Annotated in this window: 89 protein-coding genes, 1 tRNA gene, 1 other RNA gene, 49 pseudogenes and 1 other annotated feature (2 of these 141 running past the window's edge); of the genes and pseudogenes, 79 read left to right on the top strand and 61 right to left on the bottom strand. The window is 58.4% G+C overall.

Features of this window, described 5'->3' with window-relative positions; genetic code table 11:
• The 5 genes from EIO60_RS06515 to EIO60_RS06495 form a co-directional block, all read left to right on the top strand.
• Nucleotides 1-331: the 3' portion of a hypothetical protein gene (locus tag EIO60_RS06515; RefSeq protein WP_258576241.1), read on the top strand. The gene continues 173 nt to the left of window position 1, outside the view; only the last 331 of its 504 coding nucleotides appear in the window; its start codon lies beyond the left edge, outside the window; its stop codon occupies nucleotides 329-331.
• Nucleotides 332-543: 212 nt separating this feature from the next.
• A complete protein-coding gene (locus tag EIO60_RS06510; RefSeq protein WP_258576240.1) occupies nucleotides 544-945 on the top strand; it encodes a hypothetical protein in 402 nt (133 codons plus the stop codon).
• Between the two features lie 59 nt (nucleotides 946-1,004).
• The gene (locus EIO60_RS06505) at nucleotides 1,005-1,436 is read left to right on the top strand and encodes a hypothetical protein (RefSeq protein ID WP_258576239.1); all 432 of its coding nucleotides are present in this window, start codon (nucleotides 1,005-1,007) and stop codon (nucleotides 1,434-1,436) included.
• Nucleotides 1,351-1,848, top strand: coding sequence for an autotransporter outer membrane beta-barrel domain-containing protein (locus EIO60_RS06500; protein WP_258576238.1), 498 nt, complete (start codon nucleotides 1,351-1,353; stop codon nucleotides 1,846-1,848). Before EIO60_RS06505 ends, EIO60_RS06500 begins: the two co-directional genes overlap by 86 nt.
• 59 nt (nucleotides 1,849-1,907) lie before the next feature.
• Entirely contained in the window at nucleotides 1,908-2,165 is a 258-nt protein-coding gene (locus EIO60_RS06495; protein WP_309484698.1) for an autotransporter outer membrane beta-barrel domain-containing protein, read from the top strand.
• Between the two features lie 195 nt (nucleotides 2,166-2,360).
• On the opposite strand, the pseudogene EIO60_RS06490 reads toward EIO60_RS06495, so the two are convergent.
• A pseudogene (locus EIO60_RS06490) lies at nucleotides 2,361-3,020 on the bottom strand (porin); the annotation flags it as partial.
• Nucleotides 3,021-3,184: 164 nt separating this feature from the next.
• On the opposite strand from EIO60_RS06490, the pseudogene EIO60_RS06485 reads away from it, so the two are divergent.
• The 6 genes and pseudogenes from EIO60_RS06485 to EIO60_RS06465 all read left to right on the top strand — a co-directional run bounded on the left by EIO60_RS06485 (nucleotide 3,185) and on the right by EIO60_RS06465 (nucleotide 7,513).
• Nucleotides 3,185-3,996, top strand: a pseudogene (locus tag EIO60_RS06485) (amino acid kinase family protein).
• Between the two features lie 23 nt (nucleotides 3,997-4,019).
• Nucleotides 4,020-5,239, top strand: a pseudogene (gene proA, locus EIO60_RS06480) (glutamate-5-semialdehyde dehydrogenase).
• A gap of 322 nt (nucleotides 5,240-5,561) precedes the next feature.
• Nucleotides 5,562-6,294 (top strand): annotated as a pseudogene (locus EIO60_RS16125) (S24 family peptidase).
• Between the two features lie 424 nt (nucleotides 6,295-6,718).
• Entirely contained in the window at nucleotides 6,719-6,886 is a 168-nt protein-coding gene (locus EIO60_RS17265) for a transcriptional antitermination N peptide (RefSeq protein WP_508278743.1), read from the top strand.
• Nucleotides 6,864-7,169 (top strand): lysozyme family protein, encoded by a 306-nt coding sequence (locus EIO60_RS06470; RefSeq protein WP_258576236.1) that lies wholly within the window; start codon nucleotides 6,864-6,866, stop codon nucleotides 7,167-7,169. The genes EIO60_RS17265 and EIO60_RS06470 overlap by 23 nt, the downstream gene beginning before the upstream one ends.
• Nucleotides 7,166-7,513, top strand: coding sequence for a DUF7940 domain-containing protein (locus EIO60_RS06465; protein WP_258576308.1), 348 nt, complete (start codon nucleotides 7,166-7,168; stop codon nucleotides 7,511-7,513). Before EIO60_RS06470 ends, EIO60_RS06465 begins: the two co-directional genes overlap by 4 nt.
• A 45-nt stretch (nucleotides 7,514-7,558) precedes the next feature.
• Here the strand turns inward: EIO60_RS06465 and EIO60_RS06460 are convergent, their stop codons facing one another.
• On the bottom strand, nucleotides 7,559-7,795 hold the full coding sequence (locus EIO60_RS06460) for a hypothetical protein (RefSeq protein ID WP_258576235.1): 237 nt from the start codon (nucleotides 7,793-7,795) through the stop codon (nucleotides 7,559-7,561).
• On the opposite strand from EIO60_RS06460, the gene EIO60_RS06455 reads away from it, so the two are divergent.
• The 5 genes and pseudogenes from EIO60_RS06455 to EIO60_RS06435 all read left to right on the top strand — a co-directional run bounded on the left by EIO60_RS06455 (nucleotide 7,785) and on the right by EIO60_RS06435 (nucleotide 12,132).
• Complete coding sequence (locus EIO60_RS06455) at nucleotides 7,785-7,934, top strand: hypothetical protein (protein WP_258576234.1); 150 nt, start codon at nucleotides 7,785-7,787, stop codon at nucleotides 7,932-7,934. The genes EIO60_RS06460 and EIO60_RS06455 overlap by 11 nt on opposite strands.
• A 44-nt stretch (nucleotides 7,935-7,978) precedes the next feature.
• Nucleotides 7,979-9,577, top strand: a pseudogene (locus tag EIO60_RS06450) (putative phage tail protein).
• Between the two features lie 196 nt (nucleotides 9,578-9,773).
• Nucleotides 9,774-9,849, top strand: a tRNA-Thr gene (locus EIO60_RS06445).
• A gap of 763 nt (nucleotides 9,850-10,612) precedes the next feature.
• Nucleotides 10,613-11,611, top strand: a pseudogene (locus tag EIO60_RS06440) (alpha/beta hydrolase).
• Between the two features lie 132 nt (nucleotides 11,612-11,743).
• A pseudogene (locus tag EIO60_RS06435) lies at nucleotides 11,744-12,132 on the top strand (acyl-CoA thioesterase).
• Nucleotides 12,133-12,150: 18 nt separating this feature from the next.
• On the opposite strand, the pseudogene EIO60_RS06430 reads toward EIO60_RS06435, so the two are convergent.
• A pseudogene (locus EIO60_RS06430) lies at nucleotides 12,151-13,689 on the bottom strand (methyl-accepting chemotaxis protein); the annotation flags it as partial.
• 459 nt (nucleotides 13,690-14,148) lie between these two features.
• Nucleotides 14,149-14,763: pseudogene (locus tag EIO60_RS06425) on the bottom strand (response regulator); the annotation flags it as partial.
• 75 nt (nucleotides 14,764-14,838) lie between these two features.
• On the opposite strand from EIO60_RS06425, the gene EIO60_RS06420 reads away from it, so the two are divergent.
• The 3 genes and pseudogenes from EIO60_RS06420 to yniD all read left to right on the top strand — a co-directional run bounded on the left by EIO60_RS06420 (nucleotide 14,839) and on the right by yniD (nucleotide 16,134).
• Nucleotides 14,839-15,456, top strand: coding sequence for an alpha-hydroxy-acid oxidizing protein (locus EIO60_RS06420; protein WP_508278742.1), 618 nt, complete (start codon nucleotides 14,839-14,841; stop codon nucleotides 15,454-15,456).
• A gap of 49 nt (nucleotides 15,457-15,505) precedes the next feature.
• A pseudogene (locus EIO60_RS06415) lies at nucleotides 15,506-15,917 on the top strand (OsmC family peroxiredoxin).
• Nucleotides 15,918-16,032: 115 nt separating this feature from the next.
• Nucleotides 16,033-16,134, top strand: coding sequence for a small membrane protein YniD (gene yniD, locus EIO60_RS06410; RefSeq protein ID WP_258576233.1), 102 nt, complete (start codon nucleotides 16,033-16,035; stop codon nucleotides 16,132-16,134).
• Nucleotides 16,135-16,270: 136 nt separating this feature from the next.
• On the opposite strand, the gene EIO60_RS06405 is transcribed toward yniD, so the two are convergent.
• From EIO60_RS06405 to EIO60_RS06395, 3 genes are all read right to left on the bottom strand, one after another.
• Nucleotides 16,271-16,507 carry a hypothetical protein gene (locus EIO60_RS06405; RefSeq protein ID WP_258576232.1) on the bottom strand — a complete coding sequence of 79 codons (237 nt, stop codon included), beginning with the start codon at nucleotides 16,505-16,507 and terminating at the stop codon, nucleotides 16,271-16,273.
• 108 nt (nucleotides 16,508-16,615) lie between these two features.
• The gene (locus EIO60_RS06400; protein ID WP_258576231.1) at nucleotides 16,616-16,786 is read right to left on the bottom strand and encodes a hypothetical protein; all 171 of its coding nucleotides are present in this window, start codon (nucleotides 16,784-16,786) and stop codon (nucleotides 16,616-16,618) included.
• Nucleotides 16,787-16,903: 117 nt separating this feature from the next.
• A complete protein-coding gene (locus EIO60_RS06395; RefSeq protein ID WP_258576230.1) occupies nucleotides 16,904-17,551 on the bottom strand; it encodes a CPBP family intramembrane glutamic endopeptidase in 648 nt (215 codons plus the stop codon).
• 217 nt (nucleotides 17,552-17,768) lie between these two features.
• On the opposite strand from EIO60_RS06395, the gene EIO60_RS06390 reads away from it, so the two are divergent.
• From EIO60_RS06390 to EIO60_RS06365, 6 genes are all read left to right on the top strand, one after another.
• Complete coding sequence (locus EIO60_RS06390; protein WP_258576229.1) at nucleotides 17,769-18,023, top strand: hypothetical protein; 255 nt, start codon at nucleotides 17,769-17,771, stop codon at nucleotides 18,021-18,023.
• A 100-nt stretch (nucleotides 18,024-18,123) separates the two neighbouring features.
• On the top strand, nucleotides 18,124-18,411 hold the full coding sequence (locus EIO60_RS06385) for a hypothetical protein (RefSeq protein ID WP_258576228.1): 288 nt from the start codon (nucleotides 18,124-18,126) through the stop codon (nucleotides 18,409-18,411).
• Nucleotides 18,402-18,695, top strand: coding sequence for a hypothetical protein (locus EIO60_RS06380; RefSeq protein ID WP_258576227.1), 294 nt, complete (start codon nucleotides 18,402-18,404; stop codon nucleotides 18,693-18,695). Before EIO60_RS06385 ends, EIO60_RS06380 begins: the two co-directional genes overlap by 10 nt.
• Entirely contained in the window at nucleotides 18,692-19,546 is an 855-nt protein-coding gene (locus tag EIO60_RS06375; protein ID WP_309484697.1) for a GGDEF domain-containing protein, read from the top strand. The genes EIO60_RS06380 and EIO60_RS06375 overlap by 4 nt, the downstream gene beginning before the upstream one ends.
• The gene (locus tag EIO60_RS06370; RefSeq protein ID WP_258576226.1) at nucleotides 19,453-19,995 is read left to right on the top strand and encodes an EAL domain-containing protein; all 543 of its coding nucleotides are present in this window, start codon (nucleotides 19,453-19,455) and stop codon (nucleotides 19,993-19,995) included. Before EIO60_RS06375 ends, EIO60_RS06370 begins: the two co-directional genes overlap by 94 nt.
• A gap of 278 nt (nucleotides 19,996-20,273) precedes the next feature.
• Nucleotides 20,274-20,567, top strand: coding sequence for an I78 family peptidase inhibitor (locus EIO60_RS06365; RefSeq protein ID WP_258576225.1), 294 nt, complete (start codon nucleotides 20,274-20,276; stop codon nucleotides 20,565-20,567).
• A 107-nt stretch (nucleotides 20,568-20,674) separates the two neighbouring features.
• Here the strand turns inward: EIO60_RS06365 and EIO60_RS06360 are convergent, their stop codons facing one another.
• Nucleotides 20,675-20,953 carry a biofilm development regulator YmgB/AriR family protein gene (locus EIO60_RS06360; protein ID WP_258576224.1) on the bottom strand — a complete coding sequence of 93 codons (279 nt, stop codon included), beginning with the start codon at nucleotides 20,951-20,953 and terminating at the stop codon, nucleotides 20,675-20,677.
• 431 nt (nucleotides 20,954-21,384) lie between these two features.
• On the opposite strand from EIO60_RS06360, the pseudogene EIO60_RS06355 reads away from it, so the two are divergent.
• Nucleotides 21,385-22,570: pseudogene (locus tag EIO60_RS06355) on the top strand (MFS transporter); the annotation flags it as partial.
• Here the strand turns inward: EIO60_RS06355 and EIO60_RS06350 are convergent.
• Nucleotides 22,506-25,580: pseudogene (locus EIO60_RS06350) on the bottom strand (beta-galactosidase). The pseudogenes EIO60_RS06355 and EIO60_RS06350 sit on opposite strands and share 65 nt — an antisense overlap.
• A gap of 594 nt (nucleotides 25,581-26,174) precedes the next feature.
• On the opposite strand from EIO60_RS06350, the gene iraP reads away from it, so the two are divergent.
• Nucleotides 26,175-26,429 carry an anti-adapter protein IraP gene (gene iraP / locus EIO60_RS06345; protein WP_258576223.1) on the top strand — a complete coding sequence of 85 codons (255 nt, stop codon included), beginning with the start codon at nucleotides 26,175-26,177 and terminating at the stop codon, nucleotides 26,427-26,429.
• 98 nt (nucleotides 26,430-26,527) lie between these two features.
• Nucleotides 26,528-26,834: pseudogene (locus EIO60_RS06340) on the top strand (PsiF family protein).
• Between the two features lie 81 nt (nucleotides 26,835-26,915).
• Here the strand turns inward: EIO60_RS06340 and EIO60_RS06335 are convergent.
• Nucleotides 26,916-27,317, bottom strand: a complete 402-nt coding sequence (locus tag EIO60_RS06335) for a hypothetical protein (protein WP_258576222.1) — start codon at nucleotides 27,315-27,317, stop codon at nucleotides 26,916-26,918.
• On the opposite strand from EIO60_RS06335, the pseudogene EIO60_RS06330 reads away from it, so the two are divergent.
• A pseudogene (locus EIO60_RS06330) lies at nucleotides 27,312-28,786 on the top strand (FAD-dependent oxidoreductase). The gene EIO60_RS06335 and the pseudogene EIO60_RS06330 overlap by 6 nt on opposite strands.
• 32 nt (nucleotides 28,787-28,818) lie before the next feature.
• On the opposite strand, the gene proC reads toward EIO60_RS06330, so the two are convergent.
• On the bottom strand, nucleotides 28,819-29,625 hold the full coding sequence (gene proC / locus EIO60_RS06325; RefSeq protein ID WP_258576221.1) for a pyrroline-5-carboxylate reductase: 807 nt from the start codon (nucleotides 29,623-29,625) through the stop codon (nucleotides 28,819-28,821).
• A 606-nt stretch (nucleotides 29,626-30,231) separates the two neighbouring features.
• Between proC and EIO60_RS06320 the strand changes: the two genes are divergently transcribed.
• Both EIO60_RS06320 and EIO60_RS06315 read left to right on the top strand, forming a co-directional pair.
• Nucleotides 30,232-30,678, top strand: a complete 447-nt coding sequence (locus EIO60_RS06320) for a DUF421 domain-containing protein (RefSeq protein WP_258576306.1) — start codon at nucleotides 30,232-30,234, stop codon at nucleotides 30,676-30,678.
• 9 nt (nucleotides 30,679-30,687) lie between these two features.
• Nucleotides 30,688-31,026: pseudogene (locus EIO60_RS06315) on the top strand (YaiI/YqxD family protein).
• A 50-nt stretch (nucleotides 31,027-31,076) separates the two neighbouring features.
• On the opposite strand, the pseudogene EIO60_RS06310 reads toward EIO60_RS06315, so the two are convergent.
• Nucleotides 31,077-31,661, bottom strand: a pseudogene (locus EIO60_RS06310) (DUF2076 domain-containing protein).
• A gap of 281 nt (nucleotides 31,662-31,942) precedes the next feature.
• Here EIO60_RS06310 and aroL point away from each other — a divergent pair.
• The 3 genes and pseudogenes from aroL to EIO60_RS16120 all read left to right on the top strand — a co-directional run.
• Nucleotides 31,943-32,467, top strand: a complete 525-nt coding sequence (gene aroL, locus EIO60_RS06305; RefSeq protein ID WP_258576220.1) for a shikimate kinase AroL — start codon at nucleotides 31,943-31,945, stop codon at nucleotides 32,465-32,467.
• Between the two features lie 122 nt (nucleotides 32,468-32,589).
• The gene (locus EIO60_RS06300; protein ID WP_258576219.1) at nucleotides 32,590-32,781 is read left to right on the top strand and encodes a YaiA family protein; all 192 of its coding nucleotides are present in this window, start codon (nucleotides 32,590-32,592) and stop codon (nucleotides 32,779-32,781) included.
• Nucleotides 32,782-33,058: 277 nt separating this feature from the next.
• Nucleotides 33,059-33,514 (top strand): annotated as a pseudogene (locus tag EIO60_RS16120) (IclR family transcriptional regulator); the annotation flags it as partial.
• Nucleotides 33,515-33,520: 6 nt separating this feature from the next.
• Here the strand turns inward: EIO60_RS16120 and sbcD are convergent.
• Nucleotides 33,521-34,122: pseudogene (gene sbcD / locus EIO60_RS16115) on the bottom strand (exonuclease subunit SbcD); the annotation flags it as partial.
• 193 nt (nucleotides 34,123-34,315) lie between these two features.
• On the opposite strand from sbcD, the pseudogene EIO60_RS06285 reads away from it, so the two are divergent.
• Together EIO60_RS06285 and EIO60_RS06280 are read left to right on the top strand one after the other, a co-directional pair.
• Nucleotides 34,316-34,943 (top strand): annotated as a pseudogene (locus EIO60_RS06285) (winged helix-turn-helix domain-containing protein).
• An 8-nt stretch (nucleotides 34,944-34,951) separates the two neighbouring features.
• Nucleotides 34,952-35,577, top strand: a pseudogene (locus EIO60_RS06280) (ATP-binding protein); the annotation flags it as partial.
• A gap of 173 nt (nucleotides 35,578-35,750) precedes the next feature.
• Here the strand turns inward: EIO60_RS06280 and EIO60_RS06275 are convergent.
• Together EIO60_RS06275 and EIO60_RS06270 are read right to left on the bottom strand one after the other, a co-directional pair.
• Nucleotides 35,751-35,909, bottom strand: coding sequence for a hypothetical protein (locus tag EIO60_RS06275; RefSeq protein ID WP_258576216.1), 159 nt, complete (start codon nucleotides 35,907-35,909; stop codon nucleotides 35,751-35,753).
• The gene (locus EIO60_RS06270; protein ID WP_258576215.1) at nucleotides 35,896-36,093 is read right to left on the bottom strand and encodes a hypothetical protein; all 198 of its coding nucleotides are present in this window, start codon (nucleotides 36,091-36,093) and stop codon (nucleotides 35,896-35,898) included. Before EIO60_RS06270 ends, EIO60_RS06275 begins: the two co-directional genes overlap by 14 nt.
• 15 nt (nucleotides 36,094-36,108) lie before the next feature.
• Between EIO60_RS06270 and EIO60_RS06265 the strand changes: the two genes are divergently transcribed.
• Entirely contained in the window at nucleotides 36,109-36,618 is a 510-nt protein-coding gene (locus EIO60_RS06265; RefSeq protein ID WP_258576214.1) for a hypothetical protein, read from the top strand.
• 467 nt (nucleotides 36,619-37,085) lie between these two features.
• Here the strand turns inward: EIO60_RS06265 and EIO60_RS06260 are convergent, their stop codons facing one another.
• Nucleotides 37,086-37,838, bottom strand: coding sequence for an inositol monophosphatase family protein (locus EIO60_RS06260; RefSeq protein ID WP_258576305.1), 753 nt, complete (start codon nucleotides 37,836-37,838; stop codon nucleotides 37,086-37,088).
• A 35-nt stretch (nucleotides 37,839-37,873) separates the two neighbouring features.
• Nucleotides 37,874-38,391 (bottom strand): annotated as a pseudogene (locus EIO60_RS06255) (ACP phosphodiesterase); the annotation flags it as partial.
• A gap of 105 nt (nucleotides 38,392-38,496) precedes the next feature.
• Here EIO60_RS06255 and queA point away from each other — a divergent pair.
• The 5 genes from queA (at nucleotide 38,497) to secF (ending at nucleotide 43,979) form a co-directional block, all read left to right on the top strand.
• Nucleotides 38,497-39,567 carry a tRNA preQ1(34) S-adenosylmethionine ribosyltransferase-isomerase QueA gene (gene queA, locus EIO60_RS06250; RefSeq protein WP_258576213.1) on the top strand — a complete coding sequence of 357 codons (1,071 nt, stop codon included), beginning with the start codon at nucleotides 38,497-38,499 and terminating at the stop codon, nucleotides 39,565-39,567.
• 77 nt (nucleotides 39,568-39,644) lie between these two features.
• The gene (tgt, locus tag EIO60_RS06245) at nucleotides 39,645-40,769 is read left to right on the top strand and encodes a tRNA guanosine(34) transglycosylase Tgt (RefSeq protein WP_258576212.1); all 1,125 of its coding nucleotides are present in this window, start codon (nucleotides 39,645-39,647) and stop codon (nucleotides 40,767-40,769) included.
• Between the two features lie 25 nt (nucleotides 40,770-40,794).
• The gene (yajC, locus tag EIO60_RS06240) at nucleotides 40,795-41,127 is read left to right on the top strand and encodes a preprotein translocase subunit YajC (protein ID WP_258576211.1); all 333 of its coding nucleotides are present in this window, start codon (nucleotides 40,795-40,797) and stop codon (nucleotides 41,125-41,127) included.
• A 25-nt stretch (nucleotides 41,128-41,152) separates the two neighbouring features.
• Complete coding sequence (secD, locus tag EIO60_RS06235; RefSeq protein ID WP_258576210.1) at nucleotides 41,153-43,000, top strand: protein translocase subunit SecD; 1,848 nt, start codon at nucleotides 41,153-41,155, stop codon at nucleotides 42,998-43,000.
• Nucleotides 43,001-43,010: 10 nt separating this feature from the next.
• On the top strand, nucleotides 43,011-43,979 hold the full coding sequence (gene secF, locus EIO60_RS06230) for a protein translocase subunit SecF (RefSeq protein WP_258576209.1): 969 nt from the start codon (nucleotides 43,011-43,013) through the stop codon (nucleotides 43,977-43,979).
• Nucleotides 43,980-44,040: 61 nt separating this feature from the next.
• Here secF and EIO60_RS06225 read toward each other — a convergent pair.
• Nucleotides 44,041-44,613 (bottom strand): annotated as a pseudogene (locus EIO60_RS06225) (DUF3251 domain-containing protein).
• A gap of 36 nt (nucleotides 44,614-44,649) precedes the next feature.
• Nucleotides 44,650-45,025 (bottom strand): annotated as a pseudogene (lysM, locus tag EIO60_RS06220) (peptidoglycan-binding protein LysM).
• Nucleotides 45,026-45,193: 168 nt separating this feature from the next.
• Between lysM and nrdR the strand changes: the two are divergent.
• From nrdR to pgpA, 6 genes are all read left to right on the top strand, one after another.
• A complete protein-coding gene (gene nrdR / locus EIO60_RS06215; protein WP_258576208.1) occupies nucleotides 45,194-45,643 on the top strand; it encodes a transcriptional regulator NrdR in 450 nt (149 codons plus the stop codon).
• A gap of 2 nt (nucleotides 45,644-45,645) precedes the next feature.
• Nucleotides 45,646-46,749: a bifunctional diaminohydroxyphosphoribosylaminopyrimidine deaminase/5-amino-6-(5-phosphoribosylamino)uracil reductase RibD gene (gene ribD / locus EIO60_RS06210; RefSeq protein WP_258576207.1), complete on the top strand. Its 1,104-nt coding sequence runs from the start codon at nucleotides 45,646-45,648 to the stop codon at nucleotides 46,747-46,749.
• Between the two features lie 97 nt (nucleotides 46,750-46,846).
• On the top strand, nucleotides 46,847-47,317 hold the full coding sequence (gene ribH, locus EIO60_RS06205) for a 6,7-dimethyl-8-ribityllumazine synthase (RefSeq protein ID WP_258576206.1): 471 nt from the start codon (nucleotides 46,847-46,849) through the stop codon (nucleotides 47,315-47,317).
• Nucleotides 47,318-47,336: 19 nt separating this feature from the next.
• Nucleotides 47,337-47,756, top strand: coding sequence for a transcription antitermination factor NusB (gene nusB, locus EIO60_RS06200; protein WP_258576205.1), 420 nt, complete (start codon nucleotides 47,337-47,339; stop codon nucleotides 47,754-47,756).
• Nucleotides 47,757-47,806: 50 nt separating this feature from the next.
• Nucleotides 47,807-48,784 carry a thiamine-phosphate kinase gene (gene thiL / locus EIO60_RS06195; protein ID WP_258576204.1) on the top strand — a complete coding sequence of 326 codons (978 nt, stop codon included), beginning with the start codon at nucleotides 47,807-47,809 and terminating at the stop codon, nucleotides 48,782-48,784.
• Entirely contained in the window at nucleotides 48,771-49,268 is a 498-nt protein-coding gene (gene pgpA, locus EIO60_RS06190) for a phosphatidylglycerophosphatase A (protein ID WP_258576203.1), read from the top strand. Before thiL ends, pgpA begins: the two co-directional genes overlap by 14 nt.
• Before the next feature lie 225 nt (nucleotides 49,269-49,493).
• Here the strand turns inward: pgpA and EIO60_RS06185 are convergent.
• The 4 genes and pseudogenes from EIO60_RS06185 to xseB all read right to left on the bottom strand — a co-directional run bounded on the left by EIO60_RS06185 (nucleotide 49,494) and on the right by xseB (nucleotide 53,574).
• A pseudogene (locus EIO60_RS06185) lies at nucleotides 49,494-50,467 on the bottom strand (aldo/keto reductase).
• Between the two features lie 80 nt (nucleotides 50,468-50,547).
• The gene (dxs, locus tag EIO60_RS06180; RefSeq protein WP_258576202.1) at nucleotides 50,548-52,413 is read right to left on the bottom strand and encodes a 1-deoxy-D-xylulose-5-phosphate synthase; all 1,866 of its coding nucleotides are present in this window, start codon (nucleotides 52,411-52,413) and stop codon (nucleotides 50,548-50,550) included.
• 19 nt (nucleotides 52,414-52,432) lie between these two features.
• The gene (ispA, locus tag EIO60_RS06175) at nucleotides 52,433-53,332 is read right to left on the bottom strand and encodes a (2E,6E)-farnesyl diphosphate synthase (protein ID WP_258576201.1); all 900 of its coding nucleotides are present in this window, start codon (nucleotides 53,330-53,332) and stop codon (nucleotides 52,433-52,435) included.
• A complete protein-coding gene (gene xseB / locus EIO60_RS06170) occupies nucleotides 53,332-53,574 on the bottom strand; it encodes an exodeoxyribonuclease VII small subunit (protein ID WP_258576200.1) in 243 nt (80 codons plus the stop codon). The genes ispA and xseB overlap by 1 nt, the downstream gene beginning before the upstream one ends.
• Nucleotides 53,575-53,812: 238 nt before the next feature.
• On the opposite strand from xseB, the gene thiI reads away from it, so the two are divergent.
• The gene (gene thiI, locus EIO60_RS06165) at nucleotides 53,813-55,261 is read left to right on the top strand and encodes a tRNA uracil 4-sulfurtransferase ThiI (protein WP_258576304.1); all 1,449 of its coding nucleotides are present in this window, start codon (nucleotides 53,813-53,815) and stop codon (nucleotides 55,259-55,261) included.
• Between the two features lie 50 nt (nucleotides 55,262-55,311).
• Here the strand turns inward: thiI and EIO60_RS06160 are convergent.
• Together EIO60_RS06160 and panE are read right to left on the bottom strand one after the other, a co-directional pair.
• Nucleotides 55,312-55,759 (bottom strand): annotated as a pseudogene (locus EIO60_RS06160) (DJ-1/PfpI family protein).
• The gene (gene panE, locus EIO60_RS06155; RefSeq protein WP_258576199.1) at nucleotides 55,713-56,633 is read right to left on the bottom strand and encodes a 2-dehydropantoate 2-reductase; all 921 of its coding nucleotides are present in this window, start codon (nucleotides 56,631-56,633) and stop codon (nucleotides 55,713-55,715) included. Before panE ends, EIO60_RS06160 begins: the two are co-directional and overlap by 47 nt.
• 132 nt (nucleotides 56,634-56,765) lie before the next feature.
• Here panE and EIO60_RS06150 point away from each other — a divergent pair, with 132 nt between their 5' ends.
• Both EIO60_RS06150 and adhP read left to right on the top strand, forming a co-directional pair.
• Nucleotides 56,766-57,257, top strand: a complete 492-nt coding sequence (locus EIO60_RS06150) for a YajQ family cyclic di-GMP-binding protein (RefSeq protein ID WP_258576303.1) — start codon at nucleotides 56,766-56,768, stop codon at nucleotides 57,255-57,257.
• Between the two features lie 141 nt (nucleotides 57,258-57,398).
• Nucleotides 57,399-58,425: pseudogene (gene adhP, locus EIO60_RS06145) on the top strand (alcohol dehydrogenase AdhP).
• Nucleotides 58,426-58,501: 76 nt separating this feature from the next.
• On the opposite strand, the gene EIO60_RS06140 reads toward adhP, so the two are convergent.
• The 8 genes and pseudogenes from EIO60_RS06140 to EIO60_RS06105 all read right to left on the bottom strand — a co-directional run bounded on the left by EIO60_RS06140 (nucleotide 58,502) and on the right by EIO60_RS06105 (nucleotide 67,186).
• Nucleotides 58,502-59,866 carry an MFS transporter gene (locus EIO60_RS06140; RefSeq protein ID WP_258576198.1) on the bottom strand — a complete coding sequence of 455 codons (1,365 nt, stop codon included), beginning with the start codon at nucleotides 59,864-59,866 and terminating at the stop codon, nucleotides 58,502-58,504.
• A gap of 135 nt (nucleotides 59,867-60,001) precedes the next feature.
• A complete protein-coding gene (gene cyoE, locus EIO60_RS06135) occupies nucleotides 60,002-60,889 on the bottom strand; it encodes a heme o synthase (RefSeq protein WP_258576197.1) in 888 nt (295 codons plus the stop codon).
• A gap of 16 nt (nucleotides 60,890-60,905) precedes the next feature.
• Entirely contained in the window at nucleotides 60,906-61,235 is a 330-nt protein-coding gene (locus EIO60_RS06130; RefSeq protein ID WP_258576196.1) for a cytochrome o ubiquinol oxidase subunit IV, read from the bottom strand.
• A complete protein-coding gene (locus EIO60_RS06125; protein WP_258576195.1) occupies nucleotides 61,235-61,855 on the bottom strand; it encodes a cytochrome o ubiquinol oxidase subunit III in 621 nt (206 codons plus the stop codon). Before EIO60_RS06125 ends, EIO60_RS06130 begins: the two co-directional genes overlap by 1 nt.
• The gene (cyoB, locus tag EIO60_RS06120) at nucleotides 61,855-63,837 is read right to left on the bottom strand and encodes a cytochrome o ubiquinol oxidase subunit I (RefSeq protein ID WP_258576194.1); all 1,983 of its coding nucleotides are present in this window, start codon (nucleotides 63,835-63,837) and stop codon (nucleotides 61,855-61,857) included. Before cyoB ends, EIO60_RS06125 begins: the two co-directional genes overlap by 1 nt.
• Nucleotides 63,838-63,841: 4 nt before the next feature.
• Entirely contained in the window at nucleotides 63,842-64,768 is a 927-nt protein-coding gene (gene cyoA / locus EIO60_RS06115) for a cytochrome o ubiquinol oxidase subunit II (protein ID WP_258576193.1), read from the bottom strand.
• A 451-nt stretch (nucleotides 64,769-65,219) separates the two neighbouring features.
• A pseudogene (locus tag EIO60_RS06110) lies at nucleotides 65,220-66,558 on the bottom strand (MFS transporter).
• A 52-nt stretch (nucleotides 66,559-66,610) separates the two neighbouring features.
• Entirely contained in the window at nucleotides 66,611-67,186 is a 576-nt protein-coding gene (locus EIO60_RS06105) for a lipoprotein (protein WP_258576192.1), read from the bottom strand.
• A 280-nt stretch (nucleotides 67,187-67,466) separates the two neighbouring features.
• Between EIO60_RS06105 and bolA the strand changes: the two are divergent.
• From bolA to EIO60_RS06060, 9 genes and pseudogenes are all read left to right on the top strand, one after another.
• Nucleotides 67,467-67,770, top strand: a pseudogene (bolA, locus tag EIO60_RS06100) (transcriptional regulator BolA).
• A gap of 299 nt (nucleotides 67,771-68,069) precedes the next feature.
• A complete protein-coding gene (gene tig / locus EIO60_RS06095) occupies nucleotides 68,070-69,374 on the top strand; it encodes a trigger factor (RefSeq protein WP_258576191.1) in 1,305 nt (434 codons plus the stop codon).
• A gap of 337 nt (nucleotides 69,375-69,711) precedes the next feature.
• Nucleotides 69,712-70,335: an ATP-dependent Clp endopeptidase proteolytic subunit ClpP gene (gene clpP, locus EIO60_RS06090; protein WP_258576190.1), complete on the top strand. Its 624-nt coding sequence runs from the start codon at nucleotides 69,712-69,714 to the stop codon at nucleotides 70,333-70,335.
• A 126-nt stretch (nucleotides 70,336-70,461) separates the two neighbouring features.
• Nucleotides 70,462-71,733, top strand: a complete 1,272-nt coding sequence (gene clpX / locus EIO60_RS06085) for an ATP-dependent protease ATP-binding subunit ClpX (RefSeq protein ID WP_258576189.1) — start codon at nucleotides 70,462-70,464, stop codon at nucleotides 71,731-71,733.
• A gap of 193 nt (nucleotides 71,734-71,926) precedes the next feature.
• Nucleotides 71,927-74,281 carry an endopeptidase La gene (gene lon, locus EIO60_RS06080; RefSeq protein ID WP_258576188.1) on the top strand — a complete coding sequence of 785 codons (2,355 nt, stop codon included), beginning with the start codon at nucleotides 71,927-71,929 and terminating at the stop codon, nucleotides 74,279-74,281.
• Between the two features lie 214 nt (nucleotides 74,282-74,495).
• Complete coding sequence (gene hupB, locus EIO60_RS06075; RefSeq protein WP_258576187.1) at nucleotides 74,496-74,771, top strand: nucleoid-associated protein HU-beta; 276 nt, start codon at nucleotides 74,496-74,498, stop codon at nucleotides 74,769-74,771.
• 187 nt (nucleotides 74,772-74,958) lie between these two features.
• Complete coding sequence (gene ppiD, locus EIO60_RS06070; RefSeq protein WP_258576186.1) at nucleotides 74,959-76,827, top strand: peptidylprolyl isomerase; 1,869 nt, start codon at nucleotides 74,959-74,961, stop codon at nucleotides 76,825-76,827.
• 139 nt (nucleotides 76,828-76,966) lie between these two features.
• Nucleotides 76,967-77,320: pseudogene (locus tag EIO60_RS06065) on the top strand (helix-hairpin-helix domain-containing protein).
• A 117-nt stretch (nucleotides 77,321-77,437) separates the two neighbouring features.
• A pseudogene (locus EIO60_RS06060) lies at nucleotides 77,438-77,728 on the top strand (YbgC/FadM family acyl-CoA thioesterase); the annotation flags it as partial.
• 101 nt (nucleotides 77,729-77,829) lie between these two features.
• Here EIO60_RS06060 and queC read toward each other — a convergent pair.
• Entirely contained in the window at nucleotides 77,830-78,525 is a 696-nt protein-coding gene (queC, locus tag EIO60_RS06055; protein ID WP_258576302.1) for a 7-cyano-7-deazaguanine synthase QueC, read from the bottom strand.
• Between the two features lie 71 nt (nucleotides 78,526-78,596).
• Nucleotides 78,597-79,884, bottom strand: a pseudogene (locus EIO60_RS06050) (SgrR family transcriptional regulator).
• A gap of 143 nt (nucleotides 79,885-80,027) precedes the next feature.
• Here EIO60_RS06050 and cof point away from each other — a divergent pair.
• A pseudogene (cof, locus tag EIO60_RS06045) lies at nucleotides 80,028-80,737 on the top strand (HMP-PP phosphatase); the annotation flags it as partial.
• Nucleotides 80,738-80,879: 142 nt separating this feature from the next.
• On the opposite strand, the pseudogene EIO60_RS06040 reads toward cof, so the two are convergent.
• A pseudogene (locus EIO60_RS06040) lies at nucleotides 80,880-81,889 on the bottom strand (PLP-dependent cysteine synthase family protein).
• Nucleotides 81,890-82,031: 142 nt separating this feature from the next.
• Between EIO60_RS06040 and EIO60_RS06035 the strand changes: the two are divergent.
• From EIO60_RS06035 to amtB, 5 genes and pseudogenes are all read left to right on the top strand, one after another.
• Nucleotides 82,032-82,503, top strand: a pseudogene (locus EIO60_RS06035) (Lrp/AsnC family transcriptional regulator).
• Between the two features lie 14 nt (nucleotides 82,504-82,517).
• Complete coding sequence (locus EIO60_RS06030; RefSeq protein WP_258576185.1) at nucleotides 82,518-84,293, top strand: SmdA family multidrug ABC transporter permease/ATP-binding protein; 1,776 nt, start codon at nucleotides 82,518-82,520, stop codon at nucleotides 84,291-84,293.
• Nucleotides 84,280-86,055 carry a SmdB family multidrug efflux ABC transporter permease/ATP-binding protein gene (locus EIO60_RS06025; RefSeq protein ID WP_258576184.1) on the top strand — a complete coding sequence of 592 codons (1,776 nt, stop codon included), beginning with the start codon at nucleotides 84,280-84,282 and terminating at the stop codon, nucleotides 86,053-86,055. The genes EIO60_RS06030 and EIO60_RS06025 overlap by 14 nt, the downstream gene beginning before the upstream one ends.
• A 248-nt stretch (nucleotides 86,056-86,303) precedes the next feature.
• Nucleotides 86,304-86,642, top strand: a complete 339-nt coding sequence (gene glnK / locus EIO60_RS06020; protein ID WP_258576183.1) for a P-II family nitrogen regulator — start codon at nucleotides 86,304-86,306, stop codon at nucleotides 86,640-86,642.
• Nucleotides 86,643-86,673: 31 nt separating this feature from the next.
• Nucleotides 86,674-87,963, top strand: a pseudogene (amtB, locus tag EIO60_RS06015) (ammonium transporter AmtB).
• 174 nt (nucleotides 87,964-88,137) lie between these two features.
• On the opposite strand, the pseudogene EIO60_RS06010 reads toward amtB, so the two are convergent.
• Both EIO60_RS06010 and EIO60_RS06005 read right to left on the bottom strand, forming a co-directional pair.
• A pseudogene (locus EIO60_RS06010) lies at nucleotides 88,138-88,578 on the bottom strand (acyl-CoA thioesterase II); the annotation flags it as partial.
• 8 nt (nucleotides 88,579-88,586) lie between these two features.
• Nucleotides 88,587-89,238 (bottom strand): annotated as a pseudogene (locus EIO60_RS06005) (acyl-CoA thioesterase domain-containing protein); the annotation flags it as partial.
• Between the two features lie 240 nt (nucleotides 89,239-89,478).
• Between EIO60_RS06005 and EIO60_RS06000 the strand changes: the two are divergent.
• Nucleotides 89,479-90,005: pseudogene (locus EIO60_RS06000) on the top strand (YbaY family lipoprotein).
• Here the strand turns inward: EIO60_RS06000 and EIO60_RS05995 are convergent.
• Nucleotides 89,965-90,332 (bottom strand): annotated as a pseudogene (locus EIO60_RS05995) (MGMT family protein). The pseudogenes EIO60_RS06000 and EIO60_RS05995 overlap by 41 nt on opposite strands.
• A 165-nt stretch (nucleotides 90,333-90,497) precedes the next feature.
• Between EIO60_RS05995 and ffs the strand changes: the two are divergent.
• Nucleotides 90,498-90,594, top strand: an RNA gene (gene ffs, locus EIO60_RS05990) — signal recognition particle sRNA small type.
• 120 nt (nucleotides 90,595-90,714) lie between these two features.
• Here ffs and EIO60_RS05985 read toward each other — a convergent pair.
• The 3 genes from EIO60_RS05985 to EIO60_RS05975 form a co-directional block, all read right to left on the bottom strand.
• Nucleotides 90,715-90,933 carry an HHA domain-containing protein gene (locus tag EIO60_RS05985; protein ID WP_258576182.1) on the bottom strand — a complete coding sequence of 73 codons (219 nt, stop codon included), beginning with the start codon at nucleotides 90,931-90,933 and terminating at the stop codon, nucleotides 90,715-90,717.
• Between the two features lie 41 nt (nucleotides 90,934-90,974).
• Entirely contained in the window at nucleotides 90,975-91,334 is a 360-nt protein-coding gene (gene tomB / locus EIO60_RS05980; protein ID WP_258576181.1) for an Hha toxicity modulator TomB, read from the bottom strand.
• Between the two features lie 227 nt (nucleotides 91,335-91,561).
• The gene (locus EIO60_RS05975; RefSeq protein ID WP_258576180.1) at nucleotides 91,562-91,837 is read right to left on the bottom strand and encodes a hypothetical protein; all 276 of its coding nucleotides are present in this window, start codon (nucleotides 91,835-91,837) and stop codon (nucleotides 91,562-91,564) included.
• Nucleotides 91,838-92,185: 348 nt separating this feature from the next.
• Between EIO60_RS05975 and EIO60_RS05970 the strand changes: the two genes are divergently transcribed.
• A complete protein-coding gene (locus tag EIO60_RS05970; protein ID WP_258576301.1) occupies nucleotides 92,186-92,845 on the top strand; it encodes a metal ABC transporter ATP-binding protein in 660 nt (219 codons plus the stop codon).
• 9 nt (nucleotides 92,846-92,854) lie between these two features.
• Nucleotides 92,855-93,321: pseudogene (locus EIO60_RS05965) on the top strand (metal ABC transporter permease); the annotation flags it as partial.
• Nucleotides 93,322-93,400: 79 nt separating this feature from the next.
• Here the strand turns inward: EIO60_RS05965 and ykgO are convergent.
• The 12 genes and pseudogenes from ykgO to EIO60_RS05915 form a co-directional block, all read right to left on the bottom strand.
• Entirely contained in the window at nucleotides 93,401-93,541 is a 141-nt protein-coding gene (gene ykgO / locus EIO60_RS05960) for a type B 50S ribosomal protein L36 (protein WP_258576179.1), read from the bottom strand.
• 2 nt (nucleotides 93,542-93,543) lie between these two features.
• Nucleotides 93,544-93,804 carry a type B 50S ribosomal protein L31 gene (locus EIO60_RS05955; RefSeq protein WP_258576178.1) on the bottom strand — a complete coding sequence of 87 codons (261 nt, stop codon included), beginning with the start codon at nucleotides 93,802-93,804 and terminating at the stop codon, nucleotides 93,544-93,546.
• Nucleotides 93,805-93,953: 149 nt separating this feature from the next.
• Nucleotides 93,954-96,545: pseudogene (locus EIO60_RS05950) on the bottom strand (efflux RND transporter permease subunit); the annotation flags it as partial.
• 78 nt (nucleotides 96,546-96,623) lie between these two features.
• Complete coding sequence (locus EIO60_RS05945; protein WP_258576177.1) at nucleotides 96,624-97,532, bottom strand: tyrosine-type recombinase/integrase; 909 nt, start codon at nucleotides 97,530-97,532, stop codon at nucleotides 96,624-96,626.
• A 71-nt stretch (nucleotides 97,533-97,603) separates the two neighbouring features.
• Nucleotides 97,604-97,687: pseudogene (locus EIO60_RS05940) on the bottom strand (phage integrase Arm DNA-binding domain-containing protein); the annotation flags it as partial.
• Nucleotides 97,665-97,850 (bottom strand): excisionase, encoded by a 186-nt coding sequence (locus EIO60_RS05935; protein ID WP_258576300.1) that lies wholly within the window; start codon nucleotides 97,848-97,850, stop codon nucleotides 97,665-97,667. The pseudogene EIO60_RS05940 and the gene EIO60_RS05935, both read right to left, overlap by 23 nt.
• A gap of 198 nt (nucleotides 97,851-98,048) precedes the next feature.
• Nucleotides 98,049-98,210: a protease FtsH-inhibitory lysogeny factor CIII gene (locus EIO60_RS16595; protein ID WP_374058137.1), complete on the bottom strand. Its 162-nt coding sequence runs from the start codon at nucleotides 98,208-98,210 to the stop codon at nucleotides 98,049-98,051.
• A 15-nt stretch (nucleotides 98,211-98,225) separates the two neighbouring features.
• Entirely contained in the window at nucleotides 98,226-98,435 is a 210-nt protein-coding gene (locus EIO60_RS17130; RefSeq protein WP_445082592.1) for a ParE family toxin-like protein, read from the bottom strand.
• A gap of 12 nt (nucleotides 98,436-98,447) precedes the next feature.
• Complete coding sequence (locus EIO60_RS05930; protein ID WP_258576176.1) at nucleotides 98,448-99,197, bottom strand: Rha family transcriptional regulator; 750 nt, start codon at nucleotides 99,195-99,197, stop codon at nucleotides 98,448-98,450.
• Nucleotides 99,198-99,265: 68 nt separating this feature from the next.
• Nucleotides 99,266-100,024: a BRO-N domain-containing protein gene (locus EIO60_RS05925; protein ID WP_258576175.1), complete on the bottom strand. Its 759-nt coding sequence runs from the start codon at nucleotides 100,022-100,024 to the stop codon at nucleotides 99,266-99,268.
• A gap of 308 nt (nucleotides 100,025-100,332) precedes the next feature.
• Entirely contained in the window at nucleotides 100,333-100,707 is a 375-nt protein-coding gene (locus EIO60_RS05920; protein WP_258576174.1) for a hypothetical protein, read from the bottom strand.
• A 10-nt stretch (nucleotides 100,708-100,717) separates the two neighbouring features.
• Complete coding sequence (locus EIO60_RS05915) at nucleotides 100,718-101,116, bottom strand: BRO-N domain-containing protein (protein WP_258576173.1); 399 nt, start codon at nucleotides 101,114-101,116, stop codon at nucleotides 100,718-100,720.
• A 110-nt stretch (nucleotides 101,117-101,226) separates the two neighbouring features.
• Here EIO60_RS05915 and EIO60_RS05910 point away from each other — a divergent pair, with 110 nt between their 5' ends.
• Nucleotides 101,227-101,562, top strand: coding sequence for a DUF1640 domain-containing protein (locus tag EIO60_RS05910; RefSeq protein ID WP_258576299.1), 336 nt, complete (start codon nucleotides 101,227-101,229; stop codon nucleotides 101,560-101,562).
• Nucleotides 101,563-101,672: 110 nt separating this feature from the next.
• Here the strand turns inward: EIO60_RS05910 and EIO60_RS05905 are convergent.
• The 3 pseudogenes from EIO60_RS05905 to EIO60_RS05895 all read right to left on the bottom strand — a co-directional run.
• Nucleotides 101,673-102,146, bottom strand: a pseudogene (locus EIO60_RS05905) (lambda exonuclease family protein); the annotation flags it as partial.
• A 227-nt stretch (nucleotides 102,147-102,373) separates the two neighbouring features.
• Nucleotides 102,374-102,817: pseudogene (gene bet, locus EIO60_RS05900) on the bottom strand (phage recombination protein Bet); the annotation flags it as partial.
• Nucleotides 102,818-102,831: 14 nt separating this feature from the next.
• Nucleotides 102,832-103,857 (bottom strand): annotated as a pseudogene (locus tag EIO60_RS05895) (efflux RND transporter periplasmic adaptor subunit); the annotation flags it as partial.
• A 146-nt stretch (nucleotides 103,858-104,003) separates the two neighbouring features.
• Between EIO60_RS05895 and acrR the strand changes: the two are divergent.
• A pseudogene (acrR, locus tag EIO60_RS05890) lies at nucleotides 104,004-104,697 on the top strand (multidrug efflux transporter transcriptional repressor AcrR).
• Here the strand turns inward: acrR and rsmS are convergent.
• The 3 genes and pseudogenes from rsmS to priC all read right to left on the bottom strand — a co-directional run bounded on the left by rsmS (nucleotide 104,694) and on the right by priC (nucleotide 105,563).
• A complete protein-coding gene (gene rsmS / locus EIO60_RS05885; RefSeq protein WP_258576172.1) occupies nucleotides 104,694-104,849 on the bottom strand; it encodes a pleiotropic regulatory protein RsmS in 156 nt (51 codons plus the stop codon). The pseudogene acrR and the gene rsmS sit on opposite strands and share 4 nt — an antisense overlap.
• 9 nt (nucleotides 104,850-104,858) lie before the next feature.
• Complete coding sequence (locus EIO60_RS05880) at nucleotides 104,859-105,005, bottom strand: GlsB/YeaQ/YmgE family stress response membrane protein (RefSeq protein ID WP_258576171.1); 147 nt, start codon at nucleotides 105,003-105,005, stop codon at nucleotides 104,859-104,861.
• 35 nt (nucleotides 105,006-105,040) lie between these two features.
• Nucleotides 105,041-105,563 (bottom strand): annotated as a pseudogene (gene priC / locus EIO60_RS05875) (primosomal replication protein PriC).
• Nucleotides 105,564-105,619: 56 nt separating this feature from the next.
• Here priC and EIO60_RS05870 point away from each other — a divergent pair.
• From EIO60_RS05870 to htpG, 6 genes and pseudogenes are all read left to right on the top strand, one after another.
• On the top strand, nucleotides 105,620-106,015 hold the full coding sequence (locus EIO60_RS05870; RefSeq protein WP_258576170.1) for a DUF454 family protein: 396 nt from the start codon (nucleotides 105,620-105,622) through the stop codon (nucleotides 106,013-106,015).
• A 139-nt stretch (nucleotides 106,016-106,154) separates the two neighbouring features.
• Entirely contained in the window at nucleotides 106,155-106,706 is a 552-nt protein-coding gene (gene apt / locus EIO60_RS05865) for an adenine phosphoribosyltransferase (protein WP_258576169.1), read from the top strand.
• A gap of 138 nt (nucleotides 106,707-106,844) precedes the next feature.
• Entirely contained in the window at nucleotides 106,845-108,773 is a 1,929-nt protein-coding gene (gene dnaX / locus EIO60_RS05860) for a DNA polymerase III subunit gamma/tau (protein ID WP_258576168.1), read from the top strand.
• Nucleotides 108,124-108,197 (top strand) — a sequence feature (DnaX frameshifting element). Its footprint overlaps the gene before it by 74 nt.
• Nucleotides 108,774-108,828: 55 nt before the next feature.
• On the top strand, nucleotides 108,829-109,158 hold the full coding sequence (locus EIO60_RS05855) for a YbaB/EbfC family nucleoid-associated protein (RefSeq protein WP_258576167.1): 330 nt from the start codon (nucleotides 108,829-108,831) through the stop codon (nucleotides 109,156-109,158).
• Nucleotides 109,158-109,640, top strand: a pseudogene (locus EIO60_RS05850) (recombination mediator RecR). The gene EIO60_RS05855 and the pseudogene EIO60_RS05850 overlap by 1 nt, the downstream one beginning before the upstream one ends.
• Before the next feature lie 104 nt (nucleotides 109,641-109,744).
• The gene (gene htpG, locus EIO60_RS05845; protein ID WP_258576298.1) at nucleotides 109,745-111,613 is read left to right on the top strand and encodes a molecular chaperone HtpG; all 1,869 of its coding nucleotides are present in this window, start codon (nucleotides 109,745-109,747) and stop codon (nucleotides 111,611-111,613) included.
• 259 nt (nucleotides 111,614-111,872) lie between these two features.
• On the opposite strand, the pseudogene EIO60_RS05840 reads toward htpG, so the two are convergent.
• Nucleotides 111,873-112,746, bottom strand: a pseudogene (locus EIO60_RS05840) (LysR substrate-binding domain-containing protein).
• 181 nt (nucleotides 112,747-112,927) lie between these two features.
• Between EIO60_RS05840 and EIO60_RS05835 the strand changes: the two are divergent.
• Nucleotides 112,928-113,414, top strand: partial view of a DUF6024 family protein gene (locus EIO60_RS05835; protein ID WP_309484692.1) — the 5' portion only. 104 nt of this gene lie beyond the right edge of the window; the window shows 487 of its 591 coding nt (coding positions 1-487); it begins with the start codon at nucleotides 112,928-112,930; its stop codon lies beyond the right edge, outside the window.

Genomic DNA, 113,414 nt, shown 5'->3' with positions numbered 1-113,414 from the left:
CGGCGGTGCCGGGCTGACCATCGCGCCGGACGCGGCCTTCTCGACCGGTATTGAAGCTGTCGGGGAAGGCTCGGTAGTCAACACCCATGGTGCGACCTTCAACATCGGCAACACCTCTACCGGCCTGCGAATCGAGGGCGGTGCGCAGAGCACCATCGACGCGGCGACGCAGCTGAACCTCAACGTGGGCGGCGCGACGGCGGCGGCGGTAGACGGCAACTATTACAACCTGAAGCGCTACATCACCAGCAGCTTCGATCACCCCTTCGCCTCGACGCTGGTCAACCACGCGGTGATCAGCGGTCAGAGAGCGGCCTGCAGGTCGGCCTGATCGCCCAGTATGGCGGCGCGCTGACCAATACTGGCGACATCAGCCTGCGCGGCGAACAGAGCTACGGCATCTAGGCGCTGGTCGGCGGCTAGGCGTCCAGCAGCGGCACCATCAGCGTCAGCGACAGCGCGGTCGCGCTCTTTGCGGCGGGCTACGCCTTTGCCGACCCTGGAAGCAGCACCATCACCATCACCAGCAGCGGCACGCTGAACGTGACGGCAGGCAGCGCGGACGGCTTTTTTCCCACCACCGGCTTCTACGCGACGGGCGACGCTGCGCGCATCGAGCAGAACGGCGTCATCAACCTTTATGGCGGCAGCGCGCTGGCGGGCGAGGCGCTTTACGGCGGCACGCTGGTGCTCGGCCAACAGAGCAGGGTGGTGTTTCACGACCCCAACCAGACCGCTTACCGGGTGGTGGCGGGCGGCGGCATCATCTATGCGTACGGCAGCAATCAGGATGTTTCCACCGAGGGGTCAACGCTCTACCAGCTGGGCGACGGCGCAATCCTCTCGCTGCAGCGGTTAGGGGAGATCACCCTCAGTGGCGCCAACACTACCGGGGTGAAAATGTCCGGCAGCGCCACCCTGTACGACATGAAATCTACTTCCTAAACGGCGAAGGATAGGTGGCGCTGCGCGCCTCCAGCGGTGCCTAAGGCTATCTGGGCAACGTGTGCCTGAACGGGGAAAACAGCATCGGCGCCATCAGCGAAAACGGCGACAGTGCGGTGTTCAGCAACGGCAACATCATCGGCAGCGTCAAAAACGTCACCGCGCTGCAGGCAAGCGACGGCGCGACGGTGATGAACAACGGCACCATCCTGCTGTCCAGCGAAAACAATACCGGCGTGTGGCTGTTGAACGGCGGACGCCTGATCAACAACGTCTGGATCGACGTCACCTCGGGCATCGGCATCAACGTCAGCGAAGGGGCAGGCATCTATCAACCCTATAACGGCACGGTACACGTGGAGGGCGGCATCGCCGGGGCGCGCGTCGGGGAGAACGCCACGCTCGATGTTCAGGGCGACCAGCTGTTCCGCAGCAGCATCTGGACCAGAGGGGGGCGGATGCGGTGCCTATCGCAGCAACCGCCATTTTAGCGACTACGGCTTTGATGCGGATATCGACTACAGCGCGGTGCAGCTCGGCGGCAACCTGCTGCAGCTGGACGGCGCCCGCGACACGCTGCGCGGTGGCGTGGCCTACACGCGCGGCAACACGCGCATCCGGCCGCATACGGCGGACGGCTACAGCTCGACCACCTTCGGCAGCGGCAGCGTCTCGCTCTACGGCACCTGGCAGCACGACGGCGGCTTCTACCTCTACGGATCGCTGAGCTGGGGCTGGCACCGCGGCGACAGCTGGAACGCCTCGCTGGAGTCGGGTTATCCGCTGGTTTTCGCCAACGGCGTGCGTCTGGAACCGCAGGCGCAGCTGAGCTGGCTGCGCCTGAAGCTCGACGACCGCACTGACCGGGATCGCACCACCGTGTCGTTTAACGATAGCGACTAGACCATCGGCCGCCTCGGCACGCGGCTGGATCGCACCTGGCAGGATGACGCGCAGCGCGAATATACTCCTGTCTACGCGCCAACTATATCCACGGCTGGGGCGGCGGCTCGAAGGTCAGCATCGGGTCGGCGCAGAGCGATATTCGCGAGGACTTCAACAGCGGCCGCTTCGGTCAGATGTGGGACGTCGGCGTCGGCGGCATCGCCCGCTTCCGCAACGACGTGTCGCTCTACGCCGAGGCGGACTACCGCAAGGTGATCGACGGCAACGGCGCGAAAGGCTGGCGCTATAACGCCGGCGTGCGCTGGACCTTCTGACCGCTGCGGGCAAATCGCTCTGAGTTAATGCGCAGGCAGGGCAAAGCGTCCCCGGCCACCGCCATGCAGAAAAAAAGAAGGGCTGCTGAGGAGGTGGCCCTGGTGTACAGACACATTTGAGGGTAAAGCACTGATTCCGTAGCGCGTCGCCGCACAGCAATCAGGATGGCGGTTACGCGCGGCGGCGTCAGATTCTTAGAACTGGTAGGTCATACCCAGCGCGACCACGTCGTCGTTGTTCAGGCTCAGACGGTTGCCGTCGTCCAGCTGGTTGATTTTGTAATCCACGAACGCAGACATGTTTTTGTTGAAGTAGTAGGTGGCGCCGACGTCGATATATTTCACCAGATCCGCATCGCCGATACCGTTTTCGATATCTTTGCCTTTGGTCTGCACGTAGCCCAGAGACGGACGCAGGCCGAAATCAAACTGATACTGCTCCACCAGCTCGATGTTCTGTGCTTTGTTCGCCGCGCCCGCTGCCGCCAGGCCCGTTGCGCGGTCGGTGCCGCTGAACGGGGTCATGTTGCGGGTTTCGTTGTAGATGGCTGCCAGGTAAACGCTGTTGGTGTCATACTTCAGACCCGCGCCCCACGAGTCGGCGCGCTCGCCCCGACCGTAAGCGTGCGCTTCCTGTTGAATGGTGCGGTCGGAAGAGGTGATAGCGGACATCACGCTGATGCCGGTGTCAGCGAAGGTGTAGCCGAGCGAGGCGCCGTAGCCATCGCCGTTCTGGCGATTGATGTCGGTACGCGAGTTGCCGCCGTTGGCGTCGTTGCGACCTTGGTACTGCAGCGCGAAGTGCAGGCCGTCAACCAGACAAAAGAAGTTGTTGTTGCTGTAGGTGGCTACGCCTTATGCTCAAAAAAAGGTTTATTGAACCCGAGACATTTTACCGGTTTGCCATGAAACTTTTATAACAATTTGGGGGTTTTCTTGTTAATCACGAACTTTTGGTCTAGCAAAGTGCCCGGCGATTTTCGCGCTTTTCCCCTTTTTTATCTAAACGGCAGGAAAACATGAGTGGCAGTCAGACCCTGGTAGTCAAATTGGGTACCAGCATCCTTACAGGCGGTTCGCGCCGGTTGAATCGGGCGCATATGGTGGAGCTGGTTCGCCAGTGCGCGCAGTAGCACGCCGCGGGCCGTCGCATCGTGATCGTCACCTCCGGCGCGATGGCGGCCGGACGCGAGCACCTGAGCTACCCGGAACTGCCCCTACCATCGCCTCAAAGCAGCTGCTGGCTGTGTTGGGGCAGAACCGTTTGATTCAGCTGTGGGAGCAGCTTTTCTCCATCTATGGCATCCATATCGGCCAGATGCTGCTGACCCGCGCCGATATGGAGGATCGCGAACGCTTCCTCAACGCGCGCGACAGCGTCTCCGGGCTGGGCACTGGCGGCATGTCCACCAAGCTGCAGGCGGCCGACGTCGCCTGCCGCACCGGCATCGACACCATCATCGCCGCTGGCAGTCGATCCGGCGTCATTGCCGATGTGATTGTCGGCCAGCCGGTCGGCACGCGCTTTCACGCCATACAGACTCCCCTGGAGAACCGCAAGCGCTGGATCTTCGGCGCGCTGGCGGCCGTGCTCGAACGCGGCAGCTCGCTGCTGCCGAAGGGCATTCGTGAGGTGCGCGGCAACTTTTCGCGCGGCGAGGTGATCCGCATTCGCAGCCTGCAGGGTCGCGACATCGCGCACGGCGTCTCACGCTACAACAGCGATGCGCTGCGTATCATCGCCGGCCATCACATCCAGCAGATCGGGGAAATCCTCGGCTATGACTACGGTCCAGTGGCAGTGCATCGCGACGACATGATCGTCAGTTAAGAGCGGTCAAGACGTTAGAATAAATGGGAAAATCAGCGCGCGCCGCCGCATATAAACTGGCCGACCTCTCCACGGCGGAGAAAAATCAGGTGCAGCTCGCCATCGCCGATCGCCTGGATGCCGAGCAGGCGACGATCCTGGCGGCCAACAAGAAGGATCTGGCCGACGCGCGCGCTGGCAACATGAGCGCCGCGCTGCTCGACCGCCTGGCGCTTAACCCGCAGCGCCATCGCCGACGACGTGCGCAAGGTTTGCCAGCTCGCCGACCCGGTCGGCCAGCTGATCGACGTCGGCCAGATCGACAGCGGGCTGCGCATCGAACGCAGTCGTGTGCCCCTTGGCGTCGTCGGCGTGATTTACGAGGCGCGCCCCAACGTCACGGTGGATGTCGCTATCCTCTGCCTGAAAACCGGCAATGCGGCGATCCTGCGCGGCGGCAAAGAGACGTGGCGCACCAATGCGGCCACGCTGCGTGTTATCCAGAACGCGCTGCGCGACTATGGCCTGCCGACGGCGGCGGTGCCGAGCGAGAACCCGGACCACAAGCTGGTGAACCAGCGGCTGAAGCTGGATCGCCATGTCGATGTGCTGATCCCACGGGGCTGCACAAGCTGTGCCGCGAGAATTCGACCATTCCGGTGATCACCGGCGGCATCGGCGTCTGCCATATCTATCTTGATGAGACCATGGCGATCGCGCCGGCGCTAGAGGTGATCGTCAATGCTAAGAAGCAGCGTCCCAGAGCCTGCAACTCGTTGGAAACGCTGCTGATCCACCGCGGTATCGCGCAGCAGTTCATTCCGGCCTTCACGGCGCGGATAGCGCAGGAGCAGATTACACTGCACGCCGATGAGAATGTATAGACCTGTTACGCGCGGGATCCGCCAGCGTCACGCCGGTAAAAACGGGTGACTATGACGACGAGTGGCTGTCGCTGGACCTCAACGTGAAGCTGGTGGATGACATGGATGCGGCCATTGACCACATCCGCGCGCACGGCACGCAGCACCCCGACGCTATCCTGACGCGCAGCACGCAGAACGCCAGCCGCGTTGTCAAACAGGTGGACTCCTCGGCGGTTTACGTTAACGCCAGCACGTGCTTTACCGACGGTGGCCAGTTCGGCCTCGGCGCGGAAGTGGCGGTCAGCACCCAGAACCTGCATGCCCGCGGCCTGATGGGGCTGGAGGCGCTGACCACCTACAAGTGGGTCGCCTGGGGCGACGATACGCTGCGGCCCTGATCGCGAATTTATTTAACAAAAAGGGTACCCCTGTCGAGCACCCTTTTTTTTCAGGCCGTTTTTTCGATCCAGTTGAATGTGGAGGTTTAACCGGCCGCTGTCGATGCGCCTGGCCGCCATTTTTTTACCGCAAAACAGGTGCGCATTTTGCTACGGAGCATTCCTGAAAGCCGCGCTGGCTGCCTGGGTGGTGAAGGGGATAATGATGATTAGCGCTGCTTTACAAAAGCAATTGGGTAGCAAACGGACGGTAATATAAAATGAGCTGGTAGCAATAATGAAAATAACATTCAGTATCCCCTCTATGGCAGATTATTAACTAATGGTTAAAAAAGAGATTACGAAACAAGCTTTTACTGCTAGGCTGATTGCCGCTTGCGAAAGTGCGGGAATTATCGGACATGGACGAAACAAACAGGTTGCCAAGGCGCTACAACTACAGGGGTGCAAGATATCGACGCCGGGGGTATGGAAGTAGTTTAACGCACAGTCGATTCCCGATGACAACAATCTGCTGGCGCTGAGTCGTTTGCTGGGCGTACGGGTTGAATGGCTGCAGTATGGAATGGAGAAGTCCACCGCGTCGCTGACCATCGAAGGCGTCAGCGTCCGGCATAACGTATTCCGTATCGAAAGCCTCGATATTGGCCAGAAGTCCGCCTACAGCCTCGCCGCGCGCGACGAATTCGTCGAGACCATCCACGCCATTGAGTATGGGATAGATGAGGCGCGCGTGCTGTTAAACGGCCGCCCGGCGGAGAACATCCGCCTGATCGCCATCAACAGCGACTCGATGACCGAAATCTTTGCGCCGCGCGATCAGCTGTTCGTCAACATCAGCGTGAATATGTTCGACGGCGACGGCATCTATATCTTTACGCTGGATAACCAGCTCTACCTCAAGCGCCTGCACAGCTGCAGCATAAAAAATCGCTGTCATATCAGACAATAAACGCTATGAAACCTGGTATCTTAACCGGGAGGATATCGACAGCATGCAGGTGGTGGCGAAAGTCATCCTCAGCCAGGCGCGCCACTATCAGATCCTGGGATAAGACCGGTAAAAATCCGGTCCGCGCCAACCTTGAGAAAAAATAATTCAGCAAAATTTATAAATTTAACCATAGGTAAATAAAAATTAACTGTTGGTGTTTTTAATAAAGCATAAGAACACGTTAATAATTTGAGCGTGGACCAACGAAACAACTTACTCAGGGACTTAGCCGCTCTTAAACAATCGAGGCGCTGCACAAGCGCGAATCAAACCATCCCAAGCCAGTAAGCTTTGGGATGGGGAGGGGGGGATGCGCGCATGCAGCGTCGTCAGATGCCGCTTTTTCTCCCTGCTTGCGCTTAGCCTGGCTGTTATGACAGCCGGGTTACTGCATTGCGAGCGGAAAACGCGGCGAGGTCGGTTCGGCTTGCCGAAAACCTGCGCCTGCCACCCCATCGCCCAAAGATTCATTCGCAGGAGGAGTTATGGCGATAATACACTATGGCAAAAGCGTCTTTGTTGGTAACGTCCGCACCCGCAGGCATCGGCGGCGTCAGCCGCTCAGTCGACTCAAGCTCAGCATCGAGATCAGGCGCTGGGCTGCGAACCCGACCGCGCCAGGTCGGCGATGTGTGGAAGAAGTGCATCATTGAGGGCAAGGCGCAGCAGATGCAGAGTCGGCCGCTGGTGCAGCAAGCGCTGGCAAAGTGCAACGACGCACGCAGCGACGTGCTCGACAGCATGGCTTACCAGCTTGGCGTCGACGGGCTGCTGCTGTTCAAAAATATGCTCACCGCCGTCGCGGCGGAAGATTACGACAGAACGGCCAACGCCATGCTCAACAGCCTGTGGGCGCGCCAGACGACAGGGCGCGCCCGGCGTCATGCCGAAGTGATGCACAGCAGCAACGATGACGTTTACCGGGGGCTGCTATAAAATGGCTACTGTTCATTATTGCCGTGCTATCGGTCGTCGTCGTGCTGCTGATTATGCAGCGTTTCACCACGCTGGAGTTCGTCGCCCATGCGCGGCTGCTGTTTAAAACCTGGTCGGTCTGGCTGGCGTCGCTGGGATCAATGCTCAGCGCCTGGGTGCAGTCCTTTCCCTCTACCTCGCTGGACGCCTGGAACAGCCTGCCGGAAGACGTGAAGTCCATCCTTCCCCACAACTACCTCGGCCTGATCGGCGCCTTTATGGTAGCGATGGGGGTCATCGCGCAGTTTGTGCGCCAGAAAAGTCTACTGGCAGAGAAGCAGCGGCTGCAGGCGAAAAAACCATGAGCCTGATTACCACGCTGCTCGCCGGCGGCTGGCACTGGATCGCCGTTATCGTCGAGATGCTTCGGCGTCAAGAAGATCGGCAAGGTGCAGCAGAAGGCCAAATCCGATACCGAGAGCGCGCAAAAAGCGGCGGCGTAAACCGCCGCCGTCGCGCAGCAACAATAACAGCACCGCGAGGAGGCTAGTCGTGTTGCAATCGAAAACAGCAATCTTGATGACGCTGCTGCTCGCGACAAGCTGCAGCAGTCGAAATACAACCAGCCCTGAACCCGTGGCCGTCACCGATTCGGCCTGCGTGCTTTTCCCCCCGATTTACACCCACGGCGCCGACGCGCAGCGCATGGACGTGCGCACCGTCCGCGTCATCAATACCCACAACGATATGTGGGATCAGCTTTGCGGCCATGCGGCCAAACCCTGATTAGCGCCTGAGCGTTAACATTCTGACATCCTGAGGAAAATACCATGATCGAAGTGAACTGTTATGCTGAACTGCGTACCACCAAACCCGCAGCCGCCGGTCAGGTCGCCAGCCTGAACCGCTACTACGACAAGGATTCCACCTTTCGCGGCGGCGGCGACTTCATCGGCTATATCGGCACCACCACGCTGAAAGATGACGGCGGCACCATCGCCATGGGCGACGGTTTCTACTGGAAGCGCACCGTCAACGATCCCGCCGAGCTGAACGTACTGCACTTCGGCGCGAAAGGGGACGACTACACCGACGACATCGAAGCCTTTATGCGCATGTACAACTGGACTAAAACCTGGAACGCCAACTGCGTCGCGCTGCCGGTGCGCTTCCCCGGTGGGAAATACCTGATTAAGCCGATCGATCTGAGCGCCACCGATGTGACCTTCTTTGGCCTGCTCGGCGACGATTCGCCGCTGGGCTCGCTGCCGCGCAGCATCATCATTTCCGATAAAAGCGACACACCGGTGTTTAAGGTGAAAGCGCGCCGCACGGTGATCAGCGGTATGGCTTGGAACGGCCAGGCGAGCACCGATACCGTCAAGAATACCGGCACTACCACGGCGGATATGGTGAGCAATAAACAGCCCTTCTTTGAAAACACCTGTATCGAAGGGGAAACAGTGAATATTCACTGCTTCCGCGCGCAGAACACCGGCGGCACGGTGTTTAAGCTGCTGGATACGCTCGACAGTAAGTTTGACCAGATCTACACCCTCGACACCTATTCGCGTGTCTTTGACATGGGCTGGTCAAACTCACCGAACGGCGTATGGGACCACTCAGCCGCGATTGAGTTGTCCAACGCCAACTTCCAGACCGGCTACGGCGACGCCACGCTCTCAATCTCAATAATGCGCAAGATCGGTCTGCAGTCCGGCGCGCGGATTTCGCAGGCGGCCGCTGGCTCTACTACCTTTGAGTATGGCTATCGCCGCGATGAAAACCACGGCACCTTTATGACCGGCTCGCTGCGCGCCGGTTATTTTAGCGGTTATAAGGTCACCAACAACACCGCGACCGATAACTGGTATCGCCTTGGCCAGTTCTTTTTCCCCAGCCCCAACCAGCAGTGGATTATCGAGCTGATCGGTAAAGCCAACGCGACGTCGCCCTCTACCACGGCAACCTCGCCGGTGGACATGGTCGGCACCGGGAAAACCTGGATCAATATGCAGCGGCTGGAGACTGTCTAGGTGGACGCCTGCCATATGGGGCAGCCTGCGGTGCTGGATATTTGCTACAGCCGCGTCGGTACCACTTATGCAGTGATATTCGTAAAGCTGGCGGCCAACAGCGGCGATACCATGTTCAACCTGAAAACAACTGGCCCAACGCGCTTCGATACCGGTTCATGCTCGCTGTTCTAGCAGGACCTGTCGATGGTCACGGACACCACGAAAATGGGTTTGCTGAAACCAGCCGCACGTTTTGGCTTATACAATGGGGTAGCTGGGATTGGTGCCAATGAGAAAGGCGTAGTCACGATCGCGACGACTGCAGGTACGCCGACAAATAAAACCACGCCTTTGGGCTTTGTGCTAATCAATATCAATGGTACGGACCGCAGGGTTCCATATTACGACTGATGAGCGGCACGTTTGGCGAGACTGCGGTCTCGCCTTTTTTCCCTTTTCACCAGGGAAACCTGTTCATGCGGGCGCGAATGAAAGCGGGAAGCGATTTCCAGGGTCAGGTGACGAGAAAAGCAGCATTCGCGCGCTGCAACCCTTGACGGAAGTCGCGCTTTTTCCTAACTTAATGCCCCGTGGTGCCCACGACCATGCCGGTGTAGCTCAGTTGGTAGAGCAGCGCATTCGTAATGCGAAGGTCGCAGGTTCGACTCCTGTTTCCGGCACCACACTATCCGTTTCTCGCTGGTCGACTACGTTAAACAACCCGCGCTATCATTCCCGGTTTAATCCTCCTTTGGCTTTTCCATCATTGCTTTATTTCGCCTTCTCAAACTTTATCACTATTGAACCTCCCCTCAAACAGGTTCACTCGCACCCGTGTGAAATCATTCTCGCAAGCACTTCATCAAATGGTTTTTATACAGCCTGTCGCTCTGCAAAACTGACCCATGCTTATGCGTCTGATGGCCAGAGAATGATTTAAGGTAAGCCGCATCAAGCCGCCACAGGCCGCATAAAGCTTTGCTTCACTGGTGGCATTGCGGCTGTTTGATGATGATTACCTTTCCATTCATCGCAACGGCTGGCGCACTAACCCGTAGGAAAAGCGTAAGCATTGCACCGCTCTCATCTAAAAGTTCAGAGGCGCATCAGGCAGACAACAGCACAGGCTTCCTGGCGCATGCTGACCTGACGCGCTACACGTGCATGGTCGCTCAGGTCGCACAAGATAACAGCGCCTTTTATGTAAGACTAAACCGCTGCCTTAAGGTCAGTTTGGCTTAAGGTATTCAAGGGGGAAAAGTTTTTCTAAAATAAAAACAATTAAATTTCAATAATTTATTTGGTGATTGATGTTTGCCTCATTTAAATGGCTTACTATCAAATATCGCACTATGTAAATTCTCATCTATACCGAATGCGCAGCAAAGCAGCCAGCGCATTTAAGTAGCGCGCTATTCAATAGCAAGTTATGAAAGGGGTAACCGTATGAACATTAAACAGACCGTTTTAGCCCTGGCGCTAGGCGCCGTTTCCGCCAGCAGCTTCGCCGACGCGCCGCAGCCGGGGCGTCAGGTGCAAAGCTTCCTTAACGCCCTGAACAGCAGCGGCGGCAAACCCATCGAACAGCTGTCGCCACAGGCGGAGCGCGACGTGCTGATCAGCACGCAGAAAGGGGCGACGCTGCCTGACGCCGACGTGACGGAGAAAACGATCGCGGTAGGCAGCCAGCCGTTGAAGCTCAATATCGTTAAGCCGAAAGGTACGCAGGGCACGCTGCCGGTGTTTATGTTCTTCCACAGCGGCGGCTGGGTGCTGGGAGATTTCCAGACGCATGAACGGCTGGTGCGTGACCTCGTGGTGGCGTCGGGTGCGGCGGCGGTCTTCGTCAACTACACGCCGTCGCCGGAGGCGCACTATCCGGGGTGATTAACCAGGCCTATGCCGCCACGCGCTGGGTGACGGAGCACGGTGCAGAGATTGGCGTTGACGGCAAGCGTCTGGCGCTGGTGGGCAACAGCGTCAGCGGCAATATGGTGGCGGCGGTCGCGCTGCAGGCAAAGCAGCAGCATACGCCCGCCATTCGCTATGACGTGATGCTGTGGCCGGTGACCGACGCGCATTTCGATACCGCATCATACCAGCAGTTCCAGAACAGCTATTTCCTAACGCGCAACATGATGAAGTGGTTCTGGGACAACTACACCACCAAAGCAAGCGATCGCAACAATATCCTTGCCTCGCCGCTGCGCGCCACCCGCGAACAGCTGCAAGGCCTACCGCCCACGCTGATCCAAGACCGCCGAGCTTGACGTGCTGCGCGATGAGGGCGAAGCCTTCGGCCGCAAGCTGGATGCTGCCGGCGTAGAAGTGACGGTAACGCGCTACAACGGGCTGATCCACGACTACGGCCTGCTTAACGCCCTGAGCGACGTGCCGGCGGTGCGCTCAGCGCTAGGCGGGCGACGCGCTGAAAACGCACCTTAAATGATGCAGAGCTAGGCTTCGCGCCTGGCTCTTTTTTTGCCCTCGCGGTGCGGAAAAGCGTTGCATCGAGCAGGCTAAAAGGTTAAATGCATAAAATCAGCAGGTTAATCTGAAACAGGACGGGAGCGGGCGATGTTTGCAAAGTTTTATGAGGTGGATGAAAAGTATATCGATTTTCAGGGCGTCGTAGATGGCCCTCTACCATCCCTTCTATATGGAATGGACGCGGCACGCCTTTATGCGCGAAGCTCTGGGGATCTATATCGAAGAGGAGTTCAAACAGGGACGCCTCTATATGGTGCTGGAGTACTCGCTGCGCTTTCGCAAAAGCCTGCAAAAGGGCGATCGCCTCGAGGTGACCTACGCGCTGGAAAAGAACGAGAAGCGCAACCGTGTCAACTTCGTGCAGCAGATCAAGGTGGATGGCGTAACTTATGCTGAAGCAACCTTTGTCGCCACCTCTGAGCAACGGTCGGCCGGTGATGCCGGAAGTGGTCATGAACGCACTGAATCCGCTGTAACAGACAGCGTGAAGGGCGCAGCACGCCGGTTTTAAAGACGCTCGTCGCCTGCGCCATGCGTTCCGCCTGCTCCTGCAGCGCCTAAGAGGCCGCCGAGGTTTGCTGCACCAGCGCCGCATTCTGCTGGGTCACCGCTTCCATCTGGGTAATCGCCATATTGATTTCGCTGATGCCGGTGCTTTGCTCGCTACTGGCGATGGTGATCTCGCTCATAATGCCCGCCACGCTCTTCACGCTGTTCACCACCTAGCCGATGGTGGAGCCGGCGTGCGAAACCAGCTTGCTGCCTTCGTCCACCTTCGCCACCGAATCCTCAATCAGCTGCTTGATCTCTTTCGCCGCCGAGGCGGAACGCTGCGCCAGGTTGCGCACTTCGGTCGCCACCACGGTGAAGCCGCGTCCCTGTTCGCCGGCGCGCGTGGCTTCCACCACGGCGTTGAGCGACAGGATATTGGTCTGGAAGGCAATCGAGTCGATCACATCTGATGATGTCGACGATCTTCTTCGAGGAGAGGGCGATCGCCTCCATCTTCACAATCACTTTCTCCATTACCTCGCCGCCTTCGCGCGCCACGGCGGAGGTTGTCGCCACCAGCTGGTTGGCCTCACGCGCGTTGTCGGCGTTGTGTGTTTCACCGTCGAAGTCATCTGCTCCATCGCGGAGGCGGTCTCCTCCAGCGAGCTGGCCTGCTGCTCGGTACGCTTAGAGAGAGCCAGGTTGCCGCTGGAGATCTGGTTCGAGGCGACGGCGATGGTGTTGGAGTCGGTACGCACCTCTGTGACGATGCTCAGCAGGTTATCGTTCATCTGCTGTAGCGCGCGCATCAGCACGCCGGTTTCTTCGCGGCTGTTGATGGCGATTTTTGAACTGAGATCGCCAGCGGCGACGCGTTCAGCTACTGCGACCGCCTCGTTCAGCGGACGAACAATAGAACGGGTCAGGTAGATGTCCAGTAGAATCGCCGCGATAATCGCCAGCGCCGCGCATACCAGCGTAATGGTAATCGCGCTGCCGGCCGCGCTGACGATGCTCTGACCTTCGGCGCGCAGCTGCGAATCCTGCGAGTTGGCGAATTTTGCCGCGCCTTCCAGAAACGCGTTCTGCGCCGGCGTAATCGCCAGCAGCGCAAAGTTGCTGGCACCGTCGAAGTCTCCCGCCTTGATAAGGTCGATCAGCTTGCCTTTCTCACTTTCAAACGCCTCTCCCGCCTCCATCAGCCCCTGAATCTTTTTCTTGCCGACGGACGTCACCTGAATATCCGCAATGCGCTTCATCGCCGTATTGGTGCGCTGCTTCACTTCGGCCAGCTGGTTAAAGCGCTTGACGTTGCGTTCCGGGCGATTGGTGTCAATCACCATGCCGCGCAAGAATTTGATCTGATCGTTTACGCCGTCGCGCACGTCAAAGGCCAGGCGCACCTTTACGTAGCAGTCGTCGACGATAGCGGACATACCGCGATTAATACTCTGAGTCTTGGTGGAGGTGGGGACGCCGATAATCACCATTAACGCCACAATGACGCCAAAGGCGATGCCAAGGCGAGCACCGACCTTCATTTTAAACTCCACATCTCTGTTCTCCCTAGAATACATAAATCAATCGTTAAGTTCTGTAACGCCTGTTTATGCCAGCCTCTGCCGACTTCTCCGGCCCGTACCGAGCGGATAATAGTGGGAGCTGGCGCACAGGTTATCGGATGTTTCTGTTTTGACTTTAATTTAATCGCGCGCCGCGCGACGGCAGCAAAGCATAAGCGGCGCGGCGGGCGATCTGATTAACGCGGCTAAGCAATTGAAAGCAAGGCGTAAGAGCAGGCAGGCAGCGCAATAAAAGCACCGGCAAAGAGAGGAGTGCGGCGCAATAACAGGCAAGAAGAAAGAGAAGAGCAGCGGAATAAAAGGCAACAGGTAAGGGAGAAGAGCAGCGGAATAAAAGACAGCAACAAAGAGAGCAGAGCGGCGCGCCGCCCGCGAGGGAGGGGAAAAACGCGCAACGGGACGTTGCGCGTCAGCCGATCAGGGCGCCTTTTCCAGCACGCTGTGGATCACCGAGGAGAGCTCGTTGATTTCGAATTTGGCGACGTAGCCGTCCGCGCCGACTTTGCGCACGTGACCTTCGTTGGCGCTGCCGGAGAGCGAGGAGTGGATCACCACCGAAATGTCTTTCAGCGCCGCTTCGCGCTTGATATTGCGAGTCAGGGTAAAGCCATCCATCTCCGGCATCTCCAGGTCGGTGAGCACTAGCGCGATTTTGTCATGGATCGACTCACCTGCCGCCTGCGCTGCTTCCGTCATCTGCTTGATCTTCAGCCAGGCCTCCAGGCCGGTGTCGTGCATCAGCGCGGGAATGCCCATGCTTTTCAGTCCCTGCTCCAGCAGCTGGCGCGCCACTTTGGAATCTTCCGCCACGATCGCCACCGTGCTGGGCTTGAGCTTAAAGGTGCGCGCGGTGTCGGGCGCAGGCTCCACGCCGCGCACCGAGGGGATGACGTCATACAGGATCTGCTCGACGTCTAGCACCATCGCCAGGCTGCTGCCGCCCTGATCGTCCTCTAGGCAGGCGATGCTGGTGATATTGCGGCCGCCGATGCCCTTCTCGGAGGTGTGCACCTGACTCCAGTCGAGGCGCACGCTACCGCGACGCCCATTCCGGCATGAGCGGCCCGCACGCGGCGGCCGCTACTGGCAGGCGGCGACGCATCCGCAGTGGGCCTGGAATGTCGGCCTGCACGGCCGCCCACACGATCTCGGCAATATCTCTACCTACCTCGGCAAACCGATCGGGCTGGAGGATTATATCGGCTGGCTGGCGAAGAACTTCGCTCCCTCTATCGCCTGGCGCGATCTGAGTGGATCCGCGAATTCTGGGACGGTCCGATGGTGATCAAAGGGATCCTCGATCCCGAGGACGCGCGCGACGCGGTGCGCTTCGGCGCAGACGACATTGTGGTCTCCAACCACGGCGGACGCCAGCTTGACGGCGTGCTCTCCTCGGCGCGCGCCTTGCCCGCCATCGCCGACGCGGTAAAAAGCGATATCACCATTCTGGCCGACAGCGGCATTCGCAACGGGCTTGATGTAGTGCGCACGATCGCCCTCGGCGCCGACAGCGTGCTGCTGGGCCGCGCCTTCCTCTACGCGCTGGTGACGCACGGCCAGCGTGGCGTCGAAAACCTGCTGACGCTGATTGAGAAAGAGATGCGTGTGGCGATGACTCTGATCGGCGCGAAGTCGATCGGCGACATTATGCGCGATTCGCTGGTGGAAGCGAGCACCTTGCTCAATTGGGCAGCAGAAGCGCCGCGTCCCCGCGCCGTTAGCTGAGCCTTGTCTATACTTACTCACTCTTTACCAACAGGAGGTATCAGATGCTATTCACAAGAAAGGATCGGCGCACTGGGAAGGGATATTAAAGGCAAAGGCACCATCAGCACCGAGAGCGGCGTGCTGAGCCTGACTCCTTATGGCTTTAACACCCGCTTCGAAGGCGCGGAGGGCACCAAACTGGGAGAGCTGACCGGCGCGGCGCACGCCGCCTGTTTCTCGATGGCTCTGTCGCTGATGCTGGCCATAAGCTGCAAAGCATCAATACTGCCGCCGATGTCTCGCTGGATAAAAAAGGCGAAGATTTCGCCATTACCAAAGTGGTGCTGAACAGCACCATCAGCCTGCTGGGCGTCGACAGCGCCGAATTCGACGAGATTATTCAAAAAGCGAAAGCGGACTGCTCGGTTTCTCAGATGCCGAACGCCGAGATCACGCTCGACTATACCCTGAATAATTGATCCAGCAGGTCGCCCAGGAAGGGCGGCCGCGCTATGCTGACTCATATCGGTTCTGAGGAACCGCACTGGATGCGCCCGACGGCGCATCTTTTCTTTCTACGGAAGGAGGGTAGGCGTGGCGAAATATCTGACGGCGAAAAAACACTGGAAGATGGTGCTGCTCTGTATCTGCGGCGCGCTGATGCTGATTCGCTGGGCTGCAATGATATGGGGCTGAAGAACTGGATCAGCCGCCACCGGCTGGGCGTGCTGGTGATGGTGGTACTGGCGCTGGAATTATTCCTCTACCTGATGACCGCCTCCTAGCTGCCATGGGTCGCGCCCTGACTGGCGCCGCCGCGCGTTAAGCGCCGTCACACATACTCCCGCATTCCCTCATGCCGCTTCGTGCGCACGTTGCTACGGGCAATGCGGTACGCTTTGCCGGGATCGCCGGCGACAAACTCAAAGGTTGGCGAATAATAAAACGGCAGCCAGTCGCCGTAGCTGCTCTCCCACTCCCAGCGTACCGGGCAGGGCCAGAGAATGCCGTCATACAAAATATAATAGACCCAGCGTCCAGCCGGACGACGGGGGCGTGGTGTTTTCATGGGGCTCACACAGAAAATAGTTAAAACAGCTTATATTTTTAACGCTGATGGCGCAGGCTGCAACGTTAAAGCCGCCTCTTTTTTCCCCTGCGCCGCGGCTGGACATGATTAACGATGCACTTCGCCGCAGAGCAAGACCACGTTGGGCCGCACTTTATAAATCCGATCCGCCATGCTTTCGCAGGCCGCTTTTGTCGGGTAGATGCGCTCCGATACCGGCAGCGCATCGCAGGCGTCGTGGCCGCAAGCGCTCACTAACAACACAAATCCAATCAACATGGCTCGACTCCTTTACACGGTATCGTTGGTACGGATAGTGATGCTTATTGTCCTTTTTACGATCCAGTATAGACAATGGCGGCGAAGCGGTATTGCCAGTCTGGGCGGTGGACGGATTCAGGAAAAAAACCAGGCGGGCAGCAGCGCGATTAGGTTATTGAGGGTATGCAAAAAGATCGGCAGCGTCAGGCTGTTACTGCGCAGGCGGGCATAGCAGAGCAACAGCGAAAAGAGCGTCAGCGCCACCAGCGTCTCCAGATGCACATACTGCGTGTGCATGGCGGCGAACAGCAGCGAGGTGAGCAGCATACAGGCGAAGCGGCTGCGCGGTGCCCACAGTAAAAACCCCTGCAACAGAAAGCCGCGAAACAGCACCTCTTCAAACACCGGTGCCAGCAGGACGGCGGTCAGCAACAGGATCAGCAGCGAATTGTGGCCCTGCTGCGCCTGCTCCACCAGCCAGCCTTCAGGCTGCAGGAACTGGGTCTGCGCCGCCATCAGCACAAACAGCGCGAAAATAAACAGCAGCGTCTGGCGAATGCGCAGCTCGCCCAGTGGCAGATCGCTGCGGCGCTGGCAGTAGAAACGGTAGAGCGGATAGATTACGGCGAATTCAAACAGGCAGAGCACCGGCACCAGCAGCCCGTTATTACGCAGCGCGCCGTAGTTAGGAAACAGCGTTATCAGCATCGTCACGAGGTAATAGACCACAAAGCTGCCGACGTAGAACAGCGTCAACGTCACTCTGTCGGAATTGGTGTTCATAGGCGCCCCAGCTATCGAAGGAAAGCGCATAGTAGCAATGCGCACGATCCCTGTCGAGGAGGGCACGCGTACAAACTCGCCGCAGGAAATTCCGCTGCCAGGCTAAAACCGCGCCGCCCTGCGCCGATAACCCGGTAGACAGATTTGAGTCCGGTCTGCGCCCGCTGACGGCAGCCCTCCGCCCGGTCCGATTTTACCGCTTTGCTGTGAGCCTCTGATGACTTTTGTGAACCCGGCGTCGCCGTCGCATCCTATTGCGCTAGCGACGGAAAACCGCACTCTGCGCACCACACGACGCAGCCTGTGCATCCTCTCGCTGCTGCTTTCCGTGCTGATGGCGATTCTGATCGGCCAGCGCCAGGATAGTGAGGTAACGGAGCGCGACCGCCAGCTGCTGCGGCAGGCGTGGCAGACGAGACAGGAGGAGATGCTGACCGACGTGCGCGACTACGCCTTCTGGGGAGAGGCGTAGCGTAATCTGCACGTTACACTGAATACCCACTGACTGGGCCCGGGAGGAAGAGAACCTTGGGCCCGATCTGTTCAACAAATACCACTATGAGGGCGTGTTCGTGATGGATAGCGCGGGACAAACGCGCTATGCCGTGATTAACGGTCAGATGGCCGACATGCCGCTGGAGGCGTGGCTGGGGACGCAGAGCACCGTGCTACTGCGCGACGCGCGCGGGCTGCAACAGGCGGCGTCCATCACCATGGGCAAAGTTGCCTACTTTCCCGCGGTAGCAGGGCCGCCGTCGGTGCTGATTTTTGTCTATCGCTTTACGCTGGCCAGACTGGAGGCGCTGGGCAAGACGCTGGATGTCTGGGCGCTGCGCAGCGGCAGCTATATATGTCGCTAGGAGTGATGGAGGGCGAGCAGGTGGTGCAGTGCTGGCAGCCGAAGCGGCCAGGCGCGCACCTGCTGACGCTGCTGTTGCCGATCTTGGCGGCGATGGTGCTGTTGACCGGCTGGATTGCGCGGCGCGTCAGCCGCCACGCGCTGCACAACTCCGTGCTCTCTGACCGGCGCTTCGCCATGCTGATGCTCAGCCAGCAGGAGCTGGCAGACAGCGAGGCGCGCTTTCGCGATCTGGCCGAGGCGGCCCTGACTGGATCTGAGAGACCGATGAGAAGGGGCGCCTGATCTATCTCTCCGCCTGCTTCCAGCGCGTCACCGGCCACCGGATCGCCGACTGGACCGGCGCGCACCTCGACCAGCTGCTGACCCATCCCAGCCATTCGCTGGTCGCCTGGCTGAAGCAGCAGGAGAGCAGCGCGCTGGCGCCGCTGCGCTGCCAGTTTATGAGCGCGCAGGGAGAGCGGCGCATCGGCCAGCTGGTGGTGAAAACCATCTGGCATCAGGGGCGGCGCGCCGGCTTCCGGGGCACGGTATCGAACATTACCCAGGGGATGGAGGCGGAGGCGTGCATTCTGTTCCTGTCGTGCCACGATGCGCTGACCGGGCTGTCGAATCGCCTTCAGCTGCGGGAGTTTCTGACGCGCTATCTGGAGCCGCCGCACCAGGCGCAGCCGCTGGCGATCGTCAGCCTCGATCTCGATCAGATCGCTCAACGACACATGGGGACATCGGCAGGAGACTGGGTGCTGAATCAGATGGCGCAGCGTCGCGCGCACGAGCTGGCGGCGCGGCTGGGAGACAACGAGTTTGCGCTGGTGATGCAGGAGAGCGACGTGCAGGTGGTGGCGCTGCGCCCGGCTGCTGTATGCGTTGCAGCAGCCTATCTACACCGATCAGCACACCCACTACCTCACCGACAGCATCGGCGTCACCTGCGCTCCGCAGGACGCCAGCCATACCGAGGCGCTGCTGCGCATGTCCGATATGGCCCTGAACGAAGCGCGCGGCGGGCCGCAACCGCTGGGTGCGCTATGCCAGCGATATGGCCAGCCAGCACGAGCAAGGGGCTGCGCAACGAGGAGTTTTTCTGCACTACCAGCTGCAGGGCGGCAGGCTGGAGGGCGCGGAGGCGCTGATCCGCTGGCGGCCGGGGCCGGGGCGGCTCGTCCCGCCGGATCGCCTTATCCCGCTGGCGGAAGATATGGGGCTGATCGCTGCCGTCAGCGACTGGGTGCTAGCACGCGCCTGCTGCGACGCCAGCGGCTGGGGCGACGATCGCTATGTGTCGGTGAATATCTCGCCGCTGGAATTCTGCACCACTGATTTGACGCAGCGCGTCGCCCGCGTGCTGGCCAGCAGCGGGCTGCCCGCCACGCGGCTGGAGCTGGAGATAACGGAGAACGTCACCTTTACCCATCCACAGCAGGCGCTGGCGGTGATGCAGGAGCTGCGCGCCCTTGGCGTGCGGCTGACGGTGGATGATTTTGGCACCGGCTACGCCACGCTAGGCTATCTGAAAACCTTTCCCTTTAGCGGGCTAAAGATCGATCCTGCGCTTCTGGAGAGAGGGACTCTCGCGTCTTGATACGGGCTTAACGAACTTTAACCGCAACGGGGGTCATCAGAGCGGCAAAGCCCATAAAAATTGCAAGTTCCATATATCCTCCTAAGAAAAGTCTTAATAATTATAGCCGCCGGATGCCTGGATTTTGTACAGGACGTGCGATTTATCCGAAAAAATGTGAGGCGCATCGCAGCTGATCAGTAAGCGGCGATAACCTTTTTCTGCTCTGTGGGTTAAGCCTGCGGCGAGGCTTTGCTTACTCTCTGGGGCGAGTAAAGCCCAAGTTATGAGGAGAAAACGTGAAAGAGTATGGAAAAGCACTGCTGGCGCTGGGTCTGTTCGCCTTGACCGCCTGCCAGTCGAGCAGCAAACCTGAAACGGCGGCTGGTGCGGACGCGGAAAGCGACACCTGCGGCGCCTCGCAATACCAGAGCTACGTCGGCAAGCCGCTCAGTGCCGTCAGCAGCCTGCGTTTCGACACGCCGGTACGCGCCATCCCGTGGAACAGCACCGTGACCATGGACTTCAATCTGCGCCGCCTTAATTTCCTCGCCGACAAGAGCGACACCATCACCAAAGTGTATTGCGGCTGACGCGTCATAAAAAAGCCGTCGCACTGTCATTTGGTTGTCACTGCCGCCAGAGAGTATAGAGGCGGAAAAGAAATTTTCTCGTCACTCTCTATCAATGCTCGTCTTGTTTATTCCCGCTTCGGCGGAAATTTTTTTGCTTCTTCGTCGGGCGGCTTATCCATCAGCTGCGCCAGCAGCTGGCGATAGTTTTGCCGCCGTCGCGCATCGCCTTCGACCTCCAGCCGCTCAATGACGCGCGCAATTACCGCCTTGTTGGTCACCGGCTGTCCTGCCTCCATCAGTTCGCGCAGGATCATCGCCAGCAGATCGGACTCCTGTGGGGCGTGCCAGGCGGGACTGTTGAAATAGTCCACAATGGCACGGCTGGCACTATTTTGAGCGCTCATCTCTCTCCTGCCAAGGCGACGGTGCGCATATCACGATCTACGTGCGCAGCGTGACATTCGACAGGATTTGAACTGTGGACCTCGACGCGACGGGAAGTGGCGGAAGCGTGGCCAGAACGGCACACCCTCACCAGCGAAAAACTGGCGATTTGTTAAACACAGAAGCCGCGCGAAAACTTGTCAGTAACAGCCTGACATATTTTTTTATCTTTGCTGACACAAGGCCGGGCAATATGTGACGCAGCGTTAAAAAAGCGATCTGAAATCACTGAAAAAGCGCCCTGAGAGACGATTTGCCTCAGCGAAATGGGGCTGGCTCAGCGTAAAACGGTTTTTTTCCGCGTGTGCCATGTTTTGTCATTCGGCGGCGGCGGGGCGTTGCTAAACTAGCGCTTCCCGTCGCTACCGCCTGCTTACAGATGCCACGCAAAATCGAGTCCTGGAAAATTAATCTCTTCTCGGTCTGGTTCGGCTGCTTTTTTACCGGGCTCGCCATCAGCCAGATCATTCCCTTTCTGCCGCTCTATATCGAACAGCTCGGTGTCGCCGGTGGCGATACGCTCAGCGTCTGGGCGGGGCCTTTAGCGTCACCTTCATCGTTTCCGCCGCTGTCGCGCCGCTGTGGGGCAGCCTGGCCGACCGCAAAGGGCGCAAGCTGATGTTGCTGCGCGCGGCATCTGGCATGGGCGTGGTGATCCTGCTGCAGGCGTTCGTCACCCAGGCCTGGCAGCAGCTGCTGCTGTGTGCGCTGATGGGGCTGACCTTCGGCTACATTCCCAACGCGATGGCGCTGGTGGCTGCGCAGGTGCCGTGCGACCGCAGCGGCTGGGCACTGAGCTGCGTCTCCACCGGCTAGATCGGCGGCGTGATCCTCGTACCGATGCTGGGCGGCCTGCTCGCCGACTGGGTCGGGCTACGTATGGTATTTATAGTTACCGCCGTGCTGCTGCTGATCAGCTTTCTGGTGACGCGGTTCCTGATTAAAGAGACCGGCTACACCCCGATCAGCAAGAAGGATAAGCTGAGCGGCCGCGAGGTGTTCGCCTCGCTCGATAACCCCAGGCTGATGCTCTGCCTGTTCGTGACCACCATGGTTATCAGATGTGCAACGGTTCGGTGAACCTGATCCTGACGCTGTTTGTGCGCGAGCTGGCGCCGACCGCAGAGAATATCGCCTTCCTCAGCGGCGTGATCGCCGCGCCGCGTCTCGGCAGGCTGGGGGATTGCATCGGCACGCAGCGCATTCTGCTGGCGACCATGGTGGCGTCACCACTGCTGATCGCCATGTCCTTCGTCACCAGCGCCACGTAGCTGGGCATCCTGCGCTTTCTGCTCGGCTTCGCCGACGGCGCGATAATGCCTGCGGTGCATACGCTGCTGGTGCGCCACTCCCGCGACAACATCACCGGCCGTATCTTCGGCTACAACCAGTCCTTTATGTATCTCGGCAACGTCGCCGGGCCGCTGCTTGGCGCGGCTGTCTCGGCGCTGATCGGCTACCGCTGGGTCTTCTTCGCCACTGCGCTGGTGGTGCTGATAAACGTGGTGCTGCTCAAGCGCTTTTACCGCCGTCCGCGCACGCTGCTGGCGCAGCCCGCAGATACGGCGAAGGCGCAAAACGCAGCGCGTAGTGCCATCGCCGCTGAGTTGCAGAAACTCGGCGCTGACGCTCGGGCTCCAGGAGTCGCCGCCGCCCATATGGGCGGCGTCGAGGTGCAGCCAGCAGCCCGCTTCGGCGCGCAGCAGGTGGCGGTTTGACACGTCGCGCAGCTGCTCCAGGCTTTAGCGGCTCATGGCGAAGCTGAAGTCGCCCTCAATCTGCCAGCTGCCGGCGTTAAGCTGGGGCGTGCCGCCGCGCAGGCCGTTCTCGCCGGGAAAGACGTAGGGCGTATACAGCGCCTCAAGCGGCAGCCGCCAGCGCTAAAACTGCGCCGCCAGCTGGCGATCGGGGTAGTTTTCATGCGGACCGAGTCCCAGCCACGCCACCTGCTGCTGCGCGTCGGCAGGCCGGGCGCCTGCTCTACCTCGACCGTCAGTGTGAACGCGCCCTTGACGTCGACGCGATAGCTTTTGCGGCTGAGAAACGCCAGCCTGCCGTGGGCGTACCAGCCCTGTAACACGCTCACCAGCACCGCGTCTGTCAGGTGGTGACTCTCTGTCCTCTCCAGGCGGCTCGTCATCTCGTTATAGCCCGCGGCTTTCCAGCGCTCCGACCAGGCGTTGGGGTCGATGCGCTCTGCTTCGCTGGTGCCGATATCGTTATCCAGCGGCGCGCGGATAAAGCAGTTCTGTAAGGGCGACAGCAGCATCGCTTCTTCCTCGCGATGCCACTGCGCCAGCTCGCCGCTCTGGCGGCTAAACAGCCAGCACTGGCCGCCGTGACGAATGATAAGGTTCTCTTCATCCTCGTCCAGCGTCGGCGGCGACGGCGACGGCGACGGCGACGGCGGCAGCGCCAGCGCGGCGGGCTGCGGCCACTAATGCTAGGCGACGCGCCAGTCGGCGGGCGACCAGAGCGTCGCCTCGCGCTGATGCACGGCGACGTTGAGCCAGCAGTCGCCACGCAGCCCATCGGGCGGCGTCATGCTGATGCGCTGCACACCCTGCGGCGGAAGATCCAGCGCCGTTTCGCCCTGCGCCACCACGTCGCCCTGCTGCTCGATGCGCCAGCGCAGCAGCACGTCGTCGCTGCTGCGGAACAGGTAGTCACTGCTGACGGTAAAGCTGAAGGGATCGCCCGCTTCCGGCGCGCACTGGAAAAACTGCTGCGCTTCAAACAGCGCCGGATGGGGCGTGCGGTCGGCGAACACCAGCCCGTTCATGCAAAACTGCCGGTCGTTGGGCTTATCGCCGAAGTCGCCGCCGTAGGCCTGCCAGGGCTGAGCGTTCTCGTCGTAGCGTGTCAGGCTCTGATCGACCCAGTCCCTGACGAAGCCGCCCTGCAGGCGCGGATGCTGGCGGAACGCCTGCCAGTACTTCGCGAAGCCGCTAAAGCTGTTGCCCATGGCGTGCGCATATTCGCACAGGATCAACGGCCGGTTTTCTCCTGACAGGCCGATCCACTTTTTCAGCGACCATTTTGGCACGGCGGGGAACTGCTGATCCTCATCGACATGCGCATACATCGGGCACAGGATGTCGGTGGCGGCGCTGTTGGCGCCGCCGCCCTCATACTCACCGGCCTGGTCGAATCGGCGCTTTTCACCCAACGATAGAGCGCGTCGTGCGTGCTGCCGTGCCCCGACTCGTTGCCGAGCGACCAGATAATAATGCTGCAGTGGTTGCGGTCGCGCTGCACCATGCGCGTCACGCGCTCGCTGAAGGCGGCGAACCAGCGCGGATCGTCTGCCAGGCGGCCTATCGGCTGCATGCCGTGGGTTTCAATATTGGCCTCGTCCACCACGTAAAGCCCATAGCGATCGCACAGCCGATACCAGAGCGGATGGTTAGGGTAGTGGGAGCAGCGCACCGCATTGAAGTTATGCTGCTTCATCAGCTCGACATCGCGGCGCATCATCGCCTCGTCCACCACCTGTCCGCGCTCTGGATGGTGCTCGTGGCGGTTGACGCCGCGTATCAGCAGCGGCTGGCCGTTCAGGCACAGCAGGCCATTTTCGATGGCGATGCGGCGGAAGCCGACGTCATAGCCCTCGACCTCAATCACCTCACCCTGCGCGTCGAGCAGCACCAGGGTTGCGCGGTAGATCGCGGGGGGTTCGGCGCTCCACAGCGCAGGCGCCTCGACGTGCAGCGGCTGTTCGGCGCGCTCCGCATAGTGGACGCGCTCATCGATGATAGCGCTGCCGGGTGGCAGCTCCGTCACGCCGACCGGCACGCCGTCCCGCCACAGTGTCAGCCGCACGCGGTGCGCGCTGGTCAGCCCGGCGATGCGTACCTGCGCCACCAGGTCAGCGCTGCGATACTCCGGGCTGAGCTGCGTCTCAAGCTGCACGTCCGCCAGATGGGTAGCAGGTTTATGCAGCAGCGACACGTTGCGGAAAATGCCGCTCATGCGCCACATATCCTGATCTTCCTGCCAGGTGCCGTCGCTCCAGCGCAGCACCATCACCGTCAGCCGGTTGTTGCCGCGCACCAGACTGGCGCTGAGGTCAAATTCCGCAGGTAGACGGCTGTCCTGCGAATAGCCGATCCAGACGCCGTTGCACCAGAGAAAAAAAGCGGAGCTGATGCCGTCGAAGATAATGCGTGTCTGGCCCGAGGCGAGCCAGTGCTCGTCCACGGTAAATGTGAGCGAGTAACATCCGGTAATGTTGTCGCGCGGAACCTGCGGCGGCTCTGCCGCGATCGGGTACTGAACGTTGGTATAGATCGGCGCATCATAGCCGTGCATCTGCCAGTTCGCCGGTACGGGAAGGGTGGCGGCGTTGGGCAGATCCTGCAGCAGCCAGCTCTAGGGCACCACCTCAGGCTGGCTGAAATAGCTGAAGGTCCACCTACCGTTCAGGCTGCGCAGCGCCGGAGAGGGCTGTTCGCCGCGCGCCTCCTCCTCGCTGTGCCAGCTGGCGAAGGTCAGGTGCGCATCCAGGCGCTGCAGGCTGGTAACGACCGGATTCTCCCAGTCGCGACGGGCAAGAGTTTCACTCAGTGACATCGAGGGCATAGGCATGGCGGCATCCTTAAATATATTGCGCTCACAATGTGGCTTTTCCGGCGCGCTGTAAAGCCTTAACGCGCGGTGCGGCGCGAAATTTTCCGCGCGCGCCGCCGAGGCGGAAAAAGGGCGGCATGACGGTTTTATGGCACCTTCGTGGCAGTAAATCGTTAAGCCTGGTATGCAATGATTAATGCCACGCGGAGTTAGAAAATTCTCTCTTGTCGTCCGGTTTGCCCGCTCATACACTCAGCCCGTTTTCATTCATCCTGAGGTTGTTATGGTACGTTTAGTTAAAGTGGCCGCCGTCGTGGCGCTGGTTACCGCCCTGAGCGGTTGTATTTTCCCGCCTCCGGGCGGCTGGGGCGGTCACGGACACGGTTTCGCCGGCCCACGCTAATTTTTAACTGCGCCAACCTTAATTACGGGCGAAAACGCTTTATCGTTGACTTAAATGGCCGTTAAACGTTTCGCCTGCTTTGAATAAAATCTTTACCTTCCCCCGCAATAAAATTCATTATTTCTTGCTGGATAAAATCGGCGAAAAAGGCCGTTTTTTTATTTTATCGGATGCTAACTTCTGCTTTTATTTATCGGTGAGACAAGGGCATGAAAAACCTTATTGCGGAATTACTGGTAAATCTGGCGGAAAAAGAGGAAGAGTCAAAAGAGCTGGTGGCGCAGGTGGAAGCGCTGGAAATTGTTGTCACGGCGATGCTGCGCAAGCTGGAGCCGGAGCAGCAGCATGCCATTGCCTCCGGTATCGATAATTCCATGCGCAATTCGGGCGACAGCACGCACCATCAGGATGCGCTGCTGTTACGTAATTATCTGGATAAGCTGCTAACGCATCCGCGCGTCTGAAAACAGCGGTAGAGCACGCTGCTCACTGGTAAATGGCGATGCCGCGTACTTCATTTCGTGCCAGTCTTAACAGTCTATTTCCCCGGAGGATTCAGGCAATGAAAAAGTCTTTATCAGCGGTGATGATGGCGGCATTGCTGGTCAGCGGCTTGAGCGTGGCGCAGGCCGCCGATAAAACCGCGCAGCAGCAGAAAATGGTCCAGTGCAATCAGCACGCCACTACGCAAAACCTTAAGGGCGACGCGCATAAATCCTTTATAAGCGAATGCCTGAAGAGAGAGCAAAATGGCCAGCATGACGCCGCAGCAGGTAAAAATGAAACGCTGCAATAGCGAGGCTGGCGAGAAAAACCTCAGCGGCGACACGCGTAAATCCTTTATGAGCGGTTGCCTGAAAAAAGCCTGAGGGCTTATCTGACACGGCTAGTGTCCGGCCGTGTTTCTCTTATCGACGCGTTGTATAGCCTGAGTTTAAATAAAGCGTGCTTCAGCGCGCCCGTCGCCCGCGCATCAGGTTAAGGACCGCCTGTTTATAATGCGCCATTCTGCGCGGGCGGTAATAAAAATGCAGCGTTGTTATGCCTGCGCGCGCCGTCACGCCAGCCCGACAAAATAGCGGCGCCCACGTTGCAAGGTTATTTCCCGCTATGACGTCGTAAATAAAGGTTATTTCCGCGCGCGTTATCCGCTGGTTGACCGTCGCGTTTTCCTCCCCGTTCACACTTGCTAAAACTTTAAAAAGGCGATGCAACAAGGGCTTAGCCGCTTTTTCCCTGCTCGGGCGCAGCGCGCCGGATTCCTTTGCCACACTTACTTTTTGTAGGGGAATACGCGACTCCGTAGAACGCTGCGCGTCAGTCACGACAACGAAAGGAGCCATGTCATGCATTATCAGCCCGTTATCGCCCTAAACGCGATCTGCCCGACCGCCAGCCCACTAAGGCGAAAATTGTCGATACCGAACTGCTGATGATCCGCGATGGAGAAAGCGTCCGCGCCTAGCAGGCCAAATGCCCCCATGCGGGCGCGCTGCTGGAGCAGGGCGCCATCTGCGGCGATAAGCTGGTCTGCCCGTGGCATAAGGCAGTGTTCTCGCTGGAGGATGGCCATATGTGCGAACCGCTGGCGCTGGCCGATCTCAAGCAGTATCCGCTGCGCGTCGAGAACGGCATCGTGATGCTCAATCCCAAAGCGATGTCCTCTGCGACGCCCATCGGCATCGGCGGTGAGGCGCCGGTTTTTGCCGTACTCGGCGGCGGCGCTGCCCGCCGCGCCGCGAAGGCTTTAAAGGCAACGTGGTGATGGTGGAACGCGAGCCGGATGCGCTCTACGATCGCACTGCGCTGACCAAGTGCCCGCCGGCAAAATGGATATCATCGAGGTGCCGCACATTCTCAAAGAGGATATGTTGCCGCACGTCGATCGCGTGCAGGGCGAGGTAACGCGCCTCGATACGCGCGAGCAGCGCATCCACTTCGCCGACGGCGAGTCACTGTTTTACGACAGGCTGTTGATCACCTCCGGCGGCGTGCCGCAGCGTCCGGATCTGGAGGGCAGCGATCTGGCGGGCGTGCATCTGCTGCGCTCGCGCCAGCAGGCGGACGCGCTGCTGAAAGAGGTCGATCAGAGCCAGCAGCTGGTGATTATCGGCAACAGATTTATCGGCATGGAGATGGCGTCGGCGCTGCGCAATCGCGACGTCGAGGTCACCGTGGTGGCGCGTCAGCCGCTGCCCTTTGCGCGCCAGTTCGGCGAGCAGGTCGGCTCTACTTCCGCGATCTGTACCGCGCCAACGGTGTGCAGTTCGTTGATGGCGATCCGGCGGCGCTGGAAGGGGAGCATCACGTCACCGCGCTGCGGATGCAGGATGGTCAGCGCATCAAGGCGGACGTGGTGCTGCTGGCGACCTGCATCGCCCCAGCGACCAGCTTTATTCACGACCTGCCGCTGCGAGAGGATGGCAGCCTGCTGGTGGACAGCCAGCTGCGCGCGCGGGAGAACGTCTGGGTGGCAGGCGATATCGCCAGCTATCTGACGCTGCAAGGGCCGCTGCGCATCGCCGCCTTCAATATGCTCGACCGACGCGTGATGTACGACCGCGTGCCCTTTTTCTGGACCACGCACTTCGGCACGCGCTATGAGTATCTGGGCCATGCAGAGAAGTGGAATGAGTACCGCCTGATCGGCTCGCTGGAGGAGAAAACCTTTATCGCGCTCTATGGACAGCAGGGCAAGCTGGCGGCGGTGTTCTCCTGCGGCATATATACCCTGACTGCGGCGCTGGTGCCGGCGATGCAGCCGCCGATGACAATGGGGCAGGCGCTGGCGATGGTAGAAGCCAGGCGTAGCGGCGGGTAGGGCAGAGCCGGCGAGGCGGCTCTGCTGCGCGCTTACTTTTTGCTCAGTGCCTCGGACTTCACCATGCACTGCTGCATCGCCTCCATCACGGCGGCGCGGAAGCCTTTCTCTTCCAGTACCTTCACCGCCTCGATGGTAGTGCCGCCGGGCGAGCAGACCATATCCTTCAGCTCGGCGGGATGTTTGCCGGTCTCCAGCACCATCTGCGCCGAGCCTTTTACCGCCTGCGCGGCAAACTCATAGGCCTGGGCGCGCGGCATGCCGCCGAGCACGGCGGCGTCCGCCATCGCCTCGATAAACATAAAGATGTAGGCGGGCGCGGAGCCGCTGACGCCGACCACGGAGTGGATCAGATATTCGCTGACCACGGCCGCCTTGCCGAAGCTTTCGAAGATGGCGACTACCTCATCGACCTCCGGCTGTTCAACCAGCGCGTTCGGCGTTACCGACGTCATGCCTTCGTTAATCAGCACCGGGGTATTCGGCATCACGCGCACGATTTTACGGTTGTGGCCCAGCGCCGTCGCCAGCGAATCAAGCGTGACGCCAGCGGCGATAGAGACCACCAGCGTCTCTTTTTTCAGCTGGCCCGCCAGATCCTTCAGCACCTTCAGAATCACGTTGGGTTTCACCGCGCCGAACAGGATATCCACCTCGCGCGCCAGCGCGTCGGCGCTCTCGGCGGCCTGGATGCCGTGCGCCAGCGCCAGGGTCGCGTCTGGCTTGCGGTCGTAAACCCAGATGTTCGACGGCGCGATCTGGCCGCTTTTCACCAGTCCACCGATAATAGCGTTGGCCATATTGCCGCCGCCGACAAACCCAATCTTCTTCTCCAGCATCGCCGTATCCTTAAGAGATTTAGAAAATCTTAACGCGTTAGCTTACTTCAGCCAGGATTAATAACAAGTCAGCGAAGGGGAACCTGCATGTCAGACAATGAAAATCAAAGTCGGCACTATCTGATTAAAGAGAATATGCGGTGGCAGCGGATTGAGTGGCGCATTCAGCACGCCGGTTTTGTCCTGCTGCTGCTGATCGTCCTCGCCGGCGCGGCGGGGCTGTTTTCCAAAGGGTGGCTGAGCAACCAGAGCGCGACCAGCCCGGACGCGCGGCTGAGCGTGGAGTATGAGCGCTTTGGCCGGCGGGAAAGCAATATGGATTTGACGCTGCGGTTGAAACAGCTGAGCGGCGACAGCTATGAAGTCCGGCTGCGCGGGCCGCAGCTGGACAATATTCAGCTACAGACGCTCCAGCCGCAGCCGGATGAGGCCTGGAGCACCGGGGATAGCCTGATGCTGCGCTGGCACCGGCGCGCCGATCAGCAGGAGGCGACCGTCTGGATCGGCACTCAGCCACAGGAATTTGGCCGTTATCACCTCACCGTCACGCTGGACGAGACGTCGAGCGTGCGGTTCAGCCAGTTTGTTTACCCTTGGGAGTCCGACATGGAAACGGTTTTACGCGCAGCCAGCATGTACCTGCTGCTGATGGTGGTGTTTAAAGTCGCGGGACGCCGCACGCTGATGGAGATGAACTCATTCGACCTGATTTTGTTGCTGATTATCAGCGAGGCGACGCAGCAGGCGCTGCTGGGAGACGATTTCTCCGTTACCGGCGCCGGGCTGACTATCGTTACGCTGATTGTGATCGATATCCTGTTCGGTACCCTGAAAACCCATTTTCCGCGCATGGAGCAGCTGATTGACGGCTTCTCGCTGATTCTAGTGGAGGAAGGCAAGCTGCTGCTGCGTAAGCGGGCGAAAAAGGCGGGCATCGACGAAGAGGATATTCTGCAAAGCGCGCGCAGCACGCAGGGGCTGGAGCGGCTCGATCAAATAAAGTTTGCCATTCTGGAGAAGACCGGCAAGATTTCCATCATTCCCAAAGAGTAAGGAAAACCGATGGCTATCTGGGGCGATGCCGAGGCCTGCCCCAACGTAATCAACGAGGGGCTCTACCGCGTGGCGGAGCGCACCAAAACCTTGGTGACCTTCGTCGCCAACCAGTCGCTGCGCGTGCCGGCCGGATTCGACGTGGCGGATAACGAGATTGTGAAGCGCGTGGAGCCTGGGGATCTGGTGATCACCGCCGATATTCCGCTGGTGGCGGAGGTGCTGGAGAAGGGCGGCGAGCGCTATTTACCCGCTACCATCCGCGAAAAGCTCACTCTGATGGATACGATGCGCGCCAGCGGCGTGTAGACTGGCGGCCCGGCGGCGATGAGCCCGCGCGACCGCTAGCAGTTCGCCAACGCACTGGACAGCTGGCTGACGCAGTGCCAGCGCTGAGATCAGACTAAGCCGTCGTCGTCGTTAAAGTCGTCGAAGCCGTCGTTGCCGAGATCGTTAAAGTCGTTGTTGTCCGCGTAGTTGTTGTCCCAGCCGTTGTTCTGGTCAAGGAAACCGCTGCCGACGCTATGCTGTTAAAGGTGTCAAGATTCTTATCGACCTGCGGCAGCGGCGCTTCGGGTTTGTTGATGATATTGACGATTTCTTCCGGCTGCGAATGGTGGAACAGGCTGGTCAGCATATCCGCCATCACCACGCCGACTGCAGTCTGCAGCGCGCCGCCGAGGAAGCCGGTGCCCCGCGCCGGCGCGCTGTTGTAGGGCTGCTGCGGCTTGCTGTTCCAGACCGGCTGCTGTTGCTACTGCGCCAGACGATTTTCCAGCTCGGTGACACGATCGTTTAGCTTCTTCATCGCGGCCTCCTGAATCAGGATCGCCTGCGCCCATATAGTAAGGGGCGCCGGGTTGTTGCTGCAGATGCTCTTTAATCAGCTGTTCCGCCGCCGCGTCGCGCAGGCCGGTCTGGCTTTCGGCCTGTTTCAGACGGCTGAACAGACCCTCAATTAACTGGTGTTCCTGGCTATACATAATGGCTCTCCTGTGACGTCATGATAAGTATATGGGGGCGGGGGGCGACAAAGTAAAATTTGCCAGGTAAGCAAATGTTGCCGCCGCTGCCTTGTGCGGTCGCTGCACAAAACGCGCATGGTAACTCCGTTGATAACTAAAGTTTTAGCTGTAAAGCGGAGAAAATCATGCGCATTTTTTGCTTCGCGGGTGGAGGCGTCAACGGTTTCCAGTTATTATGCGTCGCATTATTAAGCGATATGCCTCGTGATACGGCCAGCAACGGCGGAGGAACTGCCCTGATGTCTCAACCCATTTATCTGATCGGCGCGCGCGGCTGCGGCAAAACTACTGTGGGCGAAGCTCTGTCGCGCGCGCTGGGCTACGCCTTTCGCGATACCGATCACCATCTTCAGCTCAGCACGCAGCGTAGCGTGGCGCAGATCGTGGCGGATGAGGGGTGGGACGGGTTCCGCGCCCGTGAAACGACCTCACTGAAGGCGGTGACAGCGCCCGCCACGGTGATCGCCACCGGCGGCGGCATGGTGCTAGCGGAGCATAACCGTCGCTTTATGCAGGAGCACGGTCAGGTGATCTGGCTCAGCGCGCCGTCGCACGTGCTGGCGCAGCGGCTGGAGAGCCAGCCGGAAGCGGCACAGCGCCCTACGCTGACCGGCCGTCCCATCGCTGAAGAGATGGGCGATATTCTGCGCGAGCGCGCCCACCTCTATCGCGCCGCCGCCCATCACGAAGTTAACGCCATGCAGTCGCCCGAGCGCGTGGTCGACGACATTCTGCGCTCCCTGTCGCTGGCGCGCGCCAGCTGATTTTCCTCTTTTTTCTCAGATTGTTCCCGCTTTGCCGTGCGTGACGCGCGGCCTGGCTATACTTGTTTTCAGACGGGAATTGTCTCGTCTTGTGGAATGCTATTAGCCGAGAGGGATTGAATATGCCAACCAGACCACCTTATCCACGCGAAGCCCGTGTCGTCACCGTCGAGAAAGGTCCGCAGGGCAGCACCGTTACCTCCTGGGAGCTGCGTGCCGATCATCCATCGCCCAATACCCTGATCAGCGAGCATAAAACGGAAGCGGAAGCGCAGGATGCCAAAGTGCGCTATGAAGATGTGGAAAAAGAATAGGGTACTCTCTCTGGCAAGGACGCCAGATAAATAGCCGATCGCGCGGCGAACCGATTCGCTGTTATTCCCTGTTTTATCGCCGCACTTCTCTTTTCCATTCTGCACTTGCCTGCCGAAGCAATATAAAATCAGGTTCACTTCGCTCCTCGGCTGTTATTTAACTACCCCTCTCTTCTGTTCTGTGCCGAAAAAAAATTGGCGCTTGCCCCTGCCTGCCCGGCGCTCTAGTTTGAATGCATCGAAGCAGGAACTCAGTTCCATATAGTGAAACTACGCGATGACAACGCTGGAAAATGCTGCCGCTGTGATCAGACTGTTTCAGCTGAAGGGCGTGACGCAGGGCCATCCCGGCCTGATGTTTACCAATGTGGTGGAAGCGCTCAGGCTGCCGAAAAGCACCGTTTCGCGGCTGCTGGCCACCATGGAGAGTCAGGGAATGCTGGAGCGCGATCCCGACAGCCGCTGTTTTCATATTGGCCGCGTGCTGCTAGCGGTTGCCGGATACTATCTCTCCGCGCCGCCGGTGGACAGGGCGTCGCCTGCGATGGCGCGGCTGGCGGACCAGACGGGCTGCATCGGCTATATCTCGCGCCTCGACGGCTGCGATCTGGTGGTAATGCGCGTGTTCCAAGGGCGTCACTTCACCCAGCTGGTTACGCCGCCGGGCAGCCGTATGCCCGCTGCCGCGACCTCAACCGGACGCGTACTGCTGGCGCAGTTCAGCGAAGATGATGAAGACGATATAGATATCGCGCACCGAGTCGCTTTTGCTGACGCCGACGGTGGTGAGATGGCCGGTGGCGATCACCGGCAGAGCCAGCGGATGGGCGCGCGCTGCCTCGACACTGCGCTGATAGTGCGCGGCAATGGCGTCGAGCAGGCTGAGCTGCTTTTCGCGGCCCGACTGGCCCGCCCGGCTGCGCAGGATATAGCGCGGCCGCAGGTAGGGAATGGTGCACAGCAGCGCGCTCGGCTCGCCGGCGCGATCCTTCAGCAGCAGCAGGTTGTGGTCTGCCTGCGGCGTGGTGATCACCTGGGTATTGAGGCAGGCGAGCAGCGCGCGACTCATTGAGGGTCGCCACCGAGTCGTGGTTGCCCGCCAGCACCACCAGCTGGCAGCCGGTCGGCTGCAAGCGCCACCACGAAACGGTTGAAGAGTTCACGCGCATAGCTGGTCGGCGTGCCGCTGTCGAAGAGCTCGCCTGCGACGATCAGCGCGTCCACTGCATGCTCCTAAATGCGGGCCAGCAGCCAGTCGAGAAAGGCCTGATGCTCGGCGGCCCGGCTCTTGTTATAGAAAAACTGACCAAGGTGCCAGTCCGCGGTGTGAATAATGCGCATAAAACTCCCTGCCGTGACGGTTTGCCGGGCGGATTATACCGGCTATGGCGAAAAAGCGAAAAAAGGCACGCCGGCAGTCATAAATCAGTATTAAAGCTCTGATTAAGCGGCTATTTTCATAAAATTGTCACAAATCTGACGCATAATGGCGCCGCATATAACAGTGACAGCCGTCACATCAGCAGGAGTTACAATGGCTAAGCGCATTTTGGTTGTGGAATGAAGATGAAGCCCCTATACGTGAAATGCTCTGCTTCGTTCTGGAGCAAAATGACTATCAGCTTATCGAGGCTGAAGATTATGACAGCGCGGTAGGAAAACTGATTGAGCCCTGGCCCGATTCAATCTTGCTGCCCGGCGGCAGCGGCATTCAGTTTATCAAACATCTGAAGCGCGATATTCCGGTGATGATGCTGACGGCGCGCGGTGAAGAGAAAGATCGCATGTGCGGGCTGGAAGTGGGCGCGGACGACTACATTACCAAGCCTTTTTCGCCGAAAGAGCTGATGGCGGTGGAAGAGGTGATCGAGATGCAGGGGCTAAGCCTGAATCCCTCGTCGCACCGCGTAATGTCGGAGTCGACTCCGCTGGAGATAGAACCGACCGAATATAAACTACTGCACTTCTTTATGACTCACCTGGAAAGGGTCTACAGCCGTGAGCAGTTGCTTAACTATGTCTGGGGCACCAACGTCTACGTCGAGGATCGCACCATTGACGTGCATATTCGCCGCTTACGTAAGGCGCTGGAGGTTTCCGGTCACGATCGCATGGTTCAAACCGTTCGCGGAACGGGGTATCGTTTCTCCGCCCACTACTAAATAAACGGAGTTACTACCTTCTTCTGCGCGACTTCAACAAGCCGCTCACGCTGATCCTCAATAACCAGCACCATATGGAGTTTCTCATCATGCCCTACAGCGAAGGGCATGTGGCTGATGGTGGCGCGCGACGTCACCCAGATGCACCAGCTGCAACTTCTTCGCCAACGTCAACCACGAGCGGTCGCGGGCGAAGGCGCTGCAAACCATGCAGGAGCAGACGCGCCGCATGGACAGCCTGGTGCGCCAGCTGCTGACGCTGTCGCGCATTAAGGCGGCACCGGTTATCGATATAAAGGAGACGGTGGACGAGCCGATGATGCTGCGTCTGCTGCAGCGCGAGGCGGAGACGCTGAGCGGCGGACGCTATGAGATCCACTTTCATACCGATCCGCACCTGAAGGTGCTCGTCGACGACGACCAGCTGCGCAGAGCGCGCTCTAATCTAGTCTACAACGCCGTCAATCATACGCCGGACGGCACGCGCATCGACATCAGCTGGCTGCGCAACCGGCAGAGCGCGCAGTTCAAGGTGTGCGACAACGGTCCCAGCATTCCCGCCGAGCACCTGCCGCGCCTGACGGAGCGCTTCTACTGCGTGGATAAGCGCGTTGCCAGACGTGCTACCAGCGGCTGCCCAGTGCGATCGCCATGCCGCGAGGGCGGAGATGGCTGTCGTCGTATAATAGAGCGGCAGCCCCTGCTAGGTCACCAGAGACAGCCGCTGCGATTGCACAGATTCTCCTGTAGCGACACCACGCGCACATCGCGCTGCGCGTAGCTGCACAGCAGCCGCGTCACCTCCGCTTACGGCGGTGAATAGCGCGTGGTGCGCGCGTTTTCCGTCGGCAGCGGTTTCCAGTTCCCCAGCCACTGGCTCAGCTCGTGGCGCAGCAGCATGTTGCGGTTGTTGCTGTAGCGCAGCGCGTCCAGCGACAGTGACGGCGCATCCTCAATCAACACCACCTTTTTGCCCGCCTGACGGCAGTTGGGCGACCACCGCATCCATTCCCTGCTTCAGCGCGCTGAGGCTCTCGCTATCGGGATAATCGCTTCTGTGGTAGCCCGCGCTGGGCAGTGTTTTCAGGCCCGCCCCCCATGCGGCGGCGATCACCACTTCGTCAACGCGCGGGCTTAACAGCGTTTGCATGACCACAGTATAGAATTGCTGTTCAATGCCGAGCGACCAGCCGATCAGCAGCGAATTTTATTCCGCCGGGGCGCTGAAATAGCCCGCGCCCTGCAGCTGCATAATATTGGGCACCAAAAGAAAGGCGCCGAAGCTCGCTTTCGCCAGCTGGCTATATTCCAGCGGCGACAGCAGAAAATAGCCGATAAACAGCAGGCCGAACAGTATGGTCAGCAGCGCCGGGCAATGCGGCGAATGCGGCGCCGCGCGAAGTCGCGGAGGGAAAACCGACCGGCGGCGATGTCGCGGCTCAGGGTGCCGCCGATGAGAAAGCCTGAAATAACAAAGAAGATATCGACGCCGATAAAGCCGCCGGGCAGCGCGCTGACGCCGGCGTGGAACAGCACGGCCAGCAGGAATCGCGACCGCGCGCAGGCCATCAATATCGGCGCGATAATCCTGTGGAGCGCCTGTTTTCATTATCGGTTCCCCTGTTTTTCGGCAGCCGTTTTCATACTGCGAAGATTATTGACGCGCCGCGAATAAAAAATCGGCGAACCCGAGTCGTCGAAATAAGCAAAAGTAAAAAAGAGTGATAAAGGGATGATTGACGGGCTTATTTTAAGTCAAAAAAGGCTAAGGAAATCAGGCCACCGCGAATATAGAAAAGTTCGCACCGGCGCGGAAAAAATGGTGTAGCGGCGATGAAGGATAAAAGGCGACCGATAAGTGGCGTTGTTGTGAGGTAAAGCAGTGCCGCGCGCTGGCGTGAGTGACAGGCGCCGTCGCAGGTCGCTTAAGCCTCCCCTGCGCGCCCGGCCCGCGACGCGCCTCATCCCTGAGACGTGCCCTAAACGGGCCGGGGCGCGGCGTTATTGTCTGCGTCGCGGAAGGTGTGGCGATGTGGCGCCTACCGCCCGCGTTCAGAGTATGGCGCGGTCTGTGTCTGTTTAGCGGGCTACGTGTGGCGTCGTCACTTTTGCATTCCGGCCACGGAGCCGTCTGTTGAACGGCTATGCTTGTTCAAGAGCGTCAGGCTCCAGCAGCGCATTGATTTGCGCATAGATGGCCTGGTTGGCCAGCAGCACCGGATTGCCTTTTTTCAGGCCGTTGTTGGCCAGATAGTCATTGGTGACGCCGCCCGCCTCGCGCATCAGGACGATGCCCGGCAGGCTGTCCCAGGGGTTCATATGCGCTTCGTAGTAGCCAATCAAGCGGCCCGCGGCGGAGGTGAGCGCGCCGGAGCCGATGCGCACGAACATGCCGCCCTGTTCCAGCAGCCTCTCAAGGAAGCAGGCGGTCTGCTGCGCCGGTGCGCGGCTGGAGTTGCTGAATCCCAGCACGCCTTCGCTGAGATGCTGCGCGCCGTGCGCCTGCAGCCGCGTCTCGTTGACCCAGGTGCCCTGGCCAACGTAGGCGTGAAAAAGCTCATGATGGTTGGGATCGCACACCGCGCCGATCACCGCTTCGCCGTTGTAGAGCACGGCCAGCGAGACGCACCAGTTATGCAACCCGTTAACAAAACAGGCGGTGCCGTCGACAAGGTCTACCACCCAGACCCAGCTGGCGCCTTCGACGTCGCCACCGCTCTCTTCGCCCAGCACCGCATCTTCCGGGAAGCGCTCGGCGATCAGGGTCTTGATCAGCGCTTCGACATTGCGGTCCGCCTCGCTGACCACATCCTGAAGATCCCGCTTGTGTTCCACCACCAGCTGCTGGCGCTGCTGATACCACGACCAGGCGCGGCTGGCCGCCGCCCGGGCAATTTCACAGGCATAGCGATAACGCGCGTCAAGAGCGTCTCCAGCTGGGCGTAGTGGTCGGTGAAATTGTGATAGGAGTCGCTCAGCGCGGCGAGGCGCGGCCGTGGGCCATGCCGTTCAGCACGCGCGCCATGCGCGTCGGCTCGGCGTAGTGTGCGAACCAGCGTTCGCGCCACATCACCGTGTTCAGCGCCTGAAAGCCTTTCGGCGTGCCCGCCAGCTGCGGCACGATGCGCTGTTCAGCGAAGTGCGTGAAGGCGTCCAGCGACATCTCTGGGCAGATGTGCGTCCAGTGGCGCGCGAGAAAATGATCCCACACCACGTCAAGCGTAATGGGTGCGACGCGGCGCGTCTCGGGACGAAACAGCGGACGCGCCTCTTTGGCCTCAGGCAGGGCGTCGGTCATCGCATCCAGCCGGCGGTGGATCAGAATGCCCTCGGCAACCGGCGTCGGCCACTGCTTGTGCGGGTTTCCGCGCACGAAATCGGCCAGCAGGTTGCCAAGCAGCGAGCTGTCGGCGAGGTGGGCGAGGTAAAGATGGGCAAGAAAGTTCATGCCGCATTATAGCCAGAAGTGCGAACGCGCAGCCAGTTGTTCAGAATTGGCCGCTTTTCCGCTAAACTGTGCCGCCTGTTTTTATGCCTGAGTAAGAAGTTAGCCATGCGTGTCGCCGATTTTGCTTTTGAGTTGCCTGAATCTTTAATCGCCCACTATCCGCAGGCGCAGCGCAGCGGTTGTCGCTTGCTGTCGCTGGACGGACCGAGCGGGCAGCTGACGCACGGGGTGTTTACCGACGTGCTGGAGAATCTAAATCCCGGCGATCTGCTGGTATTCAACAATACGCGGGTGATCCCGGCACGCATCTACGGCCGCAAGGCAAAAGGCGGCAAAATCGAAATGCTGGTAGAGCGGATGCTCGACGAGAAGCATGTGCTGGCGCACGTGCGCGCCTCCAAGGCGCCGAAGCCGGGCGCCGCGCTGCTGCTGGGCGATGACGAGAGCGTGAAGGCCACGATGGTGGCGCGCCACGACGCGCTGTTCGAGATTGTTTTCGACGACGAGCGCGCGGTGCTGGATATCCTCAACAGTGTCGGCCATATGCCGCTGCCGCTCTATATCGATCGCCCGGACGAAGAGGCGGACCGCGAGCTGTACCAGACCGTCTACAGCCAGAAGCCGGGCGCGGTGGCGGCGCCGACCGCCGGCCTGCACTTTGACGAGCCGCTGCTGGCGGCGCTGCGAGAGAAGGGCGTCGAGATGGCGTTCGTGACGCTGCACGTTGGCGCGGGCACCTTTCAGCCGGTGCGCGTCGACAGCATTGAAGATCACGTGATGCACTCCGAGTATGCCGAAGTGTCGCAGGAGGTGGTTGACGCGGTGCTGGCGTGCAAGGCGCGCGGCAACCGGGTGGTCGCCGTCGGCACCACCTCGGTGCGCTCGCTGGAGAGCGCCGCGCAGGCGAGCCGTGAGGCACTTATCGCGCCGTTCTTCGACGACACGCAGATCTTTATCTATACGGGCTATGAGTATCAGGTAATCGACGCGCTGATCACTAACTTCCATCTGCCGGAATCGACCCTGATTATGCTGGTGTCGGCCTTCGCCGGCTATCAGCACACCATGGCGGCTTATCGGGCCGCGGTCACCGAAGCCTATCGCTTCTTCAGCTACGGCGACGCGATGTTTATCACCAAAAATCCGCAGGCGACGCAGGAAAAAGTCGGCGCTTGATAATGTCCGGTTTACGGCCGCGCCGTAAACCGCTTGTTTAACCTATCGCATCAGACTGTTTCTCTGATGGAGGCTCTGTGAAGTTTGAACTCGACACAACCGACGGGCACGCACGCCATGGCCGCCTGATTTTCGATCGCGGCGTGGTGGAAACCCCGGCGTTTATGCCGGTCGGCACCTACGGCACGGTAAAAGGCATGACCCCGGAAGAGGTTCAGGAGACCGGCGCGCAGATTATCCTTGGTAACACCTTCCACCTCTGGCTGCGTCCCGGTCAGGAGATCATGAAGCTGCACGGCGATCTGCACGACTTTATGCAGTGGAAAGGGCCGATTCTCACCGATTCCGGCGGCTTTCAGGTGTTCAGCCTCGGCGATATTCGCAAGATCACCGAGGCGGGCGTGCACTTTCGCAACCCGATCAATGGCGATCCGATCTTCCTCGATCCGGAAAAGTCGATGAAGATTCAATACGATCTCGGTTCCGACATCGTGATGATTTTCGACGAATGCACCCCCTATCCGGCGGACTGGGACTACGCGAAGCGCTCGATGGAGATATCGCTGCGCTGGGCGAAACGCAGCCGCGACCGCTTCGACAGCCTGGGCAACAAGAACGCGCTGTTCGGCATTATTCAGGGTTCTGTTTACGAAGATTTACGCGATGTCTCCGTCAAAGGTCTGGTAGAGATTGGCTTTGATGGGTACGCTGTGGGCGGCCTGGCGGTGGGTGAGCCGAAAGAGGACATGCATCGTATTCTGAAGCACATTTGCCCGCAGATTCCACAGGATAAACCCCTCTACCTGATGGGCGTCGGCAAGCCGGAAGATCTGGTGGAAGGCGTTCGTCGCGGCGTCGATATGTTCGACTGCGTGATGCCGACGCGCAACGCGCGCAACGGCCACCTTTTCGTCACCGACGGCGTGGTGAAAATCCGCAACGCGAAGCACAGAGACGACACCTTGCCGCTGGATGCGGAGTGTGATTGCTACACCTGTCGCAGTTACAGCCGCGCCTACTTGCATCACCTTGATCGCTGTAACGAAATACTCGGCGCGCGCCTGAATACCATTCATAACCTGCGCTATTACCAGCGCCTGATGGCGGGTTTACGCCAGGCTATTGAAGAGGGTAAATTGGAGCGCTTTGTTAGCGAGTTCTACCAACGGACGGGCAAAGCGGTTCCGCCGTTAAACGTCTGATAATTCTAGCAATGAGGGAAACTAAATGAGCTTTTTCATTTCTGAAGCCGTGGCTGCCGCAGGTGCACCGTCGCAGGGAAGTCCGTATTCTCTGGTGCTTATGCTGGTGGTATTTGGCCTGATTTTCTACTTCATGATCCTGCGTCCCCAGCAGAAGCGTGCGAAAGAGCACAAAAAGCTGATGGAATCGATCTCCAAAGGCGACGAAGTGCTGACCAGCGGTGGCCTGGTGGGTCGCGTTACCAAAGTGTCTGAGACGGGCTATGTTTCTATTGCCCTGAACGAGACGAACGAAGTGGTTATCAAACGTGATTTCATGGCTGCCGTCCTGCCGAAAGGTACGATGAAGGCGCTCTAATTTTTACTTCCCTAAGGGAACTGCCGTGTTAAATCGTTATCCTTTGTGGAAGTACGTCATGCTGGTCGTCGTGATTCTCGTCGGCCTGCTCTATGCGCTTCCCAACCTGTATGGTGAGGATCCGGCTGTTCAGATCACTGGCGCGCGCGGCGGCGGCGCCAGTGAGCAAACGTTGGATCAGATTCAGAACCTGTTAAAACAAGAGAATATCCAGAGCAAATCCCTCGCGCTGGAAAACGGCGCCATCCTGGCGCGCTTCGCCAATACAGACGTGCAGCTGCGCGCCCGCGAAGCGATTGTGAACAAGCTTGGCGAAAATTATGTTGTCGCGCTGAACCTTTCGCCGGCGACGCCGCGCTGGTTGAGCATGCTGGCGGCGGAGCCGATGAAGCTCGGTCTGGATCTGCGCGGCGGCGTGCACTTCCTGATGGAAGTGGATATGGACACCGCGCTCGGCAAGCTGCAGGAGCAGAATGCCGACAGCCTGCGTAACGATCTGCGCGAGAAAAACATCCCTTACACCAACGTCAATAAGATTGCCAACTACGGCGTAGAGATTCGCTTCCGCGACGGCAACAGCCGCGACGAAGCGATGAACTGGCTGACCTCGCGTCACCGCGACATGGTGATCTCCTCCTGCGGCAGCGACGCGCTGCGCGCGGTGATGAGCGATGCGCGCCTCAGCGAAGCGCGCGAGTATGCCGTACAGCAGAACATCAACATCCTGCGTAACCGCGTGAACCAGCTTGGCGTTGCCGAACCGCTAGTGCAGCTTCAGGGCTCTGACCGCATTGTAGTCGAGCTGCCGGGGATTCAGGATACCGCGCGCGCGAAAGAGATCCTTGGCGCGACCGCGACCCTGGAGTTCCGTCTGGTGAACACCAGCGTCGATCCGACTGCCGCCGCCAGTGGCCGCGTGCCGGGCGACTCAGAAGTGAAGCAGACGCGTGAAGGCCAGCCGGTAGTACTCTACAAGCGCGTGATTTTGACCGGTGACCACATCACCGACTCAACGTCGAGCATGGATGAGTACAACCAGCAGCAGGTGAATATCTCGCTGGACGGCGCGGGTGGCAATATCATGTCTACCTTCACCAAGGACAATATCGGCAAGCCGATAGCGACCCTATTTGTTGAGTACAAAGACAGCGGTAAGAAAGACGCCAACGGCCGTGCGGTGCTGGTGAAGCAGGAAGAGGTGATCAACGTCGCCAATATCCAGTCTCGCCTCGGCAACAGCTTCCGCATCACCGGCATCAACAACCCGAACGAAGCGCGTCAGCTGTCGCTGCTGCTGCGTGCGGGTGCGCTGATCGCCCCAATTCAGATTGTGGAAGAGCGCACCATCGGCCCGACCATGGGCGCGCAGAACATCACCCAGGGTCTGGAAGCCTGCTTGTGGGGCCTGATCGCCTCCATTCTGTTTATGGTGGTGTTCTATAAGAAGTTCGGCCTGATCGCCACCAGCGCGCTGCTCTGCAATCTGGTGCTGATCGTCGGCGTGATGTCGCTGCTGCCTGGCGCGACGCTTACCATGCCGGGCATCGCCGGTATAGTGCTGACGTTGGCAGTAGCGGTGGATGCGAACGTCTTGATCAACGAGCGTATTAAGGAAGAGCTGAGAAACGGTCGTTCCGTGCAGCAGGCGATCCATGAAGGCTACAAAGGCGCCTTCTCCAGTATCGTTGACGCTAACGTCACGACGCTGATCAAGGTCATAATCCTGTATGCGGTCGGTACCGGTTTAATTAAGGGCTTCGCGATCACCACCGCAATTGGTATCGCGACCTCAATGTTTACCGCGATCGTCGGCACGCGCGCCATCGTGAACCTGCTCTACGGCGGCAAACGCATCAACAAGCTGTCTATCTGAGGAGTGCGTTGTGGCACAGGAATACAATATTGAACAGCTGAACCACGGGCGTAAAGTTGTCGACTTTATGCGCTGGGACACGCTGGCGTTTATCATCTCCGGCCTGCTGATCGTGGCGTCTATCGCCATGGTCTCAGTACGCGGTTTCAACTGGGGCCTCGACTTCACCGGCGGTACGGTCATTGAGATCAGCCTGGATAAACCGGCCGATCTGGATACGCTGCGTGACGGGCTGGAAAAAGCGGGCTATGCCGATCCTATTGTGCAGAACTTCGGCAGCAGCCGCGACGTGATGGTGCGCATGGCACCTATGGACGGTCCGGCGGGGCAGGAGTTAGGCAACAAGATTGTCACCATCATCAATCAGACCGCGCAGCAAAACGCCACCGTGAAGCGTATTGAGTTTGTCGGTCCGAGCGTGGGCAGCGCTCTGGCGCAGGCGGGCGCAATGGCGCTGCTGTCGGCGCTGATTGCCATCCTGATCTATATCGGCTTTCGCTTTGAGTGGTGTCTGGCGCTCGGCACCGTACTGGCGCTGGCGCACGACGTGATCATCACCTGCGGCATCCTGTCGCTGGCGCATATCGAGATCGACCTGACCATCGTCGCCTCGCTAATGTCGGTGATCGGCTATTCGCTCAACGATAAGATCGTGGTCTCCGACCGTATTCATGAGAACTTCCGCAAGATCCGTCGCGGCTCCTCTTACGATATCACTAACGTTTCGCTGACTCAGACGCTGAGCCGTACCCTGATTACCTCGCTGATCACGCTGGCGATGACCCTGATCCTATTCGTCTTTGGCGGCGCGCTGCTGAAAGGCTTCTCGCTGACCATGCTGATCGGCGTCGCTATCGGCACCGTTTCGTCGATTTATGTCTCTTCCGCGCTGGCGCTGAAGCTGGGCATGAAGCGCGAAAATATGCTGGTGCAGAAGGTAGAGAAAGAGGGCGCGGATCAGCCTTCGATTCTGCCGTAACGCGCAAGCGTAATAAAAAAGGGGCTGCCAATGGGTAGCCCCTTTTATTCGGGCGCTTCGCTTACTGCGCGGCGGATGCGGTCGGCTCGGCGGGTGCGTCGCCCACCACGTCATGCACGCGCACAAAGCTAAGCTGATTCGGCGCGAAGTCGCTCAGGCGCAGCGGCACCGTCACCGAGGTGCGCGGCAGCAGAGAGGCCGGCACCTCGATGGTCTGGCTCAGGCTGCTTGCCTCGAGCGGCTTGCCGGTGGCCGGATCGCGCTCGCCCTACACCACGCGCGCGCGCAGCGTGGGAACCGTGCCGTCGCCGGTGGCGCTAAGGGTAAGGTTGGCGCGTGCGCCGCTCGCTTCTGCGGCCAGGCGCGTCAGCAACAGGCGCAGCGTACCGAGCTGGGTTTGCAGCTCGACCGGGGTATTGGCCTGCGGCACCAGCCAGGCGCCCTGGGTGGAGTGGCTGTTCAGCTGGTCCTGGATTTCGATGGCGCCGGCCTGACTGGTCAGGTGGCGCATATCCTGATTCAGCTGGCTCACTTCCTGATGTGGCTGTTTCACCTGCGGATTGGCGGGCGTTGAGCTACAGCCGCTCAATAGTGCTACGGCGAACGCCAGCGGCGCCCAAACCGTCCCGATAATAAAAGTCCTTGTCCGTTATTTAGGAATACGCAATACCTAGCCGGGATAGATTTTATCCGGGTGCGACAGAATGGGCTTGTTGGCTTCGAAGATTTTATTGTACTCGTTGGGGTTGCCGTAGACGGCCTTCGAGATGGCGCTCAGGGTGTCGCCTTTTTTCACGGTGTAGAATTCCGCTTCTGGCGCACTGTCGGTCACTTTAACCTGATCGTCCACTTTGGTGATGCCTGCGACGTTGCCCGCCGCCACTTACGGTAACCGTGTCGCCGTTTACCGCCACGTTGACTTTGTCGCTGTCTGGTAAGCCCAGCTTGTCGATGTGATCTTTCAGCTTTTTGCTGGCATCGTCATAGCCGGATACTGCGTCTCACAGTTTTTCGCCCGCCTCTTTCACAAAGTTAAACAAACCCATATATCCTCCAGATGGTTATGGTGTCAGCCGCCCGACTGGCGACACCACTAAGCATAGACATTTTCTCGCTACGTCTGCTGCCGGTAGCCAAAAGGCACGCTTATACGTTTTGTTGACAACTCATTCGCGCTACACTGTACGGCCTATTTATTTGCGTCAGGAAAGGTCATGCACTGCCCATTTTGCTCCGCTGTGGACACCAAAGTTATTGATTCCCGTCTGGTTAGCGAAGGCTCTTCCGTGCGCCGCCGCCGTCAGTGTCTGGTGTGCCACGAGCGCTTTACCACCTTTGAGGTGGCGGAGCTGGTGATGCCGCGGGTAGTGAAAAGCAATGACGTGCGCGAACCTTTCAATGAAGACAAGCTCAGCAGCGGCATGATGAAGGCGCTGGAGAAGCGTCCGGTTAGCGCCGACGCGGTGGAGAGCGCGGTCAACCATATCAAAACCCAGCTGCGCGCCACCGGCGAGCGCGAGATCTCCAGCAAGCTGATCGGCAATCTGGTAATGGATGAGCTGAAAAAGCTCGATAAGGTAGCCTATATTCGCTTCGCCTCGGTTTATCGCAGCTTCGAAGATATCCGCGATTTCGGCGCCGAGATTGCCAGGCTACAGGATTAACCATGACCGACGAACGCTATATGGCGCGCGCAATCGAGCTGGCGCGCCGCGGCCGCTTTACCACCACGCCGAATCCCAATGTGGGCTGCGTGATCGTGCGCGACGGCGAGGTGGTCGGCGAAGGCTGGCACCAGCGCGCGGGCGAGCCGCACGCCGAGGTGCACGCGCTGCGCATGGCGGGCGAGAAGGCGCGCGGCGCCACCGCCTACGTCACGCTGGAGCCGTGCAGTCATCATGGCTGCACGCCGCCGTGCTGCGACGTCCTGATCGCCGCTGGCGTCAGCCGCGTGGTGGCGGCGATGCAGGATCCCAATCCGCAGGTCGCCGGACGCGGCCTTTACCGGCTGCAGCAGGCGGGCATTGAGGTCAGCCACGGGCTGATGATGGCGGAGGCGGAAGCGCTGAATCGCGGCTTCCTGAAGCGCATGCGCACCGGCTTTCCCTTTGTGCAACTCAAGCTCGGCGCGTCGCTGGATGGCCGCACCGCGATGGCGAGCGGCGAAAGCCAGTGGATCACCTCCGCCACCGCGCGTCGCGACGTGCAGCGCCTGCGGGCGCAAAGTTCCGCTATTCTCAGCAGTAGCGCCACCGTGCTGGCGGACGATCCCTTGCTTACCGTGCGCTGGGACGAGCTGGACGCGGAGACGCAGGCGCAGCTCGACGCCAGCGCGCTGCGCCAGCCGCTGCGCGTTATTATCGACAGCCAGAATCGGGTCACGCCGCAGCACAAGCTGATCGCGCAGCCGGGCGAAACCTGGCTGATGTGCGCCGTTCCGGATGAGCATGCCTGGCCTGCGAGCGTGGCGCAGATCGCCGTGCCGCGCCGTGATACGCAGCTCGACCTAGTGGCGTTGATGATGCTGTTGGGCAAGCGGCAGGTAAACAGCGTCTGGGTCGAAGCGGGCGCCTCGCTGGCCGGCGCGCTGCTGACGGCGGGCGTGGTCGACGAGCTGATCCTCTACCTAGCGCCGAGGCTGCTGGGCGACGCCGCGCGCGGCCTGTGCCAGCTGCCGGGTCTGCAGCAGCTGGCTGACGCGCCGGCCTTTTCATTCCGCGACGTGCGTCAGGTCGGCCCCGATCTGCGCCTGACGCTGACGCCACGCTGATTGTGGCGGAAAAGCGAGAGCACGTCGCCAAAGAGTGTGATAGAATCCGCCCCCCCCCTGCGGGGCGGGGCCATAACAAAACCCTGAAAGGATAATTATGAAAGTTATCGAAGCTGCTGTTGCTACGCCTGAGGCCAATGTTGCCATCGTCATCGCGCGTTTTAACAACTTCATTAACGACAGCCTGCTGTACGGCGCTATCGACGCCCTGAAACGTATCGGCCAGGTGAAAGATGAAAACATCACCGTGGTCTGGGTGCCTGGCGCGTACGAACTGCCGCTGGCAGCGCGCGTGCTGGCCAACAGCGGCAAGCACGATGCCATCGTGGCGCTGGGCACCGTTATTCGCGGCGGCACTGCGCACTTTGAGTACGTGGCCGGCGAAGCGAGCTCTGGCATTGCTAACGTGGCGATGACCAGCGAAATCCCGGTTACCTTCGGTGTGCTGACCACGGAAAACATCGAGCAGGCTATTGAGCGTGCCGGTACTAAAGCGGGTAACAAAGGCGCCGAAGCGGCCCTGACCGCACTCGAAATGATTAACGTATTGAAAACCATTAAAGCCTGATTTTTGTAAGGGGAATTTTGTGAAACCTGCTACTCGTCGTCGCGCCCGCGAGTGCGCTGTCCAGGCGCTCTACTCCTGGCAGTTATCCAATAACGACATTGCCGATGTGGAATACCAGTTTCTGGCGGAACAAGACGTCAAAGACGTCGACATTACCTATTTCCGCGAACTGCTGTCCGGTGTGGCGACCAACAGCGCGTACCTGGATGGGCTGATGAAACCTTACCTGTCGCGCCAGCTGGAAGAGCTGGGCCAGGTCGAAAAAGCGATTCTGCGTATTTCGCTGTATGAGCTGAGCAAGCGCGATGATGTGCCCTACAAAGTGGCCATTAACGAAGGCATTGAGCTGGCCAAAGTGTTTGGCGCTGAAGACAGCCACAAGTTTGTCAACGGCGTGCTGGATAAAGCCACTCCAAAAATTCGACTCAATCGCAAATAAGTAAAAGGCCAGCTTGCCGGCCTTTTTTCATCTGTAAGCGGAACGCAATTATGTCCTGTAGCGAATTCGAACTCATCGCACGCTACTTCAATCGCAGAACTCGCAGCTGCCGGAATGTCGACACCGGCATCGGCGACGACTGCGCGCTGCTGAGCGTGCCGGAGAAACAGACACTGGCGATCAGCACCGATACGCTGGTGGCGGGCGTCCACTTTTTACGCGATATCCATCCTGCCGATCTCGGCTATAAGGCGCTGGCGGTCAACCTCAGCGATCTGGCGGCCATGGGCGCCGATCCGGCGTGGCTGACGCTGGCGCTGACGCTGCCGGAGGTCGACGAGAGCTGGCTGAAAGCCTTCAGCGAAAGCCTGTTCGAGCTGCTGGAGTATTACGATATGCAACTAGTGGGCGGCGATACCACGCGCGGCCCGCTGAGCCTGACGCTCGGCATCCACGGCCTGGTGCCGCAGGGCCGCGCGCTGAAGCGTTCCGGCGCGAAGCCGGGCGACTGGATCTATGTGACCGGCACGCTGGGCGACAGCGCGGCGGGGCTGGCGCTGCTGCAGTATCATCGCCGCATCGACGATCCGGCGGTGTATGAGGTACTGATCAAGCGCCATCTGCGCCCGATGCCTCGCATCCTGCAGGGTCAGGCGCTGTGTTCGCTCGCCTCGGCGGCAATCGACCTCTCTGACGGCCTGATTTCCGATCTCGGCCATATCCTCAAGGCGAGCGGCTGCGGCGCGCGGCTCAATCTAGAAGCGCTACCGCTGTCGTCAGCGCTGCGCGACCACTTCGAGCCGGAGCAGGTGCTGCGCTGGGCGCTGAGCGGCGGCGAAGATTATGAGCTCTGCTTTACCGTGCCGGAGATGAACCGCGGTGCGCTCGACGTCGCGCTGGGCCACCTCGGCGTGCCCTTTACCTGCATCGGCCAGCTGATGCCGGAAGCAGAAGGGCTGACGCTACTGGAGCACGGCAAGCCGGTGACCTTCAGCCATAAGGGATTCGATAATTTTGACGCGAAATAAGGATGTGGCGAAGAGCCGCCTGTGCATGAGCAACCCCTGGCATCTGCTGGCTACCGGGTTCGGCAGCGGCTTAAGCCCTTACGTGCCGGGCACCATGGGATCGCTGGCGGCGATTCCCTTCTGGTGGCTGATGGCGCGGCTGCCGCAGAATCTCTACTCGCTGATCGTGCTGCTGGGCATCAGCGTCGGCGTCTATCTCTGCCACCGCACGGCGAAGGATATGGGCGTGCACGATCACGGCAGCATCGTCTGGGACGAGTTTATCGGCATGTGGATTACGCTGATGGCGATCCCGACCAACAGCTGGCAGTGGGTGCTAGCCGGTTTTGTGGTGTTCCGCATTTTCGACATGTGGAAGCCTTGGCCGATTCGCTGGTTCGACCGCAACGTGCACGGCGGTATGGGGATTATGGTGGACGATATTATCGCCGGCGTGATCTCGGCGGCGCTGCTTTACGGTGCGGGCGTGTGGCTGGCGGCCTGACAGGCTGCTATAACGTGTCCACATGGGGATCGCAACGTCGCCAAGGCATCCAGGCTCGCGCGGCCCGTGCGAATACGCACCTCATCCCTGAGGCGCACCCGTTACCGGGCCAACACTACACGTTGTTCAAAAACGCTCCTGGCCTTTTGCCCCTGGCGCGGGACGCTTTGCTCTTCGGCCCATGCCACCCGCTTTGGGCAACATGGTGCAGCCTGAAAGAGAACCTTACTCGAAGCCCACCATCGGGTGCGGCTGATAAACTCCCCTCCTGCTCGGCCACCTCCTCGGCGCTCAGTTCCGCCTCAATAGCCTTCACCAGATCCGCCGGCTGCTCGGCGCGCGATGCGCCAATAATCGGCGCGGTAACGGCGGGCTTATGTAGCAGCCAGGCGAGCGCCACCTGCGCGCGGCTGACCCCTTTTTCCGCCGCCAGCGCCTCCACGCGCTGCGCAATCGCCGCATCGTTCTCTTCCATGGCGCTGTAGAGGGTTTTGCCATACTCGTCCGAGGCCGTACACGCGGTGGTTTCGCCAGGGCCGCGTCAGACGGCCGCGCGCCAGCAGGCTCTACGGCAGCACGGTAATATTCTCTGCCTGACAGAGCGGATGTATCTCGCGCTCCTCTTCGCGCTGGATCAGGTTGTACTGGTCCTGCATGCTGACGAACGGCACCCAGTTGTGCTGGCGCTGGTATAGAGAGCCTTCGCGAACTGCCAGGCGTACATTGAGGAGGCGCCGATATAGCGCGCCTTGCCGGCGCGCGCCACATCGCTCAACGCCTCCAGCATCTCTTCCAGCGGCGTCTCGTAGTCCCAGCGGTGGATTTGTAGCAGATCGACATACTCCATATCGAGCCGGCGCAGGCTGTCGTCAATTGACTACATGATGTTTTTGCGCGACAGCCCCTGCGACAGATTGCTGAGCGGGAAGTAGACTTTGGTGGCGACCACGATCTCCTCGCGGGGTGCATACGTCTTCAGCGCGCGGCCGACGATCTCTTCGCTGCTGCCGCCGGAGTAGCTGTTAGCCGTGTCGAAAAAGTTGATGCCCGCCGCCAGCGCCTGCTGGATCAGCGGACGGCTGCTCGCTTCCGGCAGCGTCCAGGCGTGCTTGCCGCGATCCGGCTCGCCAAAGGTCATACAGCCGAGACAGATACGGGAAACCTGAAGGGTCGGTATTGCCTAATTGCGTGGTTTTCATGACGGCTCCTGCTATGCATTAACGAATGGGCTAAGCATAGTAGGCGCCTGATGTCCTGTCGCGAGAGCAGGGCAGGGCGGTTACTGGGCGAGCCAGTCGCGGATTTGCTGCTGGATGCCTTGCGCGTCCAGCTGATAGTCGTGACGTACCTCATCCTGGGTTCCCTGCGGAATAAACTCGTCCGGCAGGCCCAGGTTGAGCACCGGCACGCGCAGGCGCTTTGCCATCACCGTTTCATTGACGCCGCTGCCCGCGCCGCCCTTGATGGCGCCTTCTTCCAGTGTCACCAGCGACGTGTGGCTCTGCGCTAGCTCGGCGATCAGCGCCTCATCCAGCGGCTTGACGAAGCGCATATCCACCAGCGTGGCGTTGAGCGCGTCCGCCGCTTCCGCCGCCGCCGGCAGCAGCGTGCCGAAGTTGAGGATCGCCAGCTTCTCGCCCTGACGCTTCACCACGCCTTTGCCCAGCGGCAGACTCTGCAGCGGCGTCAGCTCGACGCCGACCGCATTGCCGCGCGGATAGCGCACCGCACTCGGCCCGTCCTGATAGTGATAGCCGGTGTAGAGCATCTGGCGGCACTCGTTTTCGTCGCTCGGCGTCATGATTACCATCTCCGGCACGCAGCGCAGATAGGCGAGGTCGAACGCGCCCTGGTGGGTCTGTCCGTCGGCGCCGACGATGCCGCCGCGGTCGATGGCGAACAGCACCGGTAGCTTCTGGATCGCCACATCGTGGATCACCTGATCGTAGGCGCGCTGCAGGAAGGTGGAGTAGATAGCCACGATCGGCTTGTATCCGCCGATGGCCATACCTGCGGCGAAGGTCACCGCGTGCTGCTCAGCGATCGCCACGTCGAAATACTGCGACGGGAAGCGGCGGGAGAACTCCACCATGCCGGAGCCTTCGCGCATCGCCGGCGTGATCGCCATCAGCTTCGCGTCATCCTGCGCCATTTCGCACAGCCAGCTGCCGAAAATCTTCGAATAGCTGGGCATGCCTTCGGCGCTTTTCGGTAGCTCGCCGCTGGCGGGATCGAACTTCGGCACTGCGTGCCAGGTGATGGGATCTTCTTCCGCCGGCGCGTAGCCTTTGCCCTTTTTGGTCATGATATGCAGAAACTGCGGCCCTTTCAGGCTGCGCATGTTCTTCAGTGTGGCGACCAGAGTCAGTACGTCGTGACCATCCACCGGGCCGATATAGTTAAAGCCCAGCTCTTCAAACAGCGTGCCCGGCACCACCATGCCTTTCAGGTGCTCTTCGGTGCGCCTGACCAGCTCTTTGATCGGCGGCAGGCCGTCCAGAACGCGCTTGCCGCCTTCGCGCAGGCGCGAGTAGATTTTGCCGGAGAGGATCTGCGCCAGGCGGTTGTTCAGCGCGCCGACGTTTTCGGAAATCGACATCTCATTGTCGTTCAGAATCAACAGCATGTCGGGCTTGATATCGCCGGCGTGGTTCATCGCCTCAAACGCCATCCCGGCGGTGATCGCGCCGTCGCCGATAATGCAGGCGGTGCGGCGGCCGAGGCCCTCGCGCTCCGCCGCTGCCGCCATGCCGAGGCCGGCGCTGATGGAGGTAGAAGAGTGGCCGACGCTCAGCACGTCATACTCGCTCTCGCCGCGCCAGGGGAACGGATGCAGGCCGTTTTTCTGGCGAATGGTGCCGATGCGGTCGCGGCGGCCGGTCAGGATCTTATGCGGATACGCCTGATGGCCGACGTCCCACACCAGATGATCGAACGGGGTGTTGTAGACGTAATGCAGCGCGACGGTCAGCTCGACGACGCCCAGCCCCGAGGCGAAATGACCGCTGGAACGGCTGACGCTGTCCAGAAGATATTGACGAAGTTCGTCGCACAGCGCCGGAAGCGACTCTTTCGGGAGAGAACGTAGCTCCTCAACGGTGCTCGCCTGCGCCAGTGTCGAGTATTTTGCAATGTCAAAACTCATCAGAGACTCATTTTCGAAGTTACTTGTCGCGTTCAATTACGAAGCTTGCCAGCGCCTGCAAGGCTGTGGTGTCTAGAGATTTCGCCGCAAGAATTTCTAGGGCGGCCAGCGCTTCCTGGTAAAGCTCCTGCGCTTTCGCGCGGGCGTTATCCAGCCCCATCAATGAAGGATAGGTGCTCTTCTCTAAATCCTGATCGGCGCCCTGACGTTTGCCGGTGACCGCGCTGTCGCCGACCACGTCCAGAATATCGTCCTGCACCTGAAACGCGAGGCCGATGGCGTCGGCATAGCGATCCAGCGCCGGCAGCGCGGCGCGTCCGCGTTCGCCCGCGCTGAGCGCGCCGAGACGCACGGCGGCGCGGATCAGCGCGCCGGTTTTATGACGGTGGATCTGCTCCAGCTGTTCCAGACCGACACACTGGCCTTCCGCGGCCAAATCCAGCGCTTGGCCGCCGCACATGCCCGCAACGCCGCTGGCGCGCGCCAGTTCGGCGATCATCGCGATGCGGCTGGCGTCGCTGACACCCGGCATCGTCTCATCAGCCAGCACGGAAAACGCCAGGGTTTGCAGTGCATCGCCCGCCAGAATGGCGGTATCTTCGCCATATTTGATATGGCAGGTCGGCTGGCCGCGACGCAACGCATCGTCATCCATCGCAGGCAGATCGTCATGAATCAAAGAGTAGGCGTGGATGCACTCCACGGCGACGGCGGGCACATCAAGGCTTGCCGGGTTCGCGTCGAGCATTTCACCGGTGGCGTAGATCAGAAAGGGGCGCAGACGTTTACCGCCTAATAATGCCCCATAGCGCATGGCGTTAACCAGAGGAGAACTCTGAAAGGGAAGCGGCGCAAGAATGCGCGTCAGCGCGGCGTTGACGCGTTCCGGGTAAACGCGCAGCAAATTGGCGAAATCCATTAATCATTTTCCGGCGTGAAGGGTCTGAGATCGGCCGCTTTGTCGTCGCTGAGCAGAATGCGTACGCGTTGCTCAGCCTGTTGCAGGGTCTGCTGGCCGTAGCGCGCCAGCTGTACGCCGCGCTCAAATTCATTCAGCGCCTCTTCAAGCGGCAGCTCGCCGCTTTCCAGCCGGCTGACAATCTGCTCCAGCTGCTGCATCGAAGTTTCAAAACTAGCGGGCGGTTCGGCTTTTTTCGGCATATTCAGTGTCGACTCACGTGTAAAACTTTCTCGGATAATCGGTCATGGTAGCGGAGAGAGATTGATTAGCAAAATAATCAATGTGGCTGCTGTTGCAGAAGCAGTCGCCGGACAAAGATGATATACTCTCACGTCTAGGGGATGCGGCTGCGCCCTTTAGTTTAGCCCGCAATATTTGTGATCTTACCAGCTGAGTGCCGTGCGCTCGCACTTATTTGCCCAACGAATTTGTGTCGCCATGAAGTTTATCATCAAGTTATTTCCCGAAATCACCATCAAAAGTCAGTCGGTGCGACTGCGCTTTATTAAAATCCTCACCAGCAATATTCGCAATGTGCTGAAAACCGTTGGCGAAGAGATCGCCGTGGTGCGTCACTGGGATCACATCGAAGTCCGTTCGAAAGACGAAGGGCTGCGCGGCGTGATTATCGATGAACTGACCCGCATCCCCGGTATTCATCACGTGCTGTCGGTAGAAGATCGCGATTATACCGACGTCCACAATATCTTTGAGCAGACGCTGGCGCTGTACGTCGACAGCCTGCAAAACAAAAGCTTCTGTGTGCGTGTTAAGCGCCGCGGCAAACATGAGTTTAGCTCGCAGGACGTAGAGCGCTACGTCGGCGGCGGGCTGAATCAGCATATCGCCAGCGCGAAGGTGCAGCTGACGAAGCCGGACGTTACCGTTCACCTTGAAATCGAAGACGATCGCCTGCTGCTGGTGACGGGCCGCTATGAAGGACTGGGCGGTTTTCCTATCGGCACTCAGGAGGATGTACTGTCGTTGATCTCCGGCGGCTTCGACTCTGGCGTCTCTAGCTATATGCTGCTGCGCCGCGGCTGCCGCGTGCACTACTGCTTCTTTAACCTGGGCGGCGCCGCGCATGAAATTGGCGTGCGTCAGGTGGCACACTATCTCTGGAACCGCTTTGGCCGCTCGCACCGCGTGCGTTTTGTGGCGATCAACTTCGAGCCGGTGATGGGCGAGATTCTGGAGAAAGTAGACGACGGCCAGATGGGCGTGGTGCTGAAGCGCATGATGGTGCGCGCCGCGTCGATGGTCGCCGAGCGCTACGGCGTGCAGGCACTGGTGACCGGCGAAGCGCTGGGACAGGTATCCAGCCAGACGCTGACCAACCTGCGCCTGATCGACAACGCCAGCGACACTCTGATCCTGCGCCCGCTGATCTCCCACGATAAAGAGCACATCATCAAGGTGGCGCGCGACATCGGCACCGAAGATTTCGCCCGCACCATGCCGGAGTATTGCGGCGTGATCTCGAAAAGCCCGACGGTGAAGGCGGTGAAGGCGAAGATCGAGGCGGAAGAGGCGCACTTCAACATCAGCATCCTGCAGCGCGTGGTGGAAGAGGCGAACAACCTCGATATCCACGATATCGCTCAGCAGACCGAAGAGGAAGTGGTGGAAGTGGAAACCGTGGACTCCTTCGGCCACGACGACGTGGTGCTGGATATCCGCGCCATCGACGAGCAGGAGGATAAGCCGCTGGCGCTGGAGGGAACGCTGGTGAAATCGCTGCCGTTCTACAAGCTCAGCAGCCAGTTCGGCGATCTCGACCAGAGCAAAACTTGGCTGCTCTACTGCGACCGTGGCGTGATGAGCAAGCTGCAGGCGCTCTATCTGCACGAGCAGGGCTTTAAAAACGTGAAGGTCTACCGACCGTAACAGACGTCGGCGGTCGGCGGTGCCTGTGACAGGCCGCCGACCGCCGGCGATCACTCGCTGTAATCGTAAATGCCCGCCGCCAGCACCAGCTGGGACGCTACCTCCGCCGCTTTCGCCTTGCTGGCGAGCAGATCAACCAGCTTTAGCGCGAAGTCGAACGCCGTGCCTAGCCCCTGACTGGTCAGCAGGTTGACGCGCGGATCCCACACCATGCGCCTCTCCATCCACTTCTCCGCTGGAATGGTTTCTTTCAGGCCGGGAAAGCCGGTTATATTGCCGACGGGAAAGAGATCGTGCGGCACTAACATGTGCCGGCCGTGGCGCAAATCGCTGCCACGATGTGGCCAGAGAGATGAAACTGGCGCGCCGTCGCTCTCGACGCTGGCGGCGACTACCTTCAGGCCGCGCCGCGCGCTAGCACGTCGATGGTGTGGTGACCGCTTCGGTCTCTTCACTGCCATGCGCGAGGCAAACCAGAACTGAGATGTTCGCGGTCATACTGAGACTCCTTGCGTTTAATAAGCTCATACAAACGGGTGTTTTCCGGCACCGCGATGCCCTGCGCGCGCGCGCGCCGCAGCAGAAAGCCGGTGATGTAATCGATCTCGGTCAGCCGCTGCGCCTGCACGTCTTGCCGCATGGATGAGCTGTTCTCCGCCGTGGTATCAATCACGTCATACACGATATCTTTCAGCCCGTCGGCGGTGATGTGCTGGCTTTCGCGCGCCATCACCCAGCTCAGCTCTTGGCACAGCTGGTCGATCTGTTCGGGCCAGGCGCGCAGCGCGCCGTTCGTACAGTCATGCTCCACGGTGAGCGGATTGATAACGCAGTTCACCGCCAGTTTGCGCCAGCAGGCGGCGCCGATATTGTCATGCCAGGCGACGTCGGGTAGCGCGGCGTGCAGCACGTCGGCAAGATCGCTCCAGGCGGCGCTTTTGCGGTTGGCCGGCCCGATATGGGTGATGCCGCTGGCGACGTGCTTGATCACTGTGCCGTCGCGCATCGCCGCGTGGGTGGTAATACCACGCAGCAGTGGCTGGCAGAGGCCTTTCAGCTCCTCCAGCGTGCCCATACCATTGTGCAGCAGCAGAATGGGGCAGTCGTCCGCCAGCACGCTCTGCAGGTTGCGAACCGCAGGCGAGACCTGCGGCGCCTTGAGCGTCACCAGCAGCAGCTGGCTGCTGGCCAGAAAGAGCGGATCGTTGGCGATAAAGGTGTTATTGCTGACCTTGCCCTGGTAATCAATGACGTTGACGGAGCAGTAGGGCTGCGGCACCCGCAGCCATCCCTGTACCTCGTGGCCCTGGCGTGAAAGGGCCGAAAGCCAGAGCTGTCCAATGGTTCCGCAACCCAACACGGTAATTTTCATCCTGCCTCCCGTATTTGGGGTTGTCATTTATTCTCTTATATAGCGATAAGTATAGCGTTCTGCGCCGCCCGATTTTGTTTAGCGCGGCAAGACGGTATTATGTATGCTACTTTAGCGTCAGGAGAAGAAGAGATGCCATCTTTCGATATCGTTTCAGAAATCGACATGCAGGAAGTCCGCAACGCGGTCGAAAATGCTAACCGTGAATTAACAATCCGCTTCGATTTTCGCAACGTGAGCGCCAGTTTCGAGCTCAACGAGAAGAATGAAACCATCAAAGTGACCAGCGAATCTGACTTTCAGGTGAAGCAGCTGGTGGATATGCTGCGCGAGAAGCTGATCAAGCGCGGCATAGAGGGTGCCGCGCTGAATATCCCGGAGGAGATCGAGCACAGCGGCAAAAACTGGAGCGTCGATGTCAAAATGAAAAAAGGCATTGAAACCGAAGTGGCGAAAAAAATTGTTAAGCTGATCAAAGACAGCAAGCTGAAGGTGCAGACGCAGATTCAGGGCGATTCGCTGCGCGTAACCGGCAAGTCGCGCGACGACCTGCAGGGCGCGATGGTGCTAGTGCGCGGCGGCAACCTTGGCCAGCCGTTCCAGTTCAAAAACTTCCGCGATTAACCCCTCGTCGCGCGCGGCGCCCTATGCGGCGCGCGCGATCCCCATTCCGCACGCTTTTTGCCCAATCCTGTTTTATATCAACACGACCTCTGCCAAAGTCGCGCAAATTCCTTCAGGAGCCTGTCTACTGGAGAGAACGTCATGAAAACGATGAAAGCCGCAGTAGTAAAAGCCTTTGGCGAACCCTTGGTGATTGAGCAGGTGCCGGTGCCGGAAGTCGGTGCGGGACAGATCCTGGTGAAAATCGTCGCGAGCGGCGTATGCCACACCGATCTGCACGCCGCCCACGGCGACTGGCCGGTAAAACCGACGCCGCCTTTTATTCCCGGTCACGAGGGGGCTAGCGAGGTGGTGGAGGTGGGGCCGAACGTCACCCATCTCCACGTGGGGGATCGCGTCGGCATTTCCTGGCTCTATTCGGGTGCGGCCACTGCGAACACTGTCTCGACAGCTGGGAGACGCTCTGCCTGAGCCAGCAGAACGCGGGCTACTCGGTAAACGGCAGCTTTGCCGAATACTGCCTCGCCGATGCCAATTACATTGGCCGTCTGCCGGACAACCTGGCCTACGCCGAAGTCGCGCCCATTCTCTGCGCCGGGGTCACCGTGTACAAGGGACTCAAGATGACGGATACCAACCCGGGCGACTGGGTAATGATTTCCGGCATTGGCTGACTGGGGCATATGGCGGTGCAGTATGCAGTCGCCATGGGGCTCAACGTCGCGGCGGTGGATATCGACGACGATAAGCTGGCGTTTGCGCAGCATCTCGGCGCCAACGTAACAATTAACGCGCGTAAAGAGGATCCGGCGCAGGCTTGCCACACGCGCTTCGGCGGCGCGCACGGCGCGCTGGTGACCGCCGTGTCGCCCCAGGCCTTCGAACAGGCAGATCGGCGCGCTGCGGCGCGGCGGCACCATGGTGCTCAACGGCCTGCCGCCAGGTAAATTCGACCTATCTATCTTCGACATGGTGTTGGACGGCATTACCGTGTGCGGCTCCATCGTCGGCACGCGCAAAGATCTTCAGGAGGCGCTCGATTTTGCCGGACAGCATAAGGTGAAGGCCACCATCACAACCGAGCCGCTCAGCAATATCAACGATATATTTCGCCCGGATGCTCACCGGTAAAATCGAGGGGCGCGTGGTGATCGATATGGCGCTCTGACGCCAGAAGTAAAAAACCAGCGCTGGCCGGTTTTTTTTATCGGGGTAAACTGCCGTCAGAAAGAAATAGAGAGCGGCTAGCTGCTGGCCAGAAGCGCCTCCAGCTCGGGACGGCTGGTGACCTTGCTGTCGATCTTGATATAGGCGCTTTTCTCTTCCGGCACAATCAGCACCGAGGTGACGCCCGGCTGGGCCTGTAGGCGCTGCGCTAGGTTCGGCAGCGCCAGCGCGTTATCGCTCAGCACAATGCGCAGGCTGCTGACGTAGGGCGGCTCCTGTATGGTCATGGCGACAAACATCCAGATGGCAGCGACGATAGCGCCGACCAGAAACACGGTCTGCGCATCGAAATGGCCGAACACCCAGCCGCCAAGGCTGCCGCCCATCGCTACGCCGATAAACTGGCTGGTAGAGTAGAGGCCCATCGCAGTGCCTTTGTAGCCGGCTGGCGACTCCTTGCTCACCAGCGAAGGTAAAATCGCTTCCATCAGGTTAAAGGCGAAAAAGAAGAGCTGCACGCCGACGACCAGCGTCCAGAAGTGGCCTTCCGCGCCCCATAGCACAATTTCCGCCACAACAATCAGGCAGACGCAGGCAACGAAGACGCGCTTTATGCGTCGCTTTACTTCTGCATAAATAATAAATGGCACTACGCCGACGAAGGCGATCAGCATAGTGATCAGATAGATTTTCCAGTGCTCGGCGGCGGGCAGGCCCGCCAGCTCAAACTGGCCGGGTAGGACGACGAAGCTGGACATCAGCAGAATATGCAGACAAAGAATGCCGACGTTGAGCTTGATCAGGCGCGAGTTGCCCAGTACCTTGCGAAAGCTGCCCTTCACTATGCCGGACTCGCGGTTAAGCACGTGGCCGGACGCATCCGTCACCACCAGCAGCGTAATCAAGATGCCCAGCGAGGCGAGGATGGCTATCATCCAGAACAGCGCATGCAGGCCGAGAGCGTGGGTGACGATTGGGCCGATCACCATCGCAATGGCGAAGGTGACGCCGAAGCTGATGCCGATAAAGGCCATCGCCTTGGTGCGGTTCTGCTCGCGGGTAAGGTCGGAGAGCAGCGCCATGACTGCGGCGGCGATCGCGCCGGAACCCTGCAGGGCGCGGCCCAGAATAATGCCCCAGATAGAGCTGGTGGTGGCGGCGATAATACTGCCCAGCACAAACAGCAGCAGGCCGCCGACGATAAGCTGTTTGCGGCCGATGCGGTCGGACATCAGCCCAAAGGGAATCTGAAAGATCGCCTGCGCCAGTCCATAGATACCGATCGCTAGGCCAATAAGCGTTTCACTTGCATCCTGAAGAGCCATGCCGTAAGTGGTCAATACCGGCAGAACCATAAACATTCCCAGCATGCGCAGGGAAAAGACCGTCCCCAAACCCCATGTAGCGCGAAGCTCCACCGACGTCATTTTATTGTCGTTCATTTCAACCTCTCTGTAAGTTTGTCGCACTTAATTTTAGGGAGCAGGGTAGGGCGGGTAAAATAATAGTGTTTAAGCAGTAGTAACAAAAAGAAAGGGCGCGAAATCGCGCCCCTTGTTTGCTTGTGTCGTGCGGCGTTACCACACGTAGGTCAGTAGATCTTTAGAGGCTGGCGCCATAAAGTCTACGGACATCATCACGCTCAGCGTGGTGATAGCGAAGATCGAGAAGACGAACAGCTTACGAGCCCAAACGCGATCGTTTGAGGTCTTGTAACCTGACAACGCCATACCCAGCCACCATATGCTGACGGCAGCGGCCACCACGAGATATTTGTAGCCCGCGTAGCCACCCAGCGTCAGCATCAGCGTAGCGATCATAAACGCCAGGATATAGAGCGTAATATGATTTTTCGCCACGGAGATGCCTTTCACCACCGGCAGAACCGGAATGTTGGCCGCTTGGTAATCTTTAAAGCGGAAGATGGCGATCGCGTAAGAGTGCGGCATCTGCCACAGGCTAAAGATCGCCAGCAGGATCAGCGCGCCCGCGTTGAACTCGTTGGTGACGGCGCAGTAGCCGATCACCGGTGGCGCCGCGCCTGACAGGCTGCCAATCAGCGTCCCGTAGACCGAGTGACGCTTCATGTAGAGGCTGTAAACGCCGACGTAAACCACGAAGCCCATGACCGCCAGCCACATGGCCAGCGGGTTGGCGCCAAAGTAGAGCAACGCAAAGCCAGTAATACCCAGCACGGTAGCATAAATCAGGCTTACTTTTGCAGAGATGAGGCCTTTAACCAGCACTCTATTCCTAGTCCTCTCCATCTTCACGTCAATATCGCGGTCGATCACGTTGTTGAATACACAACCCGAGGCGACGACCAGCGACACGCCGATCAGCGAGACGAAAAACAGGGCGAAGTCGATGCTGCCTTTAGACGCCAGCAGGAACCCGCCAATCACAGAAATTAAATTCCCGAAAATAATTCCTGGTTTTGTTACTTGCAGGTATTGCTTAATCATTATTACGAGCGGCTCTTTAGCGGACCATCATGTTGTAGTTAAGGTTCCACATAATCCACAGCGATCCAACTACGACAATCAGAATGATAAGTGCGGAGAAGACGATAGCGATTATGTTCCAGCCGCCTTCCGACTTGGTGTCCAGATGCAGAAAGTAGATCAGGTGAACAACGACCTGACTCACTGCGCAGGCAACGACAACGCCCAGCGTCATACCCTGGGATGACACGCCACTCATGACTATCCAGAACGGAATACCGGTCAGGATGACAGAGAAGATGAAGCCGATCATGTAGGACTTCACGCTGCTGTGCGGAACAACATTTCTGTTAGCTGAATGACTCATTACATGACCCCCATCAGATAGACAATGGTAAATACGCAGATCCATACCACGTCCAGGAAGTGCCAGAACAGGCTCAGGCAGAGGATACGGGTATGGTTAGTCGACGTGAGTCCACGCTTGGCAATCTGGAACATCAGCACCGCTATCCAGATCAGGCCGCAGGTTACGTGCAGACCGTGGGTGCCTACCAGCGTAAAGAAGCCTGACAGGAAGCCGCTGCGATTCGGGCCGAAGCCTTCTTCGATCAGGTGATGGAACTCATAGATCTCCATGCAGATAAAGCCAAGACCAAACAGGAAAGTCAGCGCCAGCCAGCTAAGCACCGAGCTTTTCTTGTCATGGTTCATGGCAATAACCGCCATACCGTAGGTGATGGAGCTCAGCAGCAGCAGCGCTGTTTCGCCCAGCACGAACGGCAGTTCGAAGATGTCTTTGCCTGTCGGACCAACGGCAGTGCTGTTGACCATCACTGCATAGGTCGCAAACAGGGTTGCGAAGATAATGCAGTCACTCATCAGGTAGATCCAGAAGCCAAAGACCTTATTGGCTCCCGCATCGTGATGCCCATGCTCCGCATGGGCGTCGTGGTGGTGATGTTTAATCATGGATTCAGTTGACATTATTTCAGACCTGCTTCGCTGATTTCGTCAAAGTGCTGTTTTTCGATCTGCTCAATCTCTTTGACTGGAACGTAGTAGTCCACGTCTTCGTCGAAGCTTTTCACAATCCACGTCACAATCATGCCCAAGAAGGAGAGACCAGCTAGCCACCAGATATGCCAAATCATTGCGAAGCCAAACACCGTAGCGAAGGCACAAATAATAAGTGCGGCACCGCTGTTTTTCGGCATGTGAATCTCTTCATATTTTGCCGGCTGCTGATAAGCTTCGCCTTTTTCCTTTATTTCCCAGAACGCGTCACGCTCGTGAACGTGCGGGATAGTAGCAAAGTTATAGAGCGGCGGCGGAGAAGATGTCGCCCACTCCAGCGTACGGGCACCCCATGGGTCACCGGTCAGGTCGCGGTTCTGATGACGGTCGCGTACAGAGACGTAGAACATAATCAGCTGACAAAGGATACCGCAGGCGATTAACGCCGCACCGACAGCCGCAATCACGAGCAGAGAGTGGAACTGCGGATCGATGTCCTGGCTCAGACGACGGGTCATGCCCATAAAGCCCAGTACGTACAGCGGCATAAAGGCAACGAAAAAGCCGATGATCCAGAACCAGAAGGCACGTTTGCCCCAGGTTTCGTTCAGGGTAAAGCCCATGGCTTTCGGGAACCAGTAGGTCACACCCGCCATACAGCCGAACACCACACCACCGATAATCACGTTATGGAAGTGCGCGATCAGGAACAGACTGTTGTGCAGAACAAAGTCCGCGCCTGGCACGGCCAGCAGCACCCCGGTCATACCACCGATAGAGAAGGTGACCAGGAAGCCAACGGTCCACAGCATGGCAGAGTGCATCACGATGCGACCCTGATACATGGTGAACAGCCAGTTAAAGATTTTCACACCAGTCGGAATCGCGATGATCATCGTCATAATACCGAAGAAGGCGTTTACGTTCGCGCCCGCACCCATGGTGAAGAAGTGGTGCAGCCAGACGATAAACGACAGAACGGTAATGGCAATGGTCGCCCATACCAGAGAGGTATAGCCAAACAGACGCTTTTTCGAGAAAGTGGCAGTAACTTCAGCGAAGACACCAAACACCGGCAGAACCAGTATGTACACTTCCGGGTGACCCCAGACCCAGATCAGGTTGACGTACATCATCATGTTACCGCCCATATCATTGGTAAAGAAATGGAAGCCAAGGTAACGATCGAGCGTCAACAGCGCCAGGGTCACGGTCAGAACCGGGAATGCAGCAATGATCAAGACGTTGGTGCAGAGCGCGGTCCAGGTAAATACCGGCATTTTGAACAGGTCCATGCCCGGTGCACGCATCTTCAGAATTGTCACGAAGAAGTTGATGCCGGTCAGCGTGGTCCCGATACCGGAGAGCTGAAGCGCCCAAATCCAGTAATCGACTCCAACGCCAGGACTGTACTGCGCGCCCGACAGCGGCGGATAGGCCAGCCAGCCGGTTTGTGCGAACTCGCCCACGCCCAGAGACAGGTTAACCAGGATCACGCCGACCGCGGTAAACCAGAAGCTAAGGTTGTTCAGGAACGGGAAAGCAACGTCGCGCGCGCCGATTTGCAGCGGCACCGCGATGTTCATCAGACCAACCACGAAAGGCATCGCTACGAAGAAGATCATAATCACGCCGTGCGCGGTAAAGATCTGGTCGTAGTGGTGCGGTGGCAGGAAGCCGGCTTCGCCAGCCGAAGCCAGCATCTGCTGACTACGCATCATGATGGCGTCGGCAAAGCCGCGCAGCAGCATCACAAACGCCATGATGACGTACATGATACCCAGTTTTTTATGGTCGACAGAGGTGAGCCATTCAGACCAAAGATACTGCCATTTACCAAAGTAGGTGAGGGTAGCGATGATTGCCAGACCACCAATGATGATCCCGGCAATCGTAACCATGATAATTGGCTCATGGTACGGCACTGCATCCAGTGTTAATTTTCCGAACATCGTATTATTCCTCGGCTCCCGCGGAAGCGGTATGACTCATGTCCATGCCTTCGTGCTGCGACATGTCCATCTTCCCGTGGCTAGTCATGAACTTAGCGATGACTTGCTTAAACAGTTCAGGATTCGCTGAAGAGAAATATTCTACCGGATGATTTTCGCTTGGCACCGCCACTTTCTCGAAATCTTCCATTGTGGTCAGCGTGTTAGGCGCCGCCTTAACTTTGGCGACCCACTGCTGGAATTCCGCATCGTCCTTGGTTGCAATGGCTTTGAACTTCATACCAGAGAAACCGCGACCACTGAAGTTCGAGGAGATACCGTCGAACGTTCCTGGCTCATTGGCGAGCAGGTGCAGTTGGGTCTGCATGCCCGCCATGGCGTAGATCTGGCTGCCGAGCGTCGGAATAAAGAAGGAGTTCATCACGGAGTTGGAGGTAATTTTGAAGCTCACCGGCGTGTTAGCCGGGAAAGCGATCTGGTTAACGGTCGCGATACCCTGTTCCGGATAGATAAACAACCATTTCCAGTCCAGCGCCACTACCTGGATCTCAACCGGTTTCACGTTAGAGGCCAGCGGTTTGCTCGGCTCCAGCGCGTGGGTCGATTTCCATGTCAGCACGCCGAGGAAGAGAATGATCAGGATCGGAATGGTCCAGACCACGGCTTCCACTTTGTTAGAGTGCGACCAGTTAGGGCTGTACTTCGCTTCAGTGTTGGATGCACGATACTTCCATGCAAACACCACTGCCATCAAGATTGCCGGAATAACGACGATCAACATCAAGCCGAAGGCTGTCAGAATCAACGAACGTTGCTCAAGTGCAATCTGTCCCTTGGGATTTAACAACGCATTATCGCAGCCACTCATTAACAAAGTGCCTGCAATTAATGACAAAATCCCCAAACTTTTATTGTATTTCCTGAGTCTCATTTAACGACCTCAATGACAAAGGGCTTATTGTCGTTTAAGTGTGCGCGCATTTTACGGGAAGGTTTATGTAGTGTAAACCAGCATAAAGATGTGTCAGTAGCGTGTTGACACCTTTTGCTCATGGTGTCACAGATGTTGCTTTGGGTGACAAATTATTAGCTGCGACAAGCAGTTGGCACTAACTATAACAAAAACTAATGAAAGTATCCTTAAAGGAATCAGGGATAGAATAACCCTTACTTTTTGTGATCAATCATTTAACAAACCTGCATCATTTGTGTGATAAAATTTATACAAAATAATTGCTCACCGGTTTTTAATATATTCCAGCGTCTGCTAATTTTTTGCCTCGCAAATTTTCAAGAAAATAACACGCGATGGCAAAATTTAACTTTCCTGCCTGAACACCCGCTTTAATTCACATAGCATCTGAAAGGATAGTCGGGTTTAATCATTGCGCGCCCTGTGGCGTGCCCTTTTTTCGCAGCGCCAGGTAGTCGAGCGTCACGCCGCCGTACACCGCCAGCGCCAGCAGCCCCATCCCGGCTTCAAACAGCGCCGCCAGCCAGAGCGCCGCAGCCCGCGTAGAACAGGCGCGCCATCCAGCGATAGCCGGCCGAGAAGCGCGTGCGCGGCAAAAAGCGCTCGCTGTGTGCTGCGCCATGTTAAGGGGGTCGCGGCAAAACAGCAGCAGCAACAGGCCGGGCAGCGCCGATGCGACGGTAAAGGCGTAAAAGGTCGCCCAGCCCCAGAGTGCCACCAGCTAGCCGGCGGCCGGGCCGACGTAGACGCGCCCCACCGCTGAAAGCGCCGAAAGCAGGGCGAACTGGGTGGCCGAGAACGATTTGTTGCACAGCGTCATCAGCAGCGCTACAAAGGTGGCGGTGTCCATGCCGCCGCAGAGGTTTTCGACGAATACTATGCTCGCCATGCTCCAGAGATGTGGCGGCGTAACGGCCAGCAGCCAGTAGGCGAAGTTGGACTGCGCCTGCAGCAGGCCAAACAGCAGCAGGGCGCGAAACAGACTCAGGCGCTGCATCAGCACGCCGCCGTAGGGCGCGCCGATGATGGTAGCCAGCAGGCCGAGCGTTTTGTTCACAAAGCCGACGTCGCCAAGCTTGTAAAGAATAATCAGGGTGATCAGCAGCCAAGCGTTGTTGCGCTGGAAGAAGTCCTTCAGCGGCAGCGCAATCGCCTCGCGCAGGGAGTGCGGCGCCGTGGCGCGCGTATCCGGCTCTTTCGCCAGCAGCGTGGCGAAAGAGCCGGGCACCAGCAGCAGCGCCATCAGCCAGTAGGTCGCCTGCTAGCCGAGATAGCGATCCGCCAGCCCGCCGGAAATCAGCACCGCCAGCCGATAGCCCAGCACGGTGATGGCGGCGCCGCTGCCGCGCTCTTCCGGTGGTAGCACGTCGGTTTTCCAGGCGTCAAAGACGATATCCTGCGAGGCGGAGCAGAAGGCGACAAGCACCGTCAGGTCGCGGCCGGGCTGCATAAAGCCTATGGCGACAATGCCCGCTATCAGCGCCAGCTGCATCAGCAGCAGCCAGCCGCGACGGCGTCCGAGAAAGGACGGGGTAAAACGGTCCATCGCCGGCGACCAGAGAAACTTGAACACGTACGCCTGTCCCACCAGCGAGAAGAAGCCGATGGTTTTCAGATCGACGTTTTCCACCCTCATCCACGCTTGCAGCGTGCCGGCGGTCAGCGCCAGCGGCAGGCCGGAGGCGAAGCCGAGCAGCAGTAAAACCACGGCGTTTCGTTGAGTGAAAGAGGCGGAGATAGTGATTCATGCTTACCCTGAAGCGATGCCCGGCAGCGCGCCGGGCAATAAGGAGCAGAGAATTAACGCGCGTTCTGCTTGATGAAGTTGTGAATACGGGTGTCCTGCGCTATATCAGCGATGACATCGCCCAGCGCTGAGTTGACCGCCTTAGTGATTTTCTCGTTGGTGGCGCTGAACGCCCCTTCCACGCTGTAGGTCTGACGGTAGATTTTCACCTGCTTATTGCCGTTTTTCGCGGTGGCGATAATGGAGATGTCCGCTTTGGTGGTGATGCTGTAGCGCACATTACCCTGGGTAACGTCTGCATAGAGGTTGTTCACGACGATCTGCAGATCGACGGCGCCCTCAGGGCCAATCATATAGCCGCGCGCGGTCATCTGCTTCTCCAGCACTTCCTGTAGCAGGAAGCGCAGGTCGCGGGAAGGGGTCAAGGTGACCAGCTGGCCGTCGCGGTTGACTTTGGCCAGCGCCTGGTCGCTGCGCTGATCGGCACCGTTGATGCTGACGGTAATGCCCATCAGGCTCGGATCCTGCTGCGGAAGCTCGATTTTCGGCTGAATAGTCAGGGTGTTGCTGTTAGTGGCGCAGCCGGCCAAAATGAACGCGGCTAGGGGAAACAACAGTTTTTTCAACATGCTTGTTCTCATTAATAGTGTGGGTTGGTTTGCAAAAACTGCGGTCATCATAGCATTGTGCGCCGGGGAAAAAAGCCCTCAGCCTGCGGAAATTAATGGTAAAGGCGTTTTTCCCGCAGCCGGATAAATGCGGCCATTGATCCTCTTCGCGGCTGCGCTATCGCGTGCCATTCGACCCAGCCCGCCGCAGAAATATTTTCACACATCTGTGCGGGTGCGTCTGAAAAGCTACTAAATTTAACCAGATGGGGCATAGTGCTCGCCATTGAGGAAAGAGACAATGATCCGCGAACAAGAAGAGAAGCTGCGCTTGGCGTTCGACCCGGAACATCTGGAAGTGCATGACGAAAGCTATCGTCATAACGTGCCAGCCGGTTCGGAAAGCCATTTCAAAGTGGTGATCGTCAGCGATCTGTTTGATGGCCAGCGCTTTCTGGCGCGTCATCGCGGGCGAACTGGCCGCCGAACTGGCAGGCAGCGTGCACGCGCTGGCGCTGCATACCTATACCCTGAAGGAGTGGGAAGGGCTGCAGGACACCGTACTCGTCTCGCCTAACTGCCGCGTCGCCGGCACCCTCGCCTGAACGAATCTCCCTTCTTGTTGAAACGGTCTGCGGGCCGTTTTTCTTTTTGTTTGCTAAAAAACATGATCTCCGGCGCAAAAAGCAGCAAAGCCGTTAAAAAGCGGTGAGTTTCTAGGCTCGACTCACTCGGGCGATGCCGCTATAATGCGGCGTCTATTTTTCCGGAATGTCTTTAGGACGCTTCTGGTTACAGGGATCAGGTTCTTTTAACGGAAGCGGTCCCGGCTGTTGGATACGGCGCATTACATAATGTGTGGTGTCTGAAGTTGACCGAGCACGTGATTTTTTGAGGTAACAAGATGACAGTTTCAGTAGAAACCACTCAGGGTCTGGGCCGTCGTATTACGATTACTGTCCCTGCGGACAGAATCGAAAGCGCTGTTAAGAAAGAACTAGTGGAAGTGGCGAAAAAAGTCCGTATCAATGGTTTCCGTAAAGGGAAAGTGCCGGCCAGTATCATTGCACAGCGCTACGGTGCTTCTGTTCGCCAGGACGTGCTAGGTGAGCTGATGACGCGCAACTTCGTTGACGCAATCATCAAAGAGAAGATCAATCCGGCTGGCGCGCCAAACTATGTGCCGGGCGAATACAAGCAGGGCGAAGACTTTACCTACGCGGTTGAGTTTGAAGTCTATCCGGAAGTTGAGCTGCAGGGTCTGGACAGCATCGAAGTTGAAAAGCCGGTGGTAGACGTCACCGAAGCTGACGTCGACGCGATGCTTGATACCCTGCGCAAGCAGCAGGCGACCTGGACGGAAAGCGACGCGGCCGCGACGGCTGAAGATCGCGCCACCATCGACTTCTCCGGCTTTGTTGACGGCGAAGAGTTTGAAGGCGGCAAAGCCTCTGACTTCGTACTGGCGATGGGCCAGGGCCGAATGATCCCGGGCTTCGAAGAGGGCATCGTGGGTCACAAAGCGGGCGAAACCTTCACTATCGACGTGAAATTCCCGGAAGACTACCACGCGGAAAACCTGAAAGGTAAAGACGCGAAGTTCGAGATCGTGCTGAAGAAAGTTGAAACGCGCGAACTGCCGGAACTGACCGAAGAGTTTATCAAGCGTTTCGGCGTGGAAGATGGCTCGGTTGAAGGTCTGAGCGCGGAAGTGCGTAAAAACATGGATCGCGAGCTGAAAGGCGCTATTCGCAACCGCGTAAAAACGCAGGCGATCGACGGTCTGGTAAAAGCGAACGAGATCGACGTGCCGGCGGCCCTGATCGACAGCGAAATCGACGTTCTGCGTCGTCAGGCTGCGCAGCGCTTCGGCGGCAGCGAGCTGCAGGCGCTGGAACTGCCGCGCGAGCTGTTTGAAGAGCAAGCGAAACGCCGCGTTATCGTTGGCCTACTGCTGCGCGAAGTGATCCGTACCCACGAGCTGAAAGCCGATGAAGCGCGCGTCAGCGCTCTGATCGAAGAGATGGCGTCTGCGTATGAAGATCCGCAGGAAGTTATCGAGTTCTACAGCAAAAACAGCGAGCTGATGAACAACATGCGTAACGTTGCGCTGGAAGAGCAGGCGGTGGAAGCCGTTCTGGAAAAAGCGAAAGTGACTGAGAAAGCGACCAGCTTCCAGGAACTGATGAATCAGACCGCTGCGGCCTGATCGCTGATTTACCCAGAAATGCTGAGCCCGCGGCTGCGAAGTCGCGGGCTCTTTTATTTTTCAGTCCAAAACAACACCCTTTCCTGATGATTTGCTTAATTAATGGGCAAATTGTTCGCGTTGCGCTTTTTCCCGGTTAGCGAATAGAGAAAAGGTTGTTATGCTTGAAACAACTGGGCAGCAATCTCCAGATTGAGGGAGTATGCAAAAGACAGTTAAACTGGCTGATTACCCGTCCTTGAAGGTGTCGGAAACGAAGCTGAGCATCGTGTTACAGGCTCGCTTCAGCTAAAATTGGTACAGAATGTTGCCAACGAAATATATTCAGGAGACGGTAATGTCATACAGTGGCGATCGTGAATTTACTGCGCCGCGCAATGCGCTGGTGCCCATGGTGGTTGAACAGACTTCGCGCGGCGAGCGTTCTTACGACATCTATTCCCGCCTGCTTAAAGAGCGCGTCATCTTTCTGACCGGCCAGGTCGAAGACTATATGTCTAACCTGATCGTGGCGCAGATGCTGTTTCTGGAAGCGGAAAACCCAGAGAAAGATATTTACCTCTATATCAACTCACCTGGCGGTGTGATCACCGCGGGCATGTCGATCTACGACACCATGAAATTCATCAAACCGGATGTTAGCACCATTTGTATGGGCCAGGCCTGCTCTATGGGCGCGTTCCTGCTGACGGCCGGCACCAAAGGCAAACGCTTCTGCCTGCCGAACTCGCGCGTGATGATCCACCAGCCGCTGGGCGGCTATCAGGGCCAGGCGACAGACATTGAGATTCATGCGAAAGAGATCCTGAAAGTGAAGCAGCGCATGAACGAGCTGATGGCGGAGCACACCGGCAAGTCGCTGGAACAAATTGAGTGCGACACCGAGCGCGACCGTTTCCTCTCTGCGAGTGAAGCGGTAGAGTATGGTTTAGTCGACTCCATCCTGACGCATCGAGAATAAGACTCATCTGCCTGGCTCCTTACGCTATAGTTAGGGGGATACAGGCTTGAGTTGAATGAATATTAGCCGTGTTTGCACGGCTGCGCCGTACGCCAGTATGGCCTGAGAACGAAAAGAGGTTAACTGATGACAGATAAGCGCAAAGACGGTTCAGGGAAGTTGCTGTACTGCTCTTTTTGCGGCAAAAGCCAGCATGAAGTGCGTAAGCTGATTGCCGGGCCGTCAGTGTATATCTGCGACGAATGTGTCGATCTGTGCAATGACATCATTCGCGAAGAGATTAAAGAAGTTGCCCCGCATCGAGAACGTAGCGCGCTGCCTACGCCGCACGAAATCCGCCATCACCTCGATGATTATGTTATCGGCCAAGAAAAGGCGAAAAAAGTGCTGGCGGTGGCGGTGTACAATCACTACAAACGCCTGCGCAACGGCGATAACAGCAATGGTATCGAGCTGGGCAAAAGCAATATTCTGCTGATTGGTCCGACCGGTAGCGGTAAAACGCTGCTGGCGGAGACGCTGGCGCGCCTGCTGGATGTGCCGTTCACTATGGCTGACGCCACCACGTTGACCGAAGCGGGCTACGTGGGCGAAGATGTGGAGAACATCATTCAGAAGCTGCTGCAGAAGTGCGACTACGACGTACAGAAGGCGCAGCGCGGCATCGTCTATATCGATGAGATCGACAAAATCTCGCGTAAGTCGGACAACCCGTCCATTACGCGCGACGTCTCCGGCGAAGGCGTGCAGCAGGCGCTGCTGAAGCTGATCGAAGGTACCGTTGCCGCGGTTCCGCCGCAGGGCGGCCGTAAACATCCGCAGCAGGAGTTCTTGCAGGTCGACACCTCGAAGATCCTGTTTATCTGCGGCGGTGCGTTCGCGGGCCTCGATAAGGTGATCTCCCAGCGAGTGGAAACCGGCTCCGGTATCGGTTTTGGCGCGACGGTGAAAGGCAAATCGCAGAAGGCGACTGAAGGCGAGCTGCTCTCTCAGGTCGAGCCGGAAGATTTGATCAAGTTCGGTTTGATTCCTGAATTTATCGGTCGTCTGCCGGTGGTCGCGACGCTCAACGAGCTGAGCGAAGAGGCGCTGATTCAGATTCTGCGCGAGCCGAAGAACGCTCTGACAAAACAGTACCAGGCGCTGTTCAACCTAGAAGGCGTTGAGCTGGAGTTCCGCGACGAAGCCCTGACTGCCATCGCGAAAAAAGCGATGTCGCGTAAGACCGGTGCGCGAGGCCTGCGCTCTATTGTCGAAGGTGCGCTGCTGGAAACCATGTACGATCTGCCTTCGATGGAAGATGTCGAAAAAGTGGTAATTGACGAGTCGGTCATCGAAGGTCAGTCAGAGCCGATACTGATCTACTGCAAGCACGAGGCACAGGCCTCTGGCGAATAATTCGCCACATCAAACGTGTTGATATGACTAAAAAAGGGGAAATTTCTTTCCCCTTTTGTTTTTCTCGCTTTCGTGGCGTTGAATGTCAAACGATCATCCCCATATACTTATAATCCTGTGGGGTTAACTGCACATTACCTGCATCATGCAGTAGTGCCTATCACCTGGCGGACACTAACTAAGAGAGAGCTCTATGAATCCTGAGCGTTCTGAACGCATTGAAATCCCCGTGTTGCCTCTGCGCGACGTGGTGGTTTATCCGCACATGGTAATTCCGTTGTTTGTTGGTCGAGAAAAATCGATTCGTTGCCTTGAAGCGGCGATGGATCATGACAAGAAGATCATGCTGGTTGCCCAGAAAGAGGCGTCAACGGATGAACCTGGCATTAACGATCTCTTCTCTGTAGGGACCGTAGCCTCTGTATTACAGATGCTGAAACTGCCTGACGGTACCGTTAAAGTGCTGGTGGAAGGTTTGCAGCGCGCACATATCACCAAGCTGGCGGATAACGGCGAGCACTTTACCGCGCAGGCGGAATACTTGGTATCGCCGGAAATCGAAGAGCGTGAGCAGGAAGTGCTGGTGCGCACGGCGATCAATCAGTTTGAAGGCTATATCAAGCTGAACAAAAAAATCCCGCCGGAAATGCTGACCTCACTTAACAACATCGACGATGCGGCGCGCCTGGCCGACACCGTCGCGGCGCATATGCCGCTGAAGCTGGCGGACAAGCAGTCAGTGCTGGAGATGTCCGACGTAAACGAGCGTCTGGAATATCTGATGGCGATGATGGAGTCGGAAATCGATCTGCTGCAGGTTGAGAAGCGCATTCGCAACCGCGTGAAAAAGCAGATGGAGAAGAGCCAGCGCGAGTACTACCTGAATGAGCAGATGAAAGCCATTCAGAAAGAGCTGGGCGAGATGGACGACGTGCCGGACGAGTATGAAGCTCTGAAGCGCAAAATCGACGCGGCGAAAATGCCGGTTGAAGCGCGCGAAAAAGCGGAAGCCGAGCTGCAAAAATTAAAAATGATGTCGCCAATGTCTGCCGAAGCGACGGTGGTGCGCGGCTATATCGACTGGATGGTTCAGGTGCCGTGGAACGCGCGCAGCAAGGTGAAGAAAGATCTGCGTAAGGCCCAGGAGACGCTGGATACCGATCACTACGGCCTGGAGCGCGTCAAAGAACGCATCTTGGAATACCTTGCCGTGCAGAGCCGCGTCAGCAAAATCAAAGGGCCTATCCTCTGTCTGGTGGGACCGCCGGGTGTGGGTAAAACCTCGCTGGGGCAGTCGATCGCCAAGGCAACCGGCCGTAAGTATGTGCGTATGGCGCTGGGCGGCGTGCGCGACGAAGCGGAAATCCGCGGCCATCGACGCACCTATATCGGCTCCATGCCGGGCAAACTGATCCAGAAGATGGCGAAGGTCGGCGTGAAAAACCCGCTGTTCCTGCTGGATGAGATCGACAAAATGTCTTCTGATATGCGCGGCGATCCGGCATCTGCCCTGCTGGAAGTACTCGATCCCGAGCAGAACATCGCCTTTAACGATCACTACCTCGAAGTGGATTACGATCTCTCCGATGTGATGTTCGTGGCGACCTCCAACTCCATGAATATTCCGGTGCCGCTGCTGGATCGTATGGAGGTGATTCGCCTCTCCGGTTACACCGAAGATGAGAAGCTCAATATCGCCAAGCAGCACCTGCTGCCGAAGCAAATTGAGCGCAACGCCCTGAAAGCGAGCGAAATCACGGTAGAAGACAGCGCTATTATCGGCATCATCCGCTACTACACCCGCGAAGCGGGCGTGCGTAGCCTAGAGCGCGAACTGTCGAAGTTGTGCCGTAAAGCGGTGAAGGCGCTGCTGCTGAATAAAGAGCAGAAGCATATCACCATTAACGGCGACAACCTGAAGAATTATCTGGGCGTACAGCGCTTCGACTACGGCCGCGCCGACAGCGAAAACCGAGTTGGTCAGGTGACCGGCCTGGCGTGGACGGAAGTGGGCGGCGATCTATTGACCATCGAAACCGCCTGCGTGCCGGGCAAAGGCAAGCTGACCTATACCGGCTCGCTCGGTGAAGTGATGCAGGAGTCGATTCAGGCGGCGCTGACCGTGGTGCGTGCGCGCGCCGATAAGCTCGGCATCAACGGCGATTTCTACGAGAAGCGCGACATCCACGTGCACGTGCCGGAAGGGGCGACGCCGAAGGATGGCCCAAGCGCAGGTATCGCCATGTGCACCGCGCTGGTCTCCTGCCTGACCGGCAACTCGGTGCTCTCTGACGTGGCGATGACCGGCGAGATTACGCTGCGCGGACAGGTACTGCCCATCGGCGGCCTGAAAGAGAAGCTGCTGGCCGCGCACCGCGGCGGCATTAAAGTGGTGCTGATCCCGGACGATAATAAGCGCGACCTGGAAGAGATTCCGGCCAATGTGATTGCCGATCTGGAGATCCATCCGGTGAAGCGCATTGAAGAGGTATTGAACCTGGCGCTGGAAAATGCCCCTTATAGCATGCAGGTCGCTACCGCAAAATAGTGACTGGCGACATAAAGCATTAAAAAGCGAAGCTGGCAGGCGATTGAGCGCTTGCCAGCTTTTTTTAGTGCCGCTAATTTAGGGAGCTGCGGAAACAGCAATTAAGATGAATTCCGTTGTTTCCCCGCAACAGGCTTGATATAACGTGCTGCGCATTCATATCCGCCAGGACGCGCGGATATGAAATGAAATAACAAAAGAGGGGATGAAGAGAGTGAATAAGTCACAGTTAATCGACAAAATTGCTGCAGACGCTAATATTTCCAAAGCAGCAGCAGGACGTGTTTTAGACGCATTCACCAGTTCTGTTTCCGAAGCGCTGAAAGGCGGCGACGAAGTGGCTCTGGTGGGCTTTGGTACTTTCTCTGTTCGCGAACGCGCCGCACGTACCGGCCGTAACCCGCAGACCGGCAAGGAGATCACTATCGCCGCAGGTAAAGTGCCTGGCTTCCGTGCGGGCAAAGCGCTGAAAGACGCTGTCAACGCATGACAACGCACTTGTCCTCGGCAGCATTTTCTTCCGAGGACAAGAATTCGGATCCAGGGATAAATCGCGCTACGACTTGTCTCATCAGGATTGAAGCTGCCAGGCTAAACGGCAGTTGCGTCACGGCCTTAATCCGACAGGCGTTGCGCCCGAGATTAAGATCCACACTACAGCGGAGCGTTGTCATACTATGATGGACAATTTACGCGCGGCGTCGAATCATGTCGTGCTCAAGGTTATTTTGGGGGTGATTATTCTCTCCTTCGTGCTGACCGGCGTTGGCAACTACATTATCGGCGGCAACAGCGACTATGCGGCCAAAGTCAACGGTCAGGAAATCAGCCGCGCGCAGCTCGAGCAGGCCTTTAACAACGAGCGCAGCCGCCAGCAGCAGATGCTGGGCGACCAGTTTTCTCAGCTTGCCAGCAATGACGGCTATATGCAGCAGATGCGTCAACAGGCGCTGTCGCATCTGGTAGATCAGGCGCTGCTCGATCAATATATTCACGATCTGCATATCAGCATTAGCGACGAGCAGGTTAAGCAGGCCATTTTTGCCCAGCAGGCGTTCCAGACCAACGGCAAGTTCGACAACGCCAAATATAATTCGCTGCTGACCAGCATGGGCTTTACCGCCGATCGCTATGCGGAAGCGCTGCGCAAGCAGCTGGCGACCCAGCAGCTGATCAACGCGGTCGCTAACACCGATTTTATGCTGAAAGACGAGACCGCGAAGCTGGTCGATCTGGTGTCGCAGAAGCGCGAAATCCGTCAGGCGACCCTCGACGTGAATACGATGGCGGTGAAGCAAACCACCACTGACGACGAAACTTCACAGTATTACCAGCAGCATAAAAACGATTTTATGGCACCGGAGCAGTTCCGCGTCAGCTACGTCAAAATGGATGCCGCCAGCCTGCAGGAAACGGTCAGCAATGCGGAGATCCAGAGCTGGTATGAGCAACACAAAGCGGACTATACCCAGCCGGAGCGTAACCGCTATAGCATCATCCAGACCAAAACCGAAGCGGACGCCAGCGCCGTGCTGGCGCAGCTGAAAGGCGGCGCGGATTTTGCCGCGCTGGCGAAAAGCAAATCGATCGACCCGATCTCCGTGCGTAAAGGTGGCGATATGGGCTGGCTGGAGCCGGCCACCACGCCGGACGAGCTGAAAAACGCCGGCCTGACGCAGAAGGGCCAGCTTTCGGAGGTGATCAAATCCTCAGTCGGCTTCTTGGTGGTGCGCCTTGACGATATTCAGCCGAAGCAGATCAAGCCGTTGGCTGAGGTGCGCGATGCCGTGGCGGAGAAAGCGAAGCAAGAGAAAGCGGTAGACGCCTTCTACCAGCAGCAGCAGAAGGTGAGCGAAGCAGCAAGCAACGACAACGAGTTGCTGGCTGGCGCTGCGCAGGTTTCGGGCCTAAATATCGTGGAAACTGGCTGGTTCAGCCGCGACAGAGTGCCGCAGGAGCTGAATTTCGACGCGGTGAAAAACGCGGTGTTCAACGGCGGCCTGATCGGTCAGAACGGCGCGCCGGGCAACAACTCCGACATCATCACCGTTGATGGCGACCGCGCTTTCGTGCTGCGTATCAGCGAGCACAAGCCGGAAGCGGTGAAGCCGCTATATGAGGTGAAGGCGCAGATCGCCGACACGCTAAAGCATGACAAAGCGACACAGCAGGCGAAAGCGCAGGCGGACAAACTGCTGGCCGATCTCAAAGCCGGTAAGCATGATGCGCTGAGCGCGGCTGGCCTGACGCTGAGCACCAGCAAAACCGTCGACCGCAACAGCCAGGATCCGGTGGCGCAGACCGCGTTTAACCTACCGCAGCCAGTTAACAGCAAGCCTTCCTGGGGCGTCAGCGAAGATATGCAGGGCAATGTGGTGCTGGTGGCGCTGGACAAGGTCAGCAGCGGCTCGCTGCCGCCGGAGCAGGTTGAGCAAATGGTTAAAGGCGTCACGCAGAACAACGGGCAGCTGGCGTTTGAAGCGCTGCTGGAGAACCTGCGCAAAGCGGCCAAAATCAAGTATGGTGCCGCCGCGCAAATGCAGTAACGCTCGCAAAAATCTGTTTTGTTGTGCAACATTTAAAGGCCGCGCAGGCGGCCTTTTCCATTTCTGCGATTTGCCTTTTGTCGCCGCCTCCCGTCAGTGTCACGCTGTGCCCGCTGTTTAACACAAGGAGAAACACAGCATGGCTAAGTCACTATTACCCGCTCTTTGCTTTACCCTGGCGCTTGGCGGCGCCGTCGCGCATACCAGCCTCTCCGCGGCGGAAAACGCCGCTGAGGCGCCAGCGGCGCAGGTCGTCCAGCCGCAGGCGAGTCAACCGTAGGAGTCCCAGTCGCAGGACGACCGGGTCAGTATCAACGACGCGACGCCTGAGCAACTCTCGGCCGCGATGAACGGCGTCGGGCTGAAGAAAACGCAGTCTATCGTCAGCTATCGCGAGCAGTATGGTCCCTTTAGCGCCATTGAGCAGCTGAAAGAGGTGCCCGGCATCGGCAACGCGCTGGTGGAGCGCAACGCTGAAAAGTTGAAACTGTGAGCTGACTAGCATCGCTGACGCTTTTACCACCGCGGCCGCGCGCCTTTGCTACGCTGAACAGGTCATACCAATTAAGTCTTTTGCGACGGGAGATGTCAGGCATGCAGACCACAATAAAGCAACGCTTTCAACAGGCTCAGCGAGCAGCAGCTGGCGTTTGTGGTGGTGAATATCAACATCAACTATCATCGCCCGGCGGTGCTGGGCGACGTGTTAACGATTCACAGCGAAATCACCCAGCTGAACGGGAAAAGCGGCATTATTACCCAGCACGTGATGCTGGCAGGAACGGAAACGGTGGTGGCGGATGCGGCGCTGACCTTTGTCTGCATCGATTTGCGCACCCAAGAGGCGGTCGTGCTGAAAGGCGAGCGGCGCACCCGACTGGAAGCGCTGATCGCCCGCTAGCGCCATCGCCGCTCTGCGTCAGCGGTTATAGCTGTGCTGGCTGTCGCGCAGCGCAGCGATCGGAGGTGCATAAGGCGGCGCCTGTGGCCGCCGCGCGCGGCTCAGGCAAGGCCGCTTTTGGCTTTCATGGCCGCCATCACGCCCTCGCGATCGCTGAGGTAGTCATTCAGCCCGCGGGCGCGTAGATGACAGGCGGCGCACTCGCCGCAGCCGTCGTCCTTCACGCCGTTATAGCAGGTCAGCGTCTCTTCGCGCACCAGCGTCAGCTGATGCCAGTAGTCGGCCAGCGCCCAGGTCTCAGCCTTGTTCAGCCACATCAGCGGCGTTTCGAAGCGCATATCGCGCGCCATGCCGAGGGTTACCGCATGGTTCAGCGCCTTCACAAATTCGTCGCGGCAGTCGGGATAGCCGGAAAAATCGGTTTCGCAGACGCCGGTAATTACCGCTTCCGCTTCGACCTGATAGGCATACACCGATGCCAGGGTCAGGAACAGAATGTTGCGCCCCGGCACAAAGGTACTGGGCAGGGCGCTGGCGGCGGGATCGTTAGAGGGCACGGGAATATTGTCGCGAGTCAGGCTGCTGACCGCCAGTTCGTTCAGCAGGGTGACGTCGAGCACCTTATGCGCGCGCGCGCCGAGCTTGTGCGCCAGCGCCTGAGCCACCTCGATCTCTTCGCAATGGCGCTGGCCATAATCAAAGGTCACACAGTGCACTTCATCATATTGCTGCAATGCCTGAACCAGGCAGGTGGTGGAGTCTTGTCCACCACTGAAGACTACAACGGCTCGTTTCATCATCGGCTCTCTGGAGAAATTTGCCCCTATGGTAATGGCTCTGCGCGCGGCTGAACAGCCTGATGCGGCTCTCAGGCCTGCAGCGGCGGCGCAACCCAGGCGCGGCTGAAGTCGAACCAGCCCAGGGGATTAAGCTGAATGCCCTCGACGCCGGGCGGAGCGAAGATTTAATAGTGATAGTTGAACAGCGGCAGCAGCAAGCCGTAGCGCATCAGCTGGCGCAGCGCCTGCACCATCTCATGCAGTTCCACCGGCAGATTATAGTGCAGCGTCAGACGCGGCGGCAGCGTCGTCGTCTCCTCCGCTATCTGCGGCACCGGCCAGCCGGGCAGCAGCTCCGCGCTTGGGGGTTATCAGGCCTTCATCCAGCGGCAGGCGGGCAATGATGTAGCTTTGCTGCAGCAGCCAGAACAGCCGCCGCGCCTGTGCAGCGCTGAAGCCGTCGCGCGGGCGGCACAGCAGGTAGCAGAACCCCAGGCTGATGCTGCGGCTCACCGGGCGCAGCAAAGCCATCTCCTCCGCATCGCCGATGGCGATCAGCACCGGATGGCGGCAGCTGGTGCCGAGCGCGCGATCGAACAGCGTCGGCGTGATCCAGTACTCCACCGCCTTCATCAGCGGCAGCTGCAAATGCCAGCACGTATGGCTGTCGATGCGCACCAGCTCAGGGGGTAAAGTGAGTCAGCTTCCACGGGCCGCTGCCGAGGCGCGGCTGGGGCAGCAGGCAGAGCTGATGCGCCAGCCGGTGCGGCAGCCAGAAGTCGCGGCGGCGCAGCTGAAAACGCAGCGCAAGCGGGTGGGGCGCGTCGACGGTCTCAACGTTCGCCAGCAGGCGGCCTCCGCGCGCATCCTGTCTGATGCGCTGAAACTGCTCGACCAGCTACGCCGCCTGAATCAGCTCGCCGCTGTGCCAGAACAGCTGCGGGCGCAGCCATAAGAGCCAGACGCGCCCGTCGTCGCTGCACTGCCAGTGATGGGCGAGATCGCCTGCCGGCTCGTCCGCGTCGAAGCGCGTCAGGCCGGAGAAAATCTGGCGCGCCAGGTGCTGCTCGGCGCGACCGACTCCAGCGGGCGATAGTAGGAAATGCGCAGCACGAGCGTGTCGTTCTGCCACTGGCCGCCCATCATCGGGCGCAGCAGATTGACCAGCTGCGCCAGCGCCATCTCCAGCAGCTGCTGCCCCAGCCGATCGGGTGTGGTCAGAAACGTAAGCAGGCCGTGTCCGCCGCGTCCCGCCTTTCCCTGCCAGCGCAGCCAGCCCGCCCGCTGCCACTGGAAAAGCAGGGTGCGCACGTGACGATAGCTGCAAAAACAACGGCTGGCCATTTCGGCGACGCAGGTCTGCTGCGGCGCGCCCAGGCTCTGCTGCCATAGGCGCTGAAATTGATTAAGGCGGTTAAGCTGGCGCCTAAGAAACTCGGAACAATTTTAAAAAATTATTCACTATTAGTTCCGGGATTGCCAGGCGATAGTGACAGCGTCTTTTTAAGCGGGAGAGAGCCATGGCGCGTTTAGCCGCATTCGATATGGACGGCACGCTACTGATGCCGAGCCACCAGCTGGGCGAGGAAACGCTCGCCAGTTTACTGGCGCTGCACCAGCGCGATGTGCATCTGGCGTTGGCCACTGGCCGACATCTGCTGGAGATGCAGATTTTGCAGCAGCGTATCACGCTGCCCGCTTGGCTCATCACCGGCAACGGCACGCGCGTGCACGATCTGGATGGCCATCTGCTGTTCGCCAGCGATCTCTCGCCTTCAGTGGCGGAAGAGGTGCTGCACAGCCACTGGGAAAGCCCGGCGACGGTGCACGTTTTCAACGATGACGGCTGGTTTACCGACGTGCCGGTGCCGCAAATGCTGCAGGCGCACGCCCTGAGCGGCTTTGGCTATCAGCTGCGCGACCTGAAACGCTTTCCGGCACACGAGGTGACGAAAATCTGCTTTGTCGACGAGCACGATTCGCCGTGCCGGTTAAAAACGCAGCTGGACGCAGCGCTCGGCGCGCGCATATCTGCTTTTCGGCCTGGGACTGTCTAGAAGTGCTGCCGCTCAACTGTAACAAGGGCAGCGCGCTCGCCCTGCTGTGCCAGCATCTTTCGCTGACGCTGGCGGAGTGCATGGCCTTCGGCGACGCCATGAACTATCGCGAAATGCTGTCGCAGGTGGGCAAGGGTTTTGTGATGGGCAACGCCATGAGACAGCTCAAGTCGGCGCTGCTCCACCTGCCGGTTATCGGCCATTGCGAGACACAGGCGGTGTCTCACTACTTGAATCACTGGATGGCAACGCCGCACCTCGCGTATTCCCCCGAATGCTGAGGATTACAGTGAGGCGGACAGGAGGTCCGCTTTTTTATTCCAGCTGGCGCAGCCAGCCGTTGATGTCGCCAAACTGCTGCGCCATCCAGTCGGGGTTGTAGTAGCCGTCAGGATAGCGCTCGCTGCTGTCGCAATCAGCGTCACCAGCGATCCCCGTTCCCCTTGCGCGCGCATCTGCTGCACCACCACCTGCATCATGTCCCAGAAGTTGGTGCTGGTAGAGGCGCCGGGTTTGCGCCCGATAATCTGCGCCAGCTTCAGCATCGCCGCCAGCGTGGCGCCGTCCGGCACCTTCATCACTTCGTCAATCACATCAGGCATAAAAGAGGGCTCGACGCGTGGACGGCCAATGTCCTCGATCAGGCTGCCGCGCGGGCTGCGCAGCGACGCGTCGCGGCTGTGCCAGTAATCGCAGAAAACCGAATGCTCGGGATCGACCACCAGCAGCTACGTCGCCAGCCCCTGATTGTGGATATAGCGGCCCAGCGTCGCCGAGGTGCCGCCGGTGCCGGCGCCCATTAAAATGGTATGCGGCACCGGAAAGGGCTCCAGCGACATCTGGCGAAATATGCTCTCCGCGATATTATTATTGCCGCGCCAGTCAGTGGCGCGTTCGGCGAAGGTGAACTGATCCATAAAGTGGCCGTTCAGATCGCACGCCAGCTGGAGAGAAGTATCGTAGAGCGCGCAGGGATCGGCGACGAAGTGGCACTGGCCGCCATAGACGGCGATCTGCTCGATTTTGCGCTTCGCCGTGCTCGTCGGCATCACGGCGATAAAGGGCAAGCCGAGCAGGCGGGCGAAATTGGCTTCCGACACCGCGGTGCTGCTGGATTAGGCCTCGATGATCGGCGTGTTCTCTTTGATCTAGCCGTTCGCCAGCCCGTAGAGAAACAGCGATCGCGCCAGGCGATGCTTCAGGCTGCCGCTCGGATGCGTGCTCTCATCTTTCAGATAGAACCCGATGTCAGGATAATCCGCCAGGCTAAAGCGTATCAGGTGGGTTTCGGCGTAGTGCTGAAAGTCCGCGTTGATTTCGTTAATCGCGCGGCGAGTCTAGTTACTCATGGCAGGGGTCCAATAGTTATCAGGAAGCGTAGATTATAAGGCACGGGCAGGAAAAAGAGATGGCTAAATTGCCGCTATAATGGCGCGTCTGGAGAAAAATATTCTCTTGGAGGATGAAATGTTAGATAAAACTGATCGCCAGCTGCTCGATTTGCTGCAGCGGGACGGTGCGCTTTCGCTGCAGGCGCTGGCGGATGCCGTTAATCTCACCACCACGCCATGCTGGAAGCGACTGAAAAAGCTGGAAGATGACAGTATCATTCGCGCACGCGTTGCGCTGCTTGACGGCGACAAGCTCGGCCTGTCGCTGACTGCCTTTATGTTTGTCAAAACGCAGCAGCACAGCCGCTACTGGTACCAGTGCTTTGTGGCGGCGGTGTAGGAAATGCCGGAAGTGCTGGGGGTTTTACCGCATGGCGGGCGAGTACGACTACCTGCTACGCATCCAGGTCGCGGACATGAAAAGCTATGACCGCTTCTACAAGCGTCTGGTTAACAGCGTGCCGGGGTTGATTGATGTCACCTCGAGCTTCGCTATGGAAGAGATTAAATTCACCACCGCTTTACCCCTTGCCCCCAGCGGCAAATAAAAGAGAACAGCGTAGTGCGACTATTCAGTCAGTTAAGTTGGTATTTCATTCGCGAGTGGCGGCGCTATCTGGGCGCGGTCACGCTCTTGATCGTTATTGCTGTGCTGCAGCTGCTGCCGCCGCACGTAGTGGGCATCGTGGTCGACGGCGTGACGCACCGCAACATGCGCGCCGGGACCATCCTGATATGGATCGGCCTGATGCTGGTCACGGCGGTGGCCATCTATCTGCTGCGCTACGTCTGGCGCGTGCTGCTGTTTGGTGCCTCCTATCAGCTCGCCGTCGAGCTGCGCGAGAAGTTCTATCGCCAGCTCAGCCGTCAGCATTCCGCCTTTTATCTGCGCCATCGTACCGGCGATCTGATCGCCCGAGCCACCAACGACGTTGATCGCGTGGTGTTCGCCGCCGGGGAGGGGGTGCTGACGCTAGTGGATTCGCTGGTGATGGGCTGCGTGGTGGTGCTGGTGATGAGCCTGCAAATCAGCTGGCAGCTGACGCTGCTGTCGCTGGTGCCAATGCCGATTATGGCGCTGTTTATTCATCGCTATGGCAACCAGCTGCATCACCGCTTCAAGCTGGCGCAGGCGGCCTTCTCCAGCCTTAACGATCAGACGCAGGAGAGCCTGACCAGCATCCGCATGGTCAAAGCCTTTGGCCTGGAGTCGCACCAGTCGGCGCAGTTCGCCGATATTGCGCGCGACACTGGCGCAAAAAACCTGCGCGTGGCGCGTGTAGACGCCCGTTTCGACCCGACGATCTATATCGCCATCGGCCTGTCGAACCTGCTGGCCATCGGCGGCGGCAGCTGGCTGGTGTGGCATGACCAGCTGACCCTTGGCCAGCTGACCAGCTTTGTGATGTACCTTGGCCTGATGATCTGGCCGATGCTGGCGCTGGCGTGGATGTTCAATATCGTCGAGCGCGGCAGCGCCGCCTGGAGCCGCATCGGCGCGCTGCTGGCGGAAATGCCCGCCGTGGAAGATGGCACCATCGCGCTACCGGAGAGCGCCGGCCCGCTTGAAACGGCGATCGACGCGTTTCGCTATCCGGCCAGTGACGCGCCAGCGCTGAGCGACATTCGCTTTCAGCTGCAGCCCGGCCAGATGCTGGGCTTGTGCGGGCCGACCGGCGGCGGAAAAAGCACGCTGCTCAGCCTGCTGCAGCGCCACTTCGATGTCGATCGCGGCGAAATCCGCTACCACGGCTTTCCGCTGACGCAGCTGCGCATCGACAGCTGGCGCAGCCGGCTGGCGGTGGTCAGCCAGACGCCGTTTCTCTTCTCCGACAGCGTGGCGGGCAATATTGCGCTGGGGAAACCCGACGCCGGGCAGACGGAGATCGAACAGGCGGCGAAGCTGGCCTGCGTGCATGAGGATATTTTGCGTCTGCCGCAGGGCTACGAGACTGAAGTGGGTGAGCGCGGCGTAATGCTGTCCGGCGGCCAGAAGCAGCGCATCGCTATCGCGCGCGCGCTGCTTCTTAACGCGGAGATCCTGATCCTCGACGACGCGCTCTCCGCGGTGGATGGCCGTACCGAACATGACATTTTGTATAACCTGCGGCGCTGGGGAAAAGGGCGCATGCTGATTATCAGCGCCCATCGCCTGTCGGCGCTGACGGAGGCGAACGAAATTCTGGTGCTGCAGCTGGGCAACGTTGCCCAGCGCGGCGATCACGAGGCGCTGGCGGTGCAGCCGGGCTGGTATCGCGACATGTATCGCTACCAGCAGTTGAAGGCGGCGCTGGACGACGAGGAAACGGCGAAAGGAGCTTCCGATGGCGAACGCTAAACGCCTGTGGCCGACGGTGAAGCGTCTGCTGGCCTACGGCAAAGCCTGGCGCAAATCGCTGATGCTGGCGGTGGGGATGCTGTGGATCGCCGCTGCGGCCGAGGTCACCGGACCGGTGCTGGTGAGCTACTTTATCGATCACCTGGTGGCGAAGCACCGCATGCCCTGGGGCGTGGTCGCCGGGCTGGTGGCGAGCTTTATCCTGCTGCAGCTGTTGGCGGCGGGACTGCACTACTTTCAGGCGCTGCTGTTCAACCGCGCGGCAATCGGCGTGGTGCAGCGCCTGCGCAGCGACGTGATGGACGCCGCGCTGCGTCAGCCGCTCAGCGCCTTCGACATCCAGCCGGTCGGGCAGATTATTTCACGCGTCACCAACGACACCGAGGTGATCAAGGATCTCTACGTGACGGTGGTGGCGACGGTGCTGCGCAGCGCGGCGCTGATCGGCGCGATGATGGTGGCCATGTTCAGCCTCGACTGGCGCATGGCGCTGGTGGCGATGGCGATCTTTCCGCTGGTGCTGGCGGTGATGCTGATCTACCAGCGCTACAGCACGCCGATCGCGCGCCGGGTACGCAGCTATCTGGCGGATATCAACAACGGCTTTAACGAAGTGATCAACGGCATGAGCGTGATCCAGCAGTTTCGCCAGCAGGCGCGCTTCGGCGAGCGGATGGGCGCGGCCAGCCGCGCCCACTATCAGGCGCGCATGGAAATGCTGCGTCTCGACGGTTTTCTGCTGCGTCCGCTGCTCAGCCTTTTTTCGGCGCTGATCCTCTGCGGCCTACTGCTGCTGTTCAGCTTTTCGACGCCGGGCGTGTTCGAAGTCGGCGTGCTCTATGCGTTTATCACCTACCTTGGCCGCCTGAACGAACCGCTGATCGAGCTGACCACCCAGCAGTCGATGCTGCAGCAGGCAGTGGTGTCGGGCGAGCGCATCTTTGAGCTGATGGATGCCGCACAGCAGGGTTACGGCAGCGACACGCGCCCGCTGCAAAGCGGCCGCATCGCCCTGCGCGGGGTGAGCTTCGCCTACCGCGACGATCGTGACGTGCTGAGTGACATAAATCTCGAGGTGCCGGCGCGCGGCTTTGTAGCGCTGGTCGGCCATACTGGCAGCGGAAAGAGCACGCTGGCCAACCTGCTGATGGGCTACTACCCGGTCACGCGAGGCGAAATACGCCTCGACGACCGGCCGGTCAGCCAGCTCAGCCACCAGACGCTGCGCCGCGGCGTCGCCATGGTGCAGCAGGATCCGGCGGTGCTGGCGGACACGCTGCTGGCCAACGTGCGGCTGGGACGCGACATCAGCGAAGAGGCGGTGTGGCAGGCGCTGGAGCAGGTGCAGCTTGCTTCGCTGGCGCGCGCGATACCGGACGGCATCCATACGCGCCTCGGCGAGCAGGGCAATAACCTGTCGGTGGGACAGAAGCAGCTGCTGGCGCTGGCGCGCGTGCTGGTGAAGATGCCGCAGATTTTGATCCTCGACGAGGCCACCGCCAATATCGACTCCGGCACCGAGCAGGCGATTCAGCAGACGCTGCGCGCGCTGCGCCAGCACACCACGCTGGTGGTGATTGCCCATCGTCTCTCGACCATTACCGAAGCGGACACCATTCTGGTGCTGCACCGCGGTCAGGTGGTGGAGCAGGGAAACCACACCGCGCTGCTGGCGCGCCAGGGACGCTACTGGCAGATGTATCAGCTGCAGCAGGCGGGCTATGAACTCGCGACGGGCAAAGCTGTCACCGCCGTCGGGTAAATTGCACCTTTTTTGCGCGCAATTATCGGAATGTTCCGAAAGGCTGCACCGCTTTGACGCCGCTGACACCAAAGCGGTGCAGCCGCCGCGCTCGCTTTTCTTTTTCCGCCCTTTTTTCCCGCCACGGCGCGTCGCGCTGGCCCTCTTTTTGCCATTCACCCACTGATTTCTCTATTTCTGGCACAGCCTTTGCCTATGTCTCTGCGTGTCTGATGTGACCCATTTGTCTACTACCCGGAGGGGGCCCAATGAAGCTGGTTACCGTGGTCATCAAGCCGTTCAAACTGGAGGATGTGCGTGAAGCCCTCTCCTCGATCGGCATTCAGGGGCTGACCGTCTCTGAGGTTAAAGGTTTTGGCCGTCAGAAAGGCCATGCAGAACTCTATCGCGGCGCCGAGTACAGCGTGAATTTTCTGCCCAAGGTTAAAATCGATATCGCCATCGCCGACGATCAGCTCGATGAGGTGGTAGACGTGATCAGCAAAGCGGCCTACACCAGCAAAATTGGTGATGGCAAAATTTTCGTCGCTGAGCTTCAGCGCGTTATCCGTATTCGTACCGGTGAAACCGACGAAGCAGCATTGTAATTTCGGCTTAGTAATGTGATGGGATGGAAAAATGAATAAAGCACTTACCAAGTTGGGCCTCATCAGCCTGGCGCTGTTACCGTCGCTGGCCATGGCTGTGCTGCCGTGGCGGACAAGGCCGATAACGCATTTATGATGATTTGCACCGCGCTGGTGCTGTTTATGACGATTCCAGGTATTGTGCGCTGTTTTACGGCGGCTTGATTCGCGGCAAGAACGTGCTTTCCATGCTGACGCAGGTGGCTTGCGCTGGTCTGCGTGCTGTGGATTGTTTACGGCTATTCGCTGGCGTTCAGCGAAGGCAACGCCTTCTTCGGCGGCTTCCAGTGGGCGATGATGAAAAATATCGAGCTGAAGGCGGTGATGGGTAGCTTCTATCAGTATATTCACGTCGAGTTCCAGGCATCGTTCGCCTGCATTACGGTGGGCCTGATCGTCGGCGCTATCGCAGAGCGCATCCGCTTCTCCGCCGTGCTGATTTTCGTCGCGGTGTGGGTGACGCTGACCTATTTACCGATCGCGCATATGGTGTGGGCGGGTGGTTTCCTGGCGCAGGATGGCGTGCTGGACTTTGCTGGCGGGACGGTCGTGCATATCAACGCCGCGGTAGCGGGCCTGGTGGGCGCCTATCTGGTGGGCAAACGCGCTGGCTTCGGCAAAGAGGCGTTCAAACCGCACAACCTGCCGAAACCTGCCGATGGTCTTTACCTGTACCGCAATCCTCTTATGTCGGCTGGTTTGGCTTTAACGCCGGCTCGTCCTCAGCCGCCAACGAAATCGCGGCGCTGGCCTTCCTGAATACGGTCGTGGCCATCGCATGCGCGGTGCTGTCGTGGACCTTCGGCGAGTGGGCGCTGCGCAGCAAGCCTTCGCTGCTGGGCGCCTGTTCCGGCGTTATCGCCGGTCTGGTAGCCATCACGCCAGCCTGCGGCTACGTTGGCGTCGGCGGCGCGCTGATTATCGGCACCTCGGCGGTCTGGCGGGCATCTGGGGCGTGACGTCGCTGAAAAAAATGCTGCGCGTGGACGATCCCTGCGACGTCTTCGGCGTACACGGCGTGTGCGGCATCGTCGGCTGTATTCTGACCGGCGTGTTTGCCTCCTCGTCGCTGGACGGCGTTGGCTACGTCGAAGGCATGACCATGGGACATCAGGTCTGGGTACAGCTTTTTAGCGTCGCCGTGACCATCGTCTGGTCTGCTGTTGTCGCCTTTATCGGCTTCAAACTGGCGAATATGATTGTCGGCCTGCGCGTGCCGGAAGAGCAGGAGTGCGAAGGTCTGGATGTCAACAGCCACGGCGAGAACGCTTACAACCAGTAAGCCGCCGGGCAGAGAAGGGCATTGCGCTAAATAATAAAAAAGCAGACAGGGGCGATGATTCGCCCCTTTTTTATGGGTGCTGCGCCAGCCTGACGTTCTGCCTGACAGAGGCCGCGCAGCCAGTTCAGCCTGCCTCTCTGGCGGAGCTGGCGGGTTACTTGCTGCGCTGGCGCATTACCCTTCCTGCACCGTCGAAGCAACCAGCACCCCCTGCCGATCGTAAAACTCGCCGCGCACAAAGCCGCGCGCGCCGGAGGCCGAGGTGCTTACCACGTTATAGAGCAGCCAGTCACTGAAGTTAAAGGAGCGGTAGAACCACATAGAGTGGTCGATCGTGGCGACCTGCATATCGGCCTCGAGAAAGCCTTTGCCGTGCGGCTGTAGCGCAACCGGCAGGAAGTTAAGGTCTGAGGCGTAGCCCAGCAGATACTGGTGGATGCGCAGATCGGTGGGAAGTCCGCCGTTGGCGCGGATCCAGACCTGGCGCACTGGCTCGCTGACGCGGCCTTTCAGCGGGTTGTGGATCTGTACGGGCCGTATCTCCAGCGGCCGCTCGGCGATAAATTTCTCCGGCACCTTTTCCGGCAGCATATGCGCCATCTTTTGAGCCAGATCCTATCGGCCTCGAGAAAGCCTTTGCCGTGCGGCTGTAGCGCAACCGGCAGGAAGTTAAGGTCTGAGGCGTAGCCCAGCAGATACTGGTGGATGCGCAGATCGGTGGGAAGTCCGCCGTTGGCGCGGATCCAGACCTGGCGCACTGGCTCGCTGACGCGGCCTTTCAGCGGGTTGTGGATCTGTACGGGCCGTATCTCCAGCGGCCGCTCGGCGATAAATTTCTCCGGCACCTTTTCCGGCAGCATATGCGCCATCTTTTGAGCCAGATCCTATTCGGACGCCAGCGTTTCCGGCCCCGGTACCTCAGGCATCGCGTTTTGATGCTCGAAGCCGCTTTCCGGCGCCTGGAAAGGAGGCGGTCATATAAAAGATGGGCTGCCCGTTCTGCACCGCGCTGACGCAGCGCGCGCTAAAGCTTTTGCTGTCGCGCAGCGTTTCTACGTCATAGATAACGCCTTTCTTGCTGTCGCCCGGGTGTAGAAAGTAGCTGTGAAACGAATGAATGATGTGCGCTTCCGGCATCGTCTGCTTGGCAGCGTACAACGCCTGGCCCACAACTTGGACGCCAAATACGTGGTGCAGGCCTAAATCCTCGCTTTGACCGCGGTAGAGTCCCTCTTCCAGTTTTTCCAGATTCAATAAATTAAGTAAATTTTGCAGCGCCTAGCTCATAGTGCAATCCTCACGGGTTAACGCCTTCACTGTGAAAGATCCGACCAGTTTCCGTCAATCAAAGAGTGATGCGGGGCGCCGCCCGACGCTGACAGGAAATACCTGGATTTTATGCCAGGATTAAGCACATAAGGCTAGTGAAACGCTGTGCAACAGAGACGCCGCCGAAAATCATAGTGTTCATATGGAGACGACATCAATGAAACTCTGGCAAGAGTAGTAAGTGATATGACATTGATTGCAGCCGCCTTAGGCTGTGCCGATCACAGCAAGCCGGTACCGACGCTGGGCGCTAGCGCAGCGGACCAGCAGGCCGCCATTGCGCAGCCTAACGTGAGCGGTACCGTCTATATCCGTCATCGCGTCGCTCTGCCACCGGATGCAGTGTTGACGGTTACGCTCTCCGACGCATCGCATCTCTGATGCACCGTCGAAGGTGCTGTCGCAGCGCGCCGTCCATACACAGGGTAAACAGGCGCCGTTCCAGTTTGTGCTGCCGTTTAACCCGGCAGATATCTAGCCGAACGCGCGAATTCTGCTGAGCACGGCGATTACCATTGACGGCAAGCTGGCGTTTATCACCGATTCGGTCAAGCCGGTCATCAATCAGGGCGGTAAGAAAAGCAGAGCTGCTGCTGGTGCCGGTGCTGCAAACAGCGCTGCCGACCTAGCCTGGCGCGGCGACCACCGTGCCGTCGACCTCCCCGACGCAGGTTACGCCATCCTCTTCCGTTCCTGCGCCAACCAGCCTGTAACCCGAGCGGCGGGGCGATATGGCCCCGCCTTTAGGGCTGCCAGCGCAATTTTACCGTCGTCGCTGATCTCTACGCCTTCCGCCGCCAGCGCATCCCGCTGCCGCAGCAAATCATCTCCCCGCAGTGAGACAGCGCCGTGCCGGTTAAGCACGCGATGCTAGGAGGCGTGCTGCCGGGCGGTAAACGCCGCAGCACGCCGCCTACCTGACGCGCCGCGCGCGGCGAACCGGCAAGCCGGGCGATATCGCCATAGATAGCCACTTTGCCGGGAGGAATCGCGGCGACAATCTGCCAGATGCGTTGTTGAAAGCTCGGGTGCGGATCCATTACCGATGTCCAGAAAGCGCAAAAGCTTACTTTACCACGGCCGCGGCGCGCGATACGCAACGCGCTGTTCAATAAACCAACGGTCGCCCGGCCGGCGCTTGCAATTGCCAGGGGCATCCCTGATAATGCCCCCGCCTTCGCAAGAGGGCTTATCGATGAAGGCTCTGTTGGTCCTCCTGCAATGCTAACTTGTGAAATCGGTCAGGTCCGGAAGGAAGCAGCCGCAGCAGGTGACGCATGTGCCGGGATGTGGCTGGCAGGGCCTCCACCATTTCTGCTCCCCTGAAAAACGCTTACGCTTATTTACAGCCATTCCATGGCCATACAGACAGGTTCGAAACAGAGCGGATGTCTTGCGGAAGAGAGGAAAAAAAGCGGTCGGTTAGCGCACGAACTTCCAGACAGAGCCAGGCACTTTATCGTAAAGCGTATTCATCGTCAGCTCAGCGAGTCGATGATCGACGGCGGAATAAAATACGGCCAGTTCATCGTCAGATAATTCATACTTATTCTTTTCAACTACGCGCTCGAGCGTATCGATAGAGCGGCAACGTCTCAGCCGCATCAAATAATCAGTTTTAGTCAGGGCTTTATTGTTCATAAATAAACCGGTCTCTTGATTAACTAAATGGAGTGGCTGGGCTATTGAAGGTAAACGCACTCTTCAGTAAAAAGATTAAATAAACGTCGGGAAGAGCGCTGACACCGATTGAGATCCTGCGTATCAATACCGTAATTAGTAAACAGCATAAAGGTATCGTCAAGATAGTCATCTATCTGCGTAATCAACGCTTCATCTTCAGCATGCTTTATTTTATAATTCATGGTGAAAGAGGCGATATGCTCAATCAGGTCGTTAAGCTGTAAATTGTTCTCGGAAGTAGGGTCGTTAAACCAGCCGTGCTGACTGTCGGTCAGCGTCGCCATGCTCTCGTCAAACAGGCTTTCACACAGAAATTTAAGCTGGGCAATATCATGCCGTTTCGGTGAGTACTCCTTCATCTTTTTCCCTCCATAGCTTGCACAGAGGCCGCAACGCGGCGAGTTAAGGCTAAGCGGCCAGAAAGCGATTTGAATGTTATTATGATATTCAGGTTAACTAAATATAATGCACAAACATTAGATTTGCTCACATCAATTACTAAATATTACAATTCGTCGGCAGGGGAGGATTGTTGGTTATCTATCAGCTCGAACTCAATGAATCCGGGAACTACTTGCAGCGTTACCTACTCCTGTCGCGTAAAATTTTCATTTAGGTCCAGGCAAGGGATAAATATACTGCCATCAAATTGATAAACCATTTCAAAACGATCTCTGGTTAAATTTTCAACAGAGATTATTTTCATGCTCTCCGTCACCAGACGTGCATGTAGGGAATACTGTTGCAACTCGCCTGCAAGAGGTTGCGCTATTTTGAGAATATTCTGCTGCAGAAAAGCAGTTAATTCCTCAGGCGTTACCGTCTCATATGCAATATCACTTCCAAGCTGCAGTCGCATCATTGGGATACCTATATCGATTGATAAGCCGATCATCTGACTTGTGCAACCACTTTGCAAGCCACCAGCAGGGGATAATATCTGTTATTGCTATTTGCCAACTCTTTTTTGCTGTTAAATCAATCTGCTGTCATCTCGCTTTATTTTAAAAGCCTCACGGACGGATACCTTTTGATACATATAGCCTTTACCGGCGGCCAGTCAATTAGGGTAGATTATTGTTATATTATAACATATTGGCGAGCAGATGAATCAAAGTGGATTGTTTCTGTCGCTGGGCGGCAGGCTGGCGATAGTCGCTGGCATTATCTTGTTGCTAGCGCTGGCGATAACCTGGGGGATGCAGCCGTGATGCACTTTTCGCAACTTCAGGCGGGCTATCAGGGCGTGGCCGTCACCCCCGTGGTCGATGCCGAACTGGCGCAGGTAAGCATGACGGTGCTGGTCGGCGCCAACTGCAGCGGCAAGTCCACGCTGCTGAAAACCATTGCCAGACTGATTAAGCCGGTGGCGGGGCGCTGCGATGTGCGGCTGTCCCGCCGCAAAATTGGCTGGATGCCGCAGCGTAGCGAACTTGAGGCGCGTTTTCCCCTGACGGTTTTCGAGCTGTTTTCCATGGGCTGTTGGCCGCGCTGCGGCTGGTTCGGCGGCGTAAGTTCAGACATGCGCGAGGAGATCTTTGCGTCGCTGGATGCGGTGCAAGCGTGCCTTCGCCGATGCGCAGCCGGGCACGCTCTCCGGCGGCCAGCTGCAGCGCGTGCTCTTTGCGCGTCTGCTGCTACGAGCCGCCTGTGGCTGCTGGATGAGCCGTTCAACGGCATCGACAGCCGCACGGTTGCTTTGCTGATGACGATTCTGCAGCAGCAGGCGGGCACTACACTGCTGGTAGTGCTGCACGACCGACCGCTGGTGGCGCGCTACTTCAGCGACATTTTGTCAATGGACGACGCCCGCTGTCGACGTGCCGCTGCGCGATCTCGCCTCATGACACTGCTTCACCCTTTTCTCTAGTTCGGCTTTATGCGCCGCGCCCTGGTGGCCTACGTCGCGCTGGCTCTCAGCGCCACGCCGCTCGGCGTCTTTCTTTCGCTGCGCCGTATGAGCCTGACTGGCGACGCGCTCTCCCATGCGCGTGCTGCCCGGCGCCGCGATCGGCTACCTGATTTCCGGCCTCTCGCTGGTAGCGATGGGTGTTGGCGGGGCTGATCGCCGGGCTGGCGGTGTCGCTGCTCTCTGGCGCGGTGAGTCGCTATACGCCGCTGAAAGAGGACGCCAGCTTTGCCGGTTTTTATCTCGGATCGCTGGCGCTCTGCGTGACGCTGGTGTCGCTGTGCGGCTCCAGTATCGATCTGCTGCATGTTCTGTTTGGCTCGCTGCTGGCGGTGGATAACCCGGCGCTGCTGCTGGTGGGCGCCATTGCCGCCTTTACGCTGCTGATGCTGGCGCTGATTTACCGCCCGCTGGTGATCGACGTCTTCGATGCCGACTCGGCATAACGTCGATATCCTCAGCCGCAGCATGCAATAAAAAAGGCTGGGATTGCTCCCGGCCAGCTATCACGACACGTTATTTTTTCTTCTTTCTTCCCTGTACCGCCTTGAAGCGCGGGTTTGACTTGCATATCACAAACACGCGTCCGTGGTGGCGCACGATCTTGCAATCCCTGTGGCGTTTTTTCGCTGACGCCAGCGAGCTGACTACCTGCATGCTCAGCTACCTGATTTCTTGAGGAAACGGTCAAAGCGCTGATTGAAGCGCGCCGCGCTGCCCTCTTTGGCAAAATCTTTCTGTTTGCCGGTGTAAAAGACGTGGGAGGCCGACGAGACGTCTAGCGTGACATAGGGCAGGGTTTCACCTTCAAACTCAATGGTGCGCTCTGTCTTTATGGTGGAGCCGATCTTGAAATAGTGATCTACCGTGGTGTCGTGAAAAACCACCGGGCGGTAGGCAGGATAGATATTCGGTTTCATAACGCCTCTTTTTGTGTGATATCATAAAGTAACATTATTATGTTATTATGGCCCTAGCCCGCCGCTGTAAAATGCAACATCGGTTCAGGACGGGCAGGCGAAGGCAATAAAAAAGGCCGCATGCGCGGCCTTTTGGTTAAAGATGAAAATCAGTGTTGCAGATGCTGTTCAATCGGGTGGCCTTTCTCCACTTCCGCCTTGTTCTTGCTGAAGCAGCGGCGCACCACCACGAAGAATACTGGCACGAAGAAGATCGCCAGCGCGGTCGCCGTGACCATGCCGCCCATTACGCCGGTACCTACCGCGTTCTGCGCGCCGGAACCGGCGCCAGTGCTGATCGCCAGCGGCAGTACGCCGAGGATAAAGGCGAGCGAGGTCATCAGAATCGGACGCAGACGCAGACGCAGACGCAGACGGCACGCCTCCAGCGTTGCTTCCACCAAGCCTTTGCCCTCTTTCTCCATCAAATCCTCGGCGAATTCAACGATCAGAATGGCGTTTTTCGCCGACAAGCCGACGGTAGTCAACAGACTCACCACGAAGTAGACGTTGTTGCTCAGTCCGCGCAGCGTGGTAAAGATCAGCGCGCCGACAACCCCAAGCGGCACCACCAGCATGACCGAGAAGGGAATCGACCAGCTCTCATAGAGCGCCGCCAGACAGAGGAAGACCACAATCAGCGAGATGGCGTAGAGCACCGGCGCCTGGTTGCCAGAGAGGCGTTCCTGATAGGACATGCCGGTCCAGTCATAGCCAATGCCCGCCGGCAGTTTCGATGCCAGCTCTTCCATCAGGTTCATGGCGTCGCCGGAGCTTTTGCTTGGCGCCGCCTGGCCCAGAATTTCCATCGACGGCAGGCCGTTATAGCGCTCCAGACGCGGCGAACCATACTGCCACTTCGCTGACGAGACGGCGGAGAAGGGCACCATGGTGCCGCTGCTGTTGCGCACATACCACTTGCTGATATCGTCAGGCAGCATACGGTCTTTGGCTTCGCCCATGACGTAGACCTTCTTCACGCGTCCGCGATCGATAAAGTCATTGACGTAGGAGCCGCCCCAGGCCGCGCCCAGCGTGGTGTTGATATCGGAAATCGACACACCCAGCGCCTGCGCTTTTTCCTGATCGACGGTCAGCTTGTACTGCGGCGTATCTTCCAGGCCGTTCGGGCGCACGCCCACCAGCGTATCACCATGCTGCGCCACCATACCCAGCAGCTGGTTACGAGCTTCGGTCAGTTTTTCATGGCCGAGGTTGTTCTGGTCGATCAGCTCAAAGTCGAAGCCGGTGGCGTTACCCAGTTCGATAATCGCCGGCAGGTTGAACGGGAACACCACCGCATCTTTGATTTGTCCCAGCGCCTGCATGGCGCGTCCGGCGATAGCCGGTACTTTTAGATTGCTGTCGCCGCGCTCGTCCCACGGCTTAAGGCTGACGAAGGCTATGCCGGTGTTCTGACCGCGGCCCGAGAAGCCGAAGCCGTTAACGGTAAATACCGACTGCACGCTGTCTTTCTCTTTCGTCAGGAAGTAGTCGGTGATCTGATCCATGACCTTCTGCGTACGCTCCAGCGTCGCGCCTGCAGGTAGCTGCGCCTGCGCGAGCAGCAGACCCTGATCCTCTTCCGGCAGGAACGAGGAGGGAAGACGCAGGAACAGATACGCCATACCCACCACGATCACCAGATAGATCACTAGATAGCGGCCGGTGCTGCGCACGATATGGCCGACGCTGTCGACGTAGTGACTGGTGCTCTTGTCGAACAGACGATTAAACCAGCCGAAGAAACCGGTGGTTTTGCCGTGATCGCCTTTCTTGATCAGCTTCAGCATAGTGGCGCAGAGCGCCGGCGTCAGGATCAACGCCACCAGCACCGACAGCGCCATCGCGGAAATGATGGTGATTTAGAACTGACGGTAGATTACGCCGGTGGAGCCGCCGAAGAAGGCCATCGGGATAAACACCACCGACAGCACCAGCGCGATGCCGAGCAGCGTGCCCTGAATCTGCTCCATCGAGCGGCGGGTGGCCTCTTTGGGCGGCAGCCCCTCTTCGGCCATTATGCGCTCGACGTTCTCCACCACCACGATAGCGTCATCCACCAGCAGGCCGATGGCGAGCACCATGTCGAACATCGTTAGCGTGTTTATCGAGTAGCCGAAGGCGTTGATGATGACGAAGGTGCCGAGCAGCACCACCGGCACCGCAATGGTCGGGATCAGCGTGGCGCGGAAGTTCTGCAGAAAGAGATACATCACTAGGAACACCAGTACAATCGCTTCGAGCAGGGTTTTCACCACCTCGAAGATAGAAATCTTAACGAACGGCGTGGTGTCGTACGGGTAAACTACTTTCAGGCCAGCCGGGAAGGTAGACTGCAGCTTGGCCAGCTGCGCTTTCACCGTATTGGCGGTATCCAGCGCGTTGGCGCCGGTGGCCAGCTTGATACCGATACCGGAAGCGGGCTTGCCATTAAAGCGCGCGATAACCTCATAGTTCTCGCCGCCCAGCTCGATTCTTGCCACGTCGCGAAGGCGCACCTGCAAGCCGTCGGTATTGACCTTCAGCAGGATCTTGCCGAACTCGTCGGTAGAGGTCAGACGCGTCTGCGCAATAATCGAAGCGTTCAGCTGCTGGTTCGGAGCAGCGGGCGCGCCGCCTAGTTGGCCGGCCACAACCTGGGCGTTCTGGGTATTGATCGCGCTGATCACGTCGACCGGCATCAGCTGATAGTTATACAGCGGTGGTGAAATATCAGCTTTTTTATTCAAAGGGTTACAAGCAATCGATCGAAATTACTCGAAATTCGATCGAAATAATTACACCTCCGTCCATTCTGAGCCTCTTGCATCCCGGTACTTGTCGGTCATGGTTGCTGATTTATGACCCAGCAGCTTTTGTGCATAGTCTTTCCCTTTTTCCTCTGCATATAAACGAGCGGATAGACTTCTAATTTCATGAAACGAAGGGGGTGTGCCTTCCCACTCTAATCCAGATTCTCGACGTGCTTTCATGAATGCTTCAGACAGTGTTTTCCTGGCGAGCACACGTTGTTTTTCATCGGCCACAATGTGATGTTCGCCATCGTTTAATGTTTTGAATCGTTTAAGTACATCCAAAAGAGAAAGGTTCAGGCATTTAAGGCGGGTCGTTTCCGCGATAGCCAGCATCATGCCTGTTTTTTCCTGTCTGACGTAAAGACGTCCATCCCGGTAATCACTCCAGCACATGCCCTGTACATCGCTCAGGCGTTGTCCTGTGAGTAGGGCCAGGTCAAGGCAGGGGCCAACCCATGCGGGTAATTTATCTGCTGCTTTACGGATAGCCTTCCAGTCGTCCAGAGTTATGCGCTCACGTTGAATTTCTACCCGCTGGTTGCGCGTAGCTTCGGCTGGATTGCTTTTGAGCAGCCCCTCGGCAATGGCCTCACGAAACAGGTCAAGCAGCAATGCTCTGATGCGGTTCGCCATTGTCACTTTCCCCGCTTTTACCCACTGATTCAGGAACGAGGCAATGTCTTTGGTTTCTAATTTCTGAAGAGCAAATTCGCCTAAATTGGCGCTAACTGCTTTCAGGTATTTATTGTACTCGCTCATCGTTTTCGGTTTGAGTTTCCGGGTCTCCAATATTTCCAGATAACGTGTAGTCCATTCGTTAACTGTGGTCGCCTGTGTGCCGCTGATGCGGTCAACGAGTGGTGATTGTTTTGATGAGCCATAAATCGCCATATTAGCAGCGATGGCTTGCGTATGGCCTCCTGTCGATGGCGGCACAGGCCGTATTCTTTTCCGGTGCGCGGGTCACGGTAGCAAAAATAGCCGCCATTGCGCGGTTGTAGGTTTGGCGGCAAATCGCGGTTCTTATGGCTTCTCCGGCGTGCCATGTCTTATCCTCGATAACAGGGTGGGGTGAAGGGCGCTGGATGGGTCAATGTTTTTGTTCTTGGTGAGCTTGCAGGCGTTTTCCTCAACCAGATATTCGCGCCCATCTCGTATCGGTGCGGGAAAAATCATTCCGTTCCCGACCAATCGCCTGACGGTTTCCATACAACGCGAACGGGGTTGCCGCCGATTCCACTCGGATAAGGTGATGTATGCCATTATTTACCTCTGCTAAAATTAAGCCGCTGTGCCGTTCGTCATGACGGCGGGCAGGGAGGATTTGTGAATCTCGGAGACGGTACCGTGAAGGTTGCCGACAGGGTGTGCTGTGATGCAGGTGATTTCATGCTGTAACAGCCGTGGTTAAAGTACTGATGCAGGTCGTAGAGGTTTGCCTTGCTGCCCGAGGATATCGATAACCTTTCGGTATCCGTTTCGCAGCCATTGAACCCATTTATCCAGTTGGGTTTCTTGCGGGTGATAGCTCCCCATGAGGGCAGCATGACCCGCGAATGCATAATTCATGGAGTGCTCCTGTGATTATATTGCTATTTGGGTGTCGTACTTGGCGTGGCTCATGGTCTTCCAACTCTGACCGTTATCTTTGGATAACATGCGCCAGCAGAAGGAGAGCCGTATTGATAAATAACCGGTTCGTCGTATGCGTCTTGCATGAATAAGTCCTTCACGGTATAAGCGTTTAAATAACCTCTCACGCTCTTTTATCCTGTTAGGTATTTTAGGTTTCATTCGTTGTTCCTCTCACGATGCAAGGCTGACGTGCTTCTGGTGGGTAAAATCGCCGTTCCAGTTGAGTTTCATGGGCACTTTGCCACGACGGTAAAGGACGTAGAGGCGTTCAGCGCCTTTACGAAGGAGTACCGGCTGGTGCTTAATGAAGTCATCGGCACCATGAACGCTAGTCAGATGTTGGTGCTCAGTCAGATATTTGTCTCGGGCGTACGACGTGGCGCGCCAACGGGTACCGGATTGGCTTTCGTTGTAGAGCCAGTTACGCTCTGCTAACCACTGGTTCACTTTCTGGGTGTTAACACCGTTGAGCATTTTGCAGAACTGGATAGGGGTCATGACCTCCTTGAACAGGCTCTTGAGGTCGTGGATTTCAGCCTCCTGCTCTTTGTTGATCAGTTTTAGCTGCTGGGTTTCCTCTGCCAGTTCGGCGGCGAGGCGCAGGGCCTCTGGATAGGTTTGTGGTATAGTAAACTGGCTTGCACGCTCTTCAAGCTCATGCCAGCGTTTGATAACGCGCATGCGTTGAATGGCGCTGTAGCCTGTGAGCAGGCATTCGGTGTGGTCGCGGTCGAGAAGATACTCAGTCTGCTGGCGATTCATGGAGTCCAGATAGATATGCTCAAAACTGAGCGTATCTTCTCCCAGTTCAACGAGCATCTTTTCGATGTCTCGCTTGACGTTCTTATGTTGCTTTTCTGTCAGCTCCGCAATCTCGCGGCTGGACATGGTTAATGTTTGTGCAATTGTTAAATTTTGCATGATCAATCTCCTCACAAGTGAATGTGATTAATGGAACCCCGGCACGATACCGGGGCGGGATTAGTGGGTTAGTGGCGTTGCAGGAACTGGTTAACGTTCGCCTGTTGCCATTTTTCGAGCGCATGGGTCATGACGCCGTAATGCTGCTGAGTGCTCTCTTCAAGCATGTGCTGCATCTCGCCCAGTACGATAGCTTCATCTTCACGGTGACGCAGAACACGGCGTATCGTCTGCTTCTCAGCGTCGAAGATGGCACCCTTGAGCGTGTTGGTAATGCCGTAAATACTGCGGCACTCTTCGGCCAGCAGGGGGAGTTGCCGGATTTCGAAGTGCTGAGGGGAGGGTACGCCGGTTACACGGCGCAGGGCATACCAGATAGCCTGTGTCCAGGCGCGGTCAAAGTGAAAGCCGTTCGCCATGCTCCAGACCAAATGGGTCAGGCAACGGGTATCATCATTGTTGAACAGTTCGGCGGCTTGGGATTTGTATTGTGGGATACTGGTTTCTTTGTCGAGGATATCCAATACCCATTTACGGAACTCTTTGGAGATCGGCGTGTTGGCGAACATTGCAATCAGGTGAGCGCCGTGCAGGGAGAAAATGCGAAGCCCAATCTTGCGTAAGCTATTGTTTATTCCATTGGTCACTGAATCAATGACCAATGACATACCCTCTGTGAACTCATCTCGATTCCGGTTGTAAAGGTTAGTAACCGATTTGACGCTGGAGTACTCGAGCGCTTTAGCAAGCTCGGTAGAAGTGAACCAGATCTGCCCGTTGTGGGAGATGGTTTCAATAACGGTATTGCGGAACATTGACGTTGTCATAGTAATGATTTCCTTGTTAGTTAAGGAACATCACCACCTAGAGGTACTAAGCTCTGTATGGTGGCGAGCTGGATAGGGTTAGTACGACCGGCTAACAAGGACCCGGCGAGCCTTGCGGCTCCCCCATCCAGCCCACCATTATTCTGATATGGCGGACTGACGCATAAAAAAACACGCTGTAGGCGTGTGTTATGCGCCTTGTTAGTTATCCGGGGTACTAAACCCGGCACCTGAATTTGCAGATGCAGAGCGACTATAGCGCATGGGTTGATCTTCCGTCAATACGGTTGCTGAGTTTCGGTTTCTTGCTACACGAGTCCGCTGTTTGCGGCTTCTAACTCCGCAAGCAGGATGTCGTTGAATTTTTCCAGCGCCTTATCGTTGTAGCGGAAAGCTTCAACCTGCTTGTTGCTGTAGCGCGATTTGTCCAGGTAGTACTCGCCGTATTCCTCCGTTTTCATATTGTTGTCGTTGGCGATACGACCAATTTTGTTGGCTGAAACATTAAATATTTTGCCGATTTGCGTGGCGGTGTAGTGTTTTTTCTCAAGCACAGGTACTGGAATCACTTCATGTCCAGCGATCGGGTTGATCAGTCCGGCGATAACGGCTTGGCGTGCGGCGTCGGAAAGCCCTGTCGCCCACTGGAAGGTTTTTTCGGCTATCTCCATCTGGATTTGCATAGCCCGGGCCTTACGGTAAGCCGCTACCTTCGTCACGGTGGGCGGTCTTCATGCTATAGCTGCCCTGCTGGCGCAATGCTGGCAAAACTTCTTCGCATACCCAATCCTGCACACGTTCGGCAGAGGGGAGTTTGCTTTTCAATATCAGGCGGTAGAGGTCAGACTCTGGCGCAAGAATGATACCTTTCGGATAAAAGCCTAAATTCAATTCCGTCGTTTCGACATAATCAATTTTAATCAATGACTTACAGTGCTTATTTAATGCCTGATGTGGGTCGCTATACCCAAGAGTTTTCGCCAGTTCGACAGCGAAGAACACTGGCTTACCTTGATAAAGCGTTCCCTGTAGCTCGATATCTGAATCAGCAGACTGAAAGAGCATGAGGTGGGTTTTGGTGATTTTGGTCATAACAATTTCTCCATAATTAAACGGATGTAGTTATCAGAGGGCTAACGGGTAAAATTTTGCAGATTGGCGGTAAGATCGCTTACACTTGGCTTAACACAGGAGGATCCGCTATGGGCCAGGTTGCATTTGATACATTGCAGGCGTCAGAAGAGCTTGAAACTGCTGGCATCTCTAGAGAACAGGCTAGGGCGATTTCGCTCGTCGTACGCAAGTCTCATGAAGTGGCGGATGTCGCTACCAAGGCTGATATTGCCGAAGTGAAGCGCGATATCGCTGACGTTCGCAAAGAGATAGCCGATGTACGCAAGGATCTGTCCGCAGAGATAGCCGATGTCCGCAAGGATATGGCTGCCGGTTTTGATAAACTTGGCATGCAGATGACCATCCGGCTTGGACTAATGGTGGCCGCTGCCGTGAGCATCATTGCTGCCATTCTCAAAATGTGACGGTGCACTATACCCCTTGCGTCAAGCGGAACCTGATTGCACGGCCGCCCGACGACGTGCATGCACTCATGCCGCCACCCTGGATAATTTCCTAATAACCTCAAGTTCGTTTCGTCATAGCTGACAAAATCACACCATTTCCTGCCCGTACACATCATTTGGGCGTGCATCTGTAGGAGGTATTGGTTTTTCGGCTTACCGGTCTTGATGGTCTCTAAATGCGTCCATGTGTTGGGGCATTTTATTTCTATCAGGCCATCATTTCCGACCAAGCCATCAGGCGACGCACCAAATCCTACGATCTCTGGATGGGGAATAAATCCCACTTCTGTAACTTCTGCGTCAAACTGGTTAAGCAGGTACATCTCCCGCGCTATCGGTTCAAGTTCAGTGCCGCGCTGCATGGCGGCGTTTGAGTAACTTTCTTCCACCTTTCCAGTTAGGCGCTGGCATATAAGCTCTGCCATGTAGTTCTGGCGGCTGGCGGAATAGCCCGATTTGGTTTTTGCCATTACGTCAGATAGGCGACTGGCGGTCACGTTGCCACAACGGGCGGAAAACCATTCATCACTATGCTGTTGCATGATCCACCTCGCTATATTCTGCATCGACGGGAATGCTTTTTTGATGCGCTCTTTTTCTGCATTGCCGATAATCTGGCGCTCTTCGTGGGTCAGGCTTTTCCATGTTTCAGCGAAGACTTCCATGCTCATCTGAGCCGCCTCTTCGCACCGGGCAATGAGTGCAGGGCGACGCTCGTCCGTTTGTTGTCCAACAACAACGCTTGCCGGGCTGCTTTCGATAATCCGCCTGCTTCGTCGCTGTCGTAAATGCCAGCAAACCCAAATGCCATGCGTGCACACTGAATAGGTGACTTGTGGCGCAACATTCGGGTAGGGTGCGACTGCCACGGTTGGGTGTTGCGCTTACACTCGTCCATATATTCGGTAACTACAGTGGGGTGTTTGCGGTCTTTTCGGTAAATCTTGCAGGTGCAAGCCCCTTCGGTTTTGTCATACTCGAACTCCATCCCGTCGAACTGTGGGTGCTCATTGATGATTCTAGCCCATCCATCAACACCAACAACCGGGACAATGCCGCCCTTATCAGGGAATGCGTAAATCTCTTTCGTCCACGGGTTGAGTCCGTACTGGTTGGCAACGATAAGTAGGGCGGTAAATTGCTCGTCCGTGACGTTACCCCCCTTGAACGCCGTATTCTTGAGGGTGCTTATTAATTCGGTGCCTGGTGCCATGCCGAGGCGTTTACCGCTTTCACACCAGAGGTAACCAGCCACTTGTCGCCGATCGCCTGCGAAGCGTTGACGCTGCGCACCTCAACCTTGTTGTCTACGCCGACTACCATCACCGTTGCCTGGCCGGTGGGCGTACGCGCCACCGCCTGCTGCGGAACCAGCAGCGCATTCGGGTTGGTGCCTTCTTCCAGACGTGCGCGCACGAACATGCCTGGCAGCAGGCGATGACCCGGGTTCGGGAAAACGGCGCGCAGCGTAATCGAGCCGGTGGTCTCGTCAACGGTGACGTCAGAGAACTCCAGCGTGCCTTTCTGCGGCGATTCGCTGCCGTCCTGCATCAGCAGTGTGACGCTGGCTTTGCCATAGACCTGCTTCAGCTGACCTGATTCCAGCTCCTCGCGCAGGCGCATAAACTCGTCGCTGGACTGGGTGACGTCAACATACATCGGGTCGAGCTGCTGCACAGTGGCCAGCGCGGTCGTCTGACCGCTCTGCACCAGCGCGCCTTCGGTAACGGCAGATTTGCCGATACGGCCGCTGATGGGCGAGGTCACCTTGGTGTAGGCGAGATTGATGCGGGCGGTTTCGACATTCGCTTTCGCGACCTGCACAGCGGCGGCGTTCTGGGCCGCGGTCGCGACGGCGTTATCGTAATCCTGCTGGCTGATATATTTGGTGCCCAGCAACGGTTTATAGAGGTTAACCTTCAGCTGCGCGATGCGCGCGTTGGCTTCCGCCTGCGCCAGATCGCCTTTGGCGCTGTCGTAGCTTGCCTGGTAGGTGGCAGGAGCGATCTGATAGAGCGATTCGCCAGCTTTAATGTCGCTGCCTTCCACAAAATTACGCTTCAGAATGATACCGGAAACCTGAGGACGCACTTCCGCCACGCGATAGGCGGAAGCCTGGCCCGGAAGTTCTGTCGTGATCTTCAGGGATTCGTTTTTAAGGGTGACCACACCAACTTCCGGGGGTGGCTGCTGGGCGGCTTGTTCGGATTTATTATAATCACATCCTGTTAACACAAAGCTGCCTGAAAACATCAGGACGGCCGCCAGAGGCGATAATTATCTGTTTTTATTCATAAATAAACTTCTAGTGTCCGATATCAATTGATCAATGGATCACAAACCGATCAACCCATTGCTGCACTAAAACACGGGTCGTGCTATGGTATATATATTCACAAATGTATGTAAACTTGCCAGTTTGTAAAAAAAATCCCTTATGTCACGAAAAAACCAAAGCGCAAGCGCTTGAAACGCGTCATCAAATTCTTGACGCTGCTCTCTCACTTTTTCCCCGTCAGGGCGTTTCCGCCACTTCGCTGGCGGATATTGCCGCAGCGGCCGGCGTCACGCGGGGGCGCTATCTACTGGCACTTCAAGAATAAAGCCGATGTATTACACGAAATATGGTTGCGCAGCGACGCTAGGCTCGACGATGTGGAACTTGAGTATCAGACAAAATACCCGGGCGATCCACTTTCCGTCTTGCGCGCCATGCTGATCTATATCTTTGAAGCGACTGCAAAGGATCCGCAGCGGCGCGCCTTGATGGAGATCATCTTTCACAAATGTGAATTTGTCGGCGAAATGGCGGCACTGAACAATACAATATCCAGCAAAGCCTGCTAACAGAGTGCTATGACAAGATAGAGGATGTTTTAAAGGAGTGCATTGAGGCAAACCAGTTGCCCGATACGCTGAATACGCGCCAGGCGGCGCTGCTGATGCGCGGCTACGTTAACGGCATGATGGAAAGCTGGCTGTTTACGCCGGAAAGCTTCGATCTCTCCGCCGCCGCGCCGCAAATTGTCGAGGTGTTTATCGATATTTATCGATATGCTGCGTCTGAGCCCGACGCTGACCGCAGCGCGCTAGCGCTGCTGCTCGGCGGCGCGCTTTTTCTCATAGTCGCGCTGGACAATCGCCAGCGCCGCCAGCACCGTTTCGACGGGCAGCCCGTTCTCTTCCAGCAGCTGAATCAAATCCACCGCTAGTTTTACTTCGTCAGGCGCGTTTTCTAGCGTCATGGTGGCTCCTTATATACGCAGTTTTGCCGCGATCAGCAGCGCGCCGATAACCGCCAGCACCAGCGTCGCGGGCAGACCGCCGGGTCGACCGGGAAACGGATAACGCTTCAGCCAGCCGGCGGCCAGCCCCGTGATTATCCAGTCAATCAATCCCACCTCAGGCTCCTGACGCAACAGGCCAAGTATAGGCGTTAGCCGGCGCCGCCGCACAGCGTCAGCGCCCAGTTCACCGCCTGAATCGCCTGACGACATCGCGCCATGCGTCCTTCAAGCGTCTCCAGCTCCTGTTTCAGCTGCTGCTGCGTCGCCAGGCTCTCCGCCAGCGCCAGCCGCTGCTCGCGCTGGTCGAGCATCGCCTGCAGCGGCCGCTCAAACTCGCGGTATTCATTCAACGTTTGCTGGCGCGGATTGGCGACCGGCTGCTCGCGGCACGGGCGCAGCTGCTGCGTGCTCGCCTCGCGCTACAGCGCGGCAATCTGATTGACCACCTTTTCCGCCAGCCAGCCGTGCTCCTGCGCGTTGGTTGAGGCGCAGAGCCGCTGCAGGTTATGTTCGATCTCCAATAAGATAGTCGGCGAGCTGCGTGCCTTTGGTGGTGAACAGCTGCCGGTCGAAGCGCGGCATGCGGCAGCGTCCGTCGGGATGCTGGGCGATCTGCGTCTGTAGCACCGTCAGGCAGGCGGTCAGGCGCTGTTGTGTGGTGGCGAATGCCATCATATTTTCATTATCTGTGCTAACGTAGCGCGCATGCAAACGATCCAAGCCATTTTATGCAACGCATTATATTTCTGACACTCGGCTGGCTGGCCTGCCCTGGTGCTCGGCGCGCTGGGCATTGTATTGCCATTTTATTGCCTACCACGCCATTCGTGCTGCTGGCGGCCTGGTGCTTCGCCCGCTCGTCGCCGCGCTTTCACCACTGGCTGCTGTGGCGCTCGCCGTTCGGCCGCTATTTACGTCACTGGCAGCAGCATCGCGCGATGCCGTCCGGCGCGAAAGGGCGCGCCATCCTGCTGATCTTAGTCACCTTTAGCCTCTCTATCTGGCTGGTGAAAATTCTGTGGCTGCGCCTCTTTCTTGGCGTAATGCTCTGCCTTTTGCTGCTGATGATATGGAGTATTCCTGTGGCGGCGGAAACGCCCGACGATCGCGCGCCGCCGCGATAAGGTTGCATTTAGCCGGCCATTTGCTTAGATTTGGGCATCTTCGTGCGTTGCTTCCTTTTTTACTCTCTGCGTCTGATTCATTTCGGAATCTGACGTATTGGAAGCTGTGCGATGTAAAGTTTTTACCAGGCGTAAGATTATGACCGCAACTGCGCAGCAGCTTGAATTCATTAAAGAGAGCATTAAAAGCATTCCGGATTACCCGAAACCGGGGATTCTCTTCCGCGACGTCACCAGCCTGCTGGAAGATCCCAAAGCCTATGCCGCGACCATCGCGCTGTTTGTCGAGCGCTACCGCGACAAGGGCATCACCAAGGTGGTGGGAACGGAAGCGCGCGGCTTTCTCTTCGGCGCGCCCGTGGCGCTGGCGTTAGGCGTCGGCTTTGTGCCGGTGCGCAAGCCCGGCAAGCTGCCACGCGCTACCTACAGCGAATCCTATGAGCTGGAGTACGGCCCCGATGCGCTTGAGCTGCATCAGGACGCCATCAAGCCCGGCGACGTGGTGCTGGTGGTGGACGATCTGCTGGCGACCGGCGGCACCCTCGAAGCGACGGTCAAGCTGCTCCGCCGCGCCGGCGGCGAAGTCAGAGACGCCGCCTTTGTGATTAACCTCTTCGATCTGACCGGCGAATCCCGCCTGAAAGCGCTGGGCGTCGACTGCTACAGCTTGGTAAACTTCCCGGGTCACTGAGTGACCGTGGCCTTGCCGCGCGCGAGGCCACAAGTAATAGGCAATGCCCGCCGTCGCTGTTAAACTACTGCAACGATATACAGGAGTTGCAGCGCGTCTGCGCTCATCTTTCCAACCACATCCAGTGATCGAATCCATATGAGCTATCAGGTACTTGCGCGAAAATGGCGTCCCCAGGCATTTGCTGACGTTGTCGGTCAGGAACATGTCCTGACCGCGCTGGCGAATGGACTGTCACTGGGACGACTCCATCATGCTTATCTTTTTTCCGGCACGCGCGGCGTGGGCAAAACCACCATCGCGCGTCTGCTGGCAAAAGGCCTCAACTGCGAAACCGGTATCACCGCCACCCCCTGCGGACAGTGCGACAACTGCCGCGAGATCGAGCAGGGCCGCTTTGTCGATCTGATCGAGATCGACGCCGCCTCGCGTACCAAAGTCGAAGACACACGCGACCTGCTGGACAACGTTCAGTACGCACCGGCGCGCGGCCGGTTCAAAGTCTACCTGATCGACGAAGTGCACATGCTGTCGCGTCACAGCTTCAATGCGCTGTTGAAAACGCTGGAAGAGCCGCCGTCGCACGTTAAATTTCTGCTCGCCACTACCGATCCGCAAAAGCTGCCGGTCACCATCCTGTCCCGCTGCCTGCAGTTTCATCTCAAGGCGCTCGACGTCGAGCTGATCCGCAAACAGCTCGACTATGTGCTGCAGCAGGAGCAGATCGAGAGCGAGCCGCGTGCACTGCAATTGCTGGCGCGCGCCGCCGACGGCAGCATGCGCGACGCCCTTAGCCTGACCGATCAGGCGATCGCCATGGGGCAGGGCGTGGTCAGCAGCGGCTGCGTCAGCCAGATGCTTGGTACGCTGGACGATGAGCAGCCGCTGGGTCTGATCGAGGCGCTGGTGGACGGTAGCGGCGAACAGGTGATGGCGCTGCTCAACCAGGCCGTCTCGCGCGGTGTGGAGTGGGAGGCGCTGCTGGTGGAGATGCTGCGTCTGCTGCACCGCATCGCGATGGTGCAGCTGCTGCCCAGCTCGATCAACGATGAAGAAGAGAGCCACGCGCCGCGCCTGCGCGAGCTGGCGCGCGTGTTGCCGCCCGCCGATGTGCAGCTCTACTACCAGACGCTACTGATGGGGCGCAAAGATCTGCCGTTGGCGCCGGATCGCCGTATGGGCGTCGAGATGGCGTTGCTGCGCGCGCTGGCCTTCCATCCGCACACGGCGATTGCCGAGCCGGTGGCGCGTCCGGCGATAACGCCGCAGGCGGAGCCGCAAACGGCGCCGGCCGCCGCCTCCGCCCAGCTGCAGATGGCGCCGCCGCCTGAACGCACTGCGCCGCCCGCCTCTGCGCCCGACGGCCCGCTTTCCGATGCTACCAGCCAGCTCCTGCAGGCGCGCACTCAGCTGCTGCGTCAGGGAGCTAACAAAGTAAAAAAGAGTGAGCCGGCAGCGTCGGCTAACTCCGCGCTGGCGCGTCTGGCGTCCGTTACCGAACGTGTGGCCGAACGAGCGCAGGCGCGACCGCGCGACGCGGTGCCGGTGAAAAAAGAGGCCTACCGCTGGAAAGCGCAAACTCAGGTTGAAGTAGTGGCCGAGCCGGTCGCCACGCCAAAAGCCTTGCGTTCGGCGCTTGAGCATGAGAAAACCCCTGAGCTGGCGGCGCGCCTGATGGAAGAGGCGCAGCAGCACGATCCTTGGGCGGCGGAAATCGACGCTCTGGCACTGCCGAAGCTGGTGCAGCAGCTGGCGCTGAACGCCTGGAAAGAGAGCACGGAGCAGGGCGTTTGCCTGCACTTGCGTTCCAGCCAGCGTCATCTGAATTCCGCCTCGGCGCAGCAGGTGCTCGGCGCGGCATTGAGCGACGCCGCCGGCCAGCCAGTTGAGCTGACGATTATCGAAGATGATAATCCGGCGGTGTTAACACCGCTTGAATGGCGGCAGGCCATTTATGAAGAGAAGCTGGCGCAGGCGCGCCAGTCTATTATTAGCGATACGCACATCCAGACGCTACGCCGGTTCTTCGATGCCGATCTGGATGAAGAGAGTATTCGACCCGTTTGACCACGCTGCCGCTGTCTTCTGGATAGCGATGCGGCCTTAGCTGAGAGATAAAACTATGTTTGGTAAAGGCGGACTGGGTAACCTGATGAAGCAGGCCCAGCAGATGCAATACAAAGTGGCCCAGGTCCAAGAAGAGATCGCTGCACTGGAAGTCACCGGCGAATCGGGCGCGGGCCTGGTGAAAGTGACCATCAACGGCGCGCACAACTGCCGCCGCGTGGAGATCGATCCCAGCCTGCTGGAAGATGACAAAGATATGCTGGAAGATCTGGTCGCCGCCGCGTTCAACGACGCCGCGCGCCGCATCGACGAAACGCAGAAAGAGAAAATGGCTTCTGTTTCCGCCGGCGTGCAGCTGCCGCCGGGCTTTAAGATGCCGTTCTGATGCAAACCAGTCCACTGCTTGAATCCCTGATGGAGCGCTGCGCTGTCTGCCCGGCGTTGGGCCGAAGTTGGCACAGCGTATTGCGTTTCAGCTGCTGCAGCGCGCCATGTCGGAAATCGGCCACTGCGCCGACTGCCGCACCTTCACCGAGCAGGAAATTTGCACTATCTGCGCCAATCCGCGGCGTCAGCAAAACGGGCAAATCTGAGTGGTGGAGAGTCCGACGGATATTTACGCCATCGAGCAAACCGGCCAGTTCGCCGGTCGCTATTTCGTGCTGATGGGGCACCTCTCTCCGCTGGACGGCATCGGCCGCAGGATATCGGGCTGGACCGGCTTGAGCAGCGGCTGGAGAGCGAGACCATTAAAGAGGTGATCCTCGCCACCAACCCCACGGCGTGCCGGTGGGCGGCAAGCTGGAGATGGTGGACGGCACCACGCTGTCGCACTCGCTGGCCGGGCACCACAAGCTTACTTTCTGAACGCTTGCCGACGTCGTCGCTGACGTCGGCTTGAAATTTTCCCCGCCATCCCCACATCAACCTCAACGTTCGTTCAACCTGATTCTGCTGAGGTAATAATGACCATGAAAGGACAAGAGACGCGTGGCTTTCAGTCAGAGGTAAAACAGCTTCTGCACCTGATGATCCATTCCCTCTACTCAAACAAAGAGATTTTCCTGCGCGAGCTGATCTCCAACGCCTCGGACGCGGCGGACAAGCTGCGCTTCCGCGCACTGTCGGACGCCAGCCTCTATGAAGGCGACGGCGATCTGCGCGTGCGTCTCTCTGTTGACAAGGAAAACCGTACCCTGACGCTGTCGGACAACGGTATCGGCATGCGCCGCGACGAGGTGATTGAGAATCTGGGCACCATCGCCAAATCGGGCACCAAATCGTTCCTCGAATCGCTGGGATCGGATCAGGCGAAAGACAGCCAGCTGATCGGCCAGTTCGGCGTCGGCTTCTACTCCGCCTTTATCGTCGCCGACAAGGTGTCGGTGCGCACCCGCGCGGCCGGCGCGTCGGCGGAAGAAGGGGTATTCTGGGAATCAGCGGGTGAGGGCGAATACACTATCGCCGATATCACCAAAGCCGATCGCGGCACCGAAATCATGCTGCACCTGCGCGAGGGCGAGGATGAGTTTCTTGATGCCTGGCGCGTGCGCAGCATTATCGGCAAGTACTCCGATCACATCGCGCTGTCGGTGGAGATCGAAACCCGTGACGAAGAGAACGACACCAACAGCTGGGAGAATATCAACAAAGCCCAGGCGCTCTGGACGCGCAATAAGTCTGAGATCAGCGACGACGAGTACAACGAATTCTACAAGCATATCGCGCACGACTTCAGCGATCCGGCCGCCTGGAGCCATAACCGAGTTGAGGGCAAGCAGGAGTACACCAGCCTGCTCTATATTCCATCGCGCGCGCCGTTCGACATGTGGAATCGTGACCATAAGCACGGCCTGAAGCTCTACGTGCAGCGCGTCTTTATCATGGACGACGCCGAGCAGTTTATGCCGAACTACCTGCGCTTTGTGCGCGGCCTGATCGACTCCAGCGATCTACCGCTGAACGTCTCGCGTGAGATTCTGCAGGACAGCCGCGTGACCCAGAGCCTGCGCGCCGCGATGACCAAACGCACGCTGCAGATGCTGGAGAAGCTGGCGAAAGACGACGTCGAGAAGTATCAGGCCTTCTGGAAAGAGTTCGGTCTGGTGCTGAAAGAGGGCCTGGCGGAAGACAGCGTTAACCAGGAAGCTATCGCCAAACTGCTGCGCTTCGCCTCAACGCACAGCGACAGCGCCGAGCAGACCGTGTCGCTAGAAGAGTACGTCAGCCGCATGGTGGAAGGTCAGGAGAAGATCTATTACATTACTGCCGACAGCTATGCCGCCGCGAAGAGCAGCCCGCATCAGGAGCTGTTCCGTAAAAAAGGCATCGAGGTGCTGCTGCTCTCCGACCGCATCGACGAGTGGATGATGAGCTACCTGACCGAATTCGACGGCAAGGCGTTCCTGTCGGTCAGCAAGGCGGACGAGTCGCTGAGCAAACTGGCGGATGAAGAGAGCGAAGAGCATAAAGAGGCAGAGAAGGCGCTGGAGCCTTTCGTGGATCGCGTGAAAACCCTGCTGGGCGACCGCGTGAAAGAGGTGCGTCTGACGCATCGTCTCACCGATACGCCAGCCATCGTCACCACCGACGCCAACGAAATGAGCACCCAGATGGCGAAGCTGTTCGCCGCGGCGGGCCAGGCGGTACCTGAAGTGAAGTATATTTTCGAGATCAACCCGGACCACCAGCTGGTGAAACGCGTGGCAGATACCCAGGACGAGGCTCGCTTCGGCGAGTGGGTTGAGCTGCTGCTGGATCAGGCACTGCTGGCCGAACGCGGCACGCTGGACGACCCGAACCAATTTATCCGTCGCATGAATCAGCTGCTGACGGCGTAAATAGCTGTAACAAAGGCCGGTAGCAACACCGGCCTTTGTTTACTAAAGCGGTACTGTCGCGGGTGGCATGGCCCGATCGCAAAGACGCAAAAGGCGGCATCCATGCCGGCTTGGCCTGCGCCATCCTTGGCGCAGGACGCTTTGCTCTTCGGGCAATGCCACCCACTCCTTGAGTTAATTGCCCGCCTTTGAATACATTTGCCTGTGCTCTTGCTCAAGTTATATCACTCATTTCTTAAGTGTATTCCCCGCTGATGCTTCACTGCTGCGCCGCCTCGCGCAGCCAGTCGCGAAACAGCCGGATCTCGCCGTTGTTGCGCCGCGACGCCTTGGTCATAATCTAGGTGGCGCGATCGACGCGCACAAAACCGAGCGGAGCGATCAGCGCTCCCTCTTCAAGCTCTTTGCGCACCGGCAGACGCGGCGCCACAATGACGCCCAGGCCGTTTTTCGCCGCCTGAATGCCGAGCGTCAGATTGTCGAAGTGTTTTCCCGACCAGAAATTGCCGCGCACATCGGCGCTTTTCGACTACTCCGCCTGGGCGTGCAGACGGGGATCGGCGTGCAGCAACGTCAGCGCGGCAAGATCCTACGCTTGGCGAAAGCGCGAGGCGAAGTGCGGCGCACAGAGAGAGCGGGCCAACATAGTCGCCGCCGATCAGCGTCGCGTCGATATCGCCGTCCGGCGGCTGTTCATAGCTGAGGATCAGCACGTCGATATGCTCGCTGCGCGGCTGAGCCAGCTCCAGCAGCGACTGAAACTGCACCTCGATATCGGGATGGCGCTGGTAAAAGGTGCCGATGCGCGGGATCAGCCACTGTGACAAAAGCTGGGGGCGCAAGGAGACGTTAAGATGATGGCGCATGCCGGTGCAAATGTCGGCGCAGGTGGCGGAGAGTTCGCTGAAGGCTTTCTGACAGCTGAGCAACAGGCGCTCGCCGTGCGAGGTCAGCTTGATGCGCCCGTTGGTGCGCACGAACAGCGGCTTGCCCATCCAGCTCTCCAGCTGGCGTATCTGGTGGCTCACGGCGCTGTGGGTAACGTGCAGCTATTCGGCCGCCACGCTAAAACTGCTGTGCAACGCCGCCTGGTGAAAATGATGCAGCGCCCTTAGCGGCGGTAGCCCGTTTATACTCATCCCCTGAGTAAAAACCTAACAGGGATTGTCAGTTTATATCATTTTAAAGTCCAGCCGCATTCCCCTAACCTTGCCCGTAGATTATGGCCGGTTGACTGGCAGGCAAAGCTGTGCCTGCACGGTTTTCGTCGCCAACCCGCCATCACCCGACCGATAAAAAGAGAAACGCAACGCGATGGCAGTTCACTCCTGGGCCGACCGACCTTTTGAGATGCGAGACTGGTTACGCACCCTATTATCACACCATTACCGGCTGGAGCAGTATGATTTGTTCTTCGCCCCTTCGCTGCACGTGGCACGCATTCTTCTCTCCCAGCTTTTTCTGCGTCAGGAGCAGGCGCGCAACCAGACGCGCTACGCCATGCACTTTCCGGTCACGGAACTCAACGTGCTGCCCCCCGTGCCGCTGATGGCGGGCAACATCAACTTCGTCGCCCATGTGGATCTGCCCTGGGGCGTGGTGCGGCCGCCGCGGGAATGCCAGCAACTAGGCGTGGTCGACGCCAGCGAGAGCTTCGCCAGCGTGCTGCACGAGGAGGTGATCAACCATGCGCGTCTGTTTGTCGCCCGCCTCGATCGCCATGCGGATCTGCCGGACGGGCTGGTGCTGGTGGCGCTGCGCACCGCCGACTTCAGCACGCTGGTGCGCAGCGAGCTGCGCT

It is taken from the genome of Candidatus Pantoea persica, from assembly GCF_013753875.1.
In the GTDB taxonomy this organism is placed as follows: Bacteria; Pseudomonadota; Gammaproteobacteria; order Enterobacterales; family Enterobacteriaceae; genus Pantoea; species Pantoea persica.
Note: the sequence above shows the minus strand (reverse complement) of the source record. Positions and strands in the feature narration are given on the sequence as shown.

Coding starts and splice junctions, on each gene's coding strand:
- EIO60_RS06500 (WP_258576238.1), top strand. CDS start 1,351: ATGTTCAGGGCGACCAGCTGTTCCGCAGCAGCATCTGGACCAGAGGGG.
- EIO60_RS17265 (WP_508278743.1), top strand. CDS start 6,719: ATGGCGATAATACACTATGGCAAAAGCGTCTTTGTTGGTAACGTCCGC.
- EIO60_RS06405 (WP_258576232.1), bottom strand. CDS start 16,507: ATGAAAACACCACGCCCCCGTCGTCCGGCTGGACGCTGGGTCTATTAT.
- EIO60_RS06400 (WP_258576231.1), bottom strand. CDS start 16,786: ATGTTGATTGGATTTGTGTTGTTAGTGAGCGCTTGCGGCCACGACGCC.
- EIO60_RS06395 (WP_258576230.1), bottom strand. CDS start 17,551: ATGAACACCAATTCCGACAGAGTGACGTTGACGCTGTTCTACGTCGGC.
- EIO60_RS06390 (WP_258576229.1), top strand. CDS start 17,769: ATGACTTTTGTGAACCCGGCGTCGCCGTCGCATCCTATTGCGCTAGCG.
- EIO60_RS06380 (WP_258576227.1), top strand. CDS start 18,402: ATGTCGCTAGGAGTGATGGAGGGCGAGCAGGTGGTGCAGTGCTGGCAG.
- EIO60_RS06370 (WP_258576226.1), top strand. CDS start 19,453: ATGGCCAGCCAGCACGAGCAAGGGGCTGCGCAACGAGGAGTTTTTCTG.
- EIO60_RS06360 (WP_258576224.1), bottom strand. CDS start 20,953: ATGAGCGCTCAAAATAGTGCCAGCCGTGCCATTGTGGACTATTTCAAC.
- iraP (WP_258576223.1), top strand. CDS start 26,175: ATGAAAAACCTTATTGCGGAATTACTGGTAAATCTGGCGGAAAAAGAG.
- EIO60_RS06335 (WP_258576222.1), bottom strand. CDS start 27,317: ATGCATGACATGGCTCCTTTCGTTGTCGTGACTGACGCGCAGCGTTCT.
- proC (WP_258576221.1), bottom strand. CDS start 29,625: ATGCTGGAGAAGAAGATTGGGTTTGTCGGCGGCGGCAATATGGCCAAC.
- EIO60_RS06320 (WP_258576306.1), top strand. CDS start 30,232: ATGGAAACGGTTTTACGCGCAGCCAGCATGTACCTGCTGCTGATGGTG.
- aroL (WP_258576220.1), top strand. CDS start 31,943: ATGTCTCAACCCATTTATCTGATCGGCGCGCGCGGCTGCGGCAAAACT.
- EIO60_RS06300 (WP_258576219.1), top strand. CDS start 32,590: ATGCCAACCAGACCACCTTATCCACGCGAAGCCCGTGTCGTCACCGTC.
- EIO60_RS06270 (WP_258576215.1), bottom strand. CDS start 36,093: ATGCAAACGCTGTTAAGCCCGCGCGTTGACGAAGTGGTGATCGCCGCC.
- queA (WP_258576213.1), top strand. CDS start 38,497: ATGCGTGTCGCCGATTTTGCTTTTGAGTTGCCTGAATCTTTAATCGCC.
- yajC (WP_258576211.1), top strand. CDS start 40,795: ATGAGCTTTTTCATTTCTGAAGCCGTGGCTGCCGCAGGTGCACCGTCG.
- nrdR (WP_258576208.1), top strand. CDS start 45,194: ATGCACTGCCCATTTTGCTCCGCTGTGGACACCAAAGTTATTGATTCC.
- ribD (WP_258576207.1), top strand. CDS start 45,646: ATGACCGACGAACGCTATATGGCGCGCGCAATCGAGCTGGCGCGCCGC.
- ribH (WP_258576206.1), top strand. CDS start 46,847: ATGAAAGTTATCGAAGCTGCTGTTGCTACGCCTGAGGCCAATGTTGCC.
- thiL (WP_258576204.1), top strand. CDS start 47,807: ATGTCCTGTAGCGAATTCGAACTCATCGCACGCTACTTCAATCGCAGA.
- dxs (WP_258576202.1), bottom strand. CDS start 52,413: ATGAGTTTTGACATTGCAAAATACTCGACACTGGCGCAGGCGAGCACC.
- ispA (WP_258576201.1), bottom strand. CDS start 53,332: ATGGATTTCGCCAATTTGCTGCGCGTTTACCCGGAACGCGTCAACGCC.
- xseB (WP_258576200.1), bottom strand. CDS start 53,574: ATGCCGAAAAAAGCCGAACCGCCCGCTAGTTTTGAAACTTCGATGCAG.
- thiI (WP_258576304.1), top strand. CDS start 53,813: ATGAAGTTTATCATCAAGTTATTTCCCGAAATCACCATCAAAAGTCAG.
- panE (WP_258576199.1), bottom strand. CDS start 56,633: ATGAAAATTACCGTGTTGGGTTGCGGAACCATTGGACAGCTCTGGCTT.
- EIO60_RS06150 (WP_258576303.1), top strand. CDS start 56,766: ATGCCATCTTTCGATATCGTTTCAGAAATCGACATGCAGGAAGTCCGC.
- EIO60_RS06140 (WP_258576198.1), bottom strand. CDS start 59,866: ATGAACGACAATAAAATGACGTCGGTGGAGCTTCGCGCTACATGGGGT.
- cyoE (WP_258576197.1), bottom strand. CDS start 60,889: ATGATTAAGCAATACCTGCAAGTAACAAAACCAGGAATTATTTTCGGG.
- EIO60_RS06130 (WP_258576196.1), bottom strand. CDS start 61,235: ATGAGTCATTCAGCTAACAGAAATGTTGTTCCGCACAGCAGCGTGAAG.
- EIO60_RS06125 (WP_258576195.1), bottom strand. CDS start 61,855: ATGTCAACTGAATCCATGATTAAACATCACCACCACGACGCCCATGCG.
- cyoB (WP_258576194.1), bottom strand. CDS start 63,837: ATGTTCGGAAAATTAACACTGGATGCAGTGCCGTACCATGAGCCAATT.
- cyoA (WP_258576193.1), bottom strand. CDS start 64,768: ATGAGACTCAGGAAATACAATAAAAGTTTGGGGATTTTGTCATTAATT.
- EIO60_RS06105 (WP_258576192.1), bottom strand. CDS start 67,186: ATGTTGAAAAAACTGTTGTTTCCCCTAGCCGCGTTCATTTTGGCCGGC.
- tig (WP_258576191.1), top strand. CDS start 68,070: ATGACAGTTTCAGTAGAAACCACTCAGGGTCTGGGCCGTCGTATTACG.
- clpP (WP_258576190.1), top strand. CDS start 69,712: ATGTCATACAGTGGCGATCGTGAATTTACTGCGCCGCGCAATGCGCTG.
- clpX (WP_258576189.1), top strand. CDS start 70,462: ATGACAGATAAGCGCAAAGACGGTTCAGGGAAGTTGCTGTACTGCTCT.
- lon (WP_258576188.1), top strand. CDS start 71,927: ATGAATCCTGAGCGTTCTGAACGCATTGAAATCCCCGTGTTGCCTCTG.
- ppiD (WP_258576186.1), top strand. CDS start 74,959: ATGATGGACAATTTACGCGCGGCGTCGAATCATGTCGTGCTCAAGGTT.
- queC (WP_258576302.1), bottom strand. CDS start 78,525: ATGAAACGAGCCGTTGTAGTCTTCAGTGGTGGACAAGACTCCACCACC.
- EIO60_RS06025 (WP_258576184.1), top strand. CDS start 84,280: ATGGCGAACGCTAAACGCCTGTGGCCGACGGTGAAGCGTCTGCTGGCC.
- glnK (WP_258576183.1), top strand. CDS start 86,304: ATGAAGCTGGTTACCGTGGTCATCAAGCCGTTCAAACTGGAGGATGTG.
- EIO60_RS05985 (WP_258576182.1), bottom strand. CDS start 90,933: ATGAACAATAAAGCCCTGACTAAAACTGATTATTTGATGCGGCTGAGA.
- tomB (WP_258576181.1), bottom strand. CDS start 91,334: ATGAAGGAGTACTCACCGAAACGGCATGATATTGCCCAGCTTAAATTT.
- EIO60_RS05975 (WP_258576180.1), bottom strand. CDS start 91,837: ATGATGCGACTGCAGCTTGGAAGTGATATTGCATATGAGACGGTAACG.
- EIO60_RS05970 (WP_258576301.1), top strand. CDS start 92,186: ATGCACTTTTCGCAACTTCAGGCGGGCTATCAGGGCGTGGCCGTCACC.
- ykgO (WP_258576179.1), bottom strand. CDS start 93,541: ATGCAGGTAGTCAGCTCGCTGGCGTCAGCGAAAAAACGCCACAGGGAT.
- EIO60_RS05955 (WP_258576178.1), bottom strand. CDS start 93,804: ATGAAACCGAATATCTATCCTGCCTACCGCCCGGTGGTTTTTCACGAC.
- EIO60_RS05945 (WP_258576177.1), bottom strand. CDS start 97,532: ATGGCGATTTATGGCTCATCAAAACAATCACCACTCGTTGACCGCATC.
- EIO60_RS05935 (WP_258576300.1), bottom strand. CDS start 97,850: ATGGAAACCGTCAGGCGATTGGTCGGGAACGGAATGATTTTTCCCGCA.
- EIO60_RS16595 (WP_374058137.1), bottom strand. CDS start 98,210: ATGAATTATGCATTCGCGGGTCATGCTGCCCTCATGGGGAGCTATCAC.
- EIO60_RS17130 (WP_445082592.1), bottom strand. CDS start 98,435: ATGAAACCTAAAATACCTAACAGGATAAAAGAGCGTGAGAGGTTATTT.
- EIO60_RS05930 (WP_258576176.1), bottom strand. CDS start 99,197: ATGCAAAATTTAACAATTGCACAAACATTAACCATGTCCAGCCGCGAG.
- EIO60_RS05925 (WP_258576175.1), bottom strand. CDS start 100,024: ATGACAACGTCAATGTTCCGCAATACCGTTATTGAAACCATCTCCCAC.
- EIO60_RS05920 (WP_258576174.1), bottom strand. CDS start 100,707: ATGCAAATCCAGATGGAGATAGCCGAAAAAACCTTCCAGTGGGCGACA.
- EIO60_RS05915 (WP_258576173.1), bottom strand. CDS start 101,116: ATGACCAAAATCACCAAAACCCACCTCATGCTCTTTCAGTCTGCTGAT.
- EIO60_RS05910 (WP_258576299.1), top strand. CDS start 101,227: ATGGGCCAGGTTGCATTTGATACATTGCAGGCGTCAGAAGAGCTTGAA.
- rsmS (WP_258576172.1), bottom strand. CDS start 104,849: ATGACGCTAGAAAACGCGCCTGACGAAGTAAAACTAGCGGTGGATTTG.
- EIO60_RS05870 (WP_258576170.1), top strand. CDS start 105,620: ATGCAACGCATTATATTTCTGACACTCGGCTGGCTGGCCTGCCCTGGT.
- apt (WP_258576169.1), top strand. CDS start 106,155: ATGACCGCAACTGCGCAGCAGCTTGAATTCATTAAAGAGAGCATTAAA.
- dnaX (WP_258576168.1), top strand. CDS start 106,845: ATGAGCTATCAGGTACTTGCGCGAAAATGGCGTCCCCAGGCATTTGCT.
- EIO60_RS05855 (WP_258576167.1), top strand. CDS start 108,829: ATGTTTGGTAAAGGCGGACTGGGTAACCTGATGAAGCAGGCCCAGCAG.
- htpG (WP_258576298.1), top strand. CDS start 109,745: ATGAAAGGACAAGAGACGCGTGGCTTTCAGTCAGAGGTAAAACAGCTT.